This is a genomic window from Flavobacterium sp. CFBP9031 (assembly GCF_034044945.1).
Lineage (GTDB): Bacteria > Bacteroidota > Bacteroidia > Flavobacteriales > Flavobacteriaceae > Flavobacterium.
Window position 1 is genome coordinate 171,883 of record NZ_JAXCWF010000004.1, and the last position, 115,343, is coordinate 287,225.

The window sequence follows — 115,343 nt, forward strand, 5'->3', positions numbered from 1 at the left end:
ATTAGCAGCGATAGTGTAAAATCACATCATAAATTTGCAGCTAAACACAAATTGCCTTTTATTTTGCTTTCTGATCAGGATAAAAGATTAAGAAAACTTTTTGGTGTCCGCAATAATTTGTTCGGACTTCTGCCAGGACGCGTTACCTATATAATTGATAAAAATGGTTTGCTAATTTCGATATTTGACAGTGCAAATGCTGCAAAACATATACCGAAAGCCTTAGAAATCGTTCAAGAATTAGTATCGTAGATTACCAAAATAGTATCAAATTAGAATTAATTAAACAAATATATTAGCCTAAAAACATGAGTCAAAATCTATACCCTTTGCAATTTGAACCGATTTTAAAAGAAAGAATCTGGGGAGGAGAAAAATTAAAAACTATTTTAAATAAACCAATCGTTTCTAAAATTACTGGCGAAAGCTGGGAATTATCTACTGTACAAGGCGATGTTAGTGTAGTTGCAAATGGAGTTTTAAAAGGAAAATCGTTAATGGATTTGATTGATGAAACACCAGATGCGATTTTAGGAACTAAAGTTTATGAAAGATTCGGAAAACAATTTCCATTACTTTTTAAGTACCTAGATGCAAGAGAAGATCTTTCTATTCAGGTGCATCCAAACGATAAATTAGCAAAAGAGCGTCACAATTCATTTGGAAAGACTGAAATGTGGTACGTAATGCAGGCCGATGCTGATGCTAGAATTATTGTTGGTTTTAAAGAAGATTCTAGTAAAGAAGAATATTTGAAACATTTGCATGATAATACTTTGGTTTCGATCTTAGATGATGTGAAGGCAAAATCGGGAGATGTTTTCTTCTTAGAAACCGGAACAGTGCACGCAATTGGAGCTGGATTAGTAGTTGCCGAAATTCAGCAGACTTCTGATATTACATATCGTTTATACGATTTTGATCGTGTAGATGCGCAAGGAAATAAAAGAGAATTGCATGTAGATCTTGCATTAGATGCCATTAACTATAATAAAGTTGATACGCAGAAAAAATACGAGTCTAAAGTAAATACTTCAAATACTGTTGTTGACTGTCCTTATTTTACAACTAATTTTATTCCTTTAGAAGACAAAGTGGAAGTGGTTAAGAACGGAGAAACATTTACGGTTTATATGTGTATTGAAGGAAGTTTCGAAATCGAATATGACGGATTTAAGCATACTTATATTAAAGGAGATACTGTATTGGTTCCAGCTGCGATAAATGCATTTAATTTGAGCGGAAAAGCTTCAATTTTAGAAATTTACATTTCTTAGCATTAAATTTAAAGATAATATGTACTTTTGCAGACGCAAATTAAAATAATAAGAAAAATGGCAAACGTTAAGAATTTAAAGAAAGACATCAACTTCGTATTAGGAGATATTATTGAGGCAGTTTACTTGTTTGAGATGTCAACAACAGGAAATCCTACTCCAGAAACGAATGCTTTGGTCGATGAAGCTATTGCTGCATTCGATACTTTGATTACAAAAGTGAACGCAAAGAACGTTGAAAATAAAAAAGCACACTTCAAGCAAATTAATGTTGAATTAGAACAAGCTGCTAATCAATTGATTGAAAAAATCAACGCATTATAAGCAAAAAAAAGTGTAAAAAAGTGCAAATTTATTTTGGGAAATTGAAAAACCGCTTTATATTTGCACCCGTAATGACGCCGATGTAGCTCAGCTGGCTAGAGCAGCTGATTTGTAATCAGCAGGTCGTGGGTTCGAGTCCCTCTATCGGCTCAAAAAACGGAAACCATTCGCCTCGGCGAATGGTTTTTTTAATTATAGAGAGAGGTGTGAATTTTTTTTTGGAATATTAAAAAACATTTATATCTTTGCACTCGCAAAATAGGCCGATGTAGCTCAGCTGGCTAGAGCAGCTGATTTGTAATCAGCAGGTCGTGGGTTCGAGTCCCTCTATCGGCTCAAAAACCATCACAGAAATGTGGTGGTTTTTTTTATGCCATTTTTTAAAATTTCAATTCTAAAATTCCAAATGCCAATTTTTCGGCGAAGAAGAAGTTACACTAGGAATTCGACAAAGATTGGTGGTTTTCTTTACGGAAGTTTTTCAAATATAGCTCGCGGTTTCAACCACAGGAAGCATATTAAATGAAACGTATTGCATTGTGGTGATTTAATTATGTTTTAAAGATTGAAAACCGCTTGCGATAGCATTTATATGCTTTGCGGGATTTTTGTTGAATTTAAGCATAAAAAAAACGTCCTGATAATTCAGGACGTTTTTCATTGTTGCTTTTATGTTTTATTCAGCTGGAGCTGGAGTTGTTGCAGCTGCTGGTGCATTTTGTTCTGCTTTTTTAACTTCAGCAACATACTTAGTTAGTTTCTTTCCATAAAGTGACTGTGCTACTTTTGGCGTCATTGATTTTTGAATCGTATCAAGAAATTTCAAATTGATATCGTAAATCTCTGCTAACGCAATATAAGGTGCTACTTCGTGATCTTTATTGTTTATGGCAAAGTTTGTAGCGTATAAATATTTTCTTTTAATATTTGACTGTTGTTTTGCGTCAATGCTGTCAATTGCTTTTTGATCTTGTCTTTTTAAAGCTTTGAATTTTGATTCAACCATAGACAAGTTTTCGTCTCTAAAACGTGTGTTTATTTTTTGGTATTCCTCATATAATTCCTGATTTTTAGAACCAGTAATTTTTGCACCAGCAATGAAGTTGTCCAGATTAGTGTCGATATTGATAGTTCCTGGCTCGGCAAAAAACAAAATGTTATTGTCTAATGAGTTTGTTACGCCTCGATCTAAATATAAATAAAGCATTTCTGGAGATTCTAATTTAATATCTCTTTCAAAAGCTGAGTTTCCATCAATTTTGATACTGTCAATAGCAACAAGAGAAGTGTCGACAATTCTTTGGATATATAAAGTTCCGGTTTTTAAACCTTTAATGTTTCCTGTGATGTGTAGGTTATCAGCAGCTGATTCTTTTTTGCTGCAAGATGCTAATACTGCAAGAGTAACAAAAGCAATTAGTGTTTTTTTCATTAGTTTTTGAGATTTTGGTGCAAAATAAAGAAAATAGTTTAAATGTAAATAGGGGGTGATGTTTTATTTTTTATAAAAAAAATAAATCCCAATTTATTTCTAAATTGGGATTCTAAAGTAATGCAAGAAAAGGTTTTACATCGACAAAATAAACGAAGTGCCATTTTCGTGCGTATACGTGTAAGTTGCATCGCAGTCATTGTTTCCGTAATCTATAACTCCGTTTAAAATACCTCCTTGTACTTTTAATTGTCCTTTGGAGATAAATAAACAAGAATATTTTTTAATTAGTGGTTCTTTTACTGTCAAAGTAAGTGCTACACCATTTGAAGATGTTACGGTATGTGTGCCATCGATAATTTCGTAAACATTGTCAGATAAAATTAAAGGCGTGTCTGCACCTGCAGTTTGTTTAGTAGTGTAAGTTCCCGAATTGGTATAAACCCCTCCTTGTAAATCGGTTAATTTTCCATTTGTAACTTTTCTGGTCCATTGTGGCGTAGATTGAATAGTTGTAGTGTTTGTATATTCAATAGTTCCCTCTAATTTGATGTCTTTTATAGAATAGTCAATTCTTTTAATTGTCATTTTGCTTCCAGTTTCTGTAATTGGTCCTGAAAGTGTTACTTCTAGTTTTCCTTTACGCGTAAAATTATTTCCGTCTTTGCATCCTGCTGTTCCAAAATCGGCTAAAAAGACTTTAGGATAATTTCCTCCATTTGGCGTTGTAATGGTAATTGTTGCGCAAATTCCAGGAGGTGTATCGGCAGGTTTTCCAGAAGTTGAAGTGCTTGTACTGATTAAGAGACTGGTGTTAAGATCCATTTCGTTTGAAGTGTCAATGGCAACTGATGCTCCAATGCTGGTTAAGTCTGTTGAAACGGCTGGGTCGTTATTGTCGCTTGAGCAAGAAACATATAAAAGTGCTGTGGCACAAATGGTTGTTAGTAAAATAGCAGTTTTTTTCATAGGGTCTTTTTGTTTTGGGTTAGATTAATAAGGCAGTCAAATGTAATAAAAAATTTGAATTGCAATAAAGATCATTTAGTGGTAATCTATAAAGCTGTATAACGAATTTTTGAAGAAAAAATTATGGTCGAAGGGATGAGAAACAAAAAAAGCTGCCCAGTTTGGGCAGCTTTTACTAAGATAGCATCTAAATGCTTATTTGATCATTTCGAAACTTCTTTTTACGAAAGCCGTAAGCGCTTCACCTTTTAATAGGTTTTGGGATAATTTAGCTAAATCTAAAGCTTGCTTAACTAAATGCTCTTGGTGCGTTTTGTCTTCTGTATTTAAAATACTTGAAGCTAAATCAGAATTGGTGTTTACAACCAAATTGTACATTTCTGGCATATTACCCATTCCGAACATTCCGCCGCCACCTGTTTGGCTCATTTCTTTCATTCTACGCATAAATTCTGGTTGCGTGATGATGAATGGAGCTGCTTGAGAATCCATAGCTTCCAATTGAACGCTGTATGCTTTTGGAATATAAGCTTCTAAAGAAGTTTTTAAAGCTGCTTTTTCGTCATCAGAAAGTTTAGAAATAGTGTTTTCTTCTTTTTTGATTAAATTGTCAATGTGATCAGAGTCAACACGTACAAAAGTTAATCCGCTGTTATCGTTTTCGATTTTTTGGATTAAATGCGAAATAATAGGAGAATCTAAAAGCAATACTTCATAGCCTTTGTCTTTTGCTGCCTCAATGTAAGAGTGCTGAGCATCTTTATTTCCAGCGTAAAGAACTACTAATTTGCCGTCTTTATCAGTTTGGTTTTCTTTTAGTTTTTCTTTTAATTCTTCTAAAGTAAAGTAAGTGTCATCTACAGTTGGATATAAAACAAATGCACCTGCTTTTTCGTAGAATTTCTCTTCAGAAAGCATTCCGTATTCTAAAACGATTTTAATATCGTTCCATTTTGCTTCAAAATCAGCACGGTTTTCGTTAAATAAAGCTTTCAATTTATCTGCTACTTTACGAGTAATGTAGTTTGAGATTTTCTTAACAGCTCCATCTGCTTGTAAACCAGAACGAGAAACGTTCAATGGGATATCTGGAGAATCGATAACACCTTTTAACATTGTCAAGAATTCAGGAACAATTCCTTCTACGTTGTCAGTAACGTAAACTTGGTTTTGGTACAACTGAATTTTGTCTTTCTGGATTTGCATATCATTGCCCAATTTTGGGAAATACAAAATACCAGTTAAGTTAAAAGGATAATCTACATTTAAATGAATGTGGAATAATGGCTCTTCAAACTGCATTGGATACAATTCTCTGTAGAAGTTTTTGTAATCTTCATCAGATAATTCAGAAGGCTGTTTTGTCCAAGCTGGATTTGGGTTGTTAATGATGTTGTCAGTTTCAACTGTTTCATTAACGTAATCTTCTGGAGCGTCTTCTGGTTTTGGAAGCGTTTCAGTTCTTGTTCCGAATTTAATCGGAATAGGCATGAACTTGTTGTATTTGTTTAATAAACCGCTAATTTTAGAATCATCTAAAAATTCAAGAGAATCTTCAGCAATATGAAGAATGATTTCTGTTCCGCGTGAAGTTTTGTCAGCTGGCTCTAAAGTAAATTCAGGACTTCCGTCACATGTCCAATGTGCCGCTGGCTCATCTTTGTATGATTTTGTAATGATTTCAACTTTTTCAGCTACCATAAAAGCAGAGTAGAAACCAAGTCCAAAATGTCCGATAATTCCAGAATCTTTAGCAGAGTCTTTGTATTTGTCCAAAAATTCCTCAGCTCCAGAAAAAGCTACCTGATTGATGTATTTTTCAACTTCATCAGCAGTCATCCCTAAACCTTGATCGATAATGTGGATTTTTTTACCTTCTTTATCGACTTTTACTTCAATAATTGGGTTTCCGTATTCTACTTTAGCTTCACCAATGCTAATAAGATGTTTTAATTTTAAAGTAGCATCAGTACCATTAGAAACAAGCTCGCGTAAGAAAATTTCGTGGTCGCTGTATAAGAACTTTTTAATTAAAGGAAAAATGTTTTCTACTGAAACATTAATTTTACCTGTTGCCATATTTTTTAATTTTTGATTTAATTTGATGATTTTCATTCGTTCAAATAAAATACCAATTGTATTTTGGGTGACAAAATGTCGGAAATGTTAATTCTGAAAGAAAATAAATAGATTCTAAAACGAAAAATATCTTTATGAATCGTATATTTGTGGTACAATAATTGTTAAAAAGGCAAGTATTAATCTAAAAAAAATTGTACAAAATGAAGAAGAGTATTTTTATATGCTTGATTGCCGCTATGTTTTTTGCGTGTAAGTCAGCTTCGTCAACAGCTTCATCTTCTGAAGCAACTACGCTTTCAACAAAACTTGACAAATCGACTCAAGTAGCGTTAAAAGGGAATTGGGTACTTACCAATGTTTCTTACCCAGGTTCTGATTATATCAAAGTAAATTCATTTGATCTTGCAGATTCAAAATGTTTTATTGGAAGTACTTGGAGCTTTATTTCGAATAATAATAAAGGAACAATGGCTTTGACTTCGCCAAGTTGTACTGGATTTTCTTCGCCAATTGTATGGAGTATCAACAATCAAGGTTTGTTTGTGTTGAAAATTCTTAATGCAGGTGAGAAAGCGAAGAAAGTTAGAGATGGTTATTTGCTAAAAGTTGCAGGTGTAACTGAAAGTTCTTTTCAGTTAGTTGATAATATCAATGTGGGAGGTCAGGTAAAAGATGTGGTTTACCAATTTCAAAGAGCTAATTAATATTTTAAAGATATAGAAAATGAGAAAGATAACGGTTTTAGGTTTAAGTAGTTTAATGGTTATAGCTAGTTTTTTTACAAGCTGTGATTCAGTAAAAAACGCAAATAATACGCAAAAAGGAGCCGGAATTGGTGTAGTTGCAGGTGGTGTTATTGGTGGTATTTTAGGAAATAATATCGGACGAGGCGGAAACGCTGCTTTAGGAGCTGCAATTGGAGCTGCTGTAGGTGGAGGAACTGGAGCTTTAATCGGTAATAAAATGGATAAACAAGCTCGTGAAATTGATCAAGCTTTACCAGGTGCTTCTGTTGAAAGAGTTGGTGAAGGTATTCACTTAACATTAAACGAAAACGCTGTTCGTTTTGATACTAATAAATCTACTTTAACAGCTCAAGCAAAAGCTAATTTAGATAAATTAGTTCCTGTATTCAATGATTATGGAGATACAGATATTCAAATTTTTGGTTACACAGATAATACTGGAAAACCAGAATACAACTTAACACTTTCTGGACAAAGAGCTGCTTCTGTGCAAGCTTATTTAGTTTCAAAAGGATTAAAATCAAGCCGTTTCAAAACTTCAGGTTTAGGAATTGCAGATCCAATTGCAACAAATGATACTCCAGAAGGTAGAGCTCAAAACCGTCGTGTTGAATTTTCAATTACAGCAAACGACAAAATGGTAAATGACGCTAAAGCAGAAGCTGGAAAATAGTTTCTAATAAAATAAATTATCAAAAAAGCTGTTTCAAATAATTGAAGCAGCTTTTTTTTGACTTTAGAAATTAAACATTGTAAATTTGACGACTCATATTACAACTCATGCTTGACATTCAAAATATATCTTTTTCGTACACCGAAAGCCCCGTTATAAAAAACATTTCTTTTTCTATTGAAAAAGGCCAGAATATTGCGATTATTGGTGAGAGTGGCTGCGGAAAAAGTACGCTACTCAAGCTTATATACGGATTATACGATCTGGATGAAGGAAAGATTTTTTATGGCGATAAGCCGATCTTGGGGCCAAAGTTCAATTTGATTCCAGGGATGCCTTATATGAAATATCTGGCCCAGGATTTTGATTTGTCTCCATACGAAACAGTTGCAGAAAACGTAGGTAAGTTTCTCTCGAACGGTTTTGCAAACATGAAAAAGCTTCGTGTTCAGGAATTGTTAGAAATGGTAGAAATGGATCAGTTTGCAAATGTTAAGACCAAATTTCTAAGTGGTGGACAACAGCAAAGAGTGGCGTTGGTTCGAGTTTTGGCTTTAGAACCAGAAGTAATTTTGTTAGACGAGCCATTTAGTCAGATAGATGCTTTTAGAAAAAATGCTTTACGTCGTAATTTATTTCGTTATCTAAAACAAAAAGAAATTACGTGTATTATTGCAACACACGATAGTACAGATGCTTTGTCTTTTGCCGATCAGGCAATTGTGATGAGAAGCGGAGAAGTGTTGGTAAAAGATGATCCTTCAAAAATATACGAAGATCCAAAGGTTAAATATGTGGCATCTTTGTTTGGAGAAGTAAATGAAATTCCGACTCATTTATTATTGTCTTACGCAGACGAAGCGCATAAAACATTAGTTTATCCGCATCAATTTAAAATGGTTTCAGAATCAAAATTAATGGTAAAAATAAGAAGAACTTATTTTAGAGGAAGCCATTATTTAATTGAAACAGTTTATAAAAGGCAGTTGATTTTCTTTGAAAGCGAAATAGATTTGCCGCTTGAACAAGAAGTTTTCCTGGCTTTAAATTATTTGTAATTAGGGAATGTGTCAATTAGAAAATTAGATAATTTCTAATTGTTAAAATAATAAACCCGACAGGTTTCAAAAGCCTGTCGGGTTTACTTTTAGAATCAAATTATGAATTTAGTTTTTCAGATACTTTTCTAAGAACTGATCTTGTTCCCAAAGCAAGTGCAAAATGTTTTCTTTTGCTACATAACCGTGAGATTCTTTAGGCAGAATAACCATTCTTGCTGGTGCTCCTAATCCTTTTAATGCTTGAAAATAACGTTCTGTCTGCAAAGTAAAAGTTCCCGGATTATTGTCTGCTTCTCCATGAACTAATAAAATTGGCGTTTTCATTTTTTCTGCATTCATAAATGGAGACATTGCGTTGTAAACTTCTGGCGCTTCCCAGTAATTTCTTTGTTCAGATTGAAATCCGAATGGAGTTAATGTTCTGTTGTAAGCACCACTTCTCGCAATTCCGCATGCAAAAAGATCTGAATGGGTTAGTAAGTTGGCAGTCATAAAAGCTCCATAAGAATGTCCTCCAACAGCCACTTTTTTACGGTTAATATAGCCTAAGGCATCTACTGCATCAATCGCCGCTGCCGCATTATCTACTAATTGCGAAATAAAATTGTCGTTTGGTTCTGTAGTTCCTTCTCCAATAATTGGAAAAGCAGCGTCATCTAAAACTACATAACCTTTTGTTACCCAATATACAAATGAGCCATAATAGGGGAAAGTGAATTCGTTTGAATTTTGAGTCGATTGAGAAGCGCTATTTCTATCTTTATATTCTGCTGGATATGCCCAGATCAATAGCGGCAATTTTTCTTTTTTAGTTTTATCATAACCAACAGGAAGATATAAAGTTCCTGAAAGCTCCAATCCGTCCTTACGTTTGTATTTAATAACTTCTTTGCTAACGTCTTTAATGCTTTCAAACGGATTTTTGAAATCAGTAACTTGTGTTAGGCTATTTTGTTTTTTTATATTTCTGAAATAGTAATTTGGGTATTCTGTTTTTGACTGAATCATAACTAAGATTTTCCCAGACTTGAAATCTTCAATTTCTAAAATATCCTCTTTTTTATCTTTATAAGGAGAAGTATAAATACGTTTTGATTTTAAAGTTTCTACATTGAATTCGTCTACAAAAGGAAACTGTCCGTTTTTAGTATAACCTTCGCCAATTCTATAAAGGTTGTTTTTTTCGATTGCTAAAACATATTTATTGTAAGCATTCTTTTTTGTTTCAAAAACTCCCGGATCAGAATAAACATCTTGCGAATTTCTATCCGTAATCATTTTTGGCTGCTGATTTGGGTTTGATGGATTAATCAAAAATGTTTTGGTGCTTCTCGTGTCGTACCATTCTTCAGAAAGAACCGCTAGATTGTCATTCCCCCAAATAATATCGCTAAAACGCTGTGGAGTTTTTGCTAATGAAGAAGCTTCTTTGTCGAAAGGCGCATCCCAAAGAAAAACTTCATCTCGATAATCAACTTTGTTTGCAGGATCTCCTTCGTCTAAAGCTACAACATAAGATAAAGTTGCCGGTTTGTCGTTTCTCCAAGCCATTTCTCTTTTTCCTTTTCGAACAGCCATAAAACCTTTTGGCATAATTTCATTTAAAGGAACCTCATTTACCGTTTTAATTTCTCTTCCGCTTAAATCATAAACAACTGTTTTAGATGGAAATCTGTTTAATGGAACTACATAAGAAAATGGTTTTTGAATTGTTGTCAGCATAATGTACTGACCATCTGGAGAGATTCTTTCTCCAGCAAACATAGCGGCGTCTTTGTATAAAACAGCATCTCCATTTAGTTTTACTTTATACAATTCAGAAGTTATGCAGTTTTCAAAATTAGCTTCGTCGTTTTTATTTTTCAGCATATCCGGATACGTTCTGTTTTGAGATTTTTCTCCAGAAGTATTTGAGATAATCGGCCCAGTAGGCAGATCTTTTTTAGAATCTAAAAGTGGCGGTCTGTTTTTAGGAAGCATTTTTACTAAGATAGTTTCGCTGTCTAAAAACCAGTTAAACGGATTTCCAAGATTAGCATTTACTCTAGCCTCTGTAAGTTTTGTCGCTTGTACGCTTGCAACATCTAAAACCCAAAGTTCTACACCAGAATTGGTAGTGTGCGAGAATAGGATTTTTTTGTCGTTTGGCGACCAAAGAATGTTTGATATTTTCGGATTATCAGGGAGTCCTTTTACCTGAATTTCTTCCTTTCCGTTTATTTTTCTTAATTTAAGATTGATTAAATACGTTACAGTGCTTGAAATATTAGTAACTGGATTAATTCTCAAACCAGCTAGACGAACTTCGTCTTGGTTTAAATCGTCGAGTGTTTTATAGGTGTTGCGGTACATCAAGAGCATGTTCTCTTTTTTTGTATCCATTGATACGGAAGGAGCTCTTTGATAGTCTGCCAAATCTAAAATAGATTTTGAAGGTTTTTGATAAGTTAGATTCTCTTGTGCAAAAGAGAAAAAGCTTATATTTAAAAATAAAAACAGTGTAACCTTTAATTTCATAGTTTGAATTTTATGGGTTTGTAAATTGGTATTCAAAATGTTTGTCTAAGATAGTTTTGTCTTGTTACATCTTGAGCCTGATTTTTAATTTTTTTCAATGTTTGCATGCGAAAATTGTCTTTTCAAGAAGCAAATGATAATAAGTTAGCGTAGAATTAGAATATATTAAATTGCTAATAACGAAAAAAATAGTATTTTGTGTACGTATATTTTAAAGTATGCGTAAATTTGCAATCCAATTTTTTAATAAATAATAATAGATATATGTATCATTCAAAAATAGCTGGTTTAGGATATTATGTTCCTTCTAATGTGGTGACTAACGATGATTTGTCTAAGATAATGGATACCAATGACGAATGGATTCAGGAAAGAACCGGGATTCAGGAAAGAAGACACATTATCCGTGGAGAAGACACTACTACTTCAATGGGAGTAAAAGCAGCTAAAATTGCAATAGAGCGATCTGGTGTTGCCAAAGAAGATATTGACTTTGTAGTTTTTGCTACATTAAGTCCAGATTATTATTTTCCAGGACCTGGAGTTCTGGTTCAAAGAGATTTAGGTTTAAGAACAGTTGGAGCATTGGATGTTAGAAATCAATGTTCTGGTTTTGTTTATGCAATTTCTGTTGCAGATCAATATATTAAAACCGGAATGTATAAAAATATTTTGGTTATTGGTTCTGAAGTTCACTCTACAGGATTAGACATGACAACTCGCGGACGTGGAGTTTCTGTAATTTTCGGAGATGGAGCAGGAGCAGCAGTTTTAAGCCGTGAAGAAGATTTAAGCAAAGGAATTTTATCTACGCATTTACACTCTGAAGGAGAGCATGCAGAAGAATTGGCGTTACAAGCGCCAGGAATGGGAGCGCGTTGGGTAACTGATATTATTGCAGATAATGATCCGAATGATGAAAGTTATTATCCATATATGAACGGACAATTTGTATTTAAAAATGCTGTAGTTCGTTTTGCTGAAGTAATCAATGAAGGATTGGAAGCAAATGGTCTTCAGGTTTCAGATATTGATATGTTGATTCCGCATCAAGCAAATTTGAGAATTTCGCAATTCATTCAAAATAAATTCAAATTGACAGACGACCAAGTTCATAACAATATTCAGAAATACGGAAACACAACCGCAGCATCTATTCCGATTGCTTTGACTGAGGCTTGGGAACAAGGGAAAATTAAATCTGGAGATACTGTAGTCTTAGCAGCCTTCGGAAGTGGATTTACTTGGGCAAGTGCTATTATTAAATGGTAAAATAATCATCTTACATTATATTTTTTTTAAACCTGCTTCTTATTGGGAGCAGGTTTTTTTATACGCATTTGCCAATAGGAGCGCCCTTCGACTTCGCTCAGGGAGACAAAGCTTTAACGATTATAGAAGTTCTTGATTTCTAATTTGTCAGGCTGAGCGAAGTCGAAGCCCTCGTTCCAATAGGCACGCCCTTCGACTTCGCTCAGGGAGACAAAGCTTTGACGACTGTATATGTTTAGATTTCTATTTGTCAGGCTGAGCGAAGTCGAAGCCGCGTTTCTATTAGCACGCTCTCCTTAATGTTTTTGAATTAAATTTCTTACTTTTATTGTTTTTGAAGTAAAAAATGATGAAAAGATATTACGTCTATATTTTAAAATGCTCTGATGGAAGTTATTACACAGGAATGACAAATGATATAAATCGAAGACTAAATGAACATAATTATGGTTTAAATCAAGAAAGCTATACATTTCATAAAAGGCCTTTGGAGTTGGTGTTTTGTACAGATTTTAATGATGTTATCCAAGCTATTGCATTTGAAAAGCAAGTAAAAGGCTGGAGCAGAAAAAAGAAAGAAGCTATAATAAAAGATAAATGGGAGGATTTGAAAAAACTTTCTCAATGTTTGAATAAAACAACTCATAAAAATTTTAATAAAAAGGATGTTTAGTATTAAATTAGCCGTCGGTTTTGTTTAGTATAACAAAGCGACTTGTCAGGCTGAGCGAAGTCGAAGCCCACGTTCCAATAGGAGCGCCCTTCGACTCCGCTCAGGGAGACAAAGATTGAACATAATTTTTTTGCAGCTTGTCAGACTGAGCGGAGTCGAAGCCATTTTAATACAATACAAATGAAAAAAAATCAACTAGAAATAGCTTGTTTCAATTATGAATCGGCAGTAATTGCTCAAGCAAATGGTGCGGATAGAATTGAGCTATGTGAAAATATGAAACTGGGAGGAACTACGCCAAACTCTATTTTGGTAGTAAAGGTTCGCGAAAGTATAAATATAAAAATGCATGTTATTATAAGGCCTAGAGGTGGTGATTTTGTCTATTCTGACGAAGAGCTTACCGAAATGAAACAAGATATCAAGCAATATAAAAAACTAGGCGTTGATGGTTTCGTTTTCGGAATTTTAAAAGAAAACGGAAAAGTAAATAAAAAGCAGAATAAGGAATTAGTGCATTTGGCACATCCGTTATCGTGTACTTTTCACCGTGCTTTTGATGTAGTTAAAAATCCTGAAAAAGCACTTGAAGATGTAATCGACTGTGGCTTCAAAACCATTTTGACTTCAGGTCAAGGTGTAAATGTAGAAGAAGGAATTTTGGCTCTAGAAAGGCTTCAAGAACTAGCGGGAGACAGAATTGAAATTATGCCAGGAGGAGGTTTAAGATCTTCAAATATCAAACTGTTGCAAGAAAAATTAGATCTCACTTTTTATCATTCTTCAGCAATCACAGATAATTCTGAAACTGCAAATCCAGAAGAAATAAAGGAGTTGCGTAACTTTTTATAGAATAGAATAAAACAAAAAAAGTCTGGAGGTGGCAATCTCCAGACTTTTTTTCTACAAGAAATTATTCAAAAAATTATTTAAAAAATTTTCTCAGACAAGATTAGAACATTCCGCCCCCGCCTTTGTTGGTATTGTCATCTCTTTGTTTACGCTGTAAATTTTTGATTTTTCCACCTCCAAAGTTATAAGTCAAACCAAAGTAAACCGTTTGGCTCTCCCATTTAAACTGACCTGCTTGAGGATAAGGATACATGGTATCAAAAGCATATTTCATTGTATTGAAAACGTCATTGAAACGAACGCTTAAATTCATTTTGTTGTCCAACAAGGTGTAACGTGTGCCAATATCCATTTTATACATTTCGTGGCTGTTGTTTTGAAGTCCGTCTGTAGCACCTCTATAGAATCCGAAAGCTAAGAAACTTAAACGTTTGTTTACTTTAAAATTAGAGTTCATACGTCCGTTGAAAGCGGCAACAGTAATTTTTCTATCGATTGGATTACTTGTATTTGTTGCAGGATCGTATTGGAATACAATACCTTGCTGATTAATACTTGAGAAATCAATCGATGGCTGGATATCCCACCATTTTGTGATTTTATAATTAAAAGAAACTTCAAATCCGTAAGCTGTATTGTGATCGTAGTTGGTAAAACTCATGATTTGTTTTTCCATGCTCGGATCTGCTGGATCAGGATATAAAATTCTGCTGATTTGGTCATTAATACTTCTCACAAAAACTCCAGTTGTAAAACTTCCTTTTTCAAGAGTTTTAGTATAATTTACTTCAACTGAGTTGGTAAACTGAGGTCTTAATTCAGGATTTCCTAATGAAGTAACTAACGGAGTAGCAAATTCACGAATAGGTTTTGTCTGTTCTAAACTCGGACGGTCTACACGACGGCTGTAGCTAAACTGCAACGTGTTTTTCTCATTCAAATTATACGTTAAATATGCTGATGGATACAATGTAATATAATCATCATCAAATTTAGTTTGGCCATAATTTAAGTTAGCTTGTACTTTATAGCTTTCAAAACGCGCACCCAATTGATAGCTAAACTTTTTGTATTTCTGTCCAAATGTTACATAAGCAGAATAAATATCTGTGTCATACGTATAATGAGACGTTTGATCTGCTACTGGTAACAAAGGATTTCCAGTCACATAATCGTTATCTGTTCTCGTGATTCTTGCCTCAGCTCCAGCTTCAAGGGTTGTTTTTTCGTTTAACGGATTAACATAATCTACGTTTACAGTACTTAACTTTCTAGTTCCTTGCAGAAAATCATTATATACAATACCCGAAGCAGTATTGTCAATTTTGGTCGTTTTAGTGTCAAAAGCAGCATTTTGAGTTTCTTTATTATCACTATAATTTGCTTCAAAATCTAAAGTGTGACCTTCTTTTTTAAAGATGTGTTTGTATGCCAAATTGTATGTTCCAACTCTATCAGGCCCCCAATAGCTTGATTTCTGAAAGATATTAGAAATATCAGAACCGGTTACATTATTGTAATCAATATCAGTGTCTACAAAACCTTTTCCGTTAGATTTGTTTTGATTGGTGTAGATAGACAAGGTGTTATGATCATCAATTAAATAATCCATTCCTATTTTGTATAAGTAAGAATCATTATCATTCAAAACAGCTATATTTTGAACTATATCTTGATCAAATCTTTGGATGAATCCTGTGTTTTGGTAAGTTCCAAAGTTTTGTCCCACATTTCCAAAGAAATTTACTTTCCCTGTTTTGTAATTTAAATCTAAAGATTGATTGTATTTTGCCGTTTTACCAAAAGTAATACCACCACTATAGCTTCCATTAAAACCGGTGTTTGCATTTTTGTGTAAGATGATATTAATGATTCCAGACATTCCTTCTGGATTATATTTTGCACTTGGGTTCGTAATCAATTCAATTTTCTTGATAGAAGTTGACGGAATTTGTTTTAACAATTGAGCAGGGTCAATATTACTCGGACGCCCATCAATTAATACACGAACATTATCATTTCCGCGAAGTGAAAGTTTTCCGTCCTGATCCACATTTACAGAAGGAATATTGTTCATAATGTCAGATGCCGAAGCTCCAGCAGTTGTCAAATCCTTACCAACGTTAACTACTTTTCTATCAATTTTTTGTTCGATTGTAGAACGTTCTGCGATAATGTTAACCCCTTTTAATTGCGTTGCTTCTTCTTCAAGAGAAACATTTAAAGTGGCACTTTTTTTGTTTTCGCTCAAAAGAACAGAACCGATATATTTTCTAAATCCAATATATTGAATCTCGATAGTGTAACTTTTTAAAGCAATGTTTTTAAATGAATAGTCCCCGTTATCGTCTGTATTTACTCCAGAAACCACTTTTCCATTTTCTTTAAGCGAAACCGTTGCATAAGAAATCGGCGAGTTGTTCGACTTTTCTGTAATTTTTCCAGTAATACTTCCAGTATTCTGGGCCTGTGCAGTTGCGATTATACCTAATAACGCAAACAGAAAGAATTTTAATTTCATGATTTTTTTACTGATTATTTTTGATTTGATTGATGATGATGATTTCGTTTTGTTAGTTTTTTCTTTTTTTCTTTTTCTTGACCTTAAAAAATTAGAGTCTCTATTAAGACTCTTTTACAGTTGATATGTTACAAGAAATTAAATAAAAAAGTGTGTTTTTTTTCTCATGGACTGTTTTGTAAGAGATTACGGTTTTGATTTTTTGATAATTTTAACAATTAAAAAATGCGCTTTTTTGTCAAATTGAAACTCTTTTTCTGAATTTAATATGTTTTTGATTTTCTCTAATTGATGAATAAGCAGTATCTTTGCTCACTTTAAAATAAGTTTACATGTCATTATCACAAATTCTTACACCTTCTATACAAAAAGCAATACAAGCATTATTTGATGTTACTGTTGATAAAATCGAGTTTCAAACTACTAGAAAAGAGTTTGAAGGAGATATTACAATGGTAATTTTCCCTTTGCTAAAAGTGATTAAAAGTAATCCGGTTGAATTAGGAAATAAAATTGGAAATTATCTAGTTGAGAATGTTTCTGAGGTTGCTCGCTTTAATGTAGTTTCTGGTTTCTTGAATATTGTTATCTCAGACAGTTATTATGTGAATTTCTTTAACGGAATAAAAGATCAAAAACAGTTTGGTTTTGTAGCTCCAAATCCGGCAGAGAAAGCAATTATGGTAGAATATTCTTCTCCAAACACTAATAAACCTTTGCACTTAGGTCACGTTCGTAACAATTTGTTAGGATATTCTGTTGCAGAGATTTTAAAAGCTTCTGGTAAAAAAGTGTATAAAACTCAAATTATCAACGATAGAGGAATTCATATCTGTAAATCAATGCTGGCTTGGGAGAAATTCGGAAACGGAGAAACGCCTGAAGCATCTGGTTTAAAAGGGGACAAACTAGTAGGTAAATACTACGTAGAGTTTGATAAAGCTTACAAAAATGAAATTAACGGTTTAATAGAAGCTGGAAAAACAGAAGAAGAAGCCAAAAAGCAAGCTCCAATCATTATCGAAGCGCAAGATATGCTTAAGAAATGGGAAGCTGGTGACGAAAAAGTAATTGAGCTTTGGAAAAAAATGAACGAATGGGTTTATGAAGGTTTCGCAACAACTTACACAAATCTTGGAGTTAATTTTGATAAATATTACTACGAAAGCAATACCTATCTTTTAGGAAAAGATGTTGTTCAGGTAGGTTTGGATAAAGGCGTTTTCGAAAAAGATCCAGACGGTTCTGTTTGGATTGATTTGACAGATGAAGGTCTTGACCGAAAAATCGTTTTACGTTCTGATGGAACAGCGGTTTATATGACACAAGATATCGGAACCGCAATTCAACGTGTTAAAGACATGCCAGATGTTGGGGGAATGGTTTACACAGTTGGAAACGAGCAAGATCATCATTTCAAAGTTTTATTCTTAATCTTGAAAAAATTAGGTTTTGATTGGTCTTCAACTTTATATCATTTGTCATACGGAATGGTTGATTTGCCATCTGGAAAAATGAAAAGCCGTGAAGGAACCGTTGTAGATGCTGATGATTTGATGCAAGATATGACCGATACTGCCAAACAAATCTCAGAAGATTTAGGGAAATTGGATAGCTATTCTGCCGAAGAAAAAGCAAAGTTGTACAAAACAATTGGTTTGGGAGCTTTGAAATATTACATTTTAAAGATAGATCCTAAAAAACGTATTTTATTTAATCCAGAAGAATCTGTCGATTTTGCTGGAAATACAGGACCTTTTATTCAATACACATACGCGAGAATTCAGTCAATAATCCGTAAAGCCGATTTTGATTTTTCTAATAAAATTGAAATCGAAGAATTGCATGAAAAAGAGAAAGAATTGGTAAAACAAATCCAACTTTTCCCAGAAGTAATTCAGAATGCGGCTCAGAATCATAGTCCAGCATTAATTGCTAATTATACGTACGATTTAGTAAAAGAATATAACTCTTTTTACCAATCAGTTCATATTTTAGGAGAAGTTGATTTAACTAAAAAAATATTCAGAGTGCAGCTTTCTCAAAAAGTTGCCGAAGTAATCAAATCTGCATTCCAACTATTAGGAATTGAAGTTCCAGAGAGAATGTAAGAATTAAAGTTTAAGAAATTTAAAGCCAATAGTTTTTGAACTATTGGCTTTTTTTATTGCTTTTTTGGCTTATCCGGTAATATTTACAGTTTGACTCTTTATTAGTTTTGTATCATATTTCACAGTATTTAATTGCATAGTCATTAAGATATCTCCTAATATTCGTTTTTTAACTATTTTGAATTAGTAAGCTTTTAGTATAAATGATACAGGATTAAAACCATCTAGAGATAGGTGGTTTTTTTGTTTGTTGCAAAAAAACTTGTAAGTTTATTTTTATAATAAATTATGTTAAATGAATGTAAAATCTTGTTAAAATTAATTTAATTTTATAAGTTGCGCCCCTTAATTCAAATAAACTATAATGAAAAGAAAATTTAAAGGATTTGCAATTCTTGTGTTTTTGTTGACTGCTCAATTGTTTTTTGCGCAAGAAAAAACAATTTCAGGAATTGTATCAGATGGAAGCGGACCAATTCCAGGTGCGAATGTTATGGTAAAAGGAACTAGCAATGGAGTTCAAACCGATTTTGATGGAAAATACAAGATTAAAGCAAAAACAGGAGATGTTCTGGTTTTTTCTTATATGGGGATGAAAGATCAGTCGGTTACCGTTGGAAATTCATCTTCTATAAATATTAAAATGCAGGAAGGTGGAGAACAATTAGAAGAAGTTGTGGTTCAGGTGGCTTATGGAAAAGCAAAAAAAAGTTCTTATACAGGATCAGCAACTCAAATTAAATCAGAACAGCTTGAGAATAGACCTTTAACGAATGCTTTATCTGTTTTAGAAGGTAGTTCTTCAGGAGTACAAATTCAAAGTTCGGCTGGTCAACCTGGGGCTGCACCAGAAGTAAGAATACGTGGATTTAGTTCTATAAATGGATCAAATACTCCACTTTATATTGTTGATGGAGTTCCTTATGCAGGAGATATCAGCAGCTTAAATTCAAGTGATATTGAAAGTCTAACTGTTCTAAAAGATGCTTCTTCAACTTCGCTTTATGGTTCAAAAGCTGCAAATGGAGTTATTATAATCACTACAAAAACAGGAAAGTCATCAAAAGATAAGTTTTCATTAAATATGAGTACGGGAATGACTTCTCGTTCAATTAAGGATTACGAAAGAGTGAATGCTTTTGATTATTATCCTCTAGAATGGGAGGCGATTAGAAATAGTCGTCCTATGGCAAACCAATCTCAAATTGATGCAGCTAATGCTTATGCTTCCACAAGAGTGCCAGTTGTTCTAGTTACAAATCCATTCAATGTTCCTGCAAATAGTATTGTTGGAACAGATGGAAAATTAAATCCAAATGCTCAATTGCTTTATCCACAAGATTTGAATTGGGAAAAACAATTGGAAAGAGCTGGAGTTCGCCAAAATGTAGATTTTTCTTATCAAGGAAAATCGGAGAAATCAAATTATTTCGCTTCTCTCGGTTATTTGAATGAAGAAGGATATATACAAAAGTCAGGTTTCGAAAGAACTACAGGAAGATTAAATCTTAATACAAGTCTAAAAGATTGGTTCAAAACAGGAGTAAACATTTCAGGAGCTTTAACTAACTCTAAATTAGGAACTGATGGTGTAGAAAATACAAGTTCTTTCAAAAACCCATTTAGAACAATAAGAACGATGGGGCCTATTTACCCAGTTTTTGATCATACCGCCAATGGAGATTATGTCTTTGATGATAATGGCGATAGAGTTTATTCAACAACTAGGGGGTCGGGTGCTTCTAATGGACGAAATGTTGTTTATGAAACTTTAAATGATACTGATGTGGTAAAAGGATTAGCGCTTTCTGCAAGAACATATTTCGAAATAACTTTTCTCAAAGATTTTAAGTTCACAACAAATGCCTCAATCGATAAAACATATTCTAATAGAACCTATTCTTATAATACTTTAATTGGAGATGGGGCGCCAACAGGATTAATTGGAAAGGATGATAAAATTTTAACAGGAGTTACATATAATCAGTTGCTTAATTATTCTAAAAAAGTTGGCAATCATAATTTTACTGCACTTTTAGGTCATGAAAGTTTCGATTATGAAAGAAATTGGACTACGGGCACTAAAACCGGTCAGGTAGCTCCAGAGATTATAGAGTTTGTTAATTATGCGACTACAACAGGTTTGAATTCTTATACGAGAAATTACGCTACCGAATCATATTTTTCTAGAGTTGGGTATGACTATGATGATAAATATATTTTTTCTGCATCGTTACGAAGAGATGGATCTTCAAAATTTGCTAAAAATAATCGATGGGGAAATTTTTGGTCTTTTGGGGGAGCGTGGGTAATCTCTAAAGAGAATTTTTTAAAAGAAAAAACATGGATTAATGACTTAAAATTAAGAGCATCTATTGGAGAAGTTGGAAATGACTCACATACTATTAGTGATACAAATGATGCAGGTTCGCAAATTAATGGCTTGAATTATTACGTTAGTCAGAATACTTATAGTTTAGGATATGATAACGGAACAGAAGGCGGTGTGTTAATTTACGCTGCAGGAGCTCCTAATCTAAAATGGGAAGTCAATACTCAGAAAGATATTGCAGTAGAGTTTGGATTATTTAGAAATAGATTAAAAGGTAGTGTTGAGTATTATAATAGAAATACTGATGGGCTAATTTTTGCAGTTCCAAATCCATTATCATCTGGCCTGGATAATAGAATGGAAAATATAGGTTCAATGGTAAATAAAGGAATTGAGATTTCATTAGATGGTGCAATTATCAAAACAAATGATTTTTCTTGGAACCTAAATATTAATGCATCAACTATCAATAATAAAATTACAAAGCTGCCACAAGGGGAAATTATTGATGGGACTAAGAAACTTTCAGTAGGGCATTCAATTTACGATTATTGGCTAAGAGATTGGTATGGTGTGGATCCAGCAGATGGCTATGCTTTATATGTAGCTAATCCGCAATTTGTGAACTCTGGAGATAGTACGATAAGAGTTGTGAATGGAGTGAATGTAACTACAGACCAGAATAAAGCTTTATACCATTATGCTGGTTCAGCAATTCCAGATTTATTTGGAAGCTTTGGAAATACATTTAAATACAAAGGTCTTCAATTAGATATTGTTTGTACTTACCAAATAGGAGGACAAATGTATGATACAAATTATGCTGTTTTAATGCACACTGGGAATAATTACGGATCAGCATTTAGTACTGATATATTGAACAGGTGGCAAAAACCTGGAGATATTACAGATGTACCACGATTAGATGTAAATAGAAATACTCAATCTTCTGCCGCTTCAGACAGATGGTTAAAAGGGTCTGATTATTTATCATTAAGACAGATTAATTTATCTTATAAAATGCCAAAAGAGTTTATTTCAAAGTTAGAGATAGATAATGCTTCTGTTTATATTAATGGAGAAAACTTATTGTTGTTTACAAAACGTCAGGGAATGGATCCTACACAAACTTTTAACGGTACAACGCAAAATAGATATATACCATCTAGAGTAATAACATTAGGTCTGAATTTAAATTTTTAACATTATGAAATCAAATTATATAAAATTGATATTTGCATTTGTATGCATAATTATTTTTGGATCTTGTTCGGATGATTTTCTAGATAAAAAGCCAACAGAATTTGTGGATTATGAAGGAGCAACAAAAACAACTGAAAACCTAATGACTCTTTTGAATGGTATTCACAGATCCTTATATATAAGATATGAAGGAAATCAAAATGAAAATGGATTAGGCAGTTTGATGCAGCAGATAGATATTGCTGGTGATGACATTGTTTTCCCTGTTACTAATGGCTGGTATTTGCAAGTTTATAACTGGGCAGCATTTTCTAATGAGAATTCTCAGGATTTAAGATTCCAGTTTAGAACTTATTATAGAATAATTAGAAATGCAAATACTATTATAAATGCAGCAGATGTGTCCATAGGTTCTGATGCAGATAAGAAAATTGTAAAAGGACAGGCTTTACTTTATAGAGCTTTTTGTCATTATCAGTTGGTTCAGCTTTTTGGAGAAAGATATATAAACGGAAATAATAATTCTCAGCTTGGTGTTCCTATTATTTTGACTGTTGGCAATGATAAATTTCCTCGTTCAACAGTAGAAGAAGTATATGTGCAAATTAATAAGGATATAGATGAAGCAAATGTTTTGCTAGCTGATTACACAAAACCCAACAATTCACATCTTGATTTAAAAGTAGCACAAGGTCTGAAAGCAAGAGTTGCTTTAACTCAAGGGAATTGGGCAGTAGCAGCAAATTATGCGAACAAAGCGAGAATGGGAAAAACGCTAATGTCTGCATCAGATTATGTTACGGGATTTAATGATTACTCTAATAAAGAATGGATGTGGGGAAGTCATATAAATGAAGTTCAAACTGATTATTTTGGAAACTTTGGAGCATATATGTCAAGAAATTACAACTCAACTGTTATACGTTCTTGCCCAAAAGCAATTAATAGTAAATTGTATAATGTAATTCCACAAACGGATGTTCGTTCTAAAATATTTGATAAAACAGGAAACCATACAGCTCTTTCATTGCCTTCGAATTATGCTAAATTTCCTTATACTAGCCAGAAATTTTTAGCAATAAGTACAGGAGATAGTAGATGTGATGTCCCATATATGCGAGTTGCCGAAATGTATCTGATAGAGGCTGAAGCTAAAGCCAGACTTGGAGATGCTACTGCAGCAAATGTGCTTTTTGACTTTGAGATAACGAGAGATCCTGCTTATGTTTTGTCTAGTAACACTGGTCAAGCCTTAGTTGAGGAAATACTTTTACAAAGAAGAATTGAATTATGGGGTGAAGGATTTAGATTCTATGATTTGAAGAGAACAAATTCATCATTAGATAGAACTGGTGCAAATCATGATTCAAGTATTGTAAATGGAGTTTTAAGTGTTGGCCCTGCAGATAAAAGATGGCAGTGGCTAATTCCTAAAGCAGAAATTGATGCCAATCCATTAATTGTACAAAATCCATTATAATAAAAATTAAAAAACAAAAAAATCCGGAAGCTTATAAACTTCCGGATTTTTTATTAACAACTAATTCTAATTACTTAACAAATTTGTCAATGATTTTATCTGTTTCTGCTTTTGCAGTATCTGGTTTCAAATCAAATAAAAGAGAGTAAAGTGCTTTTCTGTCAACTTTTGCCTCTAAGTTTAAATCTTGGTGTCTGTCAAAAAGAGTCTGCCATTTGTCACGAACGTTTTTCCAAAGCGCGTTATTTTCTTTCCACCATTTTTGAGCTGCTAGACATTTAACATCTGGAACTTTAGTATAAACGTCAAATCCTTTTTCTTGTGCTAACAAAACATCTTTTCCAGCATCGTCACGAACCAATTTGTCATTGTCTTGTTCATGATTCCATCCTGTAGAAGTAATTTCATGAATGTTTCTTCTTTTTAATACATTGTAATCGTTACGTTTTGTTTGCTCTCTTCTTGGAAGCGGTGCATCAGCAACGTTTGCCCAATAATCTTGCCCGTCAACGTGAACCCATGTTGAAGACCCTTCATATCTTGGACTATCATCTACTTGATATACTTTTTGAGTCCATTGTCCTTTAACCGCTTTTTTGTCTAACTTTTTGTATTTCCAAGTATTGCCTTTGTCAAAAGAGTATAAGTCTGTGTTTTCGTATAGCCAATCTTGTCTCCAGTGTTTGATGATCATATCGTCACTTACAATCAATAAGTGCTGCATTACAATTTTGTTTGGAGTATCTTCTAATAACTCTACCCATTCTAATGCAGATTCATGTTTAGTCTCTGACGGCTTATAAGTAAGAGTGTCTTTTGGATATGAAAATGTTTCTGTGAAGTTAAACTTCACTTCGTAACAACCACACATTGATTTAATTGACTTAATGTCTTGTTGTTTTTTGTCCTGACTAAAACCAAGACCACATGTTAAAGCCAAAGCGGCTGACAGAAAAAGGCTTTTTGAAATCATAACTTATTGTTTTGTTTTTAAATTTTTCGCAAATATATAAATTTAATTTAGAACAATTAAAAATAGTTATATATTTGCACCGATTATTAAGACTGAATAAAAATAATGAAAATTAAAATTACCCTTTTTGCTGGATTTCTATTTTGTACATATTCTTTTGCTCAGCAGAAAGATATTATTGCTTCTAAGGAAAAGCTTTCCGAGGTTGTTGTTACGGGACAGTTTGAACCACAATCTATAAAGAAGTCTGTTTTTAATGTGCGTGTAATTTCGAAAGAAAACATAAAACAGCTGGCGGCAAATAATTTAGTAGATGTCTTGAATCAGTATTTAAATATTAGTGTAACATCTAATGGTGATGATGGACGTTCTAAGGTTTCAATGTTTGGACTGGATGCACAATATTTTAAGATTCTGGTTGATAATATACCCTTAGTGAGTGATACAGGAATGGGGACAAATGTTGATTTAACACAGGTCAATCTTGATGATGTAGAGCGAATAGAGATCATTGAAGGATCTATGGGAGTAACTCACGGAGCAAATGCCGTAACAGGAATCTTAAATATTATTACTAAAAAAGGTGGAGGCTATAAATGGCAGATTAGCGCCGCTATTCAGGAAGAAACAGTTGGGAAAGAATTTGCCTTTTTTGATCAGGGTCGTCATATTCAATCAGTTAAAATTGGGCATAACTTCAATGAAAATTGGTTTGTAAACATTGGAGGAAATCGTAATGCAATGGCAGGTTTTTATGATAACAGGCAAGGAAAAGATTATGATGTTAATGATGGATTAAGAGGATATACACAGTTGCCGAAAGAACAATTGGTAGGTAATGCAATTCTTGGTTATCAAAAAGATGCCTTCAGGATTTTTTACAAATTTGATTATTATGGTGAAGATGTACATTATTATAATCCATTAATAAATATACAGGATAATTATCCCTTTGCAGATACTTATTTCTCAAGAGATAAAAGATATATTACCAATCGTTATTACCATCATTTAAATGCTAGTGGAAATCTTTTTTCAAAGTTAAAATATAATGTTTCAGTTTCTCAACAGAAACAAGAACGTGATTTAGAGAAGTTTGTTTATCAATTAGATACAAAACAGGAAGTAGATAATGAAAGAGATACTTATCAGTCAAAAGAAGTATTTTATTCTACTGGTACTCTAAGTAATTTCTTTGATAATAAAAAAGTAGATTTTCAACTCGGGTATGAAATTACTAATGAAAACGGATTTTATGATTCATCTGTTGGGGCTTTTAGAGACGATAATCAAGTAGGACAAGATATTAGAAAGAGGCTAGAGAATTATGATATTTTTTCGGTTGCTGAAATAAGTGTAAATGATAAATTTTCTATTCGTCCCGGGCTTCGATTTTCATTTCAATCTGCTTTCGAAAATCAATATGCAAGTTCATTGGGTTTAAGATATCTCTTTGATAAGGGACTCGAGGCAAGAGCCTCTTTAGGTAAATCTTATCGTACTCCGAATTTTGATGAATTATACACTTATTTTGTTGACTCTAATCATAATATGCAGGGAAATCCAGATTTGATTCCTGAAAATAGTACTTCGTATGAAGTGAGTTTTAAGAGAGCCTGTAGTTTTGATTCGGGAGCTCAGATATCGAACAACTTAGCGGTTACTTTCTTAGATGTTGATGATAGAATTGATATGGTAGTAACGCAGACTATTCCTAGCTGGAATTATAAATATCTTAATATCAATAAATATAAGATGTGGAACATTTCAACAGTTGAACAATATACCCATAAAAATTGGAATGTAATGCTAGGGGCGGCTGTAGTAGGGATTTCAAGAAGACTTGACCTAGCGGCTGAAAACTTAGTATCTGATGATAAATTTTTCTACTCGTTCAGATTGAATTCAAGTATCTCCTACAATATCCCTAAGTGGAATGCTTTGTTAGCAGTTTTTTATAAATATAATGGGCAGCAGCAGCAATATGTTGCTGGTACTGGTGCGGATGGAAAAGCCGCTTTCTTTTTAAGTGAATTACAGCCGTACAGCTGGATGGATGCCTCAGTTCGAAAATCATTCTTTAAAAATCAATTTGAAGTTACAGTTGGAGCAAGGAACCTATTTAATGTTACGAATCTTCAGTCTGTTCAAAACGGAGGAGGAGATGCTTCTGGAGGAGCACACGGTGGCGGCACAAGTACTGACATGATGTTAGGATACGGCCGATCTTACTTTTTAAAACTTTCATATAATCTAAATTTTAATTAATAAATCAATACCATGAAAAAGAACTTTATTCTAATACTATCGTTTGTATTGCTTGCTCTTGGAGCTTGTAGCAGTGATGATGAAGTAGCTCAAGCTAATGCTGTGGCTTTTGCTTCTACATCGTTAAACTTATCCGCGGAAACTACTCCGATCGAAATTAAATTTGCATCTCCAACAGCTGCTGCTGGATCACTAACTTTAACTTATACTGAAACCGCAGTTGCAAATGGTACAGATTACAGTACTACACCAGCTATCGCCGCAAGTAAAGTTGTAGTTCCTTTTGAAAAAAATGTATCTACGGTATCTTTTACATTCAAGAAACTAAAAGAAGCTATTGAAGGTGAAGTAAAAAATGTGGTTTTCACAATCAGTAGTGTAAGTATCAATGCTGTAATTTCTGAAAACAAATCAATTCAGGTAAATTTTAACGAAACTGCATCTTTAGGAAATGCATTGGCTCCAGAAGTTGGAGGTCCTACTGAACCAAATCAAGTTTTTGTTGATTTAAGTAGTGGAAAAATGACTGCTGTTCCTCGAGTTTCATGGGATTTAGGGTTTTATTCTGGAACAGATTTTAGAGTTATAATAAATCATACAGTGAAAATGTCTGCTAAACAAACTGCGAGTACAAATATCGATGAAGTTCAGGAGGAAGATGCAACTATGATTTTCAATCAAGGATCTGGTAGTACAACTCAAGTAGACGATCCAGCTGGAGATATTACTAAAACTACTATTGCAGCTATCTCGGCGACAGACAGTGAAAATAAAGTTTATGTGATTAACATGGGAAGTAACCCAGCGACAACTAAACCAGAAACTGGAAATGAGGGCACTGCTAATGGACCTTCTAGAGGATGGAAAAAAGTTAGAATCTTAAGAAGTGGAAATGATTATAAAGTTCAGTACGCTGATATTGCTGCAACTACTCATAATGAAATTACTATTACTAAAAATGCAGCTTATAACTTTACATTCTTAAGTTTGTTAGACAAGAAAACAGTTAGTGTTGAGCCTCAGAAAGCACAATGGGATATCAGCTTCACAAGTTTTACTAATACAACTAATTTTGGAACAGGTTTAGTGCCATATAATTTTGCAGACTTCGTTTTAAATAACGTTAAAGGTGGTGCAAAAGCATATCAGGTGCTTACATCAGCTTTTACATATGATGCTTTTACATTGGCAAATGTTGATAATTCTAAATTTACAGAGGATCAAAGAAATATTGGTTCAAACTGGAGAGGAACTGTTTCAGGAACAGATGCAAATGGTAATCCAACTTCGGGATTTGCAGCTAGATCAGATCGTTTCTATGTGGTTAAAGATCCAGCAGGAAATGTTTATAAAGTAAGATTTACAGCTGGTTTAAATGCCGCTGGAGAAAGAGGTTATCCAACATTCCAATATGCGATCTTAAAATAAATTCATAGATGAAAAAATCTAAAGATTATAAAGAATATTTCATTTTAACTTAAAAATGCTTCGGCATTAAAATTTAGTTAATCATTAGCTTTGTTTTTTTTATTTTTTTTTTGATTCAAGAGGTTAGAATTTCTAACCTCTTTTTTTTGTTCTACTTTCTTGTTAAAATGAAACAGAAACAAAATGTTATTCTATCTTTGCACAAATTTTTTCTGCAATAAGTTAACCATTATTTAATTGGTTTAATTTTTGAATGCAGTTCTTCATATTTTATAATTATTTAGGTGAATACAAAATCTTATTTTTTTCAGTCTTTTGCGATCGTGGCGTTAGCGCTGGTTGCTTTTATTGGGTTTAAGCAAATTCTTCCAGACAAAATATTTTCTGAGACTAAATTAGATTCTAAAAATATATTGATAGACAGTCTGCTTTTGGAATCTGTTGCCGAAGATTCTCTATCGCTAGACAAAGACAGTATTGCAAAAAGTGAGCAAGCACTAAACGGGCAAAAAATTGTTTTTGATGAAACCGAAGGAATCGAGTTTCCAGCCGAAACATTTGAAAACTACAAAGGTTATCAATACCTAATTTCTTTCTATGAGAAATTGTATCAGTTAGAAAAAAACCCTCAGAATAAGGTTAGAATTGCTTATTATGGAGATTCTATGACCGATGGAGATTTAATCGTGCAAGACGTTCGTACCAATTATCAGGAGCGATTTGGAGGAAATGGAGTTGGATTCGTTTCTATTACTTCAGAATCTGCTGCTTCGAGAGGTTCTGTAAAATCAAGCTATTCTAAAAACTGGAAAACACAGTCTTACTTAAATGTAAAAAGACCCACAAGTCCTTTTGGAGTTAACGGACATGTGTTTTTTGCAAATGATAAAGCCAATTCGACTTGGGTTCAGTACGAAGCTGGACTTAATAAATATTCTACTTCTTTAGATAATGCAACCTTATTTTACGGTCGCTCGTCTAAAACAGGAAAAGTTAATTTCATTATCGGAAAAGATACCATCAAGAAAAATCTTTCGCCAAATAGTTTAGTGAACACACTAAAAGTTTCATCTGGAAGTTTAAAAGCTTTTAAGGCAAACTTTGTTCAGGCGGATTCTATTCCGATTTACGGATTTAATTTTGATAACGGAAGCGGAGTTCACGTTGATAATTTCTCGCAGAGAGGAAATTCTGGACTTCCAATTTCGATGTTCAATGCAGATGTAATGAGAGCTTTTAATAATAGTCTGAAATACGATTTGATTATTCTGCATTACGGAACGAACGTTTTAAATTACGGAACAAAAAATTATTCTTGGTATGAAAAAGGAATGACTAAAACCGTAAATAAAATTAAAGAATCGTTTCCAGGAGTTTCAATCCTGATTGTTTCTACTGCCGATAAATCGACAAAATATGATTTAGAAATGAAGACCGATTCTGCTGTAGTTCCATTAATGAAAGCACAAAAACACTATGCGTTGGAAGCGCAGGCAGGATTTGTGAATTTATATACTTTGATGGGAGGAGATGGTTCTATGATTAAATGGGTTGATGAAACTCCTGCAAAAGCAAATAAAGATTATACCCACTTTAACCAACGTGGTGCAAAAGCAATTGGTAATTTGCTATACGGACAATTGAATAAAGGATACGAAGAATATAAAGTGCTCAGAGAAAAAAGAGATGCTGAAGGAACTAAGCCAAAACCAGTAAGAAAAGCCAGACCCGATTCCGTTTCAGTAACAAAAGATAGTGTATGATAAACAAACTTATTTTTTTCTTTTGTTGTCTTTTTTTTGCAACAAATGAAAAAACTCCAAAAACAGATGTACATCCAACACCCAAAAGTATGATTCAAAAAGCAGATACAGCAATAATTGATGCTCCTTCTGATGGTCAAATTTATAATGCAAAAGCGTTAAATGATTTTTTTCAGAAACTGGAAAAGAACGAAGATCAGAAGAGTCAAAAAATCAATATTGTGCATATCGGAGATTCTCATATTCAAGGTGATTTGATGACTAATGAGATCAGAAAAAAACTGCAGCAGAAATTTGGTAATGCAGGACGCGGTTTAATATTTCCGTATCAATTAGCTAAAACAAATGGTTCTTATAACGAACGTTTCAAATCGAACAGAACTTGGGAAAGTTACAGAAACATTCACCCAGTTAAGAATTGTCCGATTGGGTTAAGCGGAATAGGACTTTGGAGAGATTCTGGCGGATTTGTAATGGAAATGAACGTAAAAGATTTGGCTTACAAATTCAATACAATAAAAATAATTACGCCTCAAAATCAGGATATGTTTGATTTGGCAACCTCGTCTAAAATCAATTCTATTCAGACAACGGAGCCAAAAGTTATTACGCACAAAATTAAAAAAGGCGAAGTGCTTGGTACAATTGCAGACAAATACAATGTTTCGATTACAGAAATTAAAAGAGACAATCATTTAAAGTCTAATAATATCAGAGCGGGAAGAACCTTAAAAATTGCCACAAAGGAAACGAGACAAAAGACGATTTCAATGTCAGAATTTGTTCCCTTAGCAGTAAAATCTGATTCGTATTCGCACTATTATAATTCTGAAAATGCTTTGAGCCGAATTTTCTTGATTCCGAACAAAGAAGCAAAGGATTTTGAGTTAAACGGAATTATTTTAGAAAAAGACACTCCCGGAATTATTTACAGCGGAATTGGAGTTAACGGAGCTAAATATTCAGATTACAATAAATATCCGTTATTCTTTGAGCAATTAAAATCGTTGCATCCAGATTTACTGGTTTTCTCTTTAGGAACAAATGAAAGCTATGATCATTTAGATCCAGAAAAATACATTCGTGAGCTAAAAGAATTTATAAGCAATATAAGAGCACAGAAAATAGATGCGCCGATCATTGTAATGACACCGCCGCCATCTTTGCTAAGAAGAAAACCAAATACCTATATTGATGATTATGCTAAACAAATTCTTAATATAGCTCAGAAAGAAAATCTTGCCGTCTGGGATTTATACGATGAGTTTGGCGGAATGAGCGGCATCAAACAATTAAAAGTACAAGGATTAATAGGACCCGATTGGGTTCATTACTCAAAAAAAGGATACGAGAAACAAGGAGATTTGTTTACTCAGGCGTTTTTAAGATCATACGATAATTTTAAATCAAAGAAGTAAGTTGACAACAATAGATAGCATTAATAATTGGTTTATTCAAAATTTTGGTGCAATTACAATAGAGCAAGTTAAAAGTTGGTTCGTTTATAATGAAGACGAAAAACTTTTATTCAATACCGGTTTATTCTTAGGTTTATTTCTGGTTTTCTATTTTGTGTATGGTTTTTTACGCAAAACATTTTATTTGAGATTAACTTATGTTATTCTCTTTTCACTATTCTTTTACTACAAATCGAGCGGAATTTACTTTTTGTTGTTATTGCTCTCATCTGTTGTAGATTATGGTTTGAGCCAAATCATTTACAGAGAAAGCAGAGACAGCGTTAAGAAATTTTACTTGGTAATAAGTGTTATTTTGAATTTAGCGCTTTTAGGCTATTTTAAATACATGAATTTTTTGATTGTAACTTACAATGATATGTTTCATGGTAATTTTGCACTTCACAATGTTTTTCTTCCTGTTGGAATTTCGTTTTATACTTTCCAATCCATGAGTTACATTATTGAGATTTATAGAGAAGAAATTAAACCGACAAAAAATTACATCGAATATTTATTCTTCGTTTCGTTTTTCCCGCAATTAGTTGCTGGACCAATTGTACGTGCGAAAGACTTCTTGCCTCAGATTTATCAAAAATTAAACTTGACTAAAGAAGATGTAAACAATGCTCTATTTTTAATTATTGGAGGTTTAATCAAAAAAACAGTAATCTCAAATTACATATCAGTAAACTTTGTTGACCGTGTTTTTGACACGCCAATGAGTTATACTTCATTCGAAAACTTAATGGCTTCGTATGGATATGCCATTCAGATTTACTGTGATTTCTCTGGATATTCAGACATGGCAATTGGTATTGCGTTATTGCTTGGATTTAAATTGCCAGTCAACTTTAGAACTCCATACAAATCGACTTCGATTACCGATTTCTGGAGAAGATGGCATATTTCGCTTTCGACTTGGTTAAAAGACTTTTTATACATTTCGATTGGAGGAAACAGAGAAGGTTCTTTCGCAGGATATTTATTCCCAAGTTTATTTTTCTTCGGATTATTGCTTTGGGGAATGTCTTGTTATAATGAAAGTATAATTCCGCTTATCATTGCAGGAGTCAGTATTTTAATTTTCGCTTTGTCATTTTTATTGTCAAGCAAAATAAAACAAACCTTGGTAACCAATTTCAATCTGTTTACCACGATGCTTTTGGGAGGTTTGTGGCACGGAGCAGGAGCACAGTTTATCGTTTGGGGAGCACTTCACGGATTAGCATTGGCAGTTCATAAAATATTTATGGAATTTTTTCCTTCGAAGAAAGACAAAAGTCCAAATTTCTTGTGGAGATTTTTCTCAATCGTAATCACATTCCATTTTGTGGTTTTCTGTTGGATTTTCTTCCGAGCTAGAGATTTCGAAACAGCCTTGCAAGTAATTAATAATATTGGTCAATTAACATTCGAACCAGAACTTTGGAAAACAATTGTATTAGGTTATAAAAATGTTTTCGGATTGATGCTGTTCGGTTATGTTTGGCATTTCTTGCCAGATTCATTCACAAACGGAATGAAATCTGTTTTCGATAAAACGCCATTATTAGTAAAAGCAATAATTCTGGGATTTGTTTATTGGATTGTTTACGCAACCGCAGTAGCTGGTTCGCAGCCATTCATTTACTTCCAGTTCTAAAAAGATATGGCCGCAAAGGCACAAAGGCGCAAAGGTTTTATTCTTTGCGCTTTTTTTTGTTTTTGCCACAGATTAAAGAATTGAAAAGATTTTTTCACGCAGATTCTGCAGATTTTTTAGCAGATTTTATTTTTTAGATTTTATTTTTTAGATTTTAAATAATAATAATCTGCGCGAATCTGCTTAAATCTTTTTAAATCTGCGTGAAAAAACTTTGCGACTTTGCGAGCAAAAAAACATAGCGTTCTTTGCGTAAACCTTCGCGCACTTTGCGTTTAAATTGCGCTTAAATAAAAATTGCCTGAAATATCTAATTAGATTATCTTTGCACTTCATATAAAGAAAATGATATGTTTGATAATTTAAGTGATAAGTTAGATAAAGCGTTCCATATATTAAAAGGACACGGTAAAATTACAGAAGTAAACGTTGCCGATACCTTAAAAGAAGTTCGTCGTGCATTACTTGATGCCGATGTTAACTTTAAAATTGCTAAAGATTTTACCGCTAGAGTAAAAGACAAAGCAATTGGTCAGGATGTATTAACAACATTACAGCCAGGACAACTATTGGTTAAGTTAGTAAAAGACGAACTTACTGAATTAATGGGTGGAGACGTTGCTGGTGTGAACCTTTCAGGAAATCCAACAGTGATTTTGATGTCAGGACTTCAAGGTTCTGGTAAAACGACTTTCTCTGGAAAATTAGCTAACTTCTTAAAAACAAAGAAAAACAAGAAACCACTTCTTGTAGCGTGTGATATCTACCGTCCAGCGGCGATTAATCAGTTGCATGTTGTGGGAGACCAAATAGGTGTTGAGGTTTACTCTGAGCCAGAAAATAAAAATCCTGTAGAAATTGCTCAAAACGCAATTAAACATGCAAAAGCAAACGGATTCAATGTTGTTATTGTCGATACAGCAGGACGTTTAGCCGTAGATCAGGAAATGATGGACGAAATTGCTCGTGTTCACAAAGCAATTCAGCCACAAGAAACATTGTTCGTTGTCGACTCTATGACAGGACAAGATGCTGTAAACACAGCAAAAGCTTTCAACGATATCTTAAACTTTGATGGAGTTATCTTAACGAAATTAGATGGTGATACTCGTGGTGGAGCTGCACTTTCAATCAAATCGATTGTAAACAAACCAATTAAATTTGTTGGTACTGGTGAGAAAATGGAAGCAATTGATGTTTTCTATCCAGAACGTATGGCAGAGCGTATCTTAGGAATGGGAGACGTTGTGTCTCTTGTTGAAAGAGCTCAAGAACAATTTGACGAAGAAGAAGCAAGAAAACTTCAAAAGAAAATCGCTAAAAACGAATTCGGATTTGACGACTTCTTAACGCAGATTCAACAAGTAAAGAAAATGGGTAACATGAAAGACTTGGTTGGAATGATACCAGGTGCTTCAAAAGCCATGAAAGATGTTGAGATCGAAGATGACGCTTTCAAACATATCGAAGCGATCATTTATTCGATGACTCCAGGAGAAAGAAGCAAACCAGCGATTATCGACGTAAAAAGAAAAGCCAGAATCGCAAAAGGTTCGGGAACTAAAGTCGAGCAAGTAAATCAGCTGATGAAACAGTTTGACCAAATGAGCAAGATGATGAAGATGATGCAAGGCCCAGGCGGAAAAAATCTGATGAAAATGATGGGAGGTATGAAAGGGATGCCGGGTGGTATGCCAGGAGGAATGCCGAAATAATAAAAAGAGTTTCAAGTTTAAGGTTTCAAGTTAAGAAACCAAAACTTGAAACTTTTTTAATTCAATAAATAGTAAGTTTCAACAATAACGTGAAACTTGAAACTTGAAACAAAAATTAAAACCTGAAACAACACACAATGCAACTACTAGACGGTAAAAAAACATCTAACGACATTAAAAACGAAATTGCAGCCGAAGTTCAATCAATAAAAGTAGCTGGAGGAAAAGTGCCTCATTTAGCAGCCGTTTTAGTAGGTAATAACGGAGCAAGTTTAACTTACGTAGGAAGTAAAGTAAAATCATGCCAAGAGATTGGTTTCGATTCAACTTTGGTTGCTTTACCAGAAACGATTACAGAAGACGAATTATTGGCTAAAATTAAAGAATTGAACGAAGATGATAATCTTGATGGATACATCGTTCAGTTGCCTTTGCCAAAACATATCGACGAGCAAAAAATTTTATTAGCAATCGATCCAGACAAAGATGTTGACGGATTTCACCCAACTAACTTTGGAAGAATGGCTCTTGAAATGGAAAGTTTTATTCCGGCAACACCATTCGGTATTATGGAATTGCTAGAGCGTTACAAAGTAGAAACGGCAGGAAAACATACAGTCGTAATTGGAAGAAGCCATATCGTAGGACGTCCAATGAGTATTTTAATGAGCCGTAAAGGAAATCCAGGTGATTCTACAGTTACGCTAACTCACAGCCGTACAAAAGACTTAGCAGAATTCACTAAAAACGCCGATATCATTATTACAGCTTTAGGAGTTCCAGAATTCTTAAAAGCCGATATGGTCAAAGAAGGAGTAACCGTTATCGACGTTGGAATTACGCGCGTAGACGATGCATCAAATCCAAAAGGATACGTTATCAAAGGAGATGTTGATTTTGACGGAGTAAGCAAAAAAGCTGCGTTTATTACACCAGTTCCAGGTGGAGTAGGGCCAATGACAATTGCAATGTTGCTTAAAAATACTCTTTTAGCGAGAAAAATAAGAAGCGCAAGAAATAAATAAAAATTGCGTCAAAATATAGTTGCAAAGCCTGTTCGATCGAACGGGCTTTGTCTTTTTAATATATAATTAATAGTTTAAAGTTTTGGTTCTTAAAAATAAAGGATACTTTTGCACCACTTAAAAAACACTTCTCCAAATGGACGATTATTATTCGTTAGTATTTAATTAAAGCAGCTTTTGAAATTTTCAAAATGCTGCGCTAAAAACCTGTATTTTGAAATGAAAGCCTTTTACACAAACAACAACGGATTGGTAGAAATCCAAAAATGGACTTCAAATTGCTGGATTCACATCGAATCTCCAACAGAATCAGATAAAAACTATTTAGTGGATGAACTTCAGGTTCCTGAAGCTTTTTACAATGATATTGAGGATATCGACGAAAGACCCCGTATCGAAATCGAAGACGGCTGGACACTTATCATTATGCGTATTCCAGTTAAAAGTGGCGATATCAAAATTCCTTTTCATACCGTTCCTCTCGGAATCATTTTTAAAGATGATATCTGTGTGACCATCAGCTTTTATAAAACAGAAATCATTGCCGATTTTGTGTCGTATTCACAACGTAAAAACATCGAAATTGAAGACAATTTCAACCTTGTACTAAGATTGCTTTTGTCGTCAAGCGTTTGGTATTTGAAATATCTAAAACAAATCAATCATAAAATAAAACTTGCCGAGGATAACTTAGAGAAATCGATCAAAAATGAAGAATTGCAAGCCTTGCTTCAAATCGAAAAATGTTTTGTATTCTTCATCACTTCCCTAAAAGCAAATGACGTTTTATTTCAAAGAATTAAAAATCTAAAAGCCCACAAAGCCAATTACGACCCAGAATTATTAGAAGATGTCGAAATCGAATTAAATCAGGCCCAAGACACAGCCAATATTTACAACAACATCTTAACAGGAATGATGGATGCCTACGCTTCTGTAATTTCAAACAATATGAATACAATCATGAAACAGATGACTTCCATTTCGATCATCTTAATGATTCCAACCCTAATCGCCAGTTTGTACGGAATGAACGTGCCAAACGGCCTAGAAGAAAGTAAGTACGGAATCTGGATTCTACTTTTAGTCTCTATAATTCTATCTACTTTCGGAGTTCTTCTATTCAAAAGAAGAAGATGGTTTTAATTCAAAATTTCAAAATAGTAAAAGCCTGTTCGTTAAGAATGGGCTTTTTGTTTTTATAATTTGGGCGTGACCCCGACCCGTTGAAAGGGCAAACATACTTTACGCTTATGCGCCCTCTCAACGGGTCGGGGTCGGGCTATCCGCGCTACTTCGGTAGCCAGCTCCTATCCCTCACGCAACTTTACGGAGAGACCTAACAGGTTTTTAAAACCTGTTAGGTCTTACTTAAATAAAAAAATCACTTTTTTTATTTGTCAATTCAAAATAAATAATAACTTTGTAACGCAAAGTACTTTAATTATGAATCAAAAGCACCAAGAAGATTTAGCACATATTCGTTCCATGATGGAGCGCTCTTCACGATTTATATCATTAAGCGGACTATCAGGCGTTTTTGCAGGCTTATCTGCGTTGATTGGTGGTATGTACGTTTATCAGTTATTTAAAGCAAACGGACTAGATTATTTTACGGACGAGCACAGAATGTATTCAGCCAATTTAGTTTCAGAATTATTTTGGATCGGAGTTCTAATTTTAGCTTGCGCATTTGTTTTTGGAATCTTTTTCACCATCAGAAAAAGCCGAAAGTACAATTTACCAATATGGACTTCGGCAACAAAAAAAATGTTATTCAATTTAGCAGTTCCTCTTTTTGTTGGAGGCGTATTTTGTTTAGCATTAATATACCACGGATACTTTGGTTTAGTGGCGCCATCGACATTAATATTTTACGGATTAGCCGTTATAAACGCAGAAAAATATACATTTTCAGATATTAAATATCTAGGTTTTTCGGAACTGATTTTAGGATGTATTGCACTTTTTAATATAGGATATGGTTTGATTTTCTGGATTATCGGATTCGGGATCCTACATATTGTATACGGATTAGTGATGTTCAAAAAATACAAATAAACCAGCCAGATGGGAATCATTGATAAACTAAATAAAGATTTTGAAAGTCGTGTCAGATTAGGTATTATGTCTATTCTGCTGGTCAATGATTGGGTAGATTTTACCGAAATGAAAACTCTTTTAAATATCACCGATGGTAACTTAGCAAGTCACTCGTCTGCACTTGAAAAAGCCGGTTATATCGAAGTTAAGAAAGAATTTGTGGGCAAAAAACCTAGAACATCGTATCAGGTTACCGATTTAGGGCGCGCAGCCTTTAAAGAACACTTATCCTATCTGGAAAAATTAATGAAATCTTAAATAACTCTATTTTTTTATCTAAAAACTTTGAATTACAAAGTACTTTTAAAAATAAATTAACTAAAATTAAAACCTATTAAAAATGAAAAAACATCAAATTATCGTAGCCTGTACAGCGGTTTTTATACTGCTTTTTTACAACGAATCTGTTGGTATTAATCTTTCTATTTTTGGAGTAGCACTCACTCTATTAATTAGTTACTTCTTTCAGGAGAAGCTTGTAGACAGATCGCATTTAGTTCTTGTAATGACGTCGATCTTGTCTTGTTTCGCCTTTGCATGGTACGGAGATGCAGCATCATTTTTTGCTTTAGCTTTATCAATTTTATTTTTACAATTTAAAACACAAGATGGAGAACTTAAAATGATTCAGGTTTTCCCTCTAATAGTCTTAAACGGATTTACTTCTATTGGCAGAATATTCATTTTTAAACAATGGCTTCCAGAACGCAAAATCCACAATGATTTTGCTAAAAAATTAATTGCCTTTGTTCTTATTCCAATTATTTTTCTCGGATTGTTTTTTATCGTGTATTCTTTCGGAAGCGATCATTTCTCTTCATTATTTACAGATTATGAATTAGATATTAATCTTCCGCAATTAATTGCAATGTGCATTTTAGGATTCTATATTTCGTTCAGCTTTTGGAATTACTGGGTTCCTGATGTTTGTTACGAATACAATCCGAAATTAAGTAATGATTTCAGTAATATTTCTGAAATAAAAAATCAAAGTACTTTTTCATTTTTAGATCTTGATTTCGAAAGAAAAAGTGGCGTAATTACTTTGTTTCTTTTAAATATCATGTTGCTAGTTTTTATCGCAACTTACAATTACGAACAGTTTTTTGAAGTAGTTGAAAAAACAAATCTAAGTTCTGATACGCACGAACGCGTAAACGCCGTAATTTTTTCAATCTTAATGGCAGTAGGGGTAATCTTATTTTATTTTAAAGGAGGTTTTAATTTTGATGAAAAAGCATCTTCTTTAAAAACGCTGGCTAAAGTTTGGCTAGGGCTAAACGTGATTTTAATTATAAGCGCGATTATTAAAAACTCAGAGTATGTTTCTTTTTATGGTCTTACTTATAAAAGGTTAGGCGTGTATGCTTTTCTAATTTTAGCCATTATCGGATTAGTAGTTTCATTTCAGAAAATCAGCAAACAGAAAACAAATGCTTTTCTTTTCAATCAAATGCTTTGGTATTTCTACGGAACGATTCTTTTATGCAGTTATATAAACTGGGGCGGTTTAATTACGAATTACAATATTTCTGTAAACAAAGGCGTAGAGCCAATTTTCCTTAGCGGGTTAAATTTTAATGATGAAGCTCGACGAGAATATTTCAAAAAGAACAATTTAGACGGAAAATATGCAGAATCGGTCAGAGAAGAAATGATCTGGAATTATCAAGATGCTAGCTTTTTATCTAAAGCATTATATTATGATTTTTTGAATAAAGAAAAGAAATAGAACAAAATGAAAAATCCCATTCAGTTACTTGAATGGGATTTCTGTTTTATTTATTATCTCCTCTTTTTTTAAATCGAGGATCGTGTTTGGAGATATAATTTTTTCTTCTAGTTGGAGTTGCACTTGAATTCGAAGTTTCAACTTTAGGAAGACTCGCTTCTTCGGTTTTGCTAGAAGGCTCAATCAACTGATTCAATTCTTTTATTTCATCATCGGTTAAATCTCTATATCTTCCAACAGGAACATCCAAAGAAATATTGATGATTCTAATACGTTTTAACGCCGTAACTTCATACCCCAAGTATTCAGACATTCTTCTAATCTGACGGTTTAATCCTTGCGTTAAAATGATCTTAAAAGTGTATTTGCTGATTTGCTCTACTTTACATTTTTTGGTAACCGTATCCAAAATCGGAACACCATTTCCCATTCTCTGAATAAAACGATCTGTAATGGGTCTGTCAACGGTAACGGTATATTCTTTTTCGTGATTGTTTCTGGCACGAAGAATCTTGTTTACGATATCACCATCATTGGTCATAAAAATTAATCCTTCACTGGCTTTATCCAATCTTCCAATTGGGAAAATACGTTTTGGATAATTAATATAATCAACAATGTTATTTTTAACTTCTAAGTTGGTAGTGCATTCAATGCCAACTGGTTTGTTGAAAGCCAGATAAACCAGTTTCTCGTTTTTTTCAACGATTAATTTTCCGTCTATACGTACTTCATCATCTGGCGAAACTTTAGTTCCCATTTCAGCCACAGCGCCATTTATTGTAACGCGTCCTTCTTCGATTAATTTATCGGCTTCACGACGAGAACAATAACCAGTTTCTCCTATAAATTTATTGAGACGTTTCAAATTTTCTTCCATACTGCAAAAGTAGGCAAAAGTTTAGATATCTTAGAATTTTAGAATTTAGACTTTAGATTTTAGATTTTTGAGAAAAAACTTAGAACCTTAGTAGCTTAGAATCTTAGCACCTTTTCTACGAATCATGAAAAACCGAACTATCACTCGGCGTTTCTTTTCGATCAAACATTCCGTAATCACGAACCACAGTCGCAATTCGTAAATGATAATCTTTAAAAACTTCATTTCGACCTTTTGCCTGCGCGTGACGATGCATTTCCAGATTTCTCCATTGCTGAATACTTTCTTCATCTTTCCAAAATGATAAAGACAACACTTTTGAAGGATCGGTAAAACTTTGAAATCGTTCTATAGAAATGAATCCTTCAATATGGTCTAATTCTGGACGCAGACTTGCAGCGATGTCCAGATATTCTTCTTTTTTTCCTTCGTTAGGAATTACTTCAAAAATTACAGCTATCATATTTTTATTTTTTTTATTGTAATGAAATCCAGATATTCTTCGGTAATCTGGCATTTATCATGGGTTCGTATTGAATATTATTTTCTAGAATGGTAACGGTATTGAATTGATTAAATAAAAAACATAAAGCTTCGGTAGTTAAATGAATAGAGAAATGTTTAGCCAGACACATATGACCGCCAATTCCGAAAGTTAGATTTTCAGCATTATTATTTCTTTCAATGTCAAATTTTGATTCATTTTCAAACTTCTTCCAATCTCGATTTGCCGACGCAAGCACAACTAAAATAGGATCATTTTTTTTAATTAGGCTTTTGCCGATGTAAAAATCTTCCGTCGCAACTCGTCTTGTATTGTGAATGGGCGGGTCAAAGCGTAAAGTTTCTATTACCGATTTTTCAATTTCTGTTTTACTAGAAAAAGTTTTATTATTCAGAATCTGCAAGAGAGAATTGCTCAAAATTCCTCTTCCCGCATCAAAACTCTGAATAAACAATCCAATTAAATTGCTAATGCTTATTGTTTTAATTTCGTCAAGCGAAAGAGAATTTGATTCCGAAATTTTGGCTGATAAAGATTCATAAAAGTTTAATTGAAAAAGCTGTTTTTCTACGATTGAAAATATTGTTGCTGAAACTTCATTTATAGATTTTACTTGTTCTTCTGTTTTCTGCGGAAGCATTATTTTAACCATAGATTCTATTTGGTTTGCAATAAACTCACAATCCTTTTCTTCAAAATTAAAACTTTGTAAAACAACTAGAACTGGCAGTTTCTTGCAAACCGAATTTACCCAATCTATTTTATTTTCAGCTAAATTGCTTTTTATTAATTGGGAAATAATTGAATTGATATCTACAGATTTCATTTTTGAAAACAGCAACATTGCGATTTCTTTTGAAATTTCATGCTGTATCCCGTTTGATAATCGTGTCAGATTATTTAAAATTTCTAATGCCTTTTTGTTCAGTTTTTGTTTGTTGTCTGGATTTACAGCCGGAATCTCAGCTTTAGGATTTTTCAAAATAGAAACACAATCTTCATAAGAATATATTGCCCATATTTTATTGGTTTCATCCCAATAAACGGGATTGTTTTGCAACATGTTTTTATAGATCAAATAAGGATCGCTGCTGTCAGATTGAAGGAATAAAGTTGACTTCATGTGGAATGTTTTTAGCAAAGTTATTTAACTTTACAAGGCAATAGTTCATTCTGCACTTAACTGTGAACATCTAAATGGAAGATCAATTTATAAAAACAGCATCCTTAATTGGCGATCCTACGCGCGCTTCAATTTTGTGGACTTTAATGGACGGAAGAGCTTTTACAGCTACAGAACTGGCAGTAAGCGTCAACACATCTCCGCAAAATATTAGTATGCATTTAGGGAAGCTTCTCGATGCCGATTTGCTTTGTGTAGAAAAACAAGGACGTCATAAATATTACCGATTTTCAAATAAAGAAGTCGCATACGCGCTTGAAGCAATGGCAAGTTTAGTTCCGAAACCTGAAGTTGCTTCGAAAGGTAAAGCAGAAACTTATCCTCCAATAAAATTCTGCAGAACTTGCTATGATCATCTAGCGGGAAAGATTGGCGTGGCTTTAACGGATAGTTTATTGGAACAAAAAATAATTGTCAATCAAAATAACACTTTTGAAATAAGTTCAGATGGGAAAAAGTGGTTTTCAGATTTTGGAATTAATTTGGAAGAAGCACAAAAACAAAAACGAATTTTCTTAAAACCGTGCTTAGATTGGAGTGAACGTAGAAATCATATTGCCGGTTCAATTGGAACATTGCTTTTTAATAAAATGTTGAAAGAAGACTGGCTCAGAAAAACTGAAAATTCGAGAGCTATTACTGTTACTGGAAAAGGAGAGAAGGAATTGCTGAAGTATTTTAAGATTGTTGTTTAAAAATTTTAGATTGCAGATTTTAGATTAATAGATTTCACGCAATCTTGTCATTTCGACGAAGGAGAAATCTTCGTGAGAAGCTCGACAAAGATTGGGTTTTCGTTACGGAGTTACTTGCGAAGATTTGCTTCGCCTGTTCGCTATCGCTCGAGTCTCCTTCGTCGAAATGACAATACTGCCTTTTTTTAAGGGAAAAACTTAGTGCCTTAGCGACTTAGTGGCTCAGAACCTTCAGGCGAAAAAAGAAACTCAATCACTTTATCATACAATTCATCATCATGCATTCCGTGGCCTAAACCAGAAGTTTCAATAAACTGACTATTTTTCCAATTGCTTGCTATTTTTTGCCCTTCGGCGAAAGCCACAATTTTATCTGAAGTATCATGAGCAATAAATCCAGGAATAGTAAATTGGGAGGCAAATTTCTGTCCCGAAAAATCTTCCAATTTAAAATTGAAGCGGTCCAAGAATTTACTTTCTAAAAGAGAAAACATTTTGGTATTTAGGCTCAGCATTGAAACGTAATTGTCTATTAAAGTTTTTAACTCTGAAGGAGCTCCTAAAATTACCATTTTGTTGATGCTGGTATTCGGGAATAAATATTGATGGTAAACGCAAGCTGCGCCTCCAATCGAATGTCCGATAATAATTTCTGGCTGGTATTTTTCTACTGCTTTATTGATAAACTCAGCATAAAGCGGCACATTAAATTCTTTTCCGCTGCTTTGTCCATGAGCTGGAGCATCGATGGCAATAATAGTGCTTCCGGATTTTTGAAGGTGAGGTAATGTTTTTTTCCATCGCGCAGCATTGCTTTCCCAACCGTGAACCAATAAAATTTTGGTTTCATTTCCTTTCCAGATGTAGGTTTGAAAATGATGTTCGTTATGATGAAACGTTTCTGTTTCTGTATGTCGCAAAACTTTCGGAAGTTCTTCTTTTTTCAATCGGCCAATTCGCGGTTGGCTGAAAAGCGCATAAGAAAGTTCAACAGCTTTTTGCGGACGCACATAGCTCAAAAAATTAATATAAGATCCAACTGATTTTAATGTAATAAAACGAATGCCTTTTTTAATTCCCAAAACTTAATTTTTTTTTCTAAAGGTAAAAAATGTTTTGCCACAGATTAAAAGGATTAAAAAAAGATTTTATTCAGCATAAGAATAATTTAATCTGCGTTAATCCTTTTAATCTGTGGCAAAAAAAATAAGTAAAAAAAAAGTCCCGATTTAATCGGGACTTGATATTAGAATTTTGCGAACAATTGTTCCATTTTTTCTTTTTCTTCTTCAGCTAATTGAGTATCAACTAAAATTCTTCCAGAGTGCTCATCAGTAATGATTTTCTTTCTTGAAGCAATTTCAACCTGAGTTTGTGGCGGAATTGTAAAGAAAGATCCAGCAGAAGCTCCTCTTTCGATAGAAACTACAGCTAATCCGTTACGAACACTGCTTCTGATTCTGTTGTAAGCTGCTAATAATCTGTCTTCGATTTGTGAAGCAAATTCAGCAGATTTCTCAGTCAAGAAAGTTTCTTCTTTCTGAGTTTCAGCCATGATAGCATCTAACTCAGATTTTTTATGTTTTAAATGAGAGCTTTTAGCATCAAGTTTTTCTTTTAAATTAGAAATAACTTCTTTTTTGTGCTCGATAGAAGCTTTCATTTCTTTGATTTGCTTTTCAGCCAATTGAATTTCTAATTCTTGAAATTCAACTTCTTTTGTCAAAGAATTAAATTCTCTGTTGTTACGTACTGATTCTTGTTGTTTAGTGTACTTCTTGATAACCTCTTTATGCTCCTCAATAGCAATTTTCTTTGCTTTGATTTGCTCCTCAATCACTTCAAGTTCACCTTTCAGTTTTTCTGAACGAGTGCTCAAACCTGCAACTTCATCTTCTAAATCTTCAACCTCTAAAGGAAGTTCTCCTCTAACGTTTCTGATTTCGTCAATTCTAGAGTCAATAAGCTGTAAATCGTATATTGCTCTTAACTTGTCCTCAACACTTAATTCTTTCGTATTCGTCATATTCTATAAGTACTTAACTGGATTTGTATTTTCTTCCGATAAAATGATTGCAAAATTAAGAATTTTTTTTCGAAGATAATCAACAATATAATTTTTTGTATAGCGTTCGCTCTCAAAATGACCAATATCTGCCAAAAGTAGCTTGTTTTCAGCTTCATAAAACTGGTGATACTTCAAATCGGCAGTCAAAAAAGCGTCGGCTCCAGCCTGAATTGCATTTTTTATGGCAAAACTTCCAGATCCTCCCAAAACAGCAACTTTTTTTATTTTTTTACCTAAAAAAGCAGAATGACGAATTCCGTCGGCAATCATTTTTTCTTTTACAGAAACAAGGAAATCTTTTTCATCCATTTCAGTTTCAAACTCACCAATCATTCCTAAACCAATATTTTGGTGAGCATTCTTTAAATCGTAGATCTCATAAGCGACTTCTTCGTAAATATGATTCGCAAAAAGTGCTTTTAAAATTCTGGACTGAAGATGTTTTTCAAAAACCACTTCAATTTTAATTTCTTCTCCTGTATGCAGTTTTCCTTTTTCTCCAATTACAGGATTGCTGTCTTCATTTCCTTGAAAAGTAAAAAAACCTTGCGTGTTGAAACTGCAATTGTCATAGTTTCCAATTGTTCCAGCTCCAGCTTCAAACATGGCATTTCGAACTTTATCTGCATTATCTGGAACAGTGAAAGTGACTAATTTTTGAATGAAATTTTGTTTCGGAATCAAAACCTTAGTATTTGTCAATCCTAATGCATCGCAGAAAATTTTATTTACGCCTTGCGAATGATTGTCAAGTGCGGTATGAACGGCATAAATAGCAATATCGTTTTTGATGGCTTTTAAAATAGCGCGTTCTACATAATTTTTGCCTGTAATTTTTTTAATTCCAGAAAATAATATCGGGTGAAAACAAACGACTAGATTACAGTTTTTAGCAACAGCTTCGTCAATAACACTTTCTAAGGCATCATGACAGACTAAAACTCCCGTAGATTCGGTTTCAGAATCTCCAACTAAAAGTCCAACATTGTCAAAATCTTCGGCATAAGCCAAAGGAGCCATTTCTTCAAGAGCCGATATAATATTTTTGATTTTCATTTTCAGTTTTTTCCAAATTTTTGTTGGTAACAACTATTTATACTAATGGTAATAATAGTTGATACTAAAAGTACAAATTTAGTACATTTGTAATATAAAATTTATAAGTTATGACAACTATAAAAATTAACGAACGCACGAAGACAGGAAAAGCATTTATGGAAATGTTTGAAGCTTTCTTTAAAGGTCTTGATGGTATTGAAATTGTAGAAACGGATAGTTATGGACAGGTTAATGAGGAGCCAAGTATTTATAGTGCAGAATTTATTGAAAAAGTTAAAAAAGCAGAAGAGAATATTAAACAAGGAAAAACGACAAGATTAAATCCAGATGATATATGGGGAAGTATTTTGTAGAATTTGACGATATTGCTCGTAAAGATTTGAAAAGTCACTATAAATCAGGAAATAAAGCTACCATAAAAAAGATCGAAAAAATACTTTTGGAACTAACTGAAACCCCTTTTTTTGGAGAAGGACAACCAGAGGAATTGAAGTATAGTCTTAATGGATATTGGTCTAGAAGAATTAATCAAAAAGATAGAATGATTTATCGGGTAGAAGAAGATATCGTAACCGTTATTATAGTTTCAGCAATGGGACATTATTCAGATAAATAATTCTATGAACTTACTTCGAAAAATACTTTTCCCTTTCGCCATTTTATACGGATTCATTACTTCGATCCGTAATTTTCTTTTTGATAAAGGGATTCTAAAATCCACTTCGTTTGATATTCCAGTAATTGCGGTTGGAAATCTTAGCGTTGGCGGTACTGGTAAAACACCTCAAATAGAATATTTGATTCGTTTATTATCTGATAAATATAAAATTGCCACTTTAAGCCGCGGTTATAAAAGAAAGTCAGAAGGTTTTGTTTTGGCTAATGAAAATTCGAATGCCGAAATTTTGGGAGATGAACCTTTTCAGTTTTATCAAAAATTTCAAAATATAATGGTTGCTGTTGATGCCAATCGTACAAACGGAATTCAGCAATTACTTTCTCAAAACGAACAGCCAGAAATTGTTCTGTTGGATGATGCCTATCAGCATAGAAAAGTAAAAGCTGGTTTTTATATTTTACTGACTTCTTATGGTGATTTATATGCAGACGATTTTATGCTGCCAACGGGGAATTTGCGTGAAAGCAGGAGCGGAGCAGAAAGGGCTAGTATAGTAGTTGTTACAAAATGTCCTAAAATTTTAACAGAAGAAGAACAAACTGAGATTAGATTAAAATTGAAGTTGAAAGGCAGTCAGAAAGTCTTTTTTACTTTTATAGACTACGATATGATCATTTATGGTAAAAACGAAAAAATTGCCGTTAGTGAAATCAAATCAGAACCAAAACTTCTTTTAGCTGGAATTGCAAAACCAAAACCATTTTTTGACTACCTAAAAAATGAAAGTGATGAATGCTTGACTTTTCCAGATCATCATCATTTTTCTGATGCAGATTTAAATTCAATTCGAAATAAAGCAAACGGAAGGAAAATAATCACCACCGAAAAAGATTATGTGAGATTGAAAGACTCAGAGTTAGTAGATCAATTGTATTATTTGCCAATAAAAAGCTCGTTCATCAATCATCAGCAAGATTTTGATGCAACGATTTTAGAGTATGTAAAAGAAAACTCAAAATCTTAGCATCTCAGAAACTTAGTTTCTCAGTTAATCAAAAAACTTAGCAATAGTAGTGTAGAAATCGTCTGGTACAAAAGGTTTGGTAATTACGTCATCCATTCCAAAAGAAAGAAGCATATCTCGGTTTTCGTCAAGCGAAATAGCTGTTAAAGCAATAATTGGAGTCGCTTTATCAAATTCGCGAATCAATTTGGTAGCTGTCGTTCCGTTAATTCCAGGAAGATGAACATCCATTAGAATCATGTCGAAGCGTTTAACTTTTAAAAGTTCGACAGCATCTTCTCCATTGTCAACAATTTCGCAAGTGATATTTTTGTTTTCCAACATTTTGCGAGTGATCATTTGATTGATCTTGTTGTCCTCAATCAATAAAATAGATTTGTTTTTCAATTGTTTGTCATTATAAGGTTTTACTTCTTCGATTACTTCCAATGGTTCATTATTGATTTTGAAGTTTAACTTGAAGGTAAATGTAGAACCTTTACCTACTTCACTTTTTAATTTTATTTCGCCTCCTAAAAGTTCTATTAATTTTTTTACAATTGTAAGACCAAGACCTGTTCCTCCATATTTTCTGTTTACTTCGATAGAACCTTGAGAAAAGCTCTCAAAAACAGATTGAAGTTTGTCTTCAGGAATTCCGATTCCAGTGTCGACAATTTCGAAATAAACCGTTGCATTTTCTTCTTCCTGAGAATACAGTTTTGCGATAACATTTACGTGGCCGTTCTGAGTAAATTTTAAAGCATTGTTGATTAAGTTTAGTATAATTTGAGATAATTTAGTTGGATCTCCAATTAGATTGTCAGGAATGGTTTTGTCTATTTCTAGATTGAAGTAATTCTTATTGGCGGTTGCCAATTCTTTTAGTGAACTTTGAATGTTAAAAAGCAGTTCTTTAAGATTAAAACTGATATTTTCAACTTCGACTTTAGTCGAATCAATTTTGTTGATCTCTAAGATTTCGTTGATAAAAGTGGTCAAATAATTCCCAGAGAATTTTAAAGATTCTAAGTACTTTAATTGTTTTTTCTTCGGTTTGTCTTCCAGTAGAATATGGGTAATTCCGTTAATTGCATTCAAAGGTGTCCGGAGTTCATGGCTTACTGTAGACAAAAATTCAGATCTTGCTTTTGAAGCTTTTTCTGCTTTGTTTTTGGCCAGAATCAGTTCTTTGTTTTTTTCTCGAAGTAATAAATTGTTCTGGTTTCTGATGATGTTGTTTTTGTACAGCGCTAAACTCAAAAGGGATAAAATCGAAATCAAAGCAATTGCCAAAATACTAACCAATTTAGAATAGCGATATGTTTTGAGTTGAAATTTTTCTTCGCTTTCTTTCTTAATTGTGTTGCTTAAAGATTGATTTTTTTTGAATTTTTGGAATTCATCCAAATCAATTTTGGCATTTTTTAGTTTTAGCATATAATTTTCCAGCTGATAATGCTCGTCTAGGTAGGAATATGCCAGATCATAGTTTTTATTTTGTTTGTAGTATTGGCTTATGGCTAAAACGATTTTCGATTTCTTCGGAAAATCATTGATTTTGTCATTGTAATCTAAGGCTTTATTAAAATATATAATTGCCGAATCGTTTCTTTTAAGTTGCCCTTCAATTAAACCAAGCTGATAATAGGTATCTACTTTGGTTTTTATAATTGCATTGTTGTCTGGTTTTTTAGTGATTGCTTTAAAAGTCTTTAGTGCCGATTTAAGATCGTTATTGGTTTTAAATGCTAAAGCTTTCTGATAATTTAATATTTCTGCGTTGTCATTGATGTTCAGATTTTTAAGTAAATCTTTGGCTTTTGTGTAATAAACGTTAGCTGTTTTGTAATCGCCTTTTGCGGTATTTGTTACGCCAATATAATGCAAAGCCAAAACTTTTGTGCAGCTTGGTTTTAAAGTGTCGAATAAAGAAACCGTTTTATGGAAGTTTTTTAAAGCGTCTTCAAATTTTCTCTGGTTGTAATAGATTTTTCCGAGCTTAAAAGTCTGATTGGCCAAATTCTCTTTTTTGCCATTTTCTTCACAGAAATTAATCGACTTTTCGGTGTAATAAACCGCCTGATCAAACTTTTTATTGTTAAGGTTAGAATTAGCCAGCTTGTTATAATAGGTAACACTATCCGTATTCTTTTTAGCTTGAGAATACAAAAATGAGTTTAAAAAACAAACAACAATAAAAAGATAGTATTTCATCATGTATGGCAACGCTATTACAATGAATCTTATTTTTTTCTTATCAGTAAAATTAAATCGATCAATCTTGATGAATAGCCAATTTCGTTATCGTACCAGCCTACAACTTTTACCATTTTATCGATAACCGAAGTTAGCTGTGCATCAAATAAACAAGAATGTGTATTGCCAATTACATCAACCGAAACAATCGGATCTTCGGTGTAATCTAATATTCCTTTTAAATTTGTCTTTGAGGCTTGTTGGAATGCTTTATTTATTTCTTCAATGCTCACGGCACGTTTTACATTGAAGGTTATGTCTGTTAATGAACCGTCTGGAACTGGGACTCTAATACCACAGCCACCCATTTTATTGTGCAATTTAGGAAAAATTTTTGTTAATGCCTTAGCTGCACCTGTAGTTGTTGGAACAATCGACTGGCTGGCACCTCTCGCACGGCGTAAATCCTTATGTGGCTGGTCATGAAGACTTTGGTCTGTCGTGAAAGAATGTATAGTGGTAATGTAAGCTTGCTCAATTCCGCACAATTCTTCGATAATTTTGATCATCGGAGCAGCATTATTCGTTGTACAGCTTGCATTAGAAACTATATCTTCGTTTCCGTCCAAAATATGTTCGTTTACACCAAGAACTACCGTTTTGATTGTGTCAACTTCTGATGGAGCCGAAAGAATTACTTTTTTTGCTCCAGCTTCCAGATGCGCATTTAATTCTTCATGCGTTTTATATTTACCTGTCGACTCAATCACAATATCAATCGAATGCGACTTCCAGTCTATGTTTGAAATGTTTTTTTCATGAAAAAAGAAAAAATGCCTTCCGTCTACAATGATACTATTTTCGTCATGACTTACTTCGGCTTTCAAAACACCGTGAATACTGTCATATTTAATTAAATGCGACATGGTTTTGTTGTCTGCAATGTCATTTATAGCAACGACTTCGATTTCGGGGTGATTTAAAAGTAATCGGAATAAATTTCTTCCAATTCTTCCAAATCCATTAATAGCAATTCTTGTTTTCAATTTTTTATTTATTCGTTTAACTGTTTAATCGTTTAATCGGTTTTACAATTAAACGATTAAACGATTAAACTTTTTTATAAAATATGTTTTTGCGCTTTATAGGAAGAACGAACAAGAGGTCCACTCTCAACATGTCTGAAACCTAAATCAAGACCAAATTTTTCATATCTGGCAAATTGTTCAGGTGTAATGAATTCTTTTACAGGAAGATGTTTTTTACTTGGCTGTAAATACTGTCCAATTGTTACAACATCAACATTTGCATTTCTTAAATCTGTCATAGTCTGGAAAACTTCTTCTTCAGTTTCTCCAAGACCAAGCATAATTCCAGATTTTGTTCTATTGATTCCTTTTTCTTTCAGATAACGAAGTACTTCTAAACTTCTGTCATATTTAGCTTGAATACGAACTTCGCGAGTCAAACGTCGTACAGTTTCCATGTTATGAGAAACAACTTCAGGATTTGCTTCAACGATACGATCAAGGTTTCTTTCAATTCCTTGAAAATCTGGGATCAAAGTTTCAAGAGTAGTTTGAGGGTTCATTCTTCTGATGGCTCTCACGGTTTCCATCCAAATGATAGAACCACCGTCTTTAATATCGTCTCTGTCAACGCTAGTGATTACAGCATGTTTGATATTCATGATTTTAATAGAACGAGCTACTTTTTCAGGCTCATCCCAATCTACCGTTTCTGGTCTGCCTGTTTTTACACCGCAGAAACCGCAAGAACGAGTACAGACATTTCCTAAAATCATAAAAGTTGCCGTTCCTTCACCCCAACATTCGCCCATATTTGGACAGCTTCCAGAAGTACAAATGGTATTTAAACTATATTTATCAACTAAACCTCTAAGCTCAGTATATTTTTGTCCGATAGGTAATTTTACTTTTAACCACTTTGGTTTTGTGGTTTGTATATTTTCAGTGACTGTTTCCATATATCAATGTTCAAAGTACAAAGATACGGAATGTAGTTTATTTTGAGATGTTTATTTGCTTTTCCTTTACACATCATGTTTGCGAGGGATATTGAAGATAATTGCGTTAAAGTGTTAATAGGTTGCTTTTAAATATATTTAACGATTGTTTTTTTAGCTTGTATTTAATATTCAGATGTTCGATTTGATTTTTATCGAATTTAAAAGTTTAGCCTTAATCTGTTACAAATTTGGCTTCTTGAGATCTTGTAAAAATTATGCTGTACTAATTTTGTTGTTATTTTAACAGTTTTAAAAACATGAAAAAAAGAATTATTTTATTAGGGACTTTATTTGCAATTTTGAGTTTTACCAAAACAAATGCGCAAATACTTTCAGATAAAACTATGGGAGCTTTAGGAAAAGGTGTTTCAGGATTTACTTTTAGTGATGCAGATGCAGCAGCTTTAGCCAAACAATCTGTTGCGGAATTGGATGCAAATAATCCAGTTGCCGATTCAAAAGATGGATATTCAATTCGTTTAAATCGTTTGTTTGGGAAGCACATCACAAGTGAAGGAGTTACCTTAAATTATAAGGTATATTTAGTAAAGGATATTAATGCTTTTGCGTGTGCTGACGGAAGTGTTCGTGTGTTTGCAGGTTTAATGGATATTATGGATGATAATCAATTGCTTGCTGTTATTGGTCATGAAATTGGACACGTTGTTAATCATGATACAAGAGATGCGATAAAAGCGGCGTATAAAAAAGAAGCTTTATTGGATGTCGCATCATCGCAGTCAGGAAAAATTGAGACTATGACAAAATCTCAATTGGGACAAATTGGCAGTGCAATGATTGATAGCAAACACAGCAGAAAGCAGGAATCTGAGGCTGATTCATTTTCGTATGATTTTATGAAAAGAAATGGTTATGATGTAAATGCTGTAGAATCAGCTTTTAGAATTCTTCAAAATTTAAGTGAAGGTGCAGAGGCTTCTTTTATGACCAAAATGATGAGTTCACACCCTGACTCTGGTAAAAGAGCAGACGATGCTAAGAAAAAAGCGACAAAAGATGGTTTGTATAAAGCTTATGTACAACAGAAAATTGTAAATACTCCACCAGTAACAACTAGTGCTAAAACAACTACAAAAAAAACAACAACCAAGAAGAAGTAGTGTTTTATAAAATCTCAAAAACCGATAAAATCTTAAAAGAGTTTATCGGTTTTTTGTTGATCCTTATTCTGAATAATAGTTAGAATCTTGTTATTAAGTTAGTTAAAATTTTATACCTTTAATTGTTGAAAAACAAGTCTGATGTGAAATGAAATAGCATATTTGTTATTTACATTTGTTGTTAAATTGTAATTATAAAAAAATATGAAAAAGAAATTTATAATAGTAGGACTTTTATTTACAGCATTTGGTTTAACTAAAATGACTGCACAGATTAATTTTGGAGATAAAGCAATTGGGGCAGTTCAGAAAGGAGTTACGGGTTTTACTTTTAGTAATGCTGATGCGGCAAAATTATCTAAAGAAGCGGTAGATACATTAGATGCCGAGCATGAAATTGCTGGACCAACTGACGGTTACGCTTTAAGATTAAATCGTGTTTTTGGAAAACATGCTTCTGGTGACGGATTTACTTTAAATTATAAAGTATATAAGTTGAAAGAAGTAAATGCTTTTGCAACTGCAGACGGAAGCGTTCGTGTATATTCGGGTTTAATGGATATTATGGATGACAATGAATTAATTGCTGTAATTGGACACGAAATCGGACACGTAGCAAACAATGATTCGAGAGATGCTATTCGCGCGGCTTATCAAAAAGAAGCTTTAATGGATGGGGCAGCTTCTCAGTCTGCTACAGTGGCGACAGTTACAGATAGTCAGCTTGGAAAAATTGGAAGCGCAATTATTGATAGTAAATATAGCCGCAAACAAGAATCTGAGGCAGATTTATTTGCTTACAATTTCATGAAGAAAAATGGTTACGATGTAAATGCTGAAGAATCTGCTTTTAGAATTTTGGCAAAAATGAGCGAAGGGTCACAAGCTTCGTTTATTGATCAAATGATGAGTTCGCATCCAGATTCACAGAAAAGAGCAGATGAAGCTAAAAAAAGAGCAGAAAAAGATGGTTTGTATAAACCTTACGTGCAACAAAAGATTGTAAATACAGTTCCAGCAGCCACTACAACTAAAAAAGCAACAACTACGAAGAAAACTACAACCAAAAAGAAATAAGAGTTGTGTGTAATCATAAAAAATAACCCGGCAAAATGCCGGGTTTATTTTTTTATCCTAATACATGAAAAGCAAGAATCTTTTGCACTTCATAAACATTAACCGATTTATTAAATTGTTTTACAATACTCGGATGTTGTTCGCTTGAAATCCAGATTTTTAATTCGGCATCCAAATCAAAAGTTCCAGCTGTTTCTACACTAAAACGAGTAATGCTTTTATAACCAATAGATTTGTATTCTGTTTTACTTCCTGTAATTCCTTGTACATCAACCAAGATTAATCGTTTGTTGGTGAAAATAAAAGTATCGCGAATAAGTTTAAAACCCATTTCGATTTCTTCATTTGCCGTCAAAAGCTGTCCGTATTTTTTAATTAAATCTTCTTGACTTACTGAACCCGCATTGCCAAGAATTGCTGAAAATATTCCCATTATTCTGTTTTAATTTAGTTAAAATGATTTCCGTTTTGAAGGAGTAAATGTAGTCGATTTTGTTAATTTTTTTGGTTTGATTTAAATTTAATTATTAACGGAACAACTGTTATGGCCGTTAAGAAGGATGCTATAAAAGTGACAATTAAATTTCCAATATTTAAAGCTTTTGGATCTAATGCAAATCTCATTAATAAAATCGTAACGGTAAATAAAACAACAGCACTCCAATACAGTTTATTAATAGCGGTTTGGGGATAAGAAACTTTTGGAAGTTTAGAGAAAGCATATATTATAACACTAATTCCAAAAAGAGTGCTTGAATGCTGAGCTATTTTCCAAAACGGAATTTCTACTCCAAATATTGATAAGGTGTTTTGAAAAGTATCAAACTGATGAACAAAATAACCATGTTTATGTGTAAAAGCATCCCAGAAAATATGAGAAAATATTCCAACCAATAAAGAGATTAAAACGATAAACCAATTTCTTTTAAAATAAACATTCCAGTCAAAATCTTTAAAAATTAGAATTCTGTTTTTTATAAAAAATGGAAGATTTTGAAACAAGAGATTTTTAGTTAAATTATGAAAGAGAAAAGTTAGTAAAAGAGCAAAAGGTAAATCAAACCAGAAAATACCATTTAGAGTATGGCTGTAATCGCTTTTGACTTTCATGCGGAGAAAATATTCGAAATCAGGAGTAAGGCTTCCGATTACTAATGCTGTTATAGAAAACCATGATTTTGGTAAATATCTTAACGGAAGAATTATTGCAGGATGCGAAAATGTAAAAGGCATTAAAGTTGAATTTTAATTAGATAGGGGTTGATTGATGAATTAAATGTAACAAAAAAGCAGAACCTAAGTTCTGCTTTTTCACTTTTCAAAATATTTATATTATTCGACTTCTGTTTTTATTGTGATTGGAAGATTGTATGCAGTTCTAACTGGTTGTCCGTTTAGAACTCCTGGAGCCCATTTTGTTTTTAATGATTTCAAGACTCTAATGGCTTCTTTTCCTACTCCATAACCAGGATCATTTTTTACCATAATGTCTGTAAGCGATCCGTCTTTTTCAACTACAAACGATACATACACTCTTAATGTTTTTTCTACATCAAGTTCTGGTCTGCGGAAATTGTTTCCAACATACTTGTAAAACTGCGCGATTCCACCTGGGAATTCTGGAAGCTTATCCAGAACTGCAACAGAAACAGGATCGTTTGTTGGCGGTGCAACCGAAGCAACATCTCCATTTCCTCCAGAAGAAGGCATTGTATTAATTGCAGGTCCATTTCCAGTTGTATTGTCTGTAGCAGGTACATTTTCTGTATTTGATGCAATATTTTCAACTGCCTCTTGTGTTCTCGCTACTACAGGATTTGTTAGCTGTACCGCATCTGTTTTTGGTACTGAACTCTGTTCAACCATAGGTGCAGGCGGAGCTGGCGGTGGTGGCACAACAATAGGATCCACGGGGATAACCGTAGGTTTGTAGATTGTTGGTTCTGGCTCAACTTCAACAGTTGAAGACGTAATTTTGCTAATAAGTACAGGTGCACTTCCTAAAGCCGTTATTAACAATAAACCCATAAAGAGAGCTGTAACAGAGTTTTTGGAATTCTCCTGACGTAGCTGATAAGCGCCGTATTCTTTGTTTTTGTTCTCGAAAACAAGATCGGTCCACTTGTTTTCATAAATGCTTAATTTAGACATAATTTTTGGGTTTTAAGGTTAAGTAACTTTAAATCATACGCAGAAAAGGTTTAGGTTTGAGCTAACAACGTAAAAGTTGTAGTTTTAGTATTGTGGAAATCTGTTTATTTTAAGAATAAAACGAGTAATTATTTATTCTTTATTTAAAGATAATAAATTATCTGTTACGTTCGATAATTTCGGCTAATAATTTTTTAGCTCGCAAAAGTTTCACTTTAACGCTGCTTAACGGTTCGTTTATCTTAACGGCAATTTCCTGATAAGACATTTCCTGAAAATAACGAAGCTGAATTACTTCTTGGTAGTGTGGTTTAAGTTCTTTGATGCATAGAAGCAGACGAGAAAGATTCTGTTCTTTAATTAAAGCATCTTCTGCAGATGGAGTAGGGTCGGCAATGTTGTATGCCTGCTGGTCTTCGTTGTCTGTGATTTCTATAAAAAGATTGGTTTTCTTTTTTCGAAGCAAATCAATATAGACATTTTTTGCAATTGCAATAAGCCAGGTGTTAAACTGAAATTCTGAATTATAAGAAGCTATTTTATCAAAAGCTTTAGAGAAGGTTTCTATGGTAATATCTTCTGCGGTGGTTTCGTTTTCGGTTCTTTTGAGCATAAACGAATACACCTCATTCCAATAATGATCTAATAAAAAAGTAAAGGCGATCTGATCGCCTTTTTTTGCTTTTTCTATTTTAGAATTTATTTCCAATATACGGGTTTTGAAAAGATATTAGTTATAAAGATATTAATTTGCGTTAATATAAGCGCTATCTCAACAACTGGAAACCAAATTTTAATATCTTTTTCTTTTAATTTTCCTGCTGAAAATCCAATTACAGTCCATACAACAGTATAGCGTGTTGCTAAAATTGCTAATACGGCAATCCATTGGAATTGAAATGCTAATAATACAATAACTAATAAAAAGAAAAATAATTGTGAAATGAAGAATAGTCCTAACTGCATTTTATCAAAGAACTTGTAATGTTCTGCGGTAGAAATATGTCTTCTTTTCTGAGTAAACCATTCCTTGTAAGTAGTCTTAGGTTTTGAATAGGTAAAACTTTCAGGTGTATAAGAAATAGTTGTGTTTGTTTTATTTGCGGCCTGATTAATGAATAAATCGTCATCGCCAGAGCGAATCTGAATGTGGTCAATAAAACCATTTACATTAAAAAACTCTTCTTTTTTGTAAGCAAGATTTCTGCCGACTCCCATATAAGGAAGTCCCATTTTTGCCCAAGAAAAATATTGTATTGCTGTTAGAACAGTTTCAAAGCGAATAATTTTGTTTAAAAACGAACGCTCTACTTTTTCATAACCTCCATATCCTAAAACGATTGTTTTGTTCATGGTAAAATGAGAAGTCATAGAAGTAATCCAGTCTTTTGAACTTGGGAAACAATCTGCATCTGTAAAAAGTAAATAATCTTTCTTTGCTGCTTTTATTCCAAGCGTTAAAGCGTATTTTTTATTTCCCCAGAAAGCCTCGTTATTTTCGACTTTTACCAAACGGATATTAGAGAATTCTTTTTCAAATTCTTCAAAAACCTCAAGAGTTTCATCGCTAGATGCATCGTCAATTAAGACAATTTCAAAATCTGGATAATCTTGCTGTGCCAAAAGCGGAATGTATTTTTTTACATTCTCTTCTTCGTTTTTAGCGCAAACGATTACAGAAACAGGAAGATTTTTAGGCTTAATTTGCTGTGGCTTAGCAAAAGCAAATTTCCCAAAAACTCCTAAATAATAAAATAATTGAACTACGACAATAGCAATAAAAAAGTAAAATATGTATATAAGCATCTGATTTATTTGGTTCTATTAATTTTCACGTTCTGCGACTGCAAATGTACTTATCAATTCGATAATTTCAATAGCTAAAGCAGATTTACTTTCGGCATTTTGACATTTCTTTTGCAACAGCAATAGACTGAGGGTTTTCGGTTTTTTCTAATTCCGAAATTATGTTTTTGTAATTATGATCGTCGCGGTTTTGGGAGAGTTTTTTTGTGGCTTGAATTTCGTCAATTTCGATTTCAAAACCAAAAATCCCTCTGGCTTCGCGCATTGTTTTTTCAGATAAGTCTTCAACTCGTACTGGATTTTTAGAATTTGCTTCGTATTTATCTACAAGTTTTTTCAGTTGTTCTACTGAAGTTTCGTAATCCACAATCTTGATTCTTCCGTAAACATGTACAGCTATGTAATTCCAAGTTGGCACATTTTCGTGATCGTACCAAGAAGAAGAAATGTAACTGTGTGGACCTGTAAAAATGGTCAAAATCTGATCATTTGCCACAAAACCTTCCGCTTGCGGATTCAGTTTTGAAATATGCCCTTGCAAAATTTCTTTTCCGTCAGCATTCATTTCCAATTCTATCGGAATATGCGTTGCGCATAATTTTCCGTTGGTCTGATTGATCAGGATTCCAAAACTATTTTCTTTCAAAAAAGCTCTAATTTCCTCAGGATTTTCGTTTTTATATAAATCAGGTGTGTACATTATTTGTGGTTTAAGAAAGAGATTTTACAAACAAACTCAAGGTTTAACTCTCAATTGTTGCTTTGTTTAAGTTGAACAATTTTGAATTTGCGCCAAAATAAATAAGGACAAAACCAATAATGGTAAAGATAATTCCTTCTATTAAACATTGTATGGCAAAACTATCTGAAAGTAATACTCTAAGTGGTCGGAAAAGAAGTGAAAATATTTCTTTTCTAAAAAACTTTAATCGTAAAAGAACATATAGGGCAAGTGCCAATAAAATAGTGTTTATAGAAGAAAGTCTGTTTTTCCAGTTCAGGAATCCAACATAAAAAATGCCAACCAGAAGAGCAAAAAAGATCCAGATATAGACACTTGGCCAGAAATTTAAAACATCTTCATTTGTAGGGAATAATCTATTCCAGATTTCAGGTTTCTGAAATTGAAATTGATGCTTCATGCAAATAACTTTATCTGCAACAGTAAATAATCGTAATTGATAAATGCCATCAATTAGGAAAATCATTCCTAAAAAATGAATTATAAGAATCCCTACGTTTAATTTTTTCATTAAAAAGATTTCATTAATGAAGTTTTATTTTCAAATCACATTTACTTCTGCTTCAATTTGAATGCCGAATTTTTCAAAAACGGTTTTCTGAACTTCTTTTGAAACGGCTAAAATTTCTTGTCCAGTTGCATTTCCATAATTCACTAAAACTAAAGCTTGGTTTTTATGTACTCCGGCATCTCCAAAACGTTTCCCTTTAAAACCAGCTTGTTCAATCAGCCAACCTGCAGGAACTTTTACTTCGGTTTCTGAAACTTCGTAAAATTTCATTTCTGGAAATTTTTGGTGGATTTTCTCAAAATCAGATTTCAATAAAATCGGATTTTTGAAGAAACTTCCGCTGTTTCCTAGTTCTTTCGGATCTGGCAATTTACTTTGTCTAATCGCGATTACAGCATTGCTCACATCTTTTAGTGTTGGTTGTGTAATGTTGTTTTTAGCCAATTCAGCCAAAATATCTCCGTACGAAGTGTTGATTTTATGATTGCGTTTGGTCAACTTAAAAATAACCGACGTAATAATATATTGGTCTTTTACTTCATGTTTGAAAATACTTTCGCGGTAGCCAAAATTACATTCTTCATTATCGAAAGTTTTCATTTCTTGAGTTGCAATATTCATGGCTTCGCAAGAAACGAAAGTGTCTTTAATCTCCGTTCCATAAGCTCCAATATTCTGAACTGGCGTTGTGCCGACATTTCCAGGAATAAGCGACATGTTTTCTAATCCGCCAAAATTATTGTCGATTGTCCAAAGGACGAAATCGTGCCAAGTTTCTCCAGCCTGACTTTCAACCCAAACAAAATCGTCGTCTTCTTTAATTGTTTTTTTGCCTTTTAAATCGATATGAATCACCAAAGCGTCAATATCTTTTGTTAAAAGCATATTGCTTCCGCCTCCTAAAATAAATTTTTTCTCGTTTTGGTTTGCTGCTAAAACTGTTTTCAATTCAGCAATAGAATGAACGGCAACAAATTGTTTGGCATTGGCTTCAATGCCGAAAGTATTATATTTTTTTAAAGAAAAATTGGATTGGATTTCCATAAATAAAAGGCTTTTTAATATAGTTCAAAAGTATGAATTATAATTTATTTGTGGCTGTATTTTACCGCAAAGGCACAAAGTTTACGCAAAGTTCGCTAAGCTTTGCGTTCTTGGCGTTTAAATATCATGCAGATTCAGCAATTCATGATACTTCTCCGAAATAACTTTCATATTAATATCATAATTCGCATTTTCCTCGACAAATTTTCTATTTCGAGTAATCGCTTCATTTCGCAATTTAGGATTTTCAAAAGACCAGATTAATTCATTGGCTAACATTTCAATGTCATCAATTGTAATTAATTGACCATTTTCTCGGTGTGTAATCCAGCTTTGGTTTCCAGGAATATCAGAAACAACAGGAAAACAATTGGAAGCCATTGCCTCAAACAAAGAGGCCGAAACGCCTTCGGTAATTGGCATGCTGATATAAATATTCGATTGCTGTAATAATTTTGGAAGCTCTGTATTCGGGATTCTTCCTGTAAAAATCACTTTATTTTCGATTTGCAGCTCTCTCGCCAAATCTTTTAAATATTGCAGTCTTGTTCCATCGCCAACAATCGTCAAAGAAAAATCAATTCCTTTTTGGCTTAAGATTCCGAAAGCTTTTAAAATAGAATCGTGTCGGTATTCTGGCTGAAGCGAGCGCGTAACAATCGCTTCAATTTTGTTTGAATTATTTGTTGATGGAGTAAAAAGTGATAAGTCAATTCCTTTTGGAAGAACTAGAACTTTGTTCATGTCAACTCCAGATGCTTTCATGTGAATTGCCATAACGGGTCCCCAAGCATGAATTAAATGTGCTTTTTTGAAAGCGTATTTTTGGATAAATTTCTTAAAAGGATATAATTTAGATTCTTCTGGCCATAAATCGGTTCGTCCTTGCTGTGCGATTGCAATGGTTTTAGAGCCAGAAATTGCTGCAAGAAAACCATAACTAGTGGTTCTTTCAGCAATTACCATGTCTGGTTTTTCTTTTCTGATTGTTTTTCGAATGGAAAAAGGAGAGAAGAAATACTCTAAAATACGTTTGAATCTATGGTTGTTAGAAGTTTGAAGTTCCCAAGTAATAATTTCAAAATCACCAAATTCTTTCAGGCCTTTCATCCAAGTGATAGCATCAGCGCGATAAGATTCTCCAAGAAAAAGTATTTTCCTTTTCATTATAAAAGTTTTTTCGCCACGAATTCACGAATTAATTTTGAATAATTCGTGAATTCGTGGCGATTTTTTTTATTTCTAAAATTCTTCAGTATCCAAAGCGCGGTTGATGAATTCGTTTAGAGGTTTTAAAGCAATCAATTTTTGGCTCATTTTCTTTACGAAATCTTTTTCCGTCACCTCAGAAACATTATAAACCTGAGTTGCGGTGAAACTTTTCAGTTTTAAAAACTCAATTGCAGGATGATCTTTTTCATAACCGCGAGGCATGCTTTTAAGTGAATTGTTTTCGTTGATGTCTAAATTTCCAAATTCTTTCTTGAAGTTTTTATCGTTTAAAATTTCCTGTAAATCTTCGTAGAAAAAAGCGATTTCTTTACGGACTTTCTTTAAATCTTCCGCTTCAGGCGAATAAAATCCGCCGGCAATAAAACTCGCACCTTTTTCGATATGAACATAATATCCGGCACGATTTGCACCTTTTGCTCCAGCTGACATCCAAACGCCCAAATGTGCTTTATAAGGAGATTTGTCTTTAGAAAAACGAATGTCACGGTTTATTCTGAAAGTGCAGTTTTTAACTTCCAATAATTCCAATGAAGGATCAAGCGGTTTCATGGCATCCAAAAAATCGCTTACCAATTGATGGTAATCTTTCTTGAAAACTTCGTATCGCTTTTTATTTTCCTGAAACCATTCGCGGTTATTGTTCTTTTTTAAATCGTCTAAAAATTGCAATGATTCTTTCGTTAACATAATCCTTATATATTTTATTGCAGTTGTTTTTAAGTTTTTTGTTCAGGCTAATTTACTGATTTCTATTTTGTGATTAATTCTGAAAGTTGATACAAATTGTACCAAATTTCCCGAATTACAAATTGAATATCTTATAAGTCTGATGTGTCGATTTTACAATCGCTTCGGTTCTTTCTGGATGCGTATCCGAAATAAAAAGCTGTCCAAAGGTTTCACTATTTACCATTTCTACAATTTTGGCAACACGCGTTTCGTCCAGTTTATCAAAAATATCATCAAACAAAAGAATAGGTTTTACACCGCTTTGTTTTTTCAAAAACTCGAATTGCGCTAATTTTAAAGCAATTAGAAAAGATTTCTGCTGACCTTGAGATCCGAATTTTTTTATCGGATGCAAATCAATTTCAAAAGACAAATCATCTTTATGGATTCCAACAGAGGTATAATGCAGCGCTCGATCTTTATTGATGTTTTCCTGCAAAAGCGTTAAAAGGTCTTTTTCGAACAAATGACTTTCGTAAACCAATTGCACACTTTCTTCAGATCCCGTTATTGCTTGATGGTGTCTATTAAATATAGGTATAAACTGTTCTAGAAAATCTTTTCGTTTTTCAAAAATCGATTTTCCGTAACCTTGTAACTGTTCGTTATATATAGATAAGGTATCATTGTCAAAAACATGATTCAAAGCAAAATATTTTAAAAGTGCATTTCGCTGTGTGATTACCTTTTGATATTGTATTAATTCGTGTAGATAAGTAGCGTCTAATTGCGAAATCACACTGTCCATAAATTTACGGCGTGTTTCGCTTCCTTCAACGATTAAATCTCTATCTGCAGGAGAAATAATAACTAACGGAATAAAACCAATATGATCGGAGAATTTGTCGTAAGGTTTTCCATTTCGCTTTAGAACTTTTTTCTGTCCTTTTTTTAAACTGCAAACAATCTGCTCGGTTCTCTCATTTTTTTCGAGTTCGGCATCAATCACAAAAAACTCTTCGCCGTGTTTGATGTTTTGAACGGCAAGCGGATTAAAATAACTTTTTCCGTATGCCAAATGATAAATAGCATCGAGCACATTAGTTTTTCCAATGCCATTTTTTCCAACAAAACAGTTTATTTTGATGTCAAAATCAAAACTTGCTTCAGAAAAGTTCTTGTAATTAAATAATGAGATTTTGTTTAAATGCATTTGTAAGGACTCCAAGTGTAATATTTACTGCTTTTGAGCATTAAAAATTTGAGGCTGCAAATTACCGAAAATTATCGATATAATTGGCTTTAGCCCTTTCTTAGGCTTATTTATTTTACCGCTTTTGCGAAAGGATAAGTGAATCATGAAAATATTTCTTTTAAAATAGTGATAAAATTGAAATTTTTTACCTCAGTTTCAATAAAAATTTTATTTTTGCCGTTCACTAAATAAATTTTAAATGGCAACTTACAATAAAAGAGGATATAAGACACCAAAAGAAAAGGAAGTAAAAGAAGTGGTTACTGAAGAGCAACAAGTAGTTATTGATGAAAAAGACAGCACAACAGCTGGAGTTTTCTCAAAATTAGACGAAACAGCTTCAAGAACTGAGGATTGGGTGGCTAAAAATCAAAAAATCATTATTGGTTTAGTTGCTGGTATAGCGGTTGCTACAATTGGATATTTGGCTTACCAAAAATTTATAGCAACTCCGAAACAAGAAGAGGCTGCAAGTGAAATGTTTGTTGCGCAACAAAACTTTGAAAAAGCTGTAAACGGTGTTTCTAGCGATTCATTATTCAAATTATCATTAAACGGTTCAGAAGGTAAATTCGGATTTATTAAAATCGCTGACGAATATTCTGGAACTGATGCTGGAAATTTGGCAAATTACTATGCTGGTATCGCTTACTTAAATACTGGTAAATTTGATGAGGCAATTAAATATTTAGGTGAATTTAAATCAGAAGATGTAGTTTTAAGCGCTTTAGCTAAAGGTGCTACAGGAGATGCTTACTCTCAAAAAAATCAGCAAAAAGAAGCTTTAGATTTTTATGTTAAAGCTGCTGAGTCTAACAAAAACGATTTTACAACACCTCGTTTCTTGTTAAAAGCTGGAAAAACTGCTTTAGCTTTAGGGCAAAAAGAAGATGCTTTGAAATACTTTAATGATATTAAAGATAATTACGATAATACTCCAGAAGCAGCTTCTGTTGATGCTTTGATTGGATTAGCACAATAAAAATTTTAGACTTTAGATTTAAGATTGTAGATTTGTAGTTACGAATCTAAATTCTAAAATAAAAAATCTAAAATATTACAGATGGCTACTGAAAATAAAAATCTATCAGAATACGATAAAAACACAATCCCAAACGCGAAAGACTTTCGGTTTGGGATTGTTGTTTCTGAATGGAATGATACTATAACAGAAGGACTTTATAATGGTGCTTTTGATGCTTTGGTTGATTGCGATGTTCCTGCCCAACAAATTATCCGTTGGAATGTTCCAGGAAGTTTTGAGCTAATCTACGGCGCTAAAAAAATGCTTCAGACACAAAATGTGGATGCCGTTATCGTAATTGGATGTGTAATCCAAGGAGAAACGAAACATTTTGATTTTGTTTGTGAAGGTGTTACACAAGGAATTAAAGATTTGAATGTTCAAACTGATGTTCCGGTTATTTTCTGTGTTTTAACAGATAATAATATGCAACAATCTATTGACAGAAGTGGAGGGGTTCACGGAAACAAAGGAACTGAAGCGGCGATTGCGGCAATAAAAATGGCTTATATTCGTCAGCAGGCTTCAATAGCTCATGTTTATAATCAGCCATTGTTAGCTTCGGGAGCAATTCAAATTGAAGATTCTCCGAAAAAAATAGAAAACGAATAAGCACTTTTGTTTTAAAAAATATTAAAACCTATACTGTTAAAAGTATAGGTTTTTTTATGCTTTTTTTGTGATTGTATTAAGTCGCATCGAATTCGGAATTATATTATATTTGAGTTGATATCAAATTTTGGAATTATGAAAAGACCTTTACTTCTTATTTTATTGTTGTTGTTTTTTGAGGTTATTTTGGCTCAAAATAAAATCAATCAAAGTTTAAAAATAGAATTGGATTCGATTATGAAATCAGATCAGATTCTTAGGGAATATCTCGATTCTGAAACAACAGAAATTAGAAAAAAAGAAATTTTAAAGGAAATCGGTCGGCAGGACGACAATGATTTCAAAAACAATATATGGATGTATATGAATGCGCAGGATTCTGTGAATATGAAGAAGGTTGAAAAAATTATTCTGGATTATGGTTATCCCGGGAAAAGCTTAGTAGGTGAACCAACAAATGAATCTGCATGGTATGTTATTCAGCATAGTAAAAAAATATCTAAATATTTGCCTTTGATTGAAGCTGCTGCTAAAAAAGGAGAAATTGCGTTTACTCGTTTTGCAATGATGGAAGATCGTTATCTGACTCAGCAAGGTAAAGAGCAGATTTATGGAACTCAAGGACAAGGCAAGTTAATTACAAATAAACAGACCGGAAAGAAAGAATTTTTTAATTACGTTTCTCCAATTCAAAATCCAAAAAAAGTTAATAAACTGCGAAAAGAAGCTGGTTTTACTACAACAGTTGAGGAAAATGCAAAGAGAATGGGGATTGAATATAAAGTTTATACACTTGATGAAATTGCAAAAATGAATTAATATAAATTGCAATTCTTCTGTTTTGTAGACTGTTGTAGTTTTTGTTTTTTTTATGATTATTCTTATTCTAAAAGCCAATCAAAATTCACTAAATTTGTACTTCTTGGTTTATAAAAAACCTAATCTAAACTTTAAAATTATTTTTGCTTAATGTCGAGTATTATTCAATTGCTTCCTGATCACGTTGCTAACCAAATTGCTGCTGGAGAAGTGGTTCAAAGACCAGCTTCAGTCGTAAAAGAATTGTTAGAAAATGCTGTTGACGCCAAAGCAACTGATATCAAATTAATTATAAAAGATGCTGGTAAATCGCTAGTTCAGGTAATTGATAATGGTGTTGGAATGACCGTTACAGATGCCCGTTTGTGTTTTGCACGCCATGCTACTTCCAAAATCCGCCAGGCAGAAGACTTGTTTTCGCTTGGAACAAAAGGTTTCCGTGGAGAGGCTTTGGCTTCTATCGCGGCGATTGCGCACATGGAAATGAAAACCAAACAGGATCAGGACGAACTTGGAACGCATATTGTAATTGAGGGAAGTAAATTTGTTTCGCAAGAAGTCGCTGTTTTGCCAAAAGGAACTTCATTTGCGGTTAAAAACTTATTTTTTAATATTCCAGCTCGCCGTAATTTCTTAAAGTCCGATACGGTTGAATTTCGTCACGTAATGGATGAGTTCCAGCGTGTAGCATTGGCACATCCTAATATTCATTTTAGTTTTTATCATAACGGAAGCGAAATGTACAATCTTCCTGCAGCAGGATATCGCCAGCGAATTGTTGGTATTATGGCAGGAAAAACTAATGAAAAATTGGTTCCTGTAAACGAGGATACCGAAATTATAAACGTTCAAGGTTTTGTATGTAAGCCTGAATTTGCTAAGAAAAATAGGGGTGAGCAGTTCTTTTTTGTAAACGATCGATTTATAAAAAGCAGTTTCTTGCATCATGCTGTAATGTCTGCATACGACGGATTACTGAAAGACGGTTCTCAGCCAAGTTATTTCTTGTATCTACAGGTTCCGCCAAATACCATAGATATTAATATACATCCAACTAAAACGGAAATTAAGTTTGATGACGAACAGGCCTTGTATGCTATCTTAAGAGCGTCTATCAAACATAGTTTAGGGCAGTTTAATGTTGCTCCTGTTTTAGATTTTGACAGAGATGCTAATTTAGATACGCCATATCATTATAAAGATATGGAAGTGGGAATTCCAACGATTCAGGTAGATGGAACTTTTAATCCGTTTACTGATGATAAAACCAATCAGCATTATAGTAAAGCTGCTTCGGGATCATCAGGATATAGTTCGGGGTCTTCTTTTTCATCTTCGTCGGGATCATCTTCTTCTGGCGCATCGTATTCGGGTTATTCCAAAAGGGTAGAACCAACCACAAGCTGGGAAAGTTTATATGTTGGTCTAGATGTCGAAAATCCAGAAAGCATAGAAAGTTCGCCATTCACATTTGAAAATGAAGAAGTGACTTCTTCTTTGTTTAATGATGAAGATGTAGAACAAGCTACTCAGAAAACGTATCAAATTCATAAAAAATATATCGTTTCGCCTATAAAATCGGGAATGATTATTGTGGATCAGCAGCGTGCGCATCAGCGAATTTTGTACGAACAATTTTTGCTGAATATGACCGTTAATCAAGCTTCGAGCCAACAGTTGCTTTTTCCTTTAGATTTGTTTTATTCGGCATCTGAAATGGAATTAATAGAAGAATTAAAACCTTCATTGGAAACAACAGGATTTGTTTTTGACGAAAGTAAAACTGATCACGTTGTAATTTCTGGAATTCCTGTAAATATTACAGAAAGTGAAGTCTCACAGGTAATCGAACAATTGTTAAGCGATTTGCAAGATGGAATTCCAGCAAATAGTTACAGTCAGAACGATACAATTGCCAAGTCAATGGCCAAAAGTTTAGCGGTTAAAACAGGATCTTATTTAACCGAAAAAGAACAAGATAATTTGGTAAACGGATTGTTTGCTTGTAAAGATCCGAATATTTCACCTTTTCAAAAACCTACCTTCATTACCATGCGTGTTGAAGATATAGATAAAAAGTTTGCTTTATGATGAATATGACTCCAGTAGTTAAACAACTGCTTATTATTAATATTATATTTTTTATTGGCTCTCAAATAGTACCAGTTTCTTATGACTATTTAATGATGTATTATCCTGAGAGCGATAATTTTAGGGTATGGCAGATTATTACGCATATGTTTATGCATGCGCCATTGCCAAATTTTGCACATATTTTATTTAATATGTTTGCATTGTATAGTTTTGGTTCTGCATTAGAACATTTTTGGGGCGGAAAGAAATTCTTGTTTTTTTATATCTCTTGCGGATTAGGTGCGGCATTGTTGCACACTGGAGTAAACTATTTGCAATTACAGTCCCTTCTAAGTTCTGTTTCTGATTTGAATTTGTCTAAATCAGAATTACATTTGATTTTGAATGCAGACTATTCATCATTATTTGATGCGAGCGGAAAAATGGTGCAAGGTGATATTGCTGCTATTTTAAACAAAGTGCATTGTACTCAAGAACAATTCAATGCACTGGCGCAGTCGAGTGCTATAGTTCAGTCACCTGTTTTAGGTGCTTCTGGGGCAATTTATGGTTTGCTTACAGCTTTTGCATTTATGTTTCCAAATGCACAGCTTGGCCTAATGTTTATTCCTATTCCAATTAAAGCAAAATATTTTGTTCCTGGAATTTTAGCAATCGACTTATTTTTAGGCTTTAAAGGAAGCTCTTTATTTGGAAGCGGCGGTACAGGTATAGCGCATTTTGCCCACGTTGGAGGTGCAATTACTGGTTTTTTAATGATGTGGTACTGGAAAAAAAATCAGTTTAATAACAACCGTTGGAATTAATTTTTAACTTTAAAGTACAAATTCTAAAACAAAAGAGTTTCTATGAATATTTTAGACGATTTAAAATTACAATATAGATTAGGAGGTATTGCCATGCGTGTCATGTACTGGAATATAGCATGTTTTATTGTATCGCTTATTTTCTTCTATAACTATTCAAATGGTTTTTTTAATTTTCCAAGTTGGATTGCTTTGTCTTCAGATCCTCAGGTTTTTATGTTTAAACCATGGACTTTTTTAACGTACGCTTTCTTTCATGATGGATTTTTGCATTTGTTGTTTAATATGATGGTGCTTAATTTTGCCAGCTCTTTGTTTCTCACGTATTTTACTCAAAAACAATATTTAGGATTGTATCTTTTAAGCGCTCTTTTTGCAGGAGTGGCTTTTGCGTTGAGTTTTTATCTGTCTAATATTGGTGGTTCCATTGTTGGAGCATCTGCTGCCATCATGGCAATTTTGGTTGCTACAACAACTTATTCTCCGTTAATGAATGTTCGCTTGTTTCTATTTGGAAATGTAAAGCTTTGGCATATTACGGCTGTTATTATAATTTTAGATTTGATGCAGTTTCGTCTTGGAAACATGGGCGGACATATTTCACATCTAGCCGGTGCCTTCTTCGGATTTGTTTATATTAAATTGCTACAAAACGGTACCGATTTAAGTACTATCGTTTCTAAAACTTTAGATTTCTTTGCGAATCTTTTTAAAAAATCTCCTACGACCCCATTTACAAAAGTTCATAAAAATTACAAAAAACCTACAGAAAAAACCACATCAAGAATTGTTACTAAAGATAAAACGCAGCAACAGATTGATGAAATTTTAGACAAAATAAGCCAGTCGGGATACGACTGTTTGACAAAAGAAGAAAAAGAGTTTTTATTTAAAGCTGGAAAATAAACTTGTAGGAGATAAATATGAAAAACCTTTCTTGGTTTAATAAAATAATGTTCTTTTTGAACATAGTGCTGACTGTGCTTACATTTAGCGTCTATGTTTTGCCTTTTTTAGCACCTAAAAGCTTTCCGCTTTTATCGGTGCTTACTTTGTTTATGCCGGCCTTTTTTGTGGCCAATATATTGTTTTTTATCTATTGGGGAATTCAGTTTAAAAAACGTCTTATTTTGTCTGGTTTGGTTTTGCTAACAGGAATTACATTTATTAGTAAATTTTATAAGTTTTCTGGTAAAGAGTATGTGAAGGACGAAAAGGATTTTTCTGTGATGAGTTATAATGTACGTCTGTTTAATGTCTTTAAGTGGCTGGATCGTGATGATATTCCGTCCAATATTAAATCTTTTATCGACGAAAAAGATCCTGACATTTTGTGTATTCAAGAATATTCAAATTCTGCACATTTAGATTTGAAAGTATATCCGCACCGTTATATTTTTATTGATGGTAAAAAAATTAAAACGGGACAGGCTATTTTTTCTAAATTTCCTATTATAGACGAAGGAAAGATTGTTTTTCCTAAATCAGATAATAATGTTGTTTATGCTGATATTAAGCGAGGAAAAGATATTATTCGTGTCTATAACATGCACTTGCAATCCATTAAGATATCTCCAGATGTAAGTGAGATTTCTGATGATATTGATAATGTAAATCAGAAAAAATCACAGCGTATTTATGCTAGAATCAGTAAAGGGTTCACACAGCAGCAAGAACAGGCTGAAATTTTTAAAGAGCATATTAAGAAATGCAATTATCCGATTATTATTTGTGGCGACATGAATAACAGTCCGTTTTCTTATGTTTATAGAAGTATTAAAGGCAAGCTAAAGGATGCCTTTGAGGAAGCGGGAGAAGGTTTTGGAGCTACTTATAAGTTTAAATATTATCCTGCAAGAATTGACTATATTTTTACAGACAGTAAAATGAAAGTAAAGCAATTTGAAAGTTTCTCTGATTTCGAAAACTCAGATCATTATCCCATAATGACAAGACTTTTGGTGGAATGATTTATTAGCAGAAAGTGAAAAGTGAAAAGTGAAAAGTGAAAAGTGAAAAGTTAAGGCGATATGAGAATTCATAATTCATAACTTATAACCCGTAATTCATATCTTATATAATTTTCTGTGTTTTTAGATAATCCATTGCAAACTTACCTTCATTAAAAAGTAAATCCAAAACACTTAAATTGTTGATGAAGCCATGTTTGTCGTCAAAAACCTGAGTGTATTTTTCGAAAGAATTTGCATCTTTTTTACCATTTGCCAAATATCTGAAATCGGTAAAATCATTTACTTCATGAAAATATTCTGTTGTTTTTCCAAATTCTAATTTCATTCTAAGACATTTCGTAACAATGTCTAAAACTTCGAAGTTTAAATCCATCAAAAATTGGTGTTTTTTCTCAAAAATAGCAGCAATATCGTCTTCAAAGTACTCGAAGAACGGAGAGCTTCTATATGCCGCTTCAAGCGATTTAAAATGCTGTTTCTGCCAATCAAATTCGTTTTCGATCAAAACGTCTTTTGTTTTCTGATGTGTCGCTTTAGAATGCTTAACAGGGATATTTAATAATTGAATTCCATTAGGACTATAGATGTAAGTTCTATTTCTATTAGTTTGTTTCTGAAAATTATCTTCCATTTCAAAAGTGATGCTGTCAGATTGCGCAATTACGGCAAAATGACTGATAGATGGAAAATAAGTTGGAAGTATTAAGGAATTCATTTCGTTTTGTTTCAAGTTTAAAAGTATCAGGTTTCAAGTTGACGTAAAAACGTGAAACTTGAAACCTGATACAAAAATAACTTTTTTTTAATTATGCTTTATTCTCTCTTCTTTTTTTCCAAATAAAATCTCCTACAAAATAGATAGCTAGAAGAATTAAGAAGTATTTGAAGTAAGATTGAGGCTGACCTTCACCATCTACAGTTGTAAATACTCGGCTCCAGCGAACTTTATTGATGCCTTTTCCGTTAGTATCCCAGCTCATCCAAATGAAAACTGGTTTTCCTACGATATGATCTTCTGGAACATAACCCCAGTAACGGCTATCTTCTGAGTTATGACGGTTGTCTCCCATCATCCAGTAATAGTTTTGTTTGAAGGTATATGTTGTTGCAGGTTTTCCATTAATTATGAATTTTGAACCTTGCAGTTCTAATGTATTTCCTTCATAATTGGTGATAATCTCTTTGTAGAAAGGAAGAGACTCATTTGTTAGGGCAACTGTTTTTCCCGCTTCAGGAATGTAAATAGGTCCCATGTTGTCTTGGTTCCATTTGTTGATGTGAGGGAAAATGTCGTTGTTGTCTCCTGTGTCAACTTTTCTAATTACAGCAGTAACTCCTGGAGTGTGTTTAAATCTTTCTGCTCCAGCTTCTGTTAATGCACCTAGATAAAGAGTGTCTCTTTTTTCAGTTCTAAAACCTGCTGGATCTGTAATATCTAATTCTTTGAAGATGCTTTCAAAGTCAATAGATGTTTTTCCGTCTAATGCTACAGCGTATGAGTACTGAGGCTTTGCTCTTTCAGGTAAAACTAGTTTTTTTCCATTAATAAAAACATAACCGTCTTTTATTGATAAGCTGTCTCCAGGAATACCAACACATCTTTTTACATAGTTTGATTTTTTATCAATTGGCTTGATAACACCCGGTCTTCCTTTTGGTTCAAAGAAATAGTGAACTGTATCGACGGGCCAGTTGAAGACGACAATGTCGCATCGGTTTATTTTCTGAATAGCTGGCAATCTAAAATAAGGTAATTGTGGCCAGCTTAAATATGATTTACTTTTTGTTAAAGGAATAGAGTCGTGAACCATTGGTAATGCAACAGTTGTCATTGGAACTCTAGGGCCGTAGTTTAATTTGCTTACAAATAAGAAATCACCAATTAATAAAGATTTTTCTAAAGATGATGTTGGAATTGTGTAAGGCTGTACAACATAAGTATGGACTAAAGTTGCGACTATAATGGCGAATAATAAAGAGCTAACAGTATCTGCTGCTTTATTTTCAGGAGTTAATTTACGCTCTTTATGGTACTCTAATTTTTGAGTGTAATTAACAACATAAATGTAAAAACCGAATGTGAAAAGTCCTAAAATAGTGTCTAAGGTTGATTTTTTACCAAAGGTTCTTAGTGTTTCCACCCAAATAACTGGAAACATAATTAAGTTGATAATCGGGATGAAAAGTAGTAATGTCCACCATGTTGGGCGTCCGATAATCTTCATTAAAACGATAGAATTGTATACCGGAATTGCTGCTTCCCAGCTTTTTCTTCCTGCTGCCTGATACAATTTCCATGTTCCAAGAAAATGAATAATTTGAACGGCTAAGAAAAATACGAACCAAGAGTAAAGTGTCATAATATTGTATTTTAAGTTTCAAATTCAAGTTTTTAATAATCCTGAATTTTGGTCGATTATTGTAAGTTTAGTACATCTTTCATAGAGAAAATTCCCTGTTTTCCTGCTAGCCATTCTGCTGCAACGACAGCGCCAAGGGCAAAACCTTCGCGGTTATGAGCAGTATGTTTAATTTCGATGCTGTCAATAGCAGAATCGTAATTTACAGTGTGTGTTCCGGGTACTTCTCCAATTCTTTTTGCTTCAATATGAATTTCATTCTTTTTTGCTTCATCCATAGTCCAATTTGCGTAGTCGCTGTTTTGGATAACGCCTTGAGCTAAAGAAATAGCTGTTCCGCTAGGAGCATCAAGTTTGTGGATATGGTGAATTTCTTCCATCGAAACTTTATAAGAATCGAATTGCTTCATGATTTTAGCTAAATATTCATTTAGTCCGAAGAAAATATTTACTCCCAAACTGAAGTTTGAACTTGAAATAAATCCTCCTTTTTTCTCATTACAAAGTGCAATCATTTCGTCATAATGTTCTAACCAACCAGTAGTTCCTGATACCACAGGAACATTAGCGTTAAAAGATGCAGAAATGTTGCTCACTGCTGCTGATGGAACGCTGAAATCGATGGCAACATCGGCTGTTGAAAGCCCGTCATAGGTGTTGAATTCATCTTTCCTTAAAACTATTTCATGACCTCTTTCTAAAGCAATTGTTTCGATTACTTTACCCATTTTTCCGTATCCTAAAAGCGCAATTTTCATTATGATTTGTTTTTTGATTTTTTAAATAGAATTCAATCTATTAAAACTTATAATTAAAAGTTAGACCAACGTTTGGTTTGAATGTTACATCGGCAGGATAAATTTCTGGACGCATTGAAAGTCTTTCGTTTACGTTAAATTGTATCAACGCAGCGTCAACATTGGCATCGATTATGTTTAAAACATAGAATCCAACAACGAATAAAGCAGATAAATCTCTATTTCTTTGGTAGAATTTTTGTCCGGCAATAAGTCGGCTATCATCCAGATATTTGTAATTGTCATCGTTATAACCTTCTAATCTTCGTTTGTAGGCGTCACGATAATCATGGTATTTTTTATTGTTGTCTATGTAGAAATACAAACTTGTTCCGATTGCTCCGTAAACCAATGGAATTTTCCAGTATTTTTTGTTGTATGCTTGGCCTAAACCAGGTAGAACTGCAGAGTAAAAAGCTGCTTTTGCTGGTGTAAGCGGGTCTATTTCTTCTAATGATGTGGTGTCTTTTACGACCAAAACCGTGTCTTCTTTTACCTGGGCAAAAAGAGAAACGGTTCCTGTTAGAAAGAACAATAGACCAATGGGGACAATTTTATTCACTATCCGTTTATTAATTTCATAATTCTGTTAAAGTCAGCTTCAGAATTAAATGGAATTGTAATTTTTCCTTTTCCGTTACCAGCGACTTTTATATCAACTTTTGAACCAAAATAATCGTTGAAAGAATTTTTTTGAGTTTCTCTAACTACGAATGCAGCATCTGCTTTTGGCTTTCCATCTGCTTTTGGCTGTAAACCTTCGTGGTAATTTTTAACTAAAGCTTCTGTTTCGCGAACAGATAGATTTTGGCTAACGATTTTTTGGTAAATATCGGTTTGAACATCTAAATCTTCGATATTGATAATTGCTCTACCGTGTCCCATGCTAATAAAACCATCACGAATACCAGTCTGGATAATCGGATCTAATTTTAAAAGACGCAAATAGTTGGCAATTGTCGAACGTTTTTTACCCACTCTTTCACTCATTTGTTCTTGAGTTAATTGAATTTCGTCGATTAAACGTTGGTATGATAAAGCAATCTCAATTGGATCTAAATCATGACGTTGGATGTTTTCAACCAAAGCCATAACCAATGATTCGTTGTCATTTGCAATACGAATATAAGCAGGAACGTGAGTTAAGCCTACTAATTTAGACGCGCGAAGACGACGCTCTCCAGAGATTAACTGGTATTTGTTAAAATCTAATTTACGAACAGTAATAGGTTGAATTACACCAAGTTCTTTAATAGATGTGGCTAATTCACGTAATGATTCTTCATTAAAATTGCTTCTAGGCTGAAACGGATTTATCTCAATCGCACTTATTTCAAGCTCAATGATGTTTCCAACAACTTTGTCAGCATTTTTGTCTTCTACTGATTTGATGTCGTTTTCCGGATCTTTTAATAATGCAGATAATCCTCTTCCTAAGGCTTGTTTTTTAATTACTTTTGTCATAAAAACTATTTGCTGTTTTTCTTTATAATTTCCTGTGCTAAATGAATATAGTTTACGGCACCTTTGCTTGTCGCATCATAATTAATGATACTTTCTCCAAAACTTGGAGCCTCACTTAGTTTTACATTTCGCTGAATTACAGTATCAAAAACCATATCGTTAAAGTGTTTTTGAACTTCTTCTACAACCTGATTTGATAAACGTAATCTTGAATCGTACATTGTTAGTAATAAACCTTCAATGTCAAGATCTGGGTTGTGGATTTTTTGAATACTCTTAATAGTGTTCAATAATTTTCCTAATCCTTCAAGTGCAAAATATTCACATTGAATAGGAATAACTACAGAATCTGCTGCTGTTAAAGCATTCAAGGTTAACAAACCTAAAGAAGGTGCGCAGTCGATAATGATATAATCATATTCTTCTTTTGCTTCTTCCAATGCTTTTTTAAGCATGTATTCGCGGTTTTCTTTGTCAACCAATTCAATTTCGATAGCAACAAGGTCAATGTGAGCAGGGATCACGTCAACGTTTGGAGCTGTACATTTTAAAACGGCTTCTTTTGGTGTTACAGTATGTTCAAGTATTTGGTAAGTTCCGGTTTCAACTGTTTCTACGTCAATTCCAAGACCAGATGTAGCATTGGCCTGTGGATCAGCGTCGATTAATAATACTTTTTTCTCTAAAACACCTAATGAGGCAGCAAGATTTACTGATGTAGTAGTCTTTCCAACGCCTCCTTTTTGATTAGCAATAGCAATGATTTTGCCCATTTATTTTCTGAATTTTGAACCGTAAAAATACAATTATTTATGGTTTCTGAAAATCTATTTTGTTAACATTTGTGAAAGTCTGCCTAATCGGGGTTTCATGGGTGTTTGACACAAAATAATTTTAGTTATAAATAAAATTATTAATAAGTTTTTGGGACAATTTAGTGCTATTCTTACCTCAAAAAGACGAGAATCTAATTTTGGTGTGAGAAAAACTTCTTATTTTAAAATCTCGATAGTGACATAAACTAAGCCACTTTTTTTATTAGATGCAATATCCATAAAAGCTCTTTTGCTGAGATCAATTTCTCTTCCGTTAACAAAAGGTCCTCGATCTGTAATTTCTACGATCGTGAATTTATTGTTAGCCTCGTTTGTTATTTTTAGTATTGTGCCAAAAGGGAATTTTTTATGTGCAGCAGTTAGCTCATTGTTGTTGAATCTTTTTCCACTTGCTGTTTTTCTTCCATTAAATTTATCATGATAATAAGAAGCGTGGGCATTTTTCTTATATAAGACACTTTCTTTTGCTAATGAACACGAATCTATTGAAATGATGTTTTTTTCTTGCGCAATTATAGCAGTAGAAAAAACTAAAGCAATAAATAATAGAATCTTTTTCATTTTGTTTTCTTTTTCTATTTGGGGCAAAAAAAAACTATTAAAGAAAAAGAGATGTCTTGGATAAGGCATATTTATGTTAGAAAAAGACAAAATTTAGAGATTTTGTAGTGTTTTTGATAAGAAAATTGAGATCAAAAGCGGACTCGAAGGTTGAAGATTATTGCTATTTTGGGCTTTCTTAAAATTATAATTATTACAATCTATCAAACCACAAAATGAACATTCTTATGAGTAAAAAAGCAATTTCATTATTTACAGCATTTGCATTTATACTGCTTTTATGCAGTTTTACTTCGTCGTTTTTGAATAACGAAAAAGTAGAAGGGAATAAAAAAATTGAACGCAAAATTGTTTACAGCAAAAAGAAACATAGTATTACATTATCATGGTCGGCTTTTGGTTCTTCTGGAAATTATATAATTACGAGAGGGGGCAGTCGTTTGGCATCTGATTTTGTTTCAGTAGGATCAACTTCTAAATTGATATTTACCGATAATAAGCCGAATGCAGCTAAATATGAGAATTATTATAAAGTAACTCGAAACGATGTTACCATTATAATTTCACTCGAAAATCAGATTTTTGGAGATCATATGTATTTCTACGATAGAAAACATGAAAAAGCTGAAACAGCCCGAAATGAAATTAACGCACAATTTGGCAGTATTGGTTTAGGCGGTGCAAATGGAGAGTGGACAACAAAACGTCAGGCTTATTATTTTAAACCAAATCTTAAGGGACAAACCTACGATTTGGGCGGATCGGGTTCTGCATCGTCTGCAGCATCTAATGCCATAGAATTAGGGTTTTATTCTCATATTGGAGGTTTAGGAAAAGTGCCTTCAGATGTTAAATTGGGAGCAATATTTACAAGGCCTCATCTTTCTGGTGGAGCAAATGCGACTTGTACATTTTGGCGTTCTGTTGAAAATGTAGAAGTAATGCGTGATTTTTCATGGACGGTTTCTCAGTCAACTAGCGCCAGAAGATTGCTGATTGAAAATACTTCAAAGTATATTTCGGATATTGGAGATACTAACTTCTGGGGCAGCGGCGGTTTTATTGCAGATACTCATTATACATCTGCAAGACCGAACTGGGGTGGACAGCAACAATGGTATACTAGAAATTCTGTTTTTCCTTCCGGTTCTGAGGCTATGGGAGGATCGTATAATATGGTTTGGCAGGGATGTGTAAATCCTCCTCAGGCAGATGATGCCAATTCTCCAATTCCGACAACTCCTATTATACGAGAAAAACCTTTTCTTTTTATCGATAATGACGGAGAATATAAAATTTTTGTTCCGGCTTGGCAAAAGGATAGAGTTGGAGTTTCATGGTCGGCAACAGATATAGGGAAAGGTGAAATTCAAGATTTGATTGCAAACTGGTATGTGGCTAAAGAAGGAGATACTGATGTAGAAATTAATGCTGCATTGAAAGCGGGGAAAAATATATTTTTCACTCCAGGGCACTATGCTTTAAATGCTCCGATTCAGGTAAACAGAAAAGATGTCATACTTCTGGGGGCTGGTATTGCTTCTGTGACGCTAGAGCCAACAGAAAAAAATACTTGGGGTTGTATTTATGCCGATGATAAAGACGGAATTATCATTGCTGGACTTTTAATGGATTCATCGAATAGTACGATCTATCAAGTTAGAATTGGTAATGAAGGAGCAAATACAGATCATAGTGCAGATCCTATTTTGCTTAGCGATATTACTTGCCGAGTGGGTGGAGTTCAGTCAAAAAATATTCAGATTCAGGCTTCTATGCAAATGAATAGCAATAATGTTGTAGGAGATCATTTCTGGTTGTGGCGTGCCGATCATGGTTCGCAGAAAGGTGGCGACGCACGTTGGAAAAGAGATAGATGTAAAAACGGACTTATTGTAGCGGGAAATGATGTGACGCTTTATGCCTTGTTTGTAGAGCATTATCAGGAATATGAAGTATTATGGTTAGGAGAACGTGGTCGAACTTTCTTCTTTCAAAACGAACCACCATACGATGCGCCAAATCAGGAAAGCTGGAGCAGTCAGGGAGGTAGAGTTAATGGTTATGCTGCATTTAAAGTAGCAAATTCGGTAAAAGAACATCATACTATCGGGATGGGGTCTTATGCAGTTTTTACAGGAACGGATGGGAATGTGAATAAGAAAAATGGTTTTGAAGCGCCTAATAATCCAAATGTGAAATTGGAAAAAATGTGTATTACCCGTTTTGCAGGTTCAGGAAATATTCAGAATGTTATTAATGGTACTGGCGGAAGCACGGCAACTGGTGTAAAACGTGTGGCATCATATAATAATGGAGAAGGCGTACAGCCTTTTGATGAAGAATTTATTTTGCCTAGTAAAGAATCTTATCCTGTTTATATAAGTATGGAGAAATAAAATTAGTAATAAGTTTATTAAAGATAGCCTCTAAAGAAAGATTGTTTTTTTAGAGGCTATTTTTTTAGATAGTGTAAAAACAAAAAAGCCGAACAGAAATGTTCGGCTTTTGTCGGGGTGGCAGGATTCGAACCTGCGGCCTTCCCGCTTGAAGGCGGGACGCGATAACCGGGCTACGCTACAAATGATATATGAAATCTATGTCTTGTAGGTATCTTTTTGCACCACGTTTTTTTATTTTAGTTTCTAAAATCATCGCTTCAGATCTTGAGTCAAGTTGAATTGTATAAATGATTTTCCAAGGGACGCCGTTTTTTGTAGACAAGGATTGTCCATTATTGTGTCTATTAAGTCTGTCTTCCATATCATTAGTTTGACCAATGTAGAACTTTTCTTTTTTAGCGCTGTAAAGAATATAAACGTAAAACATAAAGTGTAAAATTTTAAGAAAAACAAAAAAGCCGAACATTTCTGTTCGGCTTTTGTCGGGGTGGCAGGATTCGAACCTGCGGCCTCCTGCTCCCAAAGCAGGCGCGATAACCGGGCTACGCTACACCCCGAAGATGTAATTTTGTTGTAGTGCCCGAAAGCGGATGCAAAGATATAAATAAATTTGATTTGTAAAAGAAAAAAATGAAAATAAATAAAACTTATTTCCACATAGCTATTTCAGATTTATTTTAGACGTTATTTTTTATAATAAAGTTTACATTTGCAACTCAAAAATACTATTACTATGTCAAATACAATTGAAAAAATTAAATGCCTTATTATAGGTTCTGGTCCTGCAGGTTATACTGCGGCTATTTATGCGGCTAGAGCTAACATGAATCCAGTATTATATCAAGGAATGCAACCGGGTGGTCAATTGACAACTACTAATGAGGTTGAAAACTTTCCTGGCTATGTTGATGGAGTAACAGGACCTGAAATGATGATTCAGTTACAAGATCAAGCAAAACGTTTTGGTGCAGACATTCGTGACGGATGGGCAACAAAAGTTGATTTTTCTGGAGATATTCATAAAGTTTGGATTAACGATACAATCGAATTACACTGTGAAACTGTAATTATTTCTACAGGTGCTTCGGCTAAATATTTAGGATTGCCATCAGAACAGCACTATTTAAATATGGGAGGTGGAGTTTCTGCTTGTGCAGTTTGTGACGGATTCTTCTACAGAAACCAAGATGTTGTTATTGTTGGAGCAGGAGATTCTGCTTGCGAAGAAGCACATTACTTATCTAAACTTTGTAAAAAAGTAACGATGTTGGTTAGAAGCGAAAAATTTAGAGCTTCTAAAATCATGGAAGAGCGTGTTCGTAAAACTGAAAATATTGAGATTTTAATGAATCATGATACAGTTGAAGTTTTAGGAGACAACAATGTTGTTCATGCTATTAAAGCTTTAAACAAAACAACTGGCGAAACAATCGAAATTCCTGCAACTGGTTTCTTTGTGGCAATTGGTCACAAACCTAATACAGATATTTTTAAAGATTATATCACTCTTGACGAAACTGGTTATATCGTAAATACACCAGGAACATCTAAAACAAATGTAGATGGTGTTTTCGTAGCTGGTGATGCTGCAGATAATGTATACCGTCAGGCAATTACGGCTGCGGGTACAGGTTGTATGGCGGCTTTGGATGCTGAAAGATATTTGGCTTCAAAGGAGTAAGTTAAAAAGTTTCAAGTTTCAGGTTTCAAGTTGTTGGAACTTTGAAATCTTTGTAATAAAAAATCCCAGTCTAAAATTTTTAGACTGGGATTTTTCTTTTTCGGTATATTGATTTTTAAACTTTAAAAAGTTTACAATGTCGTTGTTTTTGCTTTTGTTGCACCTGGCTTTTTAATTAGTTTTGCTTCTTCGCTAAAGCGTGTAAGGTCTATTTTTGGATCGCCATACAATGAAATTTCAGACTTGTCTCCAGCTGCTATTGCAATGGTGGTATCTGCTAAAATAGTAGCAACGGCAGAACCTTCAGCGGTAACATTTGCATCTTTCAAAGTAAATTTTGTTCCTGTAAAAACAGAATTATTGTCTAATCTAATAGTTGCTTTTTCGGCAATGCCTTCAATTGCAGCAGTTGCTTTTTGATACAAATCACATTTGAATTTTACAGCAGAAACCAATGTTTTAACCACGGCATTTTTACTCAATTGTAAATTTCCGTCTTCGGCTTTCAAGTTTAATTCTGTTCTAGATTTATCATCGGCAATTAAAGTAAATCTCTTTGCATTTACATTCAGATACAATTTAGAATAATCAACGCAATTCATCGTAATATCATCTAATTGCAATTCCTGAATAGCATAAACAATAGCTTCATTTTTAGTGATTACTTTATTTAATGATTTAGTATAAGTAACCTTAACAGATAATTTCTTGAATATAGAAGATTCTTTATTGGTATATAATCGAAGTGTTTTTTCTCTTAAATCCATTCCAATGATATCGTGAAGATTGTCATCGGCTTCAATTTTAATTTCGTTTTTTTCTCCTTGTTCCAAATAAACTTCAATATTATCATCGACTTCAAGGGCATCAAAACTTCCAACTTCTTTTATTGAGGTTGTCACAATTTTAGAGCCTTTAATTTTTTCTCTTTTTTGAGCGAAAGTAAGAGTCGTAACACATAATAATAGGAGCAGGGCTGTACTTTTTTTCATTAATTCTAGATTTGATTTTGACAAATATAAAAAAATCATCCACTTTTGATGAATGATTTCGTTTATATTTAACAGTTGCGTTTTTAGCTTTTATTTACGCTTCCTCCAGATGTTGCCGATTTTTCAATTGTTTTTGGAGTACCGCCATAGTTAATATTTCCTCCGCTAGAAGCGTCTGCTTTTAAGCTTAAGATTGGTCGTACAGAAACTGTTCCTCCGCTTGAAGCATCTGCCTGAACGTCATTGGCCATTAATTTTTCGGCATCAATACTTCCTCCGCTAGATACAGAAGTAGTAAGACTTAATGCTTTACCTTCAATATCTATAGATCCGCCACTTCCAGCATCTATTGCGATTCTGTCAGATTCAATTTTAACATCCATCGAAGCTGCACTAGAAGCTTCTAAAGTAATATCGTCACCCTGAACAAGTCCGTCAGTTTCAACAGTCGAAGCACTTGAAGCTTCTATTTTATGCACTACAGGCATTTTTACCGTTACCGTTTTTGATGTAATATTGCGGAAAGAGCTGTATTTGCATTCTATAATAAGTGTTCCGTTTTCTACTTTAGTAACGATTTCTTTTTGAAGATTGTCATCAGCTTCAACGGTAATTTCTGTAACATCAGACTGTACAATAACCAAATCGATAGCATTGCTTACCGAGATGTTTTTAAACTCTCCTTGAACGGTTCTTTTTTCTGTTGTAACATTGCCGCTTCCTTCAATTGCATTCATGTTAAAATTACATGAAGCAAACAATAAAGCAGTTATAGTTATGATTATAAATTTCGTAATATGAATGATTATTTTTATCATGGTTTAGTTAATTTTGATTATTACTCCGTTTTTATCAGTGGTTAGTCTTCCTTTAGTTTTCTTTCCGTTTATAACTTCTTTTCCGTTAATTTTAACCGAAACTTCTCTTACCGTATCATTGGCTTCAATTTGAGCATCATTAATGGCATTATTAACTTCTTCGTTTATATTCTCGTAGTCAGTTTCATCGTTGTCACTATCTTCATCAGCAGGACAGTTTAAACATTTTACTTTAGACCCGATAACTTTGTAATTGTAATCTCCGTTGTAATTTAATTCAAAGAAATTGTCATCTGAATTATAGTAATCTCTTACAGAAGAATCTGGTTTAACTAATTGCCCTTCTGGTAAGTAAAGATAGATGTCAACTTCTTGGCCTCTAAATTTGTTTTTTACATCTGTCAGAAAATAGTTATCCAAAATTAAATGATTTCCGTTAACTTGAAACTTATAATCGATTTTTTCTGCTCTTTTTTTAGCATTTGTAAAAGAGTTTCCTCTTGCACTTTTTTCAATCTGCATAAATGGAGTCGATTCGTCTGTGCGTAATACGTGTATACGTACATCATTAGAATAAATCAGTTCTTTGTTTGCAGAATCTTGTACAAACTCAAATTCTCTATAGTGGTTCAAGCTTTTTGTGTAATAATCATTGTACTTGAACTTAATGTATAAAGTATCGGTAGGTTTGATTGCCAGAACTTTTTTCTCTACTACTTTATTATCGTATGAAATTTCAGTTGCCTGTTTGATTCCGATACTAGTAAGAATTGCGATAGAAATAATCCAAAGAGCTAAAAGAGTGTATTTTGTTATGTTTCCGATTGATTTTAAATTTGGAGATAACAGTTTAAATCCTAAAAGAGTTAAGAAGAAAAACGGTATTCCAACAGCAAAGAACATTAACAATCCGAACGACCAAAGCGGGTATTCTGTAAAGTTTCCAGCTTCAACAAAATTCTGCCAAGGGAAATCAATAAAAATATTAGTTCCTAAAGTAAATACGCCAATCAATAACATGATTAAGGTAGAAATCCCTGAGATAATTAAAATTACGCCTAAAAATTTAGCAAAGATTTTAAAAACCGTCATGACAAAGTCTCCAAATGAACTACTTATTCTCCCAGCTCCCGACTTTACTTGGTTTCCCATTTTGTCATAATCCGCATTTTTGAATTTCTCAGAAAGCGAATCAATTTCTTCTCTAACTTTTTTTTCGATGTTAGAAATGGTTACTGGTTCTCCTGTCATTTCCAATTTTTCAGAAGTTGTAACAGCTTCAGGAGTTACAATCCAAAGAACGAAGTAAGCTAAGATTCCTGTTCCAAAACCTGCAAAAACAAAGATTAAGAATATGATTTTAATCCAAACGGCGTCAATTCCGAAATAATGTCCTAAACCTGTCGCTACACCGCCAATCATACCATTTTCTTTGTCACGATATAATTTTTTGTGTTTTCTTGCGCTGTAGTTATTGAAAGATTGATTTGCATTTTCTTCGTCTTCAATTCTATAATCTTCTGGTTGACCCATTACAGCAATCACTTCGTCAACATCTTTCAGTCCAACAACATGTTTTTCGCTTTTTTGTTTTTCTGTCAACAATTCAGAAACACGCATTTCGATATCTTTAATAATTTCATCTTGTCCAGATGAGTTGTTAAGTGATCGTTTTATAGCGTCAAAGTAGCGTGTCAATTTTAAGTATGCATCTTCATCGATGTGAAAAAACATCCCGCCTAAGTTAATATTTACTGTTTTGTTCATGACTTATTGATTTTGATTGGTGATTAGATTTACAGCGTCGGATAATTCTGTCCAAGTGCCGCTAAGTTCGTTTAAAAATGTTTGTCCTATTTCGGTTAGCCCATAATATTTTCGTGGAGGCCCAGAGGTCGATTCTTCCCAGCGATAATTAAGTAAACCGTCATTTTTTAATCTCGTTAACAACGGGTAAACGGTTCCTTCTACAACTAGTAATTTTGCGTTTTTTAAAGTGTCTAATATTTCAGATGTATATGCGTCTTTTTCTTTTAATACAGATAAGATGCAAAACTCAAGAACACCTTTGCGCATCTGTGCTTTTGTGTTTTCAATGTTCATAATTTCATTTTGTTTTTTTTTGATTGAACAATTCGTTTTTTGATTGATGATGATTTGATTGATGATTGATTTCGAAACTTATTTGATTTGATTGATGTTTCGACTATAACTTTTAATTTTTCGTATTACTTTATAAAAGGAATCGTAATTGGATATTTGTATAATTCTCCGTTTGAAGCTTTTATAGAAGCATAAATCACTAAAAAGAACTCAACAAATTTTAGAACTCCAAAAAGAATAACGGCTGTTATACCTACGCTTAAAATACCAATGTTTGCCTGAAAGTTAAAGTTTCTAATTACAAAATCATCGTCATTAAAAACAGCTTCGATTGGAAGATTCTGCAAGAAAACCGTAATAAAAATCGGTATTGCAATAAGTGCTAAAATCAATGAATAAAGCAAAATGCTTAATTGAAAGTTCAAAGCCTGTTTTCCGTGATGATCTGCAAATTCAGACTTGTCTTTATAATTTGTCCAAATGATTAGTGGAAAAATATAGTTTCCAAACGGAATTATATATTGGGTTAAAGTACTCAAATGAGTAAAGGCTGCTGTATTCTTTTCTGATGTTTTTTCCATGATGAGTGGTGTTGTTGTTTCCATGATTAAAAGTATATAGTAATTTCTTATGCAAATATATGTCTAAAAAACAGTATCTTGTTTTACATAGTACTGATTATTAACAAAAAATTAACAAATCTAAAGCTATGAAATAACGATTAAATTGCTGAAAATCATTTGAAACCCTTGTGTTTATTGGCTTCCTTTTGATATATTAATAATATATTGTGCGTGCATAGTTTTTTTGTATTTTTACATAAAAAAATAAATCACATGGCACTTTCGGTATCAAAACTTAATAAGTTTGTCTTCTTTAAACTTCCTTCAGCATACTTTTGCGGAGTTCGAGTAAAGGATATAAATGAGAATAGCTGTACAGTAACAGTAAAACACAGATGGATCAATCAGAATCCGTTTAATTCTATGTATTTTGCAGTTCAGGCAATGGCAGCCGAGCTGACAACAGGAGCCTTAGTTATTTCGCAGATTCAGCAAAGTGGTAAAAAAATTTCTATGTTAGTAGCCAACAACAAAGGGAACTTCACTAAAAAAGCAACGGGTCGAATTACATTTGTCTGCAAAGACGGACATTTAATTGCCGATGCAATCAAAAAGACAATCGAAACTGGAGAAGGGCAGACATTTTGGATGAAATCGATCGGAACAAACGAAGAAGGTGTTCAAGTTTCTGAAATGGATTTTGAATGGAGTATTCGAGTGAAATAGTTTTTTTGCCACGAATTCACGAATTACGATTTAAGAACTTTGTCAAAGTTTTGCAACACTATAAAAAAAGGCCTCAATTATTTGAGGCCTTTTTTGTTGAAATCAATTTCAATTATTTTTTAACACAGCAAGATTTTGTGTCTTTTTTGTCTGTTATCTTTTTACAGCAAGATTCTTTTTTGGTTTTGTCTTTTGTTGCTGGTTTTGTGTCCTGAGCCATTACGCCAATAGAAAAGAAAGCAACTGTTACTACGGTGATTACTTTTGTCATTTTGTTTAAATGTTTTTTGTGTTAGAGATTATAATTGGTAAATCAAATATAATTCGAATTCTTATAGCTGATTCTTACAAATTGTTAATGTTTTTGTAAAACTGAAGTATTACTAATCAATAAATCATCATCAATTTTTATTGTTATTGAGGTTTTAAAAAAAACTCCTTTTTGGTTTTCGAATAGTAAATCTTTTATTTCATTAGGTGATTTGTAAATAATTTTAGCTTCTTTATTTTCGATTTCAATACTTTTTATGGATTTAGAAATTTCATTTATCCTATAATCGCTCAAAAAACCTCTTGCAAAAGGAATTTCAGCTTTGTTTTCTTTGTTTCCGTTTGATTTCAAATCTAGAATAATTGAATCTCCTTTTCTTAATTCATCTAAATATGAATTCTCAATATTTGAATTTAGAACTATCTTTATATTAGTATTACTATCAAGATTGTTTATGAAATCAATTCTATGAATAGGGTCACAACTTGTTAGGAACAAAGCTATAAGAACTAATAATAGAATTTTAATGTTTTTCATATTCGAAATAAGATTTAATTTAAAGTGAATTTTTGATGATTTTGGTCATTTCAAAATTAATGCCATTATATAATCCATGCTTTTTTAAATTGTAATAAATCAGTTTGCGCACAATTTTAATATGAACTTATATCACTTATATGGTTCAAAAAGCAATCAATAATTCAAATTAACCCCAAATCCAACTCCCATATCACTATCATAGTGCGTTGTAATTCCGAAGTTTCTGGCAACGATATATTTCAATCCCGCCATATATTCTTTATCAGTATTCCACATTAAATTCATTCGAAGTCTTTGCGAAAGCGGAATATCTTTTCGTTCAAATTGTAAACGAACATTTCCGTCTGTATACACCTCAACTTGTGCTTTTATGAGCATTGGTAAAGTATATTCGACACCGGCACTAAAAACCGAACGATTGTCTTTGGTGTTTTTTTGACCAAAAAGATTTTGTTCCTGTTCGTCCATTCCCATTTTTCGATAACGCCAGTCAAAACCAATGAATGGCATTAACCATTGATTTTTTCCGATATATCTTCCAATGTGTGTTTCGGTTTCGTAACCATGTTTATCGTTATAACCCAATCTCCATTCCGTTCCGATACTCCAACGTGTGTTGCTGAACATGGCTTCACCATCATTTCCGTTGGTTGCAAAATCATTTTCAGCCATAAAATGAAACATACGGTCATCCATTTTCAACATTTTAAAAGCCATTTCTGGATGATGAATCAACGGATTTGGCGCTGAATTTTCATAACTAAAAATCCTTCCCATTCCGGCCATCATGTGGTATAAAATATGACAATGAAAAAACCAGTCGCCATCAGCATTTGCCTGAAATTCGATGGTATCGGTTTCCATTGGCATAATATCAATGACATTTTTCAGTGGAGAATAATCGCCATGTTCGTTCAGAATTCTAAAATCATGTCCATGTAAGTGCATCGGGTGGCGCATCATCGAACCATTATATAAAACAATACGAACGTTTTCTCCTTTTTTAATTAAAATCTTATCAGTTTCAGAAACTACTTTATTGTCCAGACTCCAAACATAACGATTCATATTTCCAGAAAGCGTAAAACGCAATTCTTTTACAGGCGCATCTTTCGGAAGATTGGTTTTAAAAGGAGATTTCAGCATTCCGTAATTCAAAGTCACAATTTCTGAAGTTTCAGTACTATCGCTTTCCATTTTCATGCCTTCCATATTATGATTTGAATGATCCATAGCAGGTTTTGCATTCTCATCTTCACCCGAAATTTCAGGATACATTACGGCATTCATGTCCATTTTGTTCAAAGACATATTCATGCCCATGTCGTTCATGTCGCCGTTCATTTTCATCATATCGTTCATCATTTTCATGCCTTCAAAATATTTTAGTTTTGAAAGATGATGAACAGGCTGTTTTTCTCCATTTCCTAAAAATAAAGATGCTGATCCCGTTCTGTCTTCGGCTGTAGCCAAAAAAGCAAAAGATTTATTATTTTCTGGAATTGTCACTACAACATCGTAAGTTTCAGAAACCGCAATAATCAAACGATCGACTTCTACAGGTTCAACATCATTTCCGTCACTAGCTACAACGGTGATTTTTCCTCCACCATAAGTCAGCCAGAAATAACTGGAAGCGCCTCCGTTTGCAATTCGCAATCGGACTTTTGAACCTGGTTTAAGATCAGAAAACTGTTGTTCATTTTGACCATTAATGAGAAACTTTTCATAATATACATCGCTGACATCCATCGCGTTCATTCTTTTCCATTCGTTGGTCACTTTGGTAGAAAAATGTCCTTGTTTTACAGCTTCGGCATAACTTTGCGTTGTTCCTTTTTTAATTGCGAACCAATCGTTGGCATTGTGCAGCATTCGCTGAATATTCTCTGGTTTCAAATCCGACCATTCGCTTAAAATAACTGGGATTGTCGGTAAATCGTCAATTCCCTTTCTGATCGTTGAATCGTCTTTTTTCTTATTGATGATAAAAAGGCCGTATAAACCAATTTGTTCCTGTAAACCAGAATGACTGTGATACCAATACGTTCCGTTCTGAATAATCGGAAAGGTATATTTATGAGTAGTTCTAGGTTCAATCGGCATTTGAGTTAAATACGGAACGCCATCTTCTTTATTAGGTAAAAACAATCCGTGCCAATGCATCGAAGTTGTTTCCTTTTTTAATTCGTTATGTACGTAAATTTCTGCAATATCCCCTTCGGTAAAAGTTAGAGTCGGCATCGGAATTTGTCCATTTACTGCAATCGCTCGTTTTTCTTTACCCGAAAAATTGACAATGGTATCACGAACATGCAAATCATAACGCACTACTTTTTGAGCCCTTAGCTGAAAAGCGATTAAAGAAAGTATTAGGATATATTTGATATTAATCATAAATTATAATTTTAGATTTCTCAATCGTAAAGCGTTTACAATTACTGAGACTGAACTCAAACTCATGGCAACAGCAGCCAACATCGGCGAAAGTAAGATCTCTAAAAACGGATATAAAATCCCCGCTGCAATTGGCACGCCTAAAGTATTGTAGATAAAAGCAAAAAATAAATTCTGTTTGATATTTGACATTACGGCATGGCTGAGGTTTTTAGCTTTTACGATTCCGTTTAAATCGCCTTTTACCAAAGTAATTTTAGCACTTTCTATCGCAACATCAGTTCCTGTTCCCATTGCAATTCCGATATTCGATTGCGCTAAAGCTGGCGCATCATTAATTCCATCTCCCGCCATGGCTACAATTTTTCCTTGTGCTTGAAGACGTTCGATTTCTTTTAGTTTATCTTCTGGAAGACAATCTGCTTTAAAGGAACTCAGATGCAAATGTTCAGCAACAGCTTTTGCGGTATTATGATTATCGCCCGTCATCATGATAACCTCAACACCTTGAGCGATTAATTCTTTAATGGCTTTTGCACTGTTTTCTTTGATAGCATCAGTAATGGCAACATAGCCTAAAACAATAGTGTCAATTGCGATATATGAAATAGTTTTTCCTAAATTTTGTTCGGCAATAACTTTTTGTTCTAAATCATCAGAAACAGAAGCGCCTATTTCTTCCATTAATTTTTTATTTCCTAGAGCAACTTTTTTGCTTTCAATGTTTCCTAAAACACCTTTTCCAGCTATGGTTTCAAAACCTTGAACTTCTTTAAATTTAGTGTTTTTTGCTTTCGCGAAATTGACTACAGCTTGCGCCAAAGGATGTTCGCTATGCTGATTTAAAGAGGCAATGTTTTGAAGCAGAAAATCTTCCTCATTATTAATTGAATATATTTTTTCTACAGATGGTTTTCCTTCGGTAATTGTTCCTGTTTTATCGGTTATCAAAACATCAATTTTATTCATGTTTTCTAATGCTTCGGCATTTTTAATCAGGATTCCGTTTTGAGCGCCTTTTCCCACTCCAACCATTACAGACATTGGCGTTGCTAATCCGAGTGCGCAAGGGCAAGCAATAATTAAAACGGCAATCGCATTAATTAATCCGTAAACGTAAGCGGGTTCTGGACCAAATTTTGCCCAAAGAAAGAATGTTAAAATCGAAATGATCACAACTGTCGGCACAAAATATTTAGAAACGCGATCGGCTAATTTCTGAATTGGAGCGCGAGATCTGCTGGCATCATTTACCATTTGAATAATTTGCGATAACATGGTTTCTGATCCTACTTTTTCAGCAATCATCACAAATGATTTGGTACCGTTTATAGTCCCGGAAATGACGGCATCGTCCATTTTTTTATCAACCGGAATTGGTTCTCCCGTAATCATAGATTCGTCGATGCTGCTTTCGCCAGAAGTTATTTTTCCGTCAACCGGAATTTTCTCTCCTGGTTTTACACGAAGTAAATCGCCTTTTTTAATAGTATGAATAGAGATTACTTTATCTACTCCGTTTTCAACTAAAGTCGCTTCAGTTGGCGCTAATTTTAATAATTCTTTTATGGCTCCGTTTGTTTGTCCATGAGCTTTGGCTTCCAATAATTGTCCTAATAAAACTAAAGTGATAATTACGGTCGCAGCTTCAAAATACAAATGAATTGTTTCGTGATGTGATTTGAATTCCGATGGAAAAATATCTGGGAAAAACATTCCGACAATACTAAATAGGAACGCAACACTGGTTCCTATTCCAATTAAAGTAAACATATTTAAATTCCAAGTCACAATAGATTTGTAAGCGCGAACGAAAAACATCCATCCTGCATAAAACAAAACGGGAATAGAGAATAAAAGCTGAACCCAATTCCACTTTTCGATAGACATTATATTATAGAGTGGATTATTCGGAATCATTTCTGACATTGAGATAATGAAAATAGGAAGTGTAAACAAAATCGCAATTTTCATCTTCTTCAATAAATCAGAATAGGTTTTGTTTTCTTCACTTTCTGAAGCTTGCATTGGAACTAAATCCATTCCGCAGATCGGACAATCGCCAGGTTCGTTTGAAATGATTTCTGGATGCATTGGACAAGTAAATTGCGTTGCAGTTATGGCAATTTGCGGAACTAAATCCATTCCGCAGACTGGGCAATCTCCGGGTTTATTGTATGTTTTGTCGCCTTCGCAATGCATGGGGCAGTAATAAACGCCATTTGCACTGTGCTGATGTATTTTTTTAGTTTCTGTTTTATGATGATCGTGGTTCTCTTTTTTATGGACAGAACAGCAAGATTTAGCAGCTTCGCCATGATTTTTAGGAGAATCCATTTCGATAGTATAATTTCCTGCAGCAGACAAAACTTCTTGAAATTTTTCTGTTGGAACATGTTTGTCCATTGTAATCGTAGCCGTTGGCGGATTCAAGGTTACTTCTGCCTGAACGCCTTCTACTTCGTTTAGAGTTTTTTCAACTTTGGTTCGGCATCCGTTGCAAGACATTCCTGAAATTATATATTGATGAGTCATTTTATTGGTTTTTAAGTATTACAATGCAAATTTCCGAAGTATCTGTGAGTTCGGTTTGTACAATTTTGGGAATGATTTGTAAGATTTACAAAATTTTATTTAACCGCAAAGGACGCAAGGATTTTTTGCTATGCAGGGTTTTATATAAAAACGCAAAGTTCGCAAAGCTTTGTCTTAAAACATCTTTGCGAACCTTGTGTAAATTCTTTGCGTCCTTTGCGGTTAAATCAACTATATATTCTCGATCTGAATACGCATTTTATCTTTTGATTGTTTGAACGAAGTAGGGGTAAAGCCGGTAATTTTCTTGAATTGATTGCTCAAATGTGCCACATTGCTGTAGTTGAGAATATCTGCAATTTCGCTTAACGAAAGCTCATTATAAATCAATAATTCTTTTACTTTTTCAATTTTCTGACTGATGAAATACTTTTCAATCGTGGTATTTTCAATTTCGGAAAATAAGTTGCTTAACGAATTATAATCCTGATTTAAGTTTTCTGCCAAATAATCAGATAAGTTAATTTTAAGTTCGTTGTTTTTATGATGCACTAAATCGACAATCAGATTTTTTATTCTTTCGACGGTTTTTGTTTTTTTATCGTCAATTAAATCAAAACCTAAAACTTGAAGGTTTTCTAATAGAACTTCTTTTTGCTCGTCGCTGATTTCTTTTTCCAGTTCGACTTCACCCAATTCAACAGAAATAGTAGGAAGTCCGAGTTTTTCGAACTCAGACTTCACTACCATTTTGCATCGGCTGCACACCATATTTTTGATGTAAAGCTTCATATTATTTAATCGTTTCTACCACATTTCCACAAGTCAACATAGAAGAACCGTAATACGGATTTTTAACTGCTTTTTCTTTGCTCAACCAATCAGCATCTGCCATTGGGCAATATTGTTTGTAGATTGGCTGTTCTGGACTTGAAACTTTTATTAAATCATAAGTGTTTTTAGATAAAGATTTAAAAGTCTCGCGTTGTTTTTTAAGATCTGTTGTTGTTGAAATACTTTTAGCATCGGCAGTTAGTTTTTTAACCACTTTCATCCAAACCGTATGTTCGTTGCTTTTTAGTTTGTCCATTTTTACCGCAGTAATCGCTGTCAGTAAGTCTTTGGCTTTCGCCGAAGTCAATTTGCTGTCACTTTTAATAAGTGCATCTTTTACAGTAAAATAAGCATCATAAACAGATTGAAGCTGACTCGCATCAACGATTTCTGTTGTTCCCGATTCTAATTTTGTTGTATTTGCCTGAATGTTATTTGCACTTAATAATACGGTAAGTACTGTTGCTAAAGCTATGATTGATTTTTTCATTGTATATAATATTTAGGTAAAGGATTTTATTTCCTTTAAAATTAATTAAAAATTTCGTTTTAAAAAAGACCCAATATGGGCTGTCATAAATACGATAATTATATTTTCGGCTTCAGCCAAATAGAAGTAAATCCAGAAGAAATTGTAGAATTACTGTAAGATGAAATAGTGTTTTTTAAAGAAAAATTGAAAACATCATTTTGTAACTCAAGATCATTTGAAGTTAAAATAACAAATTGCAATGCAGAAGTTGTACAGCCAGAATGACGACATTTTCCGTCACAATTGTGTTTTTCCTTTTTTGAAGTTTTCTTTTCGCAGCATTTTTTAGAACAGCTGTTTTCTTCTTTAGAAGCAATTTCTTTATGATGCACCATATTGCATGCGTAGGTATAACTCGGATTCAAAAAGAAACTGAGTGTTATAAAAAGCAGCATTATATGGATTTTCTTTTTCAAAGAAATTGTTTTTAGAAGTACAAATTTAGTTAAAAATGTGTGCAGAAATTACTTTTTAAGATTTCAATAACTACAGTTTCTTAAAATCGGTTGGTTTCATGTTTTTTCGCTTTTTGAAATAATTCGTCAAATGACTTTCATCTGTAAAACCAAATTCGTAGGCAATCTGTTTAATTGGCAATTGATTGTTATGAAATCTTTTTTCGATTAAAGTCGTTCTTAAATTATGAATGTATTCGCGATAACTGATGCTGAAAGTTCTTTTGAAATAAGCACTAAAATAGGTTTGAGCAATATTAAAATGATCTGCAATCACTTTTACCTGAACCAGTTTGGGCTGATAAATATTCTGATGAATGTAATTCGCAATTTGTTCGCTATCCAAATGAGTCGATTTCATCTGTAAATTCATGCCTCGAATTGTTTCTTTAATTAAACCAAAGAGAGAAAGAATTTGATAGAAAACAATGGGAGATGAGGTAACATCTATATAATGTCCGTAGGTTACAATGTTTTCAACCGTGTTTTTTAAAATCGTTTTGCAAGGTTCGTCAAACTTCAAAACCGTTTCTTTTAGGATCTTATCACGCATGAAGCTTTCGGGAGTATTTACTAAAAATTCATCGCAAGTAAGATTCTGTTTGGAGTTGAAATAATTATCTGTGAATTTGATAAAAATGAATCGGGTACTTTTCTTTATATCAAAATAATGTTCGTCGTCTGGCGAAATAACAAATAGATCTCCAGCCTTATACGGAAGCAGATTGTTATTGAGGTGATGAATTCCGCTTCCTTTCTTTATATAGATGATTTCATAATACGTATGCGTATGCGGAGGGAGATGAAACTTCTCTTCTTCAAATTCATCAAGAACAAGCGTTTTAAACTGATTTAATTTAGGCATAACTTAAATATACAATTTTATGTCACAAATTTACAATTTTTTTTAAGGCTAACGGTGTTAATTTTGCCTCGTAGAAATCTATTCCTTTCTACAATAAATCAAAATGAAAAAAAGTCTTATTGCGCTCTCTTTAGGAGGGTTAACTATTGGTATTACAGAATTTGTAATGATGGGATTGCTCCCAGATATTGCTTCAGATATGAAAGTTTCAATCCCAGTTGCCGGATATTTAATTTCATCTTATGCACTTGGAGTTGTTATTGGAGCGCCTTTGTTAGTAATCGCAGGAAGAAATTATGCACCTAAAAAAATGCTTTTAATTTTAGCTTTAATGTTGGCCGTTTTTAACGCATTGTCAATTATTGCTCCCGATTATAATATTTTATTTGCATCTAGATTTTTATCTGGATTGCCGCATGGAGCATTCTTTGGAGTGGGAGCGGTAGTCGCAAGCCGTTTGGCAGATAAAGGAAAAGAAGCGCAGGCAATCTCTATAATGTTTGCTGGTTTAACTATTGCCAACTTAATAGGTGTGCCAATTGGAACTTATATAGGTCATCATTTTATTTGGCGTTATACTTTCGTATTAATTGCTATTGTTGGATTATTGACTTTCTTGGCCATTTATCTATGGATGCCAAATCTTGAAAAAGGAGAAAGTGTAAATATGAAAACACAACTTCAGTTCTTTAAGAAGACAGAAGCTTGGTTGATTATCGGAATTACCGCAATTGGTTTTGGTGGGCTTTTTGCCTGGATCAGTTATATTGCTCCTTTATTAATTAATGTGTCTAAATTTTCACCAGAAGATGTTTCTTCTATCTTGATTTTAGCAGGACTAGGAATGGTAGTGGGGAATTTTGTTGGAGGTAAATTGGCAGATCGTTTTTCGCCAGCGCCAACGACATTAGCTTTATTATTAGTAATGTCTTTAGATTTAATTCTAGTTTACTTTTTCTCATTCAATCAATATGTATCGCTGTTTCTTACTTTTTTGACCGGAGCTATTTCATTCTCGGTTATTGCGCCAATTCAAATGCTTATGATTCGTACAGCAAAAGGAGCAGAAATGATTGCTTCGGCATCACTTCAAGGGAGTTTTAATATTGGTAATGCTTTAGGTGCTTTCCTTGGCGGATTACCTTTGGCTGCGGGTTTCAGTTATTCGTCTCCAAACCTTATTGGAGTTGTGATGTCGGTAATCGGAATGATTATTACATTCATATTGATGAGGTTACATCAAAAACAAGTTCAGATGCAGCCTGCATAAACTTTAATATATTATCTTTTTAAGCCCTTAACGTTTGTTTAAGGGCTTTTTTTGTGCTTTTAAAAAAGTAAACTTATAGTCAAAATTACTTTTTCCTTCAACTTGCCGACTTCATTTATAGGTAAAATCATTGTAAATTTTAAAATATAAATAAAATCTCTCTAATTTTTTTAGCTTGATTTTAACTTTTTAAGTGTAAAATTAACACCTAATAATTTCGTAATAGTTATTCATGTAATCGATTGTTTTTTTTATAAAAATCGAATCAAATGCGCGAATAATAAAAATATATTTAATATTTTATATCGAGATAAATTATATATGTCATAGAAAAAACCAATATATTTTTTAATATCTAATTTTTTTTATGAAATTTTTGGGAAATATTATTTTTCGTTTAAAAAAAATATCTATGTTTGTGTAATCGATTACAACTTTGTTTTTAATCTTCGAAATCGATTAAGTTATAGGATGGAAAACAGAGCAGGAATAAAGCTTTGGGGGAGGAGTAAATAAATTACTGTTAAATAAAAACCACAAATATTAACTATAAAATGAATTGAAAGTAACCACAAAAAACCACTTAAACCAAAAAGAAAAAACTTTTAATAACTTAAACAATCAACCATGAACTTTAAAGAACTATTAAACAAAGGAGCAAATTTTTGCTTTAAACTTGTTTTCTTACTGTGCTTATTGATCGGTAGTCAAGTACACGCGCAGGGCACAACGATAGAGGGAACCGTGAAGGATGCTGCGGGACTTTCTCTTCCTGGGGTAAACGTCTTAGAAAAAGGAACTAAGAACGGAACTTCTACCGATTTTGACGGGCATTACAAAATAAAACTAACCAATCCGAAAGCAGTATTGAGTTTTTCTTTTATAGGATTCAAAAACATTGACATTTCTGCCGAGGGAAAAACGAAGGTTAACGCAACGATGTCTGAAGATTCTAACAACTTAAATGAAGTTGTTGTAATCGGATACGGAACTGCTAAGAAATCTGATTTAACCGGTGCAGTTTCTACTATTTCAGGTGCTGATTTGAAAAAAGTACCGGTGGCCAATGTCGCTGAAGCTTTAACGGGTAGAATTGCCGGTGTGCAGGTAACTGCCGCAGAGGGTTCTCCAGATGCTGATATTAAAATTAGAGTTCGTGGAGGAGGTTCACTTACTCAAGACGCTTCGCCTTTAATTATTGTGGATGGATTTCCAATCAATAATATGAATGATATTTCTTCATCTGATATTGAAACAATGACAGTTTTAAAAGATGCTGCTTCAACTGCAATCTACGGATCACGTGGTGCAAATGGAGTAATTCTTATTACAACAAAAAGCGGAAAAGATGGAAAAATGGCCGTAAACTTTAATATGTTTTACGGTATGAAAAAGATGGCGAATAAAATTGATGTTTTATCTCCAGAGGATTATACGAAATGGCAATATGAATATGCTTTGCTTTCGCAAAGTGGAACTAAAGTAGCTTCTAATCCAGATAGCTATACAAAGTATTTTGGAAATTGGCAAGATCACGATCTGTACCAAGGTCTTAAAGGTGATGATTGGCAAGAGCAAATTTTTGGACACACAGGTGAAGTTCAAAGCCGTGATTTAGGAATTAGAGGAGGAACGGATAAGCTTAATTATAACTTTAATTATGCTCATTACGATGAAAAAGCTATCATGGTAGGCTCAAACTACAAAAGAAATAACTTAGCATTAGCTTTAAAAAGCAAATTAAGCAATAAGATAGATGTTGGTTTTACAGTGCGTTATTCAGATACTGAAATTGACGGTGGTGGTGTAAATGAGCAAAATGAGAAATCTTCATCAGATTCACGTATGCGTACTATTGTGGGGTATGCACCACTTCCAGTTGCAGGTTTAACTTCAGAAGATGTGAATGGGGATGGGACAGATATGTTGATAAATCCTTTTACTTCTATTTCGGATAATAATCGTCAGCAGTTTCGTAAAAACTTTAATATGTTAGGAAGTTTTGGATGGGAAATTGTAGATAATTTAAAATTGAAAGTAGATTTAGGTCTGGATAATTTTAATAATCAAGATTATCGTTTTTACGGTCTTACTACTTATTATGTGGCTAATGCGCCGTTGGCTACGTTACAGAATATGCCTGCAATGATTATGTCAGATAGTAAGGAGAGACGTTTCAGAAATGCTAATACGTTGAATTATGATTTCAAAAAAATAATGGGAGAAGATCATCATTTGACGGCTCTTGTTGGAGAAGAAAGCATTAATTATACAACAAATACGCTTACATCGACAATTCATGGATATCCTACTTTTTTTGATTTTGAAAAAGCAAAAACATTAACAACACAAGGAACTCCACAATCAGTAGATAATTACTACAGCCCTGATGATAGATTATTATCTTTCTTCGGACGTGCAAATTACGATTACAAAAACCGTTATATTTTCACAGCTACATTTCGTGCAGATGGATCTAGTAAATTCCAAGAGCAAAATCGTTGGGGATATTTTCCAGCATTTGCTGCAGGATGGAAACTTTCTGAAGAGAATTTCTTGAAAAATAAAAGCTGGTTAAGTCTTTTAAAATTAAGAGCAAGTTATGGAGAAGCAGGAAACAATAATATTCCTGTTGGACAGCAAGTACAAATTTTCCAATCTACAGCAACTACCTGGATTAACGGTGTTACTAGTGTTTGGGCGCCTTCTAAAACAATGCCTAACCCAGATTTGAAATGGGAAACAACAGTGACTCAGAACTTTGGTTTAGATTTCGCGTTTTTCAAAAATCGCTTAAGTGGTAATTTTGATGTTTATAAAAATGTTACAAGTGACTTATTAATCAATTTTCCAGTTTCAGGAGTTGGATATGATTTCCAATATCGTAACATGGGAGAAACGCAAAATACAGGTTTTGAGGCTACTATAAATGTTGTTGCGATTGAAAAAGCAAAATACGGATTGAACTTTTCATTCAATATGGGAATAAACAAAAATCGTATTAACTCGTTAGGGGTTATGAGTGATTTTGGACAAGCAACAGGATGGGCTTCTTCACAAATTGGAGATGATTATTTAGTGGCAGTGGGTTCTTCTTTAGGTAGTATGTATGGCTATAGAAATGATGGTAGATATGAAGTTTCTGACTTTGATTTTGTTGGAGGAAAATATGTTTTGAAAAGCGGAGTGGTTAATACTTCTACTTCTCTAGTAGGAGACGGAAGCGGTCTTAAGCCTGGAGATATGAAATTAAAAGACATTAATGGAGATGGTAAAGTAGATGTAAATGATAAAACCGTTATTGGTAATGTTAACCCTAAAAGCACAGGAGGTTTTGTGATTAATGGAAATGCTTATGGTTTCGATTTAATGGCAGCTTTTAACTGGAGTATTGGTAATGAGGTATACAATGCCGATAAAATTGAATTTTCTACAGCTACGGCTTCAGGAAGATATAAAAATTTAAATTCTACTATGGCTGATGGACAAAGATGGACTAATTTAGATCCAGCAACAGGACAATTAGTAACAGATAATCCTGAAGCGTTAGCAGCTCTTAATGCTAATACAACGATGTGGTCTCCTTATATGAGATCGGCTATTTTTACTGATTGGGCAGTTGAAGATGCATCTTTTTTAAGATTGAATACTTTAACATTAGGGTATACTACACCTGAAATGTTTACATCTAAACTAGGAATTTCAAAATTGAGATTTTATTTAACGGCTAGCAATGTTTTTGTTTGGACTGACTTTAGTGGTTCTGACCCTGAAGTTTCAACAAAAAGAAAAAATCCACTTACACCAGGGGTAGATTCAAGTCCTTATCCAAGAAGCAGACAGATGATTTTTGGAATGAATCTTAATTTCTAATTTTAAACGATCACAAAATGAAACATAAAATAATAATAGCGGGATTGATTATTGCGGCTTTATTTAGTTCTTGCCAGCAATTTGAAGACGATTATTTAGATACAGAAGCGCCGTCAACATTAGAACCATCTTTGATATTTTCTGAAGTTGCACTTGCAAAAGGAGCTATTGATGGAATAAAAGTGCCATTCGCAGAGACCAATTCTTATAGAGGAAGATTTTTACCATATTATGGATTAAATACAGACACAGAATGGTACAATACTTCGCAAACAGCAGGAGATAAAGCAGATTTGTGTGTGTATGATGCGAAGCCAACTAATACTGAAATGAATACAAGTAATAACGCATATTCAATGATGTATTCAGGTATTGAGCGTGCGAATATTTGTATTAAGGGGCTACGTCAATATGGGAATCCTACGTCAGGATCAGAAATGGGACAGCTACTAGGAGAAGCTTTAACATTAAGAGCGATCTATTATGCCGATTTGCTTAAGTCTTGGGGTGATGTTCCAGCTCGTTTTGAGCCTATCACTACTGCGACATTATATTTGCCTAAAGCGAGTAGAGATGTTATTTACAAACAATTAATTGCAGATTTAGGTGAGGCATCAACATTAGTGGCATGGCCTAACGAAACTTCTTATACAAGTACGGTAGAACATGTAAATAAAGCTTTTGTAAAAGCATTTAGAGCACGTTTGGCCTTGGCGGCAAGTGGTTATCAGCAATATCCTGATGGAGTAAGAAGAAGTAGCGATCCAGAACTTTCAGTTGCCAACATGTATGCATTGGCATTAAAAGAATCTCGTGAAGTGATCCAAAGTGGTTCTGCTCGTTTAGAATCTACTTTTGAAGGATTATGGAGAAAATACAATGAAGAAAATACTGCTGCGGGAGGAGAATCGCTTTGGGAGCTTCCTTTTTCTGATGGGCGTGGTAGAATGTTATTCACTTTTGCGGTAAAACACACTGCAGCTGCTGATCAATTTCAAGCTAATGGAGCTAACCGTGGAGGTGTAGCAGGACCATTGCCATTTGTTTTCTATGACTATGATCAAGCAGATACACGTAGAAATGTTACTTGTGTACCTTACAAATATGGTGCAGCAGTAAATGGTATTGCAAAACAAGAATTGGGTACTCTAGATACATGGTATTTTGGTAAATATCGTTACGAATGGATGAAACGTTATGTAACTTCTACAAATGATGACGGGGTTAATAAAATGTACATGCGTTATGCTGAGGTGCTTTTAATAGCTGCTGAAACAGCAAACGAATTAGAAGGTCCAAGTGCAGCAATGCCTTATCTGAAAGAAATTCGTAGAAGATCATTTTCTACAGCAGATCAAGCAACTAAAGTTGAATCTTATGTAAATGGCTTAGCTAGCAAAGAAGCAATGTTTAATGCTCTTGTTGAAGAAAATAAATATGAGTTTACAGGAGAGATGGAACGTAAACAAGCGCTTATCCGTTGGAATTTGCTTAAAGCAAACTTAGATAAAGCAAAACAAAAAATGGCAGAATTATCTACTCGTACAGGACAATATGCAGATGTACCAGCGACTTTATACTATAAATATCAGGCAGATAATGTAAGTTTAGATATCTATGGACTTAATCGTGGAGAAACTACAAATCCAGGAGCATTGTATTCTTCTACTGCTTGGACATGGACAGGAACTGCTGCAGATGCTAAGATAGCATCATTGTATAAAGCAGGAGTGAACCCTGATGAGAGACAATTCTGGCCAATATGGCAAGTATTTCTTGATGCAAGTAATGGTCAGTTAAAAAATGATTACGGTTATTAAAATCTTTCAAAAAACTAATAATAAATTATAAGTTATTATGATGAAAACAATAAATATATTTAAAGGATTAATAACCGTATTATTTCTTTCAGTTGCAGTTTCTAGCTGTGAAAGTTATAATGAAGCGTTATTAGACGGTATAGGAAATACAAGAGAATTTTCTCCCATCGGACTTAAAGCTACTATCAGAAACTCGACCACGGTTGAGTTAGATTGGACGGTTAAAGCAGATGAAAATGCAGATCATTATGTAGTTGAATTTAGTGCCGATGATCCAAGCTTCGCTACAATTTATAAAACAATAAATGTTGCGCCTACAGAACTTCCTATAAAAGTAGCACTAGAAGGAGAAACGGTTTATTCTATTAGAGTAAAAGCAGTTACTTTTGGTTTAGCAGATTCTAAATGGTCGGTTATAACAGCTACAACATTATCAGAGCAGATCATGTTCCCTGTTCAAGATGCAGATATTCAGGCAACTCAAGTTACATTGAGATGGACTCCAAATAGCGCTGTAACACAAATTACTGCTATGCCTGGAAATATTGCGCACACCATTACGGCAGCTGAAAAAACAGCCGGGGTAGCTACACTTACAGGGTTAACACCAGAAACGGCTTACACTGCAATTTTATTAAACGGAACAAAGAAAAGGGGTAATGCAACTTTTACTACCGGAATAGACATTGGAACTGGAATATTAATTAAAGAGGGAGATGATTTCCTTCAAAAAATTATTGATGCGCCTTCTGGATCTGTTTTAGTATTCATGCCAGGTAATTACACGGCTCAAACAGGAACAATTGCGGTAAATAAAACTTTAACGCTTAGAGGTCTAAGACCAGAAAACAAACCAAAGCTAAAAGTTAATTTCACGTTGGCTAATAATCCGGCTAATTCAAGTGAAGTAGTTAACCTTTCTTTAATCGATTTAGATTTAAACGGAACTGGTACAACTGGCGGAGCAATAGCAATTGCTACAGCAGCTACTACAGGTTTAGGAGATGTTTTAATAAGCGGATGTTACGTTCATGATTATCCTTCTCAATTAATCTACGGAAATGCATCAGCAAAATTGAAATCATTCTCTGTGGATAATAGTATTATTGAAAATGTAAACGTTAATGCAGGTGCTGATTTTATTGACTTCAGAACTACTTATGTGGCAAGTATTTCTTTAACAAAAAGTACATTTGACACTTGTTCATCACGTGATTTCATCCGTTTAGATGCTGCTTCAGGATTAACAGGGACAGGATTAACAAGTAATGTGTTAATCGATGGATGTACTATCTATGCACCGACATTACCAGCAGCAAGTAGAATTTTGTACATACGTTTTGTTTCTAATTTATCAACAGTACGTAATACATTATTAGCAGTTGGATCTGCAGTGTACACCAATTCAACAGCAACGGCTGTTCCAGGATTTGCAAATAATAATAATTTCAATTCGCCTAATTTACAGATAACAACAGGTAACAATAGACCAGATGCTTCTGCAACTGTATTAGATCCTCAATTTACGAATGCAGTAAATGGCGATTTTACAGTTAAAAATCAAACATTAATTGATAGAAAAGTGGGAGATCCACGTTGGATAAAATAAAAATCGTGGTTGATTAAATAGAGAAAGCGGGATACAATTTAGTTTGTAGTCCCGCTTTTTTAGTTTTCAATCTCAGTTTTCAGTCACGGTTTTCAGTTACTGAAAACTGTGACTGCGACTGAAAACTAAAAATCATTCTATGGATAAATCAAATTTTTGAAGCAAACCCGCAAGTGCCGTATGGGAAACCTTTGTTCCTTTAATTTTATTTTCGGATGGATCAAAAGCATAATTTTTGGAAGTTCTGAAATCGGTTTTCTCCAAAATGCTTTCCACAAAAGTGGCCCCCGAAAGATCACAGTTTTTAAAAACAGCCAAAGATAAATCGGTATTAGAAAAATCAGTTTCTTTTAAAAGGCAATCTGTAAAATTGGTTTTCTTCAGTTTTTTATAAATGAAAGTAGAATAGTCTAAAACACAATCTTGAAAATTCATCGAAAATAAAAAACTATTGCAAGCGCTAAAATCCAACCCCATTAATTTACAGCCTATAAAATTGATGTTTTTTAATCCCGTATTTCTCAAAGTAGCCAAAGAAAGATTGCAGTTTTTAAAAGTGCAATCTAGAAAGTCGTTATGACTTAAGTCACTTTTAGAAAAGTTGCAATTAATGAATTCGCAGTTTACAAATTCGACATGGGCTAAACTCTGATCCGAATAATCAATCGTTTCAAAAGTTCGGTTTTGGTATAATTTTGATTCCATATAAATTTAAAAGGCTTGTAAAGTTTTATTCTAATTCGATACAATCGAAAATACTATTGTTTTGAAGTAATGCGGTTACATTCAGCTCGCTGTCAACTCTCAGAATGTTGTCGCAATCTTCAAGGTCAAAATTCCACAAAGAATTAGGCAATAATTCATTTAGGAGTACAGAGGCCGATTCAAATTTGGATGGGCTGTCAACAGAAGTTTTAAAAACATAAATCATAATTTGCATTTTTGAGGAAGCAAATTTCTGAAAAACACCCGCATATTTGTTAGGATTCTATAATCAATAATTAGGACTTATCAATCATTTTTCGATACCGAATAGGAGAGATTCCTTCTGCTTTTTTAAAAAATCGACTAAAGTAAGATTGATCTTCAAAGCCTACTTGCGTTGCGATTTCACCTACAGAAAGTGTGGTTTGAAACAATAAATATTTAGCCTCTAGCAATATGTTTTCGTCAATCCATTTTACAGCAGATTTTCCTGTTACATTTTTGACACATTTGTTTAAATGATTGGGAGTAACATTTAGCATCGAGGAATAGTAATTGACCTGATGTTGGGTTTTAATATGGTCATGAATCAATTCTTTAAATTTCCCCGTAATTGCTTCTGCCGCCGAAATACTTTTAGAAGTCTTCACCGCATTTTTATTCATTTCATAAAACAAAGTAATGAGATACGATTGAACAATATTTAAATCTGTAATCGTTTTTTCAGAATATTCCTTTTTCAATCGTTCCAAAATATTGGTAATTGGGGCAATATCTTCGGGAGCAAGTTTAATTTTGGGATCTCCTGAAATTTTTAGAAAGTCAAAATCATTGAGCAGTTCACGGCTGCCATATTTCCGAATCAATATATCGGGATGAAACTGGCAGATATAACCTTTATGAATGTTGTTAACATTATCAAGCGAAAAAATCTGACCGGCAGGAACCATAATCATTTCGTTATCGGTCGTGACATATTCTTGATAACCCAATTTCATAACATGCTGACCTGAAGAAATAAAAATCAAAGTATGGCAAGAATGTTTCGAAGGCGGAACAGGATGCTGCATCTGCATCATTTCTTCGATTTCCAAACAGAAAAAATGATCAGAATTCGATTTAAAAAGTAAATGAATAGGATTGTCTTCTCCTAAAAACTTTTCTCGAAATCCTTTTGGATTATAGGTTTTTATTTTCTCCGCCTGCTTTTTCATTCTAATAATATAATCTAAAATCAAGCAGTTTGCAGAGATTGTAATGTTTAGCATATAGATCTTCAACCACTTCAATTATATTGTCGTTTTCCTGATACAAGCTAAAAAAAGCTTTGTCAATCGTGCTACAACTGGCAATTTTATTGTAGGTAGAACCGTAGCCAGAAATGGCTCTTGCTCCAGTTATGTCTAAGAAATATTGCGCTTCTTCTTCGTTTAAATCTAAAACCTTAAGATTGGCAAAATGAATAATTTTACCTTTCATTTTTCCTTCAAACAATTCGGCAATTTCTTCAATGCTGTAATAATAATCGTGAAGGCAGATATTATTTTCCTGCCCAGGCATGGCTAAATAAATGATTTCATAATCTTTGAAATTATGATCTTCGTAAAGCAGAATATTCAGACTTTCTTCTAAACCTTCGATCGTATCGCAAGTTTTATGAATGCTCGAAATGCCTTGGTCTATGGCCAATTCTTCCAAACATTTTACCACATTGGTTTGGGTATGATCGTCTATATCTTTAACGCCTTCAAGGCAGAAAATAAATTTTTCACTATCCATGCAGTTATTCTTTCTGGTTTTAAATTTTTTACTGGTTCTCGCAAATGTATTTTTTATATCATAAAATCCAATAGCGAAAACAGACTTTAACGTCTTTTTTGGATTTTAAATTTAGGTTAGAGCATCGTAAATTTTTAAACGTATTTTTGTAAACCGAAAATAAATTACACATGATACAAATTAACCAAACGGCATCATTTGCTATTGAAGATATATTATTCTGTTTTGCGCTCGAATCTGAAGCAGCAGAAGTTTTTAAAGATCACAATGTCTTAATTACCGGAATCGGAAAAGTAAATGCAGCTTACGAATTGACAAAAGCCATTCAAAAGAAAAGGCCCTCTGTAATCATAAATCTAGGTTCGGCGGGAAGTAGCTGTTTTCAAAAAGGAGATGTAATTTGCTGTACCAAATTTGTACAAAGAGATATGGACGTTCGCGGTTTGGGTTTTGCTTTATACGAAACGCCACTTTCTGGTTTGCCGCCACTTTTAGAATATGGTTTGTTAATGGATAATCTTCAAGAAGGCATCTGCGGAACTGGAGATAATTTTGAAATGGGACATTGTTCAGACGCTTACAATGTGGTTGATATGGAAGCCTACGCCTTAGCTATGATTGCGATGAAAGAAAATATTCCATTTTTAAGTCTAAAATATATTTCTGATGGAGCCGATGATAATGCTGCAGAAGATTGGACGATTCAAGTTCATAAAGCAGCTATTGCTTACGGGAAAATTTTAGGATTGATAAAAGAATCAGAAGCCATTTCTTAGTTGAAATGGCTTTTTTGTTTATGCATAATTTTTTAAGTTAAATAATGCTTTTAATCATTTCCTTTATCATCTTTAAAGCTTCAGTTGACGTTTTACGAATAATTATTTTATTCTTTTTATCTTTTATCAAAGCCGTAAACTGATTGTCTTCTATATTAATATCGACGATAGTTCCGCCATATTTTAAAGTGGTTTCTGCAATTGCAACTGGTAAGTTTGTTGCTCCAGAAGTTCCTAGAATAAAAAGTATTCCAGAATTTTTGGCAATTTTCAAAGAACTGAATTTTTTATTTGTTTGTTCGTCATAATATTCGTCAAACCACAGAATATTTGGTCTCATCCAACTTCCACAACTTTTACATTTTAAAAGCTCTATTTCTCTTTCGGTTAAATCTTCATCAATCTCTTTTCCTTTTATTTCTTCAGGTAAATTTATAATTTCTCTGCAACCGTTTGAACACTTTATTTGTCTGTTATTTCCATGAATTTCGAAAATTCTTTCTGTTCCGCTTAACCTGTGTAGGTTGTCTATATTTTGAGTAATTAGATGAAATCTGTCTTTTAAAATGTTTTCAATTTCGACCAATTCGTAATGGCTTGCATTCGGCTTTGCATTTTCGAACATTTTTTTTCTAAATAATGAATATTGCCAAACTTCTTCAGGATTTTCTTTGAAGTATTTAAACGTTCCAAACTCTTCAGGTTTATGAAATTTTGTTCCCTTGATCCAAATACCATCAACACCTCTATAAGTCGGAATTCCACTTTCAGAAGAAATTCCGGCGCCCGTTAAAAAGGTAAAAAGGTTTCTTTTATTTTTAGTGGAAACTTGTTTTATTATGTCTTCTAATTGTTCCATGTTTAATGAAAAAGGGATGTTTTTTTGATTAAATATAGACTAAAATTTAATATCTAGAAATTCTGATTCTTTTATAAATTGTTCTTGCTTTTGAAATTTTCTTGCCTGTGGCAGATGTTTTTATTTTTATGAGTATTAATGTATTAATATAGGTATTGATTAGCTCCATCGGTTACAATTCCGTTAAAATATTTCCTTACCATCGCCTCTCCAAAACCTGAGCCTTAAAGATAATTATCAGTTGCTTTTTCAAAACGATTAACTAAAACAGCAGAGAAGCTAATTAACCTAATTCATTATCGTTGTTATCTGCAATAATTTCCGGATCACTGGCACCATTTATAGCGGAAGTTAACTGGACGTCTCTTTTTCTATTCAATAATTAAAATTTTATATTCTCTTTCAATTAGTTAAGTGGATATATTATAAAAACACCTAAATCTGTAACAATACTATTTATAAATGCAGAAAACCCCGCCAAGCGGCGAGGTTTTCTTTATGTTTTTTGTCGAGTTTCTTTACCTTCACGAGCAAGATGCTCGCCAGCAAGGGGCATTATAAGAAAAACTTACATATAATCTATCAGGAGTCATTAGTCTATTTGTCATCTTTATTGTCCACTAGCAACGAGTAAATTAAATACTCCTAATGAAGTAGCATTAATAAAACAAATCTACTTTCAATCAAACTTATTATTTGTATCCGAAAGAAAAATACATGGTTGTATCTTTTTTATGAATTGCAAAAGTATCTTCTCCTAGCTTTTTGACTATTGTATCTCCAATCTCAAAATCTTCATAATGCCAAGCAAATAAAGTATTCTCCTCACGATAAATTTCATTTTTATTATTTTTAATATTTTTTATTTTTAAATTCACTTCTCTACCATGATTTAGAGGCTTTTTTTCTAGAATAATAAAATTTAAATCCATATTTTGATAATAAGATGCTGATTTATTACTATCATATCTCTCGCAGGATAATTGAATTAGTAGAGCTAGTATAAATAGATTTTTTATTTTCATTTTTTCATATTATTATAAATTTCTGTAAAAGTCCACGATCTTGACATACCTTTTTGTGCGTTTATTCCCAAGCCTAATCCTATGCTTTTTGTTTCAACGCCGTAATTGGACTTTTCCGTCGCTCTTTCATTTGAAGAATATGAATATCCTCCTGTTAATCCAAGACCACGGCTATATGTTTTACTAGTCCCTCCTAAATTTTGAAGTAGACCACCAGGGATCGAATTCGAAAGAACTGAATTATCATTTTCAATATAACTGTCATGAAGATTTATACTTAGTCCAAAACTTATTTTAGGAATACCAAAACTTCCAATATCTCCAAATCCACCAACATATCCTTCCATATTGTTATGAATATCAATTACCCGATAAATTCTCCTACGGAAGTAAATCCAAAGGATTAATCTTTTTTAATTTTTAAATTCAAGATATGTTTGCTTTAATCGATAGTACTTTTTTTATAAAATAGATATTTCCCATTTCCTTTCCTGTAAATTCTAAAAATAGGAGTATTTGATTTTTTTGAAATAGAATCTCCTATTTTTAGGTCAAAATTATTCTTAAATGTAGAGTCAATTCTCAATCCATTTTGCAAATAAAATTCAGTCGTTCTTAATTGCCAATTATTTCGCTTTACAATAATGCTGTTAACCTCTAATCTTATAAATTTTTTATTCAATTGATTATTATATATAAGAAATACGGTCACTGCAGAAATGACAATGAGTAGTGGTAAAATTCTAAAAAGATTTATTTTTTTCATACTTATTTTTAATGGGAAAATTGGCTTAATACAGCAATATATTGATAATCTGCTTGAATATTTAGTAGTGATTTTTGGTTAAGGTTGGCAAATTTAATTCCAAATATATTAGTATTTTTCATAGAATAAAGATCAAACAAATCTGGTTTTAAAATTAGAAAAGCTTATAAATGCTAAATTGATAAGTATTTGATGGGTTATTTTTCAGTAATTTGGAATGTTTGTTAACTAATGAATTTGAGAAACTTTTTAACTTTATAATCTTCATATTTTACTAACTAAAGACTCTCAAAACCAAAATGATTTTAACTATGAAAAAGATAATAATGCTGTGTTGTACTTTTCTGTTAATGGGAAAAACAATAGCACAGGAAATTCCGTTGGTATCTAACATTTCATCTCGAAACAATATTACATTAAACGGAAAATGGAGATATATTGTAGATCCTCTCGAAAACGGATATTATAATTATCGTTTAGAGCCTTTTAAAGACAATGGCTTTTTCGAAAATAAAAAATGGAATACTACAGAGTTGAGCGAATATAATTTCGCAACCTCATCAGTTATGGATATTCCGTCTGATTGGAATTCGAAAGATCAAAGATTGTTTTTTTATGAAGGAACGGTTTGGTTTCAAAAAGATTTCAATTATAAAAAAGATGCCAAGACCAAAGGAATTCTTCATTTTGGAGCTGTCAATTATGATGCGAAAGTTTACGTAAACGGAAAACTGGCAGGAACACATATTGGCGGTTATACTCCTTTCAATTTTGATGTTACCAATTTATTAGTCGACGGAAACAATTTCGTAGTAGTAAAAGTCGATAACAAACGCCATAAAGACAATGTTCCAACGGTAAATATGGATTGGTGGAATTACGGCGGAATCACAAGAGACGTAACTCTGGCTCAAGTTCCGAATACGTATATCGAAGATTATCTAGTTCAATTGGATAAAAAAGAAAAAGGAAAAATTTCGGGTTGGATAAAACTAAACAGCGAATCAGCAAATCAAACGGTTTCTATTTCCATTCCAGAATTGAAAATTAAAAAAAGCGTTACGACCGACGCTAAGGGAATTGCCTCTTTTGAAGTCAAAGCTAATCCTGTTTTATGGACGCCTGAAAAACCAAAATTATATGATGTAACCATTTCTAAAGCAGATGAAAATATCGCGGATCAAATTGGGTTTAGAACTATTGAAACGAAAGGCAAGGAAATTCTCTTAAATGGAAAAAAAGTCTTTTTACGCGGAATTAGCATTCACGAAGAAGCGCCTTTTAGATCTGGAAGAGCTTGGTCTCAAGACGATGCCATTACGTTATTGACTTGGGCAAAAGAATTAGGCTGTAATTATGTTCGTTTGGCGCATTATCCGCACAATGAAAATATGGTTAAAGAAGCCGAAAAGATGGGATTAATGATTTGGTCTGAAGTTCCGGTTTATTGGACCATTTCTTGGACAAATCCTGATACCTATGCCAATGCCGAACGCCAGTTGCACGATATGATTTACAGAGATAAAAACCGTTGCGGCATCGTGATTTGGTCAATTGCAAATGAAACTCCGCATGGCGATGATCGAGATGTTTTCTTAAGCAAATTGGCAAAATATGCGCGTACGCAAGATAATTCTCGATTAATTAGTATGGCGATGGAAGTTACTTCGAGCTCCAATAATATCAATACGCTTCATGATAATATGAACGAATATGTAGATATTGTAAGTTTCAATCAATATTTAGGCTGGTATAGAGGAACCAATGAATCTTGTAAAGACATGCAATGGGTAATTCCGTACAACAAACCCGTTATTGTCAGTGAATTTGGAGGCGAAGCTTTGCAAGGTTTACACGGCGACAAAAAAGAACGCTGGAACGAAGAATATCAGGAAGAATTATACATTCAAAACACACAAATGTTTAATCGAATTGAAGGTTTAGCAGGAGTTTCGCCTTGGATCCTAGTTGACTTTAGATCGCCAAGAAGACAATTGCCCAATATTCAGGATTTCTTTAACCGTAAAGGTTTAGTTTCCGATCAAGGAATTAAAAAGAAAGCTTTTTATGTTATGAAAGATTGGTACGCAAAGAAAGAACAAGAATATAAGTAAGTTAAAAATTTAGATAAAGTGAAAAACCTTCAAAGTTTAATTTTGAAGGTTTTTTTGTAATTTTATTTGAAAAAATATAAAGCTTAAATGGAAGTAGAAATTATCATAAGATTGCTTTTAGCCGCATTTTGGGGAGCTTTAATTGGAGCTGAAAGAGAATATAGAGGAAAAGCTGCTGGACTTCGCACCACAATAATGATTTCTGTCGGAGCTTGTTTCTTTACCTTAATGTCCCAATGGATCGGAGGAGATGGAAATCCAGATCGTATCGCTTCTAATATTGTTACCGGTTTAGGTTTTCTGTGTGCGGGAGTAATCTTTAGATCAGACAATCATGTTTCGGGCATTACAACGGCAGCGACAATATGGTCGGTTGCGGCGGTTAGTATGGGAGTAGGAGCGGGATATTACTTTGCATCGGCTTGTGCGGCACTTATGATTCTTATAATTCTAACGATGCTAACTTTTCTTCAAGATAAAATTGACCTAATCAACGAACATAAAACGCTTCGAATAACCTTTAAGCGCTCAGATGCTGGTCATGCAAGATGTAAAGAGCTTTTTTCTACTTATGGTATAAAAGCTAAACTGTTAGTGCAACACCGTACTGTAGATCATATTATTTTAGAATGGCAGATACATGGTTCTAAACATGCTATAGAATCTTTGTATGGTTCGTTTTTGCAAGATCCAATTTTTGAGGAATTAGTTTTATAAAAATAAGAATAATGAATTTTAATTTACAACCTGTTTTAGAAAATGATCTTTGTATTCTATCTCCTTTAGAAGAAAAAGATTTTGATGTATTATACAAAGTAGCTTCCGATCCTAAAATTTGGGAACAGCATCCTAATAAAGACAGATGGAAAAAAGAAGTCTTCGAAAACTTTTTTGAAGGAGCGATTAAAAGTAAAGGCGCTTTTAAAATTATAAATAAAGAAACCGGAGAAGTTATCGGAAGTACACGATTTTACGATTTTGATCAAGAAGGCGAGAGCATTTTTATCGGCTATACTTTTTATGCTGTTTCGTGCTGGGGAAAAGGCGTAAATCAAAGTGTAAAAAAGACCATGCTGGATTATCTTTTTCAATATGTTTCAAAAGTAAAATTCCATATTGGTGCCGAGAATATTCGTTCGCAAATTGCGATTTCAAGAATAGGAGCCGAAAAAATAGCAGAGGAAGTAGTAGCTTATTTTGGAGAAAAACCGAAATTGAATTTCATTTATGAAATTGAGAAGCCAAATTAGAAATGAAATATTTTATTTTTTGTATCCAAACTTGAAATATAGTATGGTGTCTTTTTTATGAATTGTAAAAAAATCTTCGTTTTGTTTTTTGACTATTGTGTCACCAATTTCAAAGTCTTTGTAATGCCAAGCGAATAAAGTATTCTCTTCACAATAAATCTCAATCGTATTATTTTTGTTGTTTTTTATTTTTAAATTAACTTCTCTCCCATGGTTTAGCGGTTTCTTTTCTAAAATGACAAAATCTAAATCTATCCCTTCAAAATATGCTTCTGATTTGCTTCTGTTATACTTTTTACAGGAGGAGACTAAAACGAGACAAGATAATATAAACAGAGCTTTTTTTATTTTCATTTTTAAGAAATGATGCAGAGATTAGTGGCTAGACCATCAAGTCAACAATAAAGAAACTTTGATGTGTTCTTAATTAATTTGTACTAAAATATAGAAAAAAGTTGTTTCACTCAAATTTTAGAATAAATAAAAAACCACCTCTTTTGAAAGGTGGTTTTTTACTTCTTATTGCACCAAATAATCAATTTGATCGGCTTCGCACAATCTAAAATAGCCAAAGGCGAAATTATTAGTATCAGAAGTATTTATAATATTTCCTCTAATATTTCCTGGAGGTACAGAAAAAGGATTTGAACTGGAAGCTTCTAAAATTAATTTCCAGTAATTGAAGAAGTTTTTAGAAACGCCTCTATGTGTAATTGTAACCGTATTTCCAGATTTCATTTTGTCTTCATGAGAATATCTTGTACTGATTTCGTTTCCGTTATAAAATTCATCATTTGTAATTTCATATTCAGGATAAATCAAAAATGAAGCTTGATAATCGGTTACATAATAATTGATCTGATCTGCTGGGTCGTTGTAATAAAAAGTCAATTCAATGATATCTGTTCCGTCAAAATCAGGAACAATTTTTTGTTCAATTTTATTAATCGGAGTTACAGAAGTTAGTTTTTCAACTGCCGTAAAACTTTGCCCTTCAGCATTGATAAATAATTTATAATCGGCATCGATTACAGGAATAAAATTGGTGCATTTGTAAACTCCAGCCTCGGTTTCGTTAAAGGTAAAAACATCTCCGCTACTGTTTTCTACTCGTACTTGCGCACCAGAAACTTTTGGCGTAGAATTGTTGTAATAAGGAGCCGTTTTACTAATTTTTATAGTTTGTTCCTTTCCGTCAGTTCCTTTTTTCCACATTATTTCGGCATCGATAACCAGTTTCGTTTCGCCAGTTTCCAGATCCAGATTGACTACATCTTCGCAAGAAGCAAAAGAAAAAACAAAAAGAAGACTTATTAATGCCAATGCTCTGTTCATTATCGTATATTTTTTCAATTTATTCATAGCATTAAAATTTAAAATTATAAGAAACTCCAGGAACAATTCCGAAAATAGAAAGCCTTCTGGTTTCATTTGCTCCTGTATCTTCATTGGTTGTAAAACTCATAGAAGCCGCATTTTTTCTGTTGTAAATATTATAAAGGCTGAATACCCAATAGCTCTGCCATCCTTTCTTTTTGTCTGGTTTTGGCGTGTATGTAGCCGCAACATCTAAGTGATGGAAAAGCGGTAATCTATTTTCGTTTCTCAAAGAATAATTCGGAATATGAATGCCTCCCATTTCATAATACCCATTGGCATACGTTACCGGCTGTCCAGACTGTAACGTGAAATTTCCATTAAATGACCATTTTGGGTTCAATTCATAACTTCCCACAATACTCAAATTATGCAGTTTGTCGTAACCAGATAAATACCAGTCGCCATTTGCAATTCCTGGTTCTTCGGGAGTTCTCCCTGGCGTTTTTTGTTCTGCTCTAGATAAAGTATAAGAGACCCATCCAGTGAAAACGCCTGTATTTTTTCTGAATAACAATTCTAAACCATAAGATCTGGCTTTTCCGTTTAGAATAACTTGCTCAATATTGTTGTTAGCCAAAACATCAGCGCCGTCAATATAGTCAATACGATTTTGAACATTTTTATAGAATAATTCGGTTTCTAAAGAGTAATCTCCGTCTTTGAAATTTCTGAAATACCCCATCGCATATTGGTCCAAAAGCTGAGGTTTTGTAAAAGGTCCGCTTGGTGTCCAGATGCTCATTGGTAAAGGAGACTGTGTGTTTGATAAAATATGGATGTATTGTGCCATTCTGTTGTAACTTGCTTTTACAGAAGTTTCGTCGTTAAAAGCATAAGACAATGCAGCTCTCGGTTCAAAATTATTGAAAGTGCTGATTTTTTTTCCTTTTCCATAAGAAATGCTTCCGTTTGGAGTTCCTTCCTCATAAATATTGTATAAAGGATTATAGACAACAGCCTGACCGTTTTCGTAAGTGCTGATGGTTTCATCTCCTAAACGGTAAAACATGCTGTAACGAAGTCCATAGCGGAAAGTCAGTTTTTCTGTAATCTGATTTTCAAAATCGACAAAAGCAGAAGTTTCTAAAGCATATTTTTTATCCAACTGCATGTAATTAAACTGCGAATCTAAAGAAGTCGGTTTTACAACACCAGGATTAAAATTATAATACAAACCATCAATTCCATAATTGATTTTAAACTTCTCCGATTGTTGGAAATTCCAATTGTATTTCAATCCGTAACTCGCAATATTGCTGTCCCATTTAAAACTTTCAATTGGAATTTCTAGATTGAATCTGTAATCACTATAAAAAACGGATAAATTGCTGTTTAAACGATCAGTAAATTTATGTTTCCAATTTAAAATTCCCATTGTGCTTCCGTACGTACTTGCAAAACGATCGTTAATATCGAATAAATCATTTCCGAAATAACCCGAAAACGAAAGCGTATTCTTGGCATTAAAACGATAATTTAATTTAGCATTCAAATCATAAAACATCGCTGAGTTATTATTATCTGCCAATTTCAAAAATAAATGCGCATAAGAAGCACGCCCAGAAACAATAAAT

General features: G+C 33.4%; 105 protein-coding genes and 3 tRNA genes (2 of these 108 only partly in view). 49 read left to right on the forward strand and 59 right to left on the reverse strand.

The window, feature by feature from the left end; translation table 11 throughout:
• The 5 genes from SOM12_RS08540 to SOM12_RS08560 form a co-directional block, all read left to right on the forward strand.
• A protein-coding gene (locus SOM12_RS08540; protein ID WP_250837373.1) for a peroxiredoxin crosses the window boundary here: on the forward strand, window positions 1-252 show its 3' portion. Its footprint begins 207 nt before the window's first position; 252 of the gene's 459 nt are visible here — the last part of the coding sequence; its start codon lies off the left edge, out of view; it ends in the stop codon at window positions 250-252.
• 56 nt (window positions 253-308) lie between these two features.
• Window positions 309-1,277: a type I phosphomannose isomerase catalytic subunit gene (locus tag SOM12_RS08545; RefSeq protein WP_320493071.1), complete on the forward strand. Its 969-nt coding sequence runs from the start codon at window positions 309-311 to the stop codon at window positions 1,275-1,277.
• Between the two features lie 57 nt (window positions 1,278-1,334).
• Window positions 1,335-1,601, forward strand: coding sequence for a hypothetical protein (locus tag SOM12_RS08550; RefSeq protein WP_111364281.1), 267 nt, complete (start codon window positions 1,335-1,337; stop codon window positions 1,599-1,601).
• A 76-nt stretch (window positions 1,602-1,677) separates the two neighbouring features.
• A tRNA-Thr gene (locus SOM12_RS08555) sits at window positions 1,678-1,751 on the forward strand.
• Window positions 1,752-1,863: 112 nt separating this feature from the next.
• A tRNA-Thr gene (locus SOM12_RS08560) sits at window positions 1,864-1,937 on the forward strand.
• Window positions 1,938-2,277: 340 nt separating this feature from the next.
• Here the strand turns inward: SOM12_RS08560 and SOM12_RS08565 are convergent.
• The 3 genes from SOM12_RS08565 to htpG form a co-directional block, all read right to left on the reverse strand.
• On the reverse strand, window positions 2,278-3,033 hold the full coding sequence (locus tag SOM12_RS08565; RefSeq protein ID WP_095929385.1) for a DUF4369 domain-containing protein: 756 nt from the start codon (window positions 3,031-3,033) through the stop codon (window positions 2,278-2,280).
• A 135-nt stretch (window positions 3,034-3,168) separates the two neighbouring features.
• The gene (locus SOM12_RS08570; RefSeq protein WP_320493073.1) at window positions 3,169-4,002 is read right to left on the reverse strand and encodes a hypothetical protein; all 834 of its coding nucleotides are present in this window, start codon (window positions 4,000-4,002) and stop codon (window positions 3,169-3,171) included.
• Between the two features lie 195 nt (window positions 4,003-4,197).
• A complete protein-coding gene (htpG, locus tag SOM12_RS08575) occupies window positions 4,198-6,081 on the reverse strand; it encodes a molecular chaperone HtpG (protein WP_320493074.1) in 1,884 nt (627 codons plus the stop codon).
• 203 nt (window positions 6,082-6,284) lie between these two features.
• Here htpG and SOM12_RS08580 point away from each other — a divergent pair, with 203 nt between their 5' ends.
• From SOM12_RS08580 to SOM12_RS08590, 3 genes are all read left to right on the forward strand, one after another.
• Window positions 6,285-6,788, forward strand: a complete 504-nt coding sequence (locus SOM12_RS08580; RefSeq protein ID WP_095929387.1) for a lipocalin family protein — start codon at window positions 6,285-6,287, stop codon at window positions 6,786-6,788.
• A 19-nt stretch (window positions 6,789-6,807) separates the two neighbouring features.
• Window positions 6,808-7,503, forward strand: coding sequence for an OmpA family protein (locus SOM12_RS08585; RefSeq protein WP_095929388.1), 696 nt, complete (start codon window positions 6,808-6,810; stop codon window positions 7,501-7,503).
• A gap of 107 nt (window positions 7,504-7,610) precedes the next feature.
• On the forward strand, window positions 7,611-8,561 hold the full coding sequence (locus tag SOM12_RS08590) for an ABC transporter ATP-binding protein (protein ID WP_095929389.1): 951 nt from the start codon (window positions 7,611-7,613) through the stop codon (window positions 8,559-8,561).
• 108 nt (window positions 8,562-8,669) lie between these two features.
• On the opposite strand, the gene SOM12_RS08595 is transcribed toward SOM12_RS08590, so the two are convergent.
• Window positions 8,670-11,081: an alpha/beta hydrolase family protein gene (locus SOM12_RS08595; protein ID WP_320493076.1), complete on the reverse strand. Its 2,412-nt coding sequence runs from the start codon at window positions 11,079-11,081 to the stop codon at window positions 8,670-8,672.
• A 264-nt stretch (window positions 11,082-11,345) separates the two neighbouring features.
• Between SOM12_RS08595 and SOM12_RS08600 the strand changes: the two genes are divergently transcribed.
• The 3 genes from SOM12_RS08600 to SOM12_RS08610 all read left to right on the forward strand — a co-directional run bounded on the left by SOM12_RS08600 (window position 11,346) and on the right by SOM12_RS08610 (window position 13,878).
• Complete coding sequence (locus SOM12_RS08600) at window positions 11,346-12,353, forward strand: 3-oxoacyl-ACP synthase III family protein (protein WP_248728175.1); 1,008 nt, start codon at window positions 11,346-11,348, stop codon at window positions 12,351-12,353.
• A 349-nt stretch (window positions 12,354-12,702) separates the two neighbouring features.
• Window positions 12,703-13,026 (forward strand): GIY-YIG nuclease family protein, encoded by a 324-nt coding sequence (locus SOM12_RS08605; RefSeq protein WP_320493314.1) that lies wholly within the window; start codon window positions 12,703-12,705, stop codon window positions 13,024-13,026.
• Window positions 13,027-13,206: 180 nt separating this feature from the next.
• Window positions 13,207-13,878, forward strand: coding sequence for a copper homeostasis protein CutC (locus tag SOM12_RS08610; RefSeq protein WP_320493077.1), 672 nt, complete (start codon window positions 13,207-13,209; stop codon window positions 13,876-13,878).
• A gap of 100 nt (window positions 13,879-13,978) precedes the next feature.
• On the opposite strand, the gene SOM12_RS08615 is transcribed toward SOM12_RS08610, so the two are convergent.
• On the reverse strand, window positions 13,979-16,399 hold the full coding sequence (locus SOM12_RS08615; protein WP_320493079.1) for a TonB-dependent receptor domain-containing protein: 2,421 nt from the start codon (window positions 16,397-16,399) through the stop codon (window positions 13,979-13,981).
• Window positions 16,400-16,731: 332 nt separating this feature from the next.
• Here SOM12_RS08615 and argS point away from each other — a divergent pair, with 332 nt between their 5' ends.
• The 3 genes from argS (at window position 16,732) to SOM12_RS08630 (ending at window position 23,525) form a co-directional block, all read left to right on the forward strand.
• Window positions 16,732-18,510 carry an arginine--tRNA ligase gene (gene argS, locus SOM12_RS08620; RefSeq protein ID WP_095929393.1) on the forward strand — a complete coding sequence of 593 codons (1,779 nt, stop codon included), beginning with the start codon at window positions 16,732-16,734 and terminating at the stop codon, window positions 18,508-18,510.
• 364 nt (window positions 18,511-18,874) lie between these two features.
• Window positions 18,875-22,045, forward strand: coding sequence for a TonB-dependent receptor (locus SOM12_RS08625; RefSeq protein WP_320493080.1), 3,171 nt, complete (start codon window positions 18,875-18,877; stop codon window positions 22,043-22,045).
• 4 nt (window positions 22,046-22,049) lie between these two features.
• Window positions 22,050-23,525: a RagB/SusD family nutrient uptake outer membrane protein gene (locus SOM12_RS08630; RefSeq protein WP_320493081.1), complete on the forward strand. Its 1,476-nt coding sequence runs from the start codon at window positions 22,050-22,052 to the stop codon at window positions 23,523-23,525.
• A gap of 70 nt (window positions 23,526-23,595) precedes the next feature.
• Here the strand turns inward: SOM12_RS08630 and SOM12_RS08635 are convergent, their stop codons facing one another.
• Entirely contained in the window at window positions 23,596-24,498 is a 903-nt protein-coding gene (locus SOM12_RS08635) for a DUF6607 family protein (RefSeq protein WP_320493082.1), read from the reverse strand.
• A gap of 105 nt (window positions 24,499-24,603) precedes the next feature.
• On the opposite strand from SOM12_RS08635, the gene SOM12_RS08640 reads away from it, so the two are divergent.
• From SOM12_RS08640 to SOM12_RS08690, 11 genes are all read left to right on the forward strand, one after another.
• On the forward strand, window positions 24,604-26,766 hold the full coding sequence (locus tag SOM12_RS08640; protein ID WP_320493083.1) for a TonB-dependent receptor plug domain-containing protein: 2,163 nt from the start codon (window positions 24,604-24,606) through the stop codon (window positions 26,764-26,766).
• Between the two features lie 12 nt (window positions 26,767-26,778).
• Window positions 26,779-28,194, forward strand: coding sequence for an HmuY family protein (locus SOM12_RS08645; RefSeq protein WP_320493084.1), 1,416 nt, complete (start codon window positions 26,779-26,781; stop codon window positions 28,192-28,194).
• A 284-nt stretch (window positions 28,195-28,478) separates the two neighbouring features.
• Window positions 28,479-29,957 carry an SGNH/GDSL hydrolase family protein gene (locus SOM12_RS08650; RefSeq protein ID WP_320493085.1) on the forward strand — a complete coding sequence of 493 codons (1,479 nt, stop codon included), beginning with the start codon at window positions 28,479-28,481 and terminating at the stop codon, window positions 29,955-29,957.
• 89 nt (window positions 29,958-30,046) lie between these two features.
• The gene (locus SOM12_RS08655; protein ID WP_320493086.1) at window positions 30,047-31,375 is read left to right on the forward strand and encodes a GDSL-type esterase/lipase family protein; all 1,329 of its coding nucleotides are present in this window, start codon (window positions 30,047-30,049) and stop codon (window positions 31,373-31,375) included.
• A gap of 1 nt (window position 31,376) precedes the next feature.
• Window positions 31,377-33,059: an MBOAT family O-acyltransferase gene (locus SOM12_RS08660; protein ID WP_095929401.1), complete on the forward strand. Its 1,683-nt coding sequence runs from the start codon at window positions 31,377-31,379 to the stop codon at window positions 33,057-33,059.
• 350 nt (window positions 33,060-33,409) lie between these two features.
• Window positions 33,410-34,774, forward strand: a complete 1,365-nt coding sequence (gene ffh, locus SOM12_RS08665; protein ID WP_095929402.1) for a signal recognition particle protein — start codon at window positions 33,410-33,412, stop codon at window positions 34,772-34,774.
• A gap of 137 nt (window positions 34,775-34,911) precedes the next feature.
• Window positions 34,912-35,799 (forward strand): bifunctional 5,10-methylenetetrahydrofolate dehydrogenase/5,10-methenyltetrahydrofolate cyclohydrolase, encoded by an 888-nt coding sequence (locus SOM12_RS08670; protein WP_095929403.1) that lies wholly within the window; start codon window positions 34,912-34,914, stop codon window positions 35,797-35,799.
• A gap of 219 nt (window positions 35,800-36,018) precedes the next feature.
• A complete protein-coding gene (locus SOM12_RS08675) occupies window positions 36,019-36,945 on the forward strand; it encodes a magnesium transporter CorA family protein (protein WP_095929404.1) in 927 nt (308 codons plus the stop codon).
• 300 nt (window positions 36,946-37,245) lie between these two features.
• Window positions 37,246-37,860 carry a hypothetical protein gene (locus SOM12_RS08680; RefSeq protein WP_320493088.1) on the forward strand — a complete coding sequence of 205 codons (615 nt, stop codon included), beginning with the start codon at window positions 37,246-37,248 and terminating at the stop codon, window positions 37,858-37,860.
• 9 nt (window positions 37,861-37,869) lie between these two features.
• Complete coding sequence (locus tag SOM12_RS08685) at window positions 37,870-38,160, forward strand: winged helix-turn-helix domain-containing protein (protein WP_095952248.1); 291 nt, start codon at window positions 37,870-37,872, stop codon at window positions 38,158-38,160.
• Between the two features lie 82 nt (window positions 38,161-38,242).
• Window positions 38,243-39,634, forward strand: a complete 1,392-nt coding sequence (locus tag SOM12_RS08690; protein WP_320493091.1) for a DUF4173 domain-containing protein — start codon at window positions 38,243-38,245, stop codon at window positions 39,632-39,634.
• 46 nt (window positions 39,635-39,680) lie between these two features.
• Here SOM12_RS08690 and rluF read toward each other — a convergent pair whose 3' ends face one another.
• The 3 genes from rluF to SOM12_RS08705 all read right to left on the reverse strand — a co-directional run bounded on the left by rluF (window position 39,681) and on the right by SOM12_RS08705 (window position 42,142).
• Complete coding sequence (gene rluF / locus SOM12_RS08695) at window positions 39,681-40,514, reverse strand: 23S rRNA pseudouridine(2604) synthase RluF (protein WP_320493092.1); 834 nt, start codon at window positions 40,512-40,514, stop codon at window positions 39,681-39,683.
• 115 nt (window positions 40,515-40,629) lie between these two features.
• Window positions 40,630-40,977 carry an antibiotic biosynthesis monooxygenase family protein gene (locus SOM12_RS08700; protein WP_250837347.1) on the reverse strand — a complete coding sequence of 116 codons (348 nt, stop codon included), beginning with the start codon at window positions 40,975-40,977 and terminating at the stop codon, window positions 40,630-40,632.
• Between the two features lie 13 nt (window positions 40,978-40,990).
• Window positions 40,991-42,142 (reverse strand): cytochrome P450, encoded by a 1,152-nt coding sequence (locus tag SOM12_RS08705; protein WP_320493093.1) that lies wholly within the window; start codon window positions 42,140-42,142, stop codon window positions 40,991-40,993.
• A 74-nt stretch (window positions 42,143-42,216) separates the two neighbouring features.
• Between SOM12_RS08705 and SOM12_RS08710 the strand changes: the two genes are divergently transcribed.
• Window positions 42,217-42,897 carry an ArsR/SmtB family transcription factor gene (locus SOM12_RS08710; protein ID WP_095929410.1) on the forward strand — a complete coding sequence of 227 codons (681 nt, stop codon included), beginning with the start codon at window positions 42,217-42,219 and terminating at the stop codon, window positions 42,895-42,897.
• A gap of 206 nt (window positions 42,898-43,103) precedes the next feature.
• Here the strand turns inward: SOM12_RS08710 and SOM12_RS08715 are convergent, their stop codons facing one another.
• The 3 genes from SOM12_RS08715 to SOM12_RS08725 form a co-directional block, all read right to left on the reverse strand.
• The gene (locus SOM12_RS08715; RefSeq protein WP_320493094.1) at window positions 43,104-43,979 is read right to left on the reverse strand and encodes an alpha/beta fold hydrolase; all 876 of its coding nucleotides are present in this window, start codon (window positions 43,977-43,979) and stop codon (window positions 43,104-43,106) included.
• A 164-nt stretch (window positions 43,980-44,143) separates the two neighbouring features.
• A complete protein-coding gene (locus tag SOM12_RS08720) occupies window positions 44,144-44,923 on the reverse strand; it encodes a zinc ribbon domain-containing protein (RefSeq protein ID WP_095929412.1) in 780 nt (259 codons plus the stop codon).
• 3 nt (window positions 44,924-44,926) lie between these two features.
• Window positions 44,927-46,021, reverse strand: a complete 1,095-nt coding sequence (locus SOM12_RS08725; RefSeq protein WP_095929562.1) for a Nif3-like dinuclear metal center hexameric protein — start codon at window positions 46,019-46,021, stop codon at window positions 44,927-44,929.
• A gap of 110 nt (window positions 46,022-46,131) precedes the next feature.
• Here SOM12_RS08725 and SOM12_RS08730 point away from each other — a divergent pair, with 110 nt between their 5' ends.
• From SOM12_RS08730 to lpxK, 3 genes are read left to right on the forward strand one after another with little or no spacing between them, the layout of a single operon-like run.
• Window positions 46,132-46,377: a DUF2683 family protein gene (locus SOM12_RS08730; protein ID WP_095929413.1), complete on the forward strand. Its 246-nt coding sequence runs from the start codon at window positions 46,132-46,134 to the stop codon at window positions 46,375-46,377.
• The gene (locus SOM12_RS08735) at window positions 46,359-46,640 is read left to right on the forward strand and encodes a Txe/YoeB family addiction module toxin (protein ID WP_095929414.1); all 282 of its coding nucleotides are present in this window, start codon (window positions 46,359-46,361) and stop codon (window positions 46,638-46,640) included. Before SOM12_RS08730 ends, SOM12_RS08735 begins: the two co-directional genes overlap by 19 nt.
• A gap of 4 nt (window positions 46,641-46,644) precedes the next feature.
• Window positions 46,645-47,667: a tetraacyldisaccharide 4'-kinase gene (gene lpxK, locus SOM12_RS08740; protein ID WP_095929415.1), complete on the forward strand. Its 1,023-nt coding sequence runs from the start codon at window positions 46,645-46,647 to the stop codon at window positions 47,665-47,667.
• A gap of 24 nt (window positions 47,668-47,691) precedes the next feature.
• Here lpxK and SOM12_RS08745 read toward each other — a convergent pair whose 3' ends face one another.
• The 3 genes from SOM12_RS08745 to lipA form a co-directional block, all read right to left on the reverse strand.
• Window positions 47,692-49,863, reverse strand: a complete 2,172-nt coding sequence (locus tag SOM12_RS08745; protein WP_320493315.1) for a tetratricopeptide repeat-containing hybrid sensor histidine kinase/response regulator — start codon at window positions 49,861-49,863, stop codon at window positions 47,692-47,694.
• Between the two features lie 29 nt (window positions 49,864-49,892).
• Window positions 49,893-50,891, reverse strand: coding sequence for a type I glyceraldehyde-3-phosphate dehydrogenase (gap, locus tag SOM12_RS08750; protein ID WP_320493095.1), 999 nt, complete (start codon window positions 50,889-50,891; stop codon window positions 49,893-49,895).
• Window positions 50,892-50,965: 74 nt separating this feature from the next.
• On the reverse strand, window positions 50,966-51,832 hold the full coding sequence (lipA, locus tag SOM12_RS08755) for a lipoyl synthase (protein WP_095929418.1): 867 nt from the start codon (window positions 51,830-51,832) through the stop codon (window positions 50,966-50,968).
• Window positions 51,833-52,131: 299 nt separating this feature from the next.
• On the opposite strand from lipA, the gene SOM12_RS08760 reads away from it, so the two are divergent.
• Window positions 52,132-52,995: a M48 family metalloprotease gene (locus SOM12_RS08760; RefSeq protein ID WP_320493096.1), complete on the forward strand. Its 864-nt coding sequence runs from the start codon at window positions 52,132-52,134 to the stop codon at window positions 52,993-52,995.
• A 204-nt stretch (window positions 52,996-53,199) separates the two neighbouring features.
• Window positions 53,200-54,072, forward strand: a complete 873-nt coding sequence (locus tag SOM12_RS08765; RefSeq protein WP_320493098.1) for a M48 family metalloprotease — start codon at window positions 53,200-53,202, stop codon at window positions 54,070-54,072.
• A 52-nt stretch (window positions 54,073-54,124) separates the two neighbouring features.
• On the opposite strand, the gene SOM12_RS08770 is transcribed toward SOM12_RS08765, so the two are convergent.
• The 11 genes from SOM12_RS08770 to recF all read right to left on the reverse strand — a co-directional run bounded on the left by SOM12_RS08770 (window position 54,125) and on the right by recF (window position 63,441).
• A complete protein-coding gene (locus SOM12_RS08770) occupies window positions 54,125-54,505 on the reverse strand; it encodes a PH domain-containing protein (RefSeq protein ID WP_095929421.1) in 381 nt (126 codons plus the stop codon).
• 62 nt (window positions 54,506-54,567) lie between these two features.
• Window positions 54,568-55,305, reverse strand: coding sequence for a DUF4184 family protein (locus SOM12_RS08775; RefSeq protein WP_320493099.1), 738 nt, complete (start codon window positions 55,303-55,305; stop codon window positions 54,568-54,570).
• A 99-nt stretch (window positions 55,306-55,404) separates the two neighbouring features.
• Complete coding sequence (locus SOM12_RS08780; protein ID WP_320493100.1) at window positions 55,405-56,223, reverse strand: energy transducer TonB; 819 nt, start codon at window positions 56,221-56,223, stop codon at window positions 55,405-55,407.
• Window positions 56,224-56,380: 157 nt separating this feature from the next.
• Window positions 56,381-56,932 carry an RNA polymerase sigma factor gene (locus SOM12_RS08785; RefSeq protein WP_095929424.1) on the reverse strand — a complete coding sequence of 184 codons (552 nt, stop codon included), beginning with the start codon at window positions 56,930-56,932 and terminating at the stop codon, window positions 56,381-56,383.
• Complete coding sequence (locus tag SOM12_RS08790) at window positions 56,923-58,029, reverse strand: glycosyltransferase (RefSeq protein WP_320493101.1); 1,107 nt, start codon at window positions 58,027-58,029, stop codon at window positions 56,923-56,925. The genes SOM12_RS08785 and SOM12_RS08790 overlap by 10 nt, the downstream gene beginning before the upstream one ends.
• A gap of 85 nt (window positions 58,030-58,114) precedes the next feature.
• The gene (locus SOM12_RS08795) at window positions 58,115-58,729 is read right to left on the reverse strand and encodes an FMN-binding negative transcriptional regulator (protein ID WP_320493103.1); all 615 of its coding nucleotides are present in this window, start codon (window positions 58,727-58,729) and stop codon (window positions 58,115-58,117) included.
• 43 nt (window positions 58,730-58,772) lie between these two features.
• Window positions 58,773-59,282 carry a hypothetical protein gene (locus SOM12_RS08800; RefSeq protein WP_095929427.1) on the reverse strand — a complete coding sequence of 170 codons (510 nt, stop codon included), beginning with the start codon at window positions 59,280-59,282 and terminating at the stop codon, window positions 58,773-58,775.
• 30 nt (window positions 59,283-59,312) lie between these two features.
• The gene (gene murB / locus SOM12_RS08805) at window positions 59,313-60,326 is read right to left on the reverse strand and encodes a UDP-N-acetylmuramate dehydrogenase (RefSeq protein ID WP_320493104.1); all 1,014 of its coding nucleotides are present in this window, start codon (window positions 60,324-60,326) and stop codon (window positions 59,313-59,315) included.
• Between the two features lie 117 nt (window positions 60,327-60,443).
• Window positions 60,444-61,493 (reverse strand): glycosyltransferase, encoded by a 1,050-nt coding sequence (locus SOM12_RS08810; protein ID WP_320493105.1) that lies wholly within the window; start codon window positions 61,491-61,493, stop codon window positions 60,444-60,446.
• A gap of 75 nt (window positions 61,494-61,568) precedes the next feature.
• Window positions 61,569-62,246: a DUF2461 domain-containing protein gene (locus tag SOM12_RS08815; RefSeq protein WP_320493106.1), complete on the reverse strand. Its 678-nt coding sequence runs from the start codon at window positions 62,244-62,246 to the stop codon at window positions 61,569-61,571.
• Window positions 62,247-62,361: 115 nt separating this feature from the next.
• The gene (gene recF / locus SOM12_RS08820; RefSeq protein ID WP_095929431.1) at window positions 62,362-63,441 is read right to left on the reverse strand and encodes a DNA replication/repair protein RecF; all 1,080 of its coding nucleotides are present in this window, start codon (window positions 63,439-63,441) and stop codon (window positions 62,362-62,364) included.
• A 241-nt stretch (window positions 63,442-63,682) separates the two neighbouring features.
• Between recF and SOM12_RS08825 the strand changes: the two genes are divergently transcribed.
• The 7 genes from SOM12_RS08825 to SOM12_RS08855 all read left to right on the forward strand — a co-directional run bounded on the left by SOM12_RS08825 (window position 63,683) and on the right by SOM12_RS08855 (window position 70,808).
• The gene (locus tag SOM12_RS08825; RefSeq protein WP_250837326.1) at window positions 63,683-64,465 is read left to right on the forward strand and encodes a tetratricopeptide repeat protein; all 783 of its coding nucleotides are present in this window, start codon (window positions 63,683-63,685) and stop codon (window positions 64,463-64,465) included.
• Window positions 64,466-64,546: 81 nt separating this feature from the next.
• Window positions 64,547-65,119 carry a 6,7-dimethyl-8-ribityllumazine synthase gene (ribH, locus tag SOM12_RS08830; protein WP_095929433.1) on the forward strand — a complete coding sequence of 191 codons (573 nt, stop codon included), beginning with the start codon at window positions 64,547-64,549 and terminating at the stop codon, window positions 65,117-65,119.
• Window positions 65,120-65,254: 135 nt separating this feature from the next.
• A complete protein-coding gene (locus SOM12_RS08835; RefSeq protein ID WP_320493108.1) occupies window positions 65,255-65,938 on the forward strand; it encodes a DUF6624 domain-containing protein in 684 nt (227 codons plus the stop codon).
• 150 nt (window positions 65,939-66,088) lie between these two features.
• Window positions 66,089-68,029: a DNA mismatch repair endonuclease MutL gene (mutL, locus tag SOM12_RS08840; protein ID WP_320493109.1), complete on the forward strand. Its 1,941-nt coding sequence runs from the start codon at window positions 66,089-66,091 to the stop codon at window positions 68,027-68,029.
• Window positions 68,026-68,838, forward strand: coding sequence for a rhomboid family intramembrane serine protease (locus SOM12_RS08845; protein WP_320493110.1), 813 nt, complete (start codon window positions 68,026-68,028; stop codon window positions 68,836-68,838). Before mutL ends, SOM12_RS08845 begins: the two co-directional genes overlap by 4 nt.
• 42 nt (window positions 68,839-68,880) lie before the next feature.
• Window positions 68,881-69,744: a rhomboid family intramembrane serine protease gene (locus SOM12_RS08850; protein ID WP_095929436.1), complete on the forward strand. Its 864-nt coding sequence runs from the start codon at window positions 68,881-68,883 to the stop codon at window positions 69,742-69,744.
• Between the two features lie 17 nt (window positions 69,745-69,761).
• Window positions 69,762-70,808, forward strand: coding sequence for an endonuclease/exonuclease/phosphatase family protein (locus SOM12_RS08855; RefSeq protein WP_172426883.1), 1,047 nt, complete (start codon window positions 69,762-69,764; stop codon window positions 70,806-70,808).
• 103 nt (window positions 70,809-70,911) lie between these two features.
• Here SOM12_RS08855 and SOM12_RS08860 read toward each other — a convergent pair whose 3' ends face one another.
• The 7 genes from SOM12_RS08860 to SOM12_RS08890 form a co-directional block, all read right to left on the reverse strand.
• Window positions 70,912-71,526: a WbqC family protein gene (locus tag SOM12_RS08860; RefSeq protein WP_095929437.1), complete on the reverse strand. Its 615-nt coding sequence runs from the start codon at window positions 71,524-71,526 to the stop codon at window positions 70,912-70,914.
• A gap of 91 nt (window positions 71,527-71,617) precedes the next feature.
• Window positions 71,618-73,171: a signal peptidase I gene (gene lepB / locus SOM12_RS08865; protein WP_320493111.1), complete on the reverse strand. Its 1,554-nt coding sequence runs from the start codon at window positions 73,169-73,171 to the stop codon at window positions 71,618-71,620.
• Window positions 73,172-73,227: 56 nt separating this feature from the next.
• Window positions 73,228-73,929, reverse strand: coding sequence for a 4-hydroxy-tetrahydrodipicolinate reductase (dapB, locus tag SOM12_RS08870; RefSeq protein WP_320493112.1), 702 nt, complete (start codon window positions 73,927-73,929; stop codon window positions 73,228-73,230).
• 40 nt (window positions 73,930-73,969) lie between these two features.
• Window positions 73,970-74,530, reverse strand: coding sequence for a DUF5683 domain-containing protein (locus SOM12_RS08875; protein WP_095929440.1), 561 nt, complete (start codon window positions 74,528-74,530; stop codon window positions 73,970-73,972).
• Window positions 74,530-75,432, reverse strand: coding sequence for a ParB/RepB/Spo0J family partition protein (locus SOM12_RS08880; RefSeq protein WP_095929441.1), 903 nt, complete (start codon window positions 75,430-75,432; stop codon window positions 74,530-74,532). The genes SOM12_RS08875 and SOM12_RS08880 overlap by 1 nt, the downstream gene beginning before the upstream one ends.
• Window positions 75,433-75,437: 5 nt before the next feature.
• Window positions 75,438-76,205, reverse strand: a complete 768-nt coding sequence (locus SOM12_RS08885) for a ParA family protein (protein ID WP_008464569.1) — start codon at window positions 76,203-76,205, stop codon at window positions 75,438-75,440.
• 219 nt (window positions 76,206-76,424) lie between these two features.
• On the reverse strand, window positions 76,425-76,829 hold the full coding sequence (locus SOM12_RS08890; protein ID WP_320493113.1) for a septal ring lytic transglycosylase RlpA family protein: 405 nt from the start codon (window positions 76,827-76,829) through the stop codon (window positions 76,425-76,427).
• A gap of 227 nt (window positions 76,830-77,056) precedes the next feature.
• Between SOM12_RS08890 and SOM12_RS08895 the strand changes: the two genes are divergently transcribed.
• Window positions 77,057-79,228, forward strand: coding sequence for a hypothetical protein (locus SOM12_RS08895; protein WP_320493114.1), 2,172 nt, complete (start codon window positions 77,057-77,059; stop codon window positions 79,226-79,228).
• Between the two features lie 178 nt (window positions 79,229-79,406).
• Here the strand turns inward: SOM12_RS08895 and SOM12_RS24140 are convergent, their stop codons facing one another.
• Both SOM12_RS24140 and SOM12_RS08900 read right to left on the reverse strand, forming a co-directional pair.
• Window positions 79,407-79,697, reverse strand: coding sequence for a GIY-YIG nuclease family protein (locus SOM12_RS24140; protein WP_414655671.1), 291 nt, complete (start codon window positions 79,695-79,697; stop codon window positions 79,407-79,409).
• Between the two features lie 16 nt (window positions 79,698-79,713).
• A tRNA-Pro gene (locus tag SOM12_RS08900) sits at window positions 79,714-79,788 on the reverse strand.
• 176 nt (window positions 79,789-79,964) lie between these two features.
• Here SOM12_RS08900 and trxB point away from each other — a divergent pair.
• Complete coding sequence (trxB, locus tag SOM12_RS08905; RefSeq protein WP_095929443.1) at window positions 79,965-80,912, forward strand: thioredoxin-disulfide reductase; 948 nt, start codon at window positions 79,965-79,967, stop codon at window positions 80,910-80,912.
• A gap of 131 nt (window positions 80,913-81,043) precedes the next feature.
• Here trxB and SOM12_RS08910 read toward each other — a convergent pair whose 3' ends face one another.
• The 5 genes from SOM12_RS08910 to SOM12_RS08930 all read right to left on the reverse strand — a co-directional run bounded on the left by SOM12_RS08910 (window position 81,044) and on the right by SOM12_RS08930 (window position 85,406).
• Window positions 81,044-81,904, reverse strand: a complete 861-nt coding sequence (locus tag SOM12_RS08910; protein WP_253251799.1) for a GIN domain-containing protein — start codon at window positions 81,902-81,904, stop codon at window positions 81,044-81,046.
• Between the two features lie 83 nt (window positions 81,905-81,987).
• Window positions 81,988-82,722, reverse strand: a complete 735-nt coding sequence (locus tag SOM12_RS08915; protein WP_320493115.1) for a head GIN domain-containing protein — start codon at window positions 82,720-82,722, stop codon at window positions 81,988-81,990.
• 3 nt (window positions 82,723-82,725) lie between these two features.
• On the reverse strand, window positions 82,726-84,489 hold the full coding sequence (locus tag SOM12_RS08920; protein ID WP_320493116.1) for a PspC domain-containing protein: 1,764 nt from the start codon (window positions 84,487-84,489) through the stop codon (window positions 82,726-82,728).
• A gap of 3 nt (window positions 84,490-84,492) precedes the next feature.
• Entirely contained in the window at window positions 84,493-84,825 is a 333-nt protein-coding gene (locus SOM12_RS08925; RefSeq protein WP_008464689.1) for a PadR family transcriptional regulator, read from the reverse strand.
• Between the two features lie 125 nt (window positions 84,826-84,950).
• Window positions 84,951-85,406, reverse strand: coding sequence for a DUF4870 domain-containing protein (locus tag SOM12_RS08930; RefSeq protein WP_320493120.1), 456 nt, complete (start codon window positions 85,404-85,406; stop codon window positions 84,951-84,953).
• Between the two features lie 255 nt (window positions 85,407-85,661).
• On the opposite strand from SOM12_RS08930, the gene SOM12_RS08935 reads away from it, so the two are divergent.
• Complete coding sequence (locus tag SOM12_RS08935; protein WP_320493121.1) at window positions 85,662-86,114, forward strand: DUF4442 domain-containing protein; 453 nt, start codon at window positions 85,662-85,664, stop codon at window positions 86,112-86,114.
• Window positions 86,115-86,226: 112 nt separating this feature from the next.
• Here the strand turns inward: SOM12_RS08935 and SOM12_RS08940 are convergent, their stop codons facing one another.
• The 8 genes from SOM12_RS08940 to SOM12_RS08975 form a co-directional block, all read right to left on the reverse strand.
• On the reverse strand, window positions 86,227-86,385 hold the full coding sequence (locus SOM12_RS08940) for a hypothetical protein (RefSeq protein WP_320493122.1): 159 nt from the start codon (window positions 86,383-86,385) through the stop codon (window positions 86,227-86,229).
• A gap of 84 nt (window positions 86,386-86,469) precedes the next feature.
• Window positions 86,470-86,922: a hypothetical protein gene (locus SOM12_RS08945; RefSeq protein ID WP_320493123.1), complete on the reverse strand. Its 453-nt coding sequence runs from the start codon at window positions 86,920-86,922 to the stop codon at window positions 86,470-86,472.
• Window positions 86,923-87,078: 156 nt separating this feature from the next.
• Window positions 87,079-89,322, reverse strand: a complete 2,244-nt coding sequence (locus tag SOM12_RS08950; RefSeq protein WP_320493124.1) for a multicopper oxidase family protein — start codon at window positions 89,320-89,322, stop codon at window positions 87,079-87,081.
• Window positions 89,323-89,325: 3 nt separating this feature from the next.
• The gene (locus SOM12_RS08955) at window positions 89,326-91,857 is read right to left on the reverse strand and encodes a heavy metal translocating P-type ATPase (protein ID WP_320493125.1); all 2,532 of its coding nucleotides are present in this window, start codon (window positions 91,855-91,857) and stop codon (window positions 89,326-89,328) included.
• Between the two features lie 231 nt (window positions 91,858-92,088).
• Window positions 92,089-92,649 carry an AraC family transcriptional regulator gene (locus SOM12_RS08960; protein WP_320493126.1) on the reverse strand — a complete coding sequence of 187 codons (561 nt, stop codon included), beginning with the start codon at window positions 92,647-92,649 and terminating at the stop codon, window positions 92,089-92,091.
• Between the two features lies 1 nt (window position 92,650).
• Window positions 92,651-93,181, reverse strand: coding sequence for a DUF3347 domain-containing protein (locus SOM12_RS08965; protein WP_320493128.1), 531 nt, complete (start codon window positions 93,179-93,181; stop codon window positions 92,651-92,653).
• Between the two features lie 98 nt (window positions 93,182-93,279).
• Window positions 93,280-93,639 (reverse strand): hypothetical protein, encoded by a 360-nt coding sequence (locus tag SOM12_RS08970; protein ID WP_253251800.1) that lies wholly within the window; start codon window positions 93,637-93,639, stop codon window positions 93,280-93,282.
• Between the two features lie 70 nt (window positions 93,640-93,709).
• Entirely contained in the window at window positions 93,710-94,543 is an 834-nt protein-coding gene (locus tag SOM12_RS08975; RefSeq protein ID WP_095929454.1) for an AraC family transcriptional regulator, read from the reverse strand.
• 103 nt (window positions 94,544-94,646) lie between these two features.
• Between SOM12_RS08975 and SOM12_RS08980 the strand changes: the two genes are divergently transcribed.
• The 4 genes from SOM12_RS08980 to SOM12_RS08995 all read left to right on the forward strand — a co-directional run bounded on the left by SOM12_RS08980 (window position 94,647) and on the right by SOM12_RS08995 (window position 103,115).
• Window positions 94,647-95,813, forward strand: coding sequence for an MFS transporter (locus SOM12_RS08980; protein ID WP_095929455.1), 1,167 nt, complete (start codon window positions 94,647-94,649; stop codon window positions 95,811-95,813).
• 627 nt (window positions 95,814-96,440) lie between these two features.
• Window positions 96,441-99,686 carry a TonB-dependent receptor gene (locus SOM12_RS08985; RefSeq protein WP_320493129.1) on the forward strand — a complete coding sequence of 1,082 codons (3,246 nt, stop codon included), beginning with the start codon at window positions 96,441-96,443 and terminating at the stop codon, window positions 99,684-99,686.
• A gap of 17 nt (window positions 99,687-99,703) precedes the next feature.
• Window positions 99,704-101,506 (forward strand): RagB/SusD family nutrient uptake outer membrane protein, encoded by a 1,803-nt coding sequence (locus SOM12_RS08990; protein ID WP_320493130.1) that lies wholly within the window; start codon window positions 99,704-99,706, stop codon window positions 101,504-101,506.
• A 37-nt stretch (window positions 101,507-101,543) separates the two neighbouring features.
• The gene (locus tag SOM12_RS08995) at window positions 101,544-103,115 is read left to right on the forward strand and encodes a DUF4957 domain-containing protein (RefSeq protein WP_320493131.1); all 1,572 of its coding nucleotides are present in this window, start codon (window positions 101,544-101,546) and stop codon (window positions 103,113-103,115) included.
• A gap of 132 nt (window positions 103,116-103,247) precedes the next feature.
• Here SOM12_RS08995 and SOM12_RS09000 read toward each other — a convergent pair whose 3' ends face one another.
• From SOM12_RS09000 to SOM12_RS09015, 4 genes are all read right to left on the reverse strand, one after another.
• Entirely contained in the window at window positions 103,248-103,820 is a 573-nt protein-coding gene (locus tag SOM12_RS09000; protein ID WP_095929459.1) for a pentapeptide repeat-containing protein, read from the reverse strand.
• Between the two features lie 25 nt (window positions 103,821-103,845).
• On the reverse strand, window positions 103,846-104,046 hold the full coding sequence (locus SOM12_RS09005) for a hypothetical protein (protein WP_095929569.1): 201 nt from the start codon (window positions 104,044-104,046) through the stop codon (window positions 103,846-103,848).
• Between the two features lie 70 nt (window positions 104,047-104,116).
• Window positions 104,117-105,034 carry a helix-turn-helix domain-containing protein gene (locus tag SOM12_RS09010; protein ID WP_320493132.1) on the reverse strand — a complete coding sequence of 306 codons (918 nt, stop codon included), beginning with the start codon at window positions 105,032-105,034 and terminating at the stop codon, window positions 104,117-104,119.
• Window position 105,035: 1 nt separating this feature from the next.
• Window positions 105,036-105,599: a DUF6642 family protein gene (locus SOM12_RS09015; protein ID WP_095929461.1), complete on the reverse strand. Its 564-nt coding sequence runs from the start codon at window positions 105,597-105,599 to the stop codon at window positions 105,036-105,038.
• Window positions 105,600-105,769: 170 nt separating this feature from the next.
• Between SOM12_RS09015 and SOM12_RS09020 the strand changes: the two genes are divergently transcribed.
• Window positions 105,770-106,375 carry a nucleosidase gene (locus tag SOM12_RS09020; RefSeq protein WP_320493133.1) on the forward strand — a complete coding sequence of 202 codons (606 nt, stop codon included), beginning with the start codon at window positions 105,770-105,772 and terminating at the stop codon, window positions 106,373-106,375.
• A gap of 37 nt (window positions 106,376-106,412) precedes the next feature.
• On the opposite strand, the gene SOM12_RS09025 is transcribed toward SOM12_RS09020, so the two are convergent.
• The 4 genes from SOM12_RS09025 to SOM12_RS09040 all read right to left on the reverse strand — a co-directional run bounded on the left by SOM12_RS09025 (window position 106,413) and on the right by SOM12_RS09040 (window position 109,025).
• Window positions 106,413-107,234 carry an SIR2 family NAD-dependent protein deacylase gene (locus tag SOM12_RS09025; RefSeq protein ID WP_320493134.1) on the reverse strand — a complete coding sequence of 274 codons (822 nt, stop codon included), beginning with the start codon at window positions 107,232-107,234 and terminating at the stop codon, window positions 106,413-106,415.
• 692 nt (window positions 107,235-107,926) lie between these two features.
• Window positions 107,927-108,259, reverse strand: a complete 333-nt coding sequence (locus tag SOM12_RS09030; RefSeq protein ID WP_320493135.1) for a hypothetical protein — start codon at window positions 108,257-108,259, stop codon at window positions 107,927-107,929.
• Complete coding sequence (locus tag SOM12_RS09035) at window positions 108,256-108,606, reverse strand: hypothetical protein (RefSeq protein ID WP_320493136.1); 351 nt, start codon at window positions 108,604-108,606, stop codon at window positions 108,256-108,258. Before SOM12_RS09035 ends, SOM12_RS09030 begins: the two co-directional genes overlap by 4 nt.
• Window positions 108,607-108,701: 95 nt before the next feature.
• Entirely contained in the window at window positions 108,702-109,025 is a 324-nt protein-coding gene (locus SOM12_RS09040) for a hypothetical protein (protein WP_320493137.1), read from the reverse strand.
• Window positions 109,026-109,336: 311 nt separating this feature from the next.
• On the opposite strand from SOM12_RS09040, the gene SOM12_RS09045 reads away from it, so the two are divergent.
• The 3 genes from SOM12_RS09045 to SOM12_RS09055 all read left to right on the forward strand — a co-directional run bounded on the left by SOM12_RS09045 (window position 109,337) and on the right by SOM12_RS09055 (window position 112,389).
• Window positions 109,337-111,139: a glycoside hydrolase family 2 protein gene (locus SOM12_RS09045; protein WP_320493138.1), complete on the forward strand. Its 1,803-nt coding sequence runs from the start codon at window positions 109,337-109,339 to the stop codon at window positions 111,137-111,139.
• Window positions 111,140-111,226: 87 nt separating this feature from the next.
• Window positions 111,227-111,856, forward strand: a complete 630-nt coding sequence (locus SOM12_RS09050; protein ID WP_320493139.1) for an MgtC/SapB family protein — start codon at window positions 111,227-111,229, stop codon at window positions 111,854-111,856.
• An 11-nt stretch (window positions 111,857-111,867) separates the two neighbouring features.
• A complete protein-coding gene (locus tag SOM12_RS09055; RefSeq protein ID WP_320493140.1) occupies window positions 111,868-112,389 on the forward strand; it encodes a GNAT family N-acetyltransferase in 522 nt (173 codons plus the stop codon).
• A 12-nt stretch (window positions 112,390-112,401) separates the two neighbouring features.
• Here SOM12_RS09055 and SOM12_RS09060 read toward each other — a convergent pair whose 3' ends face one another.
• The 3 genes from SOM12_RS09060 to SOM12_RS09070 form a co-directional block, all read right to left on the reverse strand.
• The gene (locus SOM12_RS09060) at window positions 112,402-112,743 is read right to left on the reverse strand and encodes a hypothetical protein (protein WP_095929468.1); all 342 of its coding nucleotides are present in this window, start codon (window positions 112,741-112,743) and stop codon (window positions 112,402-112,404) included.
• Between the two features lie 165 nt (window positions 112,744-112,908).
• Window positions 112,909-113,751, reverse strand: a complete 843-nt coding sequence (locus SOM12_RS09065) for a DUF4249 domain-containing protein (RefSeq protein ID WP_320493141.1) — start codon at window positions 113,749-113,751, stop codon at window positions 112,909-112,911.
• Window positions 113,752-113,755: 4 nt separating this feature from the next.
• On the reverse strand, window positions 113,756-115,343 hold the 3' portion of the coding sequence (locus tag SOM12_RS09070) for a carboxypeptidase-like regulatory domain-containing protein (protein WP_320493142.1). 1,031 nt of this gene lie beyond the right edge of the window; only the last 1,588 of its 2,619 coding nucleotides appear in the window; its start codon lies off the right edge, out of view; it ends in the stop codon at window positions 113,756-113,758.

Coding starts and splice junctions, on each gene's coding strand:
- SOM12_RS08775 (WP_320493099.1), bottom strand. CDS start 55,305: ATGCCTTTTACATTTTCGCATCCTGCAATAATTCTTCCGTTAAGATAT.
- SOM12_RS08710 (WP_095929410.1), top strand. CDS start 42,217: ATGGAAGATCAATTTATAAAAACAGCATCCTTAATTGGCGATCCTACG.
- SOM12_RS08610 (WP_320493077.1), top strand. CDS start 13,207: ATGAAAAAAAATCAACTAGAAATAGCTTGTTTCAATTATGAATCGGCA.
- SOM12_RS09060 (WP_095929468.1), bottom strand. CDS start 112,743: ATGAAAATAAAAAAAGCTCTGTTTATATTATCTTGTCTCGTTTTAGTC.
- SOM12_RS09030 (WP_320493135.1), bottom strand. CDS start 108,259: ATGAAAATAAAAAATCTATTTATACTAGCTCTACTAATTCAATTATCC.
- SOM12_RS08545 (WP_320493071.1), top strand. CDS start 309: ATGAGTCAAAATCTATACCCTTTGCAATTTGAACCGATTTTAAAAGAA.
- SOM12_RS08725 (WP_095929562.1), bottom strand. CDS start 46,021: ATGAAAATCAAAAATATTATATCGGCTCTTGAAGAAATGGCTCCTTTG.
- SOM12_RS08925 (WP_008464689.1), bottom strand. CDS start 84,825: ATGAACATTGAAAACACAAAAGCACAGATGCGCAAAGGTGTTCTTGAG.
- SOM12_RS08910 (WP_253251799.1), bottom strand. CDS start 81,904: ATGAAAAAAAGTACAGCCCTGCTCCTATTATTATGTGTTACGACTCTT.
- SOM12_RS09050 (WP_320493139.1), top strand. CDS start 111,227: ATGGAAGTAGAAATTATCATAAGATTGCTTTTAGCCGCATTTTGGGGA.
- SOM12_RS08955 (WP_320493125.1), bottom strand. CDS start 91,857: ATGACTCATCAATATATAATTTCAGGAATGTCTTGCAACGGATGCCGA.
- SOM12_RS09015 (WP_095929461.1), bottom strand. CDS start 105,599: ATGGATAGTGAAAAATTTATTTTCTGCCTTGAAGGCGTTAAAGATATA.
- SOM12_RS08630 (WP_320493081.1), top strand. CDS start 22,050: ATGAAATCAAATTATATAAAATTGATATTTGCATTTGTATGCATAATT.
- SOM12_RS08745 (WP_320493315.1), bottom strand. CDS start 49,863: ATGAAATACTATCTTTTTATTGTTGTTTGTTTTTTAAACTCATTTTTG.
- SOM12_RS09045 (WP_320493138.1), top strand. CDS start 109,337: ATGAAAAAGATAATAATGCTGTGTTGTACTTTTCTGTTAATGGGAAAA.
- SOM12_RS08850 (WP_095929436.1), top strand. CDS start 68,881: ATGAATATTTTAGACGATTTAAAATTACAATATAGATTAGGAGGTATT.
- SOM12_RS08570 (WP_320493073.1), bottom strand. CDS start 4,002: ATGAAAAAAACTGCTATTTTACTAACAACCATTTGTGCCACAGCACTT.
- SOM12_RS08880 (WP_095929441.1), bottom strand. CDS start 75,432: ATGACAAAAGTAATTAAAAAACAAGCCTTAGGAAGAGGATTATCTGCA.
- SOM12_RS08795 (WP_320493103.1), bottom strand. CDS start 58,729: ATGTACACACCTGATTTATATAAAAACGAAAATCCTGAGGAAATTAGA.
- SOM12_RS08730 (WP_095929413.1), top strand. CDS start 46,132: ATGACAACTATAAAAATTAACGAACGCACGAAGACAGGAAAAGCATTT.
- SOM12_RS09005 (WP_095929569.1), bottom strand. CDS start 104,046: ATGATTTATGTTTTTAAAACTTCTGTTGACAGCCCATCCAAATTTGAA.
- SOM12_RS08975 (WP_095929454.1), bottom strand. CDS start 94,543: ATGCCTAAATTAAATCAGTTTAAAACGCTTGTTCTTGATGAATTTGAA.
- SOM12_RS08625 (WP_320493080.1), top strand. CDS start 18,875: ATGAAAAGAAAATTTAAAGGATTTGCAATTCTTGTGTTTTTGTTGACT.
- htpG (WP_320493074.1), bottom strand. CDS start 6,081: ATGGCAACAGGTAAAATTAATGTTTCAGTAGAAAACATTTTTCCTTTA.
- SOM12_RS08580 (WP_095929387.1), top strand. CDS start 6,285: ATGAAGAAGAGTATTTTTATATGCTTGATTGCCGCTATGTTTTTTGCG.
- SOM12_RS09000 (WP_095929459.1), bottom strand. CDS start 103,820: ATGGAATCAAAATTATACCAAAACCGAACTTTTGAAACGATTGATTAT.
- SOM12_RS08800 (WP_095929427.1), bottom strand. CDS start 59,282: ATGAAAAAATTAAACGTAGGGATTCTTATAATTCATTTTTTAGGAATG.
- SOM12_RS08940 (WP_320493122.1), bottom strand. CDS start 86,385: ATGACAAAAGTAATCACCGTAGTAACAGTTGCTTTCTTTTCTATTGGC.
- SOM12_RS08735 (WP_095929414.1), top strand. CDS start 46,359: ATGGGGAAGTATTTTGTAGAATTTGACGATATTGCTCGTAAAGATTTG.
- SOM12_RS08935 (WP_320493121.1), top strand. CDS start 85,662: ATGGCACTTTCGGTATCAAAACTTAATAAGTTTGTCTTCTTTAAACTT.
- SOM12_RS08790 (WP_320493101.1), bottom strand. CDS start 58,029: ATGCTTATATACATATTTTACTTTTTTATTGCTATTGTCGTAGTTCAA.
- ribH (WP_095929433.1), top strand. CDS start 64,547: ATGGCTACTGAAAATAAAAATCTATCAGAATACGATAAAAACACAATC.
- murB (WP_320493104.1), bottom strand. CDS start 60,326: ATGGAAATCCAATCCAATTTTTCTTTAAAAAAATATAATACTTTCGGC.
- SOM12_RS08930 (WP_320493120.1), bottom strand. CDS start 85,406: ATGGAAAAAACATCAGAAAAGAATACAGCAGCCTTTACTCATTTGAGT.
- SOM12_RS08895 (WP_320493114.1), top strand. CDS start 77,057: ATGAGTAAAAAAGCAATTTCATTATTTACAGCATTTGCATTTATACTG.
- SOM12_RS08860 (WP_095929437.1), bottom strand. CDS start 71,526: ATGAATTCCTTAATACTTCCAACTTATTTTCCATCTATCAGTCATTTT.
- SOM12_RS08600 (WP_248728175.1), top strand. CDS start 11,346: ATGTATCATTCAAAAATAGCTGGTTTAGGATATTATGTTCCTTCTAAT.
- SOM12_RS08765 (WP_320493098.1), top strand. CDS start 53,200: ATGAAAAAGAAATTTATAATAGTAGGACTTTTATTTACAGCATTTGGT.
- SOM12_RS09020 (WP_320493133.1), top strand. CDS start 105,770: ATGATACAAATTAACCAAACGGCATCATTTGCTATTGAAGATATATTA.
- SOM12_RS08585 (WP_095929388.1), top strand. CDS start 6,808: ATGAGAAAGATAACGGTTTTAGGTTTAAGTAGTTTAATGGTTATAGCT.
- SOM12_RS08685 (WP_095952248.1), top strand. CDS start 37,870: ATGGGAATCATTGATAAACTAAATAAAGATTTTGAAAGTCGTGTCAGA.
- SOM12_RS08705 (WP_320493093.1), bottom strand. CDS start 42,142: ATGAAGTCAACTTTATTCCTTCAATCTGACAGCAGCGATCCTTATTTG.
- SOM12_RS08960 (WP_320493126.1), bottom strand. CDS start 92,649: ATGAAGCTTTACATCAAAAATATGGTGTGCAGCCGATGCAAAATGGTA.
- SOM12_RS08605 (WP_320493314.1), top strand. CDS start 12,703: ATGAAAAGATATTACGTCTATATTTTAAAATGCTCTGATGGAAGTTAT.
- SOM12_RS08615 (WP_320493079.1), bottom strand. CDS start 16,399: ATGAAATTAAAATTCTTTCTGTTTGCGTTATTAGGTATAATCGCAACT.
- SOM12_RS09025 (WP_320493134.1), bottom strand. CDS start 107,234: ATGGAACAATTAGAAGACATAATAAAACAAGTTTCCACTAAAAATAAA.
- SOM12_RS08945 (WP_320493123.1), bottom strand. CDS start 86,922: ATGAAAAACATTAAAATTCTATTATTAGTTCTTATAGCTTTGTTCCTA.
- SOM12_RS08815 (WP_320493106.1), bottom strand. CDS start 62,246: ATGTTAACGAAAGAATCATTGCAATTTTTAGACGATTTAAAAAAGAAC.
- SOM12_RS08635 (WP_320493082.1), bottom strand. CDS start 24,498: ATGATTTCAAAAAGCCTTTTTCTGTCAGCCGCTTTGGCTTTAACATGT.
- argS (WP_095929393.1), top strand. CDS start 16,732: ATGTCATTATCACAAATTCTTACACCTTCTATACAAAAAGCAATACAA.
- SOM12_RS08680 (WP_320493088.1), top strand. CDS start 37,246: ATGAATCAAAAGCACCAAGAAGATTTAGCACATATTCGTTCCATGATG.
- SOM12_RS08670 (WP_095929403.1), top strand. CDS start 34,912: ATGCAACTACTAGACGGTAAAAAAACATCTAACGACATTAAAAACGAA.
- SOM12_RS24140 (WP_414655671.1), bottom strand. CDS start 79,697: ATGTTCGGCTTTTTTGTTTTTCTTAAAATTTTACACTTTATGTTTTAC.
- SOM12_RS08915 (WP_320493115.1), bottom strand. CDS start 82,722: ATGATAAAAATAATCATTCATATTACGAAATTTATAATCATAACTATA.
- SOM12_RS08825 (WP_250837326.1), top strand. CDS start 63,683: ATGGCAACTTACAATAAAAGAGGATATAAGACACCAAAAGAAAAGGAA.
- SOM12_RS08590 (WP_095929389.1), top strand. CDS start 7,611: ATGCTTGACATTCAAAATATATCTTTTTCGTACACCGAAAGCCCCGTT.
- SOM12_RS08845 (WP_320493110.1), top strand. CDS start 68,026: ATGATGAATATGACTCCAGTAGTTAAACAACTGCTTATTATTAATATT.
- SOM12_RS08690 (WP_320493091.1), top strand. CDS start 38,243: ATGAAAAAACATCAAATTATCGTAGCCTGTACAGCGGTTTTTATACTG.
- SOM12_RS08720 (WP_095929412.1), bottom strand. CDS start 44,923: ATGACGAATACGAAAGAATTAAGTGTTGAGGACAAGTTAAGAGCAATA.
- lpxK (WP_095929415.1), top strand. CDS start 46,645: ATGAACTTACTTCGAAAAATACTTTTCCCTTTCGCCATTTTATACGGA.
- SOM12_RS09040 (WP_320493137.1), bottom strand. CDS start 109,025: ATGAAAAAAATAAATCTTTTTAGAATTTTACCACTACTCATTGTCATT.
- SOM12_RS08595 (WP_320493076.1), bottom strand. CDS start 11,081: ATGAAATTAAAGGTTACACTGTTTTTATTTTTAAATATAAGCTTTTTC.
- SOM12_RS09010 (WP_320493132.1), bottom strand. CDS start 105,034: ATGAAAAAGCAGGCGGAGAAAATAAAAACCTATAATCCAAAAGGATTT.
- SOM12_RS08920 (WP_320493116.1), bottom strand. CDS start 84,489: ATGAACAAAACAGTAAATATTAACTTAGGCGGGATGTTTTTTCACATC.
- SOM12_RS08780 (WP_320493100.1), bottom strand. CDS start 56,223: ATGTCTAAATTAAGCATTTATGAAAACAAGTGGACCGATCTTGTTTTC.
- SOM12_RS09065 (WP_320493141.1), bottom strand. CDS start 113,751: ATGAATAAATTGAAAAAATATACGATAATGAACAGAGCATTGGCATTA.
- SOM12_RS08770 (WP_095929421.1), bottom strand. CDS start 54,505: ATGGGAATATTTTCAGCAATTCTTGGCAATGCGGGTTCAGTAAGTCAA.
- SOM12_RS08990 (WP_320493130.1), top strand. CDS start 99,704: ATGAAACATAAAATAATAATAGCGGGATTGATTATTGCGGCTTTATTT.
- SOM12_RS08885 (WP_008464569.1), bottom strand. CDS start 76,205: ATGGGCAAAATCATTGCTATTGCTAATCAAAAAGGAGGCGTTGGAAAG.
- lipA (WP_095929418.1), bottom strand. CDS start 51,832: ATGGAAACAGTCACTGAAAATATACAAACCACAAAACCAAAGTGGTTA.
- SOM12_RS08855 (WP_172426883.1), top strand. CDS start 69,762: ATGAAAAACCTTTCTTGGTTTAATAAAATAATGTTCTTTTTGAACATA.
- rluF (WP_320493092.1), bottom strand. CDS start 40,514: ATGGAAGAAAATTTGAAACGTCTCAATAAATTTATAGGAGAAACTGGT.
- SOM12_RS08645 (WP_320493084.1), top strand. CDS start 26,779: ATGAAAAAGAACTTTATTCTAATACTATCGTTTGTATTGCTTGCTCTT.
- SOM12_RS09055 (WP_320493140.1), top strand. CDS start 111,868: ATGAATTTTAATTTACAACCTGTTTTAGAAAATGATCTTTGTATTCTA.
- SOM12_RS08640 (WP_320493083.1), top strand. CDS start 24,604: ATGAAAATTAAAATTACCCTTTTTGCTGGATTTCTATTTTGTACATAT.
- dapB (WP_320493112.1), bottom strand. CDS start 73,929: ATGAAAATTGCGCTTTTAGGATACGGAAAAATGGGTAAAGTAATCGAA.
- recF (WP_095929431.1), bottom strand. CDS start 63,441: ATGCATTTAAACAAAATCTCATTATTTAATTACAAGAACTTTTCTGAA.
- SOM12_RS08995 (WP_320493131.1), top strand. CDS start 101,544: ATGATGAAAACAATAAATATATTTAAAGGATTAATAACCGTATTATTT.
- SOM12_RS08985 (WP_320493129.1), top strand. CDS start 96,441: ATGAACTTTAAAGAACTATTAAACAAAGGAGCAAATTTTTGCTTTAAA.
- SOM12_RS08655 (WP_320493086.1), top strand. CDS start 30,047: ATGATTCAAAAAGCAGATACAGCAATAATTGATGCTCCTTCTGATGGT.
- SOM12_RS08565 (WP_095929385.1), bottom strand. CDS start 3,033: ATGAAAAAAACACTAATTGCTTTTGTTACTCTTGCAGTATTAGCATCT.
- ffh (WP_095929402.1), top strand. CDS start 33,410: ATGTTTGATAATTTAAGTGATAAGTTAGATAAAGCGTTCCATATATTA.
- SOM12_RS09035 (WP_320493136.1), bottom strand. CDS start 108,606: ATGGAAGGATATGTTGGTGGATTTGGAGATATTGGAAGTTTTGGTATT.
- SOM12_RS08890 (WP_320493113.1), bottom strand. CDS start 76,829: ATGAAAAAGATTCTATTATTTATTGCTTTAGTTTTTTCTACTGCTATA.
- SOM12_RS08810 (WP_320493105.1), bottom strand. CDS start 61,493: ATGAAAAGGAAAATACTTTTTCTTGGAGAATCTTATCGCGCTGATGCT.
- lepB (WP_320493111.1), bottom strand. CDS start 73,171: ATGACACTTTACTCTTGGTTCGTATTTTTCTTAGCCGTTCAAATTATT.
- SOM12_RS08980 (WP_095929455.1), top strand. CDS start 94,647: ATGAAAAAAAGTCTTATTGCGCTCTCTTTAGGAGGGTTAACTATTGGT.
- SOM12_RS08675 (WP_095929404.1), top strand. CDS start 36,019: ATGAAAGCCTTTTACACAAACAACAACGGATTGGTAGAAATCCAAAAA.
- SOM12_RS08700 (WP_250837347.1), bottom strand. CDS start 40,977: ATGATAGCTGTAATTTTTGAAGTAATTCCTAACGAAGGAAAAAAAGAA.
- SOM12_RS08550 (WP_111364281.1), top strand. CDS start 1,335: ATGGCAAACGTTAAGAATTTAAAGAAAGACATCAACTTCGTATTAGGA.
- SOM12_RS08950 (WP_320493124.1), bottom strand. CDS start 89,322: ATGATTAATATCAAATATATCCTAATACTTTCTTTAATCGCTTTTCAG.
- trxB (WP_095929443.1), top strand. CDS start 79,965: ATGTCAAATACAATTGAAAAAATTAAATGCCTTATTATAGGTTCTGGT.
- SOM12_RS08965 (WP_320493128.1), bottom strand. CDS start 93,181: ATGAAAAAATCAATCATAGCTTTAGCAACAGTACTTACCGTATTATTA.
- SOM12_RS08760 (WP_320493096.1), top strand. CDS start 52,132: ATGAAAAAAAGAATTATTTTATTAGGGACTTTATTTGCAATTTTGAGT.
- mutL (WP_320493109.1), top strand. CDS start 66,089: ATGTCGAGTATTATTCAATTGCTTCCTGATCACGTTGCTAACCAAATT.
- SOM12_RS08835 (WP_320493108.1), top strand. CDS start 65,255: ATGAAAAGACCTTTACTTCTTATTTTATTGTTGTTGTTTTTTGAGGTT.